Consider the following 112,276-nt stretch of genomic DNA (forward strand, 5'->3'; position numbering starts at 1 on the left):
ATCTTGTTTTTTTTACGGAGGGTTTTTTTGGTTTTTTTTGTTTGGATTCCGCTGTTTTCTTTCTTTGATCTTTTTTTCCATTAAAGCCCCCGCCGGCCGGGGGGGGGGCCCCCACTCCACTCCTCTGACTGATAGCAATGGACGCATCATGATTAGCGTATTCGATATCTTCAAAATCGGTATTGGTCCTTCCAGCTCTCACACCGTCGGCCCCATGAAGGCCGGTAAACAATTCACGGATGACTTGATTGCACGCGGCATTTTGCACGACGTAACCCGCGTGGTTGTCGATGTATACGGTTCCCTTTCCCTGACCGGTAAAGGTCACCATACCGATATTGCCATTATCATGGGCCTGGCGGGTAACCTGCCGGATACTGTTGATATTGATGCAATTCCTGGGTTCATTCAGGACGTGAACACGCACGGCCGCCTGCTGCTGGCGAACGGCGAGCACGAAGTCGAATTTCCGGTCGACCACTGCATGAATTTCCATGCAGACAACCTGTCCCTGCACGAAAACGGCATGCGCATCACCGCGCTGGCAGGCGACAAGGCGATTTACAGCCAAACCTATTATTCCATCGGCGGCGGTTTTATCGTCGATGAAGAGCACTTCGGGCAGACCAACGGCTCGCCGGTGCAGGTGCCTTATCCGTATAAAAACGCGGCGGATTTACAGCGTCACTGCCAGGAAACGGGCCTCTCCCTCTCCGGCCTGATGATGAAGAACGAGCTGGCGCTGCACAGCAAAGAAGAGCTGGAACAGCACTTCGCGAACGTCTGGGAAGTGATGCGCGGCGGCATTGAGCGCGGCATTACTACCGAAGGCGTTCTGCCGGGCAAGCTGCGCGTTCCACGCCGGGCGGCCGCGCTGCGCCGCATGCTGGTCAGCACCGACAAAACCACCACCGACCCGATGGCGGTCGTGGACTGGATCAACATGTTCGCGCTGGCGGTTAACGAAGAGAACGCCGCGGGCGGGCGCGTGGTGACTGCGCCGACCAACGGTGCCTGCGGTATCGTTCCGGCGGTGCTGGCGTACTACGACAAGTTTATCCGTGAAGTGAACGCTAACTCGCTGGCGCGCTATCTGCTGGTGACGAGCGCGATCGGTTCGCTGTACAAGATGAACGCCTCCATTTCCGGTGCGGAAGTGGGCTGTCAGGGCGAGGTCGGCGTAGCCTGCTCAATGGCGGCTGCAGGCCTGGCCGAACTGCTGGGCGCAAGCCCGACGCAGGTGTGCATCGCGGCGGAAATCGGCATGGAGCATAACCTCGGCTTAACCTGCGATCCGGTTGCCGGTCAGGTACAGGTGCCGTGCATTGAGCGTAACGCGATCGCCTCCGTTAAAGCGGTGAACGCCGCGCGCATGGCGCTGCGCCGCACCAGCGAGCCGCGCGTGTGTCTCGATAAAGTGATCGAAACCATGTACGAAACCGGTAAAGACATGAACGCCAAGTACCGCGAAACCTCTCGCGGCGGCCTGGCGATGAAGATCGTCACCTGCGATTAAGCCTCTCGGGAAGCCTCGTTTTGCGAGGCTTCTTCCCGTTTTTCCCACCGCTCATAGTTTCATGCTGCTGACAGTGTTACCCTTCACCCATTAGATAGAAGGGAGATTATCTGTGGCCGTTCATTTGCTTATCGTCGACGCGCTTAATTTGATCCGCCGTATTCATGCGGTACAAGGCACGCCCTGCAAGGACACCTGTCTGCACGCGCTGGAGCTGCTGATCCGCCACAGCGAACCTACGCACGCGGTCGCGGTGTTCGATGACGAAGCGCGTAATACCGGCTGGCGGCACCAGCGCCTGCCCGACTACAAAGCAGGGCGCGCGCCCATGCCGGACGATCTGCATTCAGAAATGCCCGCGATACGCGCCGCCTTTGAGCAGCGCGGCGTCCCCTGCTGGGGCGCACACGGCAGTGAAGCCGATGACCTCGCCGCGACGCTGGCGGTTAAGGTGGCAAGCGCTGGCCATCAGGCGACCATCGTCTCAACCGATAAAGGCTACTGCCAGCTGCTCTCACCGACCATCCGCATTCGCGACTACTTTCAGAAACGCTGGCTCGACGCGCCGTTTATCGCCAGCGAATTTGGCGTGTCGCCCGAGCAGCTCCCCGACTACTGGGGGCTTGCAGGAATCAGCAGCTCTAAGGTACCGGGCGTAGCGGGCATCGGGCCGAAAAGCGCCTCGCAGCTGCTGAAGGATTTTGGGAGCCTGGAGGGGATCTACGCCCGGCTGGATGACGTACCGGAGAAGTGGCGTAAAAAGCTGGAAGCGCATAAAGAGATGGCGTTTATCTGCCGGGAGATCGCAACGCTACAGACGGATTTGCAGCTCGACGGGAATTTGCAGCAGCTGAGGCTGGAGCGTTAAAACGACTCACGATCATGTCGGCCCGGTAAGCAGCAGCGCCACCGGGCAAAACAAAGCTCGTACTATCGCTCGTCGCGACGCCCGCCCACGGCCGCCCACCAGCGACGAATGTGTACCGTCACTTCTTCGCGATCGTGATACAGCTGACGCGCCTGAATTTCCGCGTTAATCCCGTGCTCGTCCAGCTGCGCCTGAATGTAGGCCAGGTTCTGAGAGACCTCCTCATAGCGCTTCTTCATCGGCAGCTTGAGGTTAAAAATGGTTTCGCGGCACCAGCCGTTAACCAGCCAGGACGCCATGAGCGCAGCCACCTTCGCCGGTTTTTCCACCATGTCGCACACCATCCATGAGATGTTGTTGCGATTTGGACGATAGCGGAAGCCGTCTTCGCGCAGCCAGGTGACCTGTCCGGTATCCATCAGGCTCTGCGCCATTGGGCCGTTATCAACGGAGGAAACCCACATGTTGCGCTTCACCAGCTGGTAGGTCCAACCGCCGGGGCACGCCCCGAGATCGACCGCGTACATGCCGTTCGCCAGGCGCTCGTCCCACTCATCGGCCGGGATAAAGACGTGGAACGCCTCTTCCAGCTTAAGCGTTGAACGACTTGGCGCATCCGGCGGGAAGCGCAGGCGCGGGATCCCCATAAAGAACGGCGAGTTGTTGGTGGTGTACGAGTAGCCGGCGTAGCAGCAGCCAGGGGCAATAAAGAAGATATGGACCACCGGACGTTTTGGCGTCTCGTAGTTCGTCAACACGCCCGCATCGCGCAGCGCGGCGCGCAGCGGCACGGTGAACTTGCGGCAGAACTTCATCAGCTCTTTGCTTTCGTTGGTGTCCGCCACCTCAACGCGCAGCTCGCCGCCCTTCTCAACCACGCCCTGCAGCATGCCGACGACAGGCGAAACGCGATCTTCAGGAGGAAGATCTTTCAGCAGCTCGCCGGCAACAAACATCTGGCGCGCAAAGATAAGCGAACTAAACGGCAGCTCGCGCACCAGCTTTTCAGCATCGTCAGGCTGGTAGCATTCAAACACCACGTAGCCCGCGTTCTCTTTTACGCGCGCAAAACCGAAGACTTCGCGCTTCGCCGCTTTATCCGTAATTTCCGCGGCGCACTCTTTCTCAAACCCCGGGCGACAATATAAAACAACCTTATTCATGAACAACGCCCTTGCGTTTCAGACGGATAGCTCCGATAAACATTAATACCCACCCCACCAGGAAGCTCACGCCGCCAACCGGGGTAACAAACGCCCAAAGGCGCAGATGCGACAGCGCCAGGCAGTAGAGGCTGCCGCTAAACAGCACGGTCCCCAGCGCCAGAAAAACGCTACTCCAGTAAAACCAAATGCTGATGCGGCGCTGCATCGCCACCGCCAGCCCGAAGATGGCCAGCGTATGGAACGCCTGATATTCAAGGCCGGTCTGAAGCCAGCCCATTTCCACTACCCCTAACGTCTTGCTTAACACATGTGCCCCAAAAGCGCCCAGTGCCACAAAAATAAAGCCACTTACCGCGGCAAAAATCAGCATGAATCGGCTGGTCATGGTTCAATCCTAAAGTGATGCGTGCTCAGCACACAAAAGTTATTGTTCATACCTGAAGCGGAATTTTTCTTGCTCGTTCGCCGCTTTGGACAGGATCCACTGCCGGAAGGCGGCTATTTTACCCAGTTCTGCCTGACTGTCATGACAAACCAGATAAAATGCGTTCTTGCTGACCAGAACATCATTAAAGGGGCAGACCAGACGGCCCGCCTCAATTTCGGACTGCGCCATAACGTTGTTCGCCAACGCCACGCCCTGTCCGTGAATCGCAGCCTGTAACACCATTGCGCTGTGGCTAAAAATGGGGCCCTGCTGCACGTTTATATGATTAAGACCTAATTGACGCGTATAAGTTTGCCAGTCGCGGCGAGAAGCATCGTGTAAAAGCGTATGCTGTGCCAGATCGGCGGGTGCCTTCAGCGCCCTGTCGCCCGTGAGCAGCAGCGGCGAACAGACCGGCAGCAGATATTCTGCGTACAATTTTTCAACGCGCAAACCCGGCCAGTTGCCGCGACCATAAAAAATGGCGACGTCCACGTCGTCCGCCAGCTTGTCCTCCTGACGGTCCACCGCCTGGATTCGAACATCGATTCCCGGATAAGCTGAGTTAAAGCTTGAGAGTCTCGGCACCAGCCACTGGATGGCAAAACTGGGCAATAAACTGACGGTAAGCGCCCCTTTTGCGCTCCGCGCCTGAAGCTTACGCGTGGCCTCGGTGAGCTGGGAAAAAATCTCTTTGATATCCTGAAAATAGCTCTGGCCTTCTTCGGTCAGAAGCAGGGAACGGTTGCGGCGGCGGAACAGCTTAAGGCCCAGGAAATCCTCAAGAGACTTGATTTGGTGGCTTACTGCGGCCTGCGTCACAAAAAGCTCATCGGCTGCGCGGGTGAAGCTCAGGTGACGTGCTGCTGCATCAAATACACGTAATGCATTAAGGGGTGGCAATCGCTTCGACATGGTTATCTGGCTTAGATGTTAACGAGATTTAACATATAGGAAACAACGTTTAACCTATTAGTTTTTTTTATCTGAGCCATTATAATTTGTCCGTTGAGGAACTACCAGCAAATACCTATAGTGGCGGCACTTCCTGAGCCGGAACGAAAAGTTTTTTGGAATGCGTGTTCTGAAGGGCTTTTGGCTTACGGTTGTGATGTTGTGTTGTTGTGTTTGCAATTGGTCTGCGATTCAGACCACGGTAGCAACGCTACCAATTTTTCACTTCCTGTACATTTACCCTGTCTGTCCATAGTGATTAATGTAGCACCGCCAATTTGCGGTGCTTTTTTTTGCCTATCTCGCTGTTAATGCTCGATTTCTTTCATCTCTTTCACATCACTGCGATTGATCTGCTGCTTGTTGCCATTCGCATCTTTGTAGGAAATCATCCCGGTATCGTTATCGGTTGTCGGTTTCCCTTCGGATACGATAGATCGACCATCGTTTGTGTGCATAACGTAGTTGTTACCTGAACAGGCGCTCAGGGCAAAGGTAAATACACAGGCGGAAATAACGGCGGCTGTCTTTTTCATGCTTATTCTCCTTTAGCAATTAATGCTATTCAAACATCGATTTAAAACAGGCTTAAACATTCACCTAACACTATTTAGCATAACCTGCTTTTCCGATGTCGCCAGGATAAGCAGACAAATCTGATAGATATCAACTTCCTTGCCCTGGTGCTGAAATTGCGCGACGATCTCACTATTGAGATGAGGAACAACATGAACGCTTTCAGTCCCGCGCAGTTTCGCGCGCAGTTCCCGGCGCTGGTCGATGCCGGAATTTACCTTGACAGCGCCGCGACGGCGCTGAAGCCGCTGGCGGTGATAGAGGCCACGCAGCGCTTCTACAGCCTGAGCGCGGGAAATGTGCATCGCAGCCAGTTTGCCGAGGCCCAGCGCTTAACCGCGCGCTATGAGGCTGCGCGCGATCGGGTTGCGCACCTGATCAATGCCGAAAGCGGAAAAAATATCGTCTGGACGCGCGGCACGACCGAGGCCATCAACATGGTCGCCCAGTGCTACGCCCGTCCCCTGCTGCAGCCGGGCGATGAGATTATCGTCAGCGAGGCCGAGCACCACGCTAACCTGGTACCGTGGCTCATGCTGGCTGAGCAGACGGGCGCGCGGGTCGTTAAGCTTCCCCTGGGCTCTGATTTCCTGCCTGACGTCGCCCGCCTGACCGATCTCATCACCTCGCGCAGCCGCATTCTGGCGCTAGGGCAGATGTCTAACGTCACCGGCGGCTGCCCGGATCTGGCTCGCGCCATTGAGATCGCCCACGCCAGCGGCATGGTGGTGATGGTTGACGGCGCGCAGGGCGTGGTTCACTACCCGGCGGACGTTCAGAAGCTCGATATCGACTTTTATGCCTTCTCCGGGCACAAGCTGTACGGCCCTACCGGCATCGGCGTGCTGTACGGCAAGCCGGAGCTGCTGGCACAGATGACGCCGTGGCTAGGCGGCGGCAAGATGATTACCGAAGTGACCTTCGACGGATTCAAAACGCAGGATGTGCCGTATCGTCTGGAGGCCGGTACGCCGAACGTGGCGGGCGTGATTGGCCTGAGCGCCGCGCTGGAGTGGCTTGAAGAAACGGACATCGCTCAGGCGGAGAGCTGGAGCCGGGGGCTGGCGACGCTTGCGGAAGAAGCGTTGAAAAAGCGCCCGGGCTTTCGCTCGTTCCGGGTGCAGGATTCCAGCCTGCTCGCCTTTGATTTTGAAGGCGTTCATCACGGCGACATGGTGACGCTGCTGGCCGAATACGGCATCGCCCTGCGCGCCGGGCAGCACTGCGCTCAGCCGCTGCTGGCCGCGCTTGGCGTAAGCGGCACGCTGCGCGCGTCCTTCGCGCCGTATAATACAAAAAGCGACGTCGACGCGCTGGTTTCCGCCGTTGACCGTGCCCTTGACCTCCTGGTGGATTAATGACGCATTCAGCACTGGCCGGACACTCGTTCGGCACCACGATCACCGAAGAAGCCTTAAGGCAGACCTTCGCCCCGCTAACCCAGTGGGAGGATAAATATCGCCAGCTGATTTTGCTCGGCAAACAGCTACCCGCACTGTCGGACGAGCTGAAAACGCAGGCGAAAGAGATCGCGGGCTGCGAGAACCGCGTCTGGCTGGGGTTTAGCGCATCGGGGGACAAGCTGCACTTTTTTGGCGACAGCGAGGGACGAATCGTTCGCGGGCTGCTGGCGGTGCTGTTGACCGCCGTGGAAGGAAAAAGCGCCGCTGAGCTGCTGGCGCACTCTCCGCTGGCGCTGTTCGACGAGCTTGGGCTTCGCGCGCAGCTTAGCGCCTCGCGCGGTCAGGGCCTGATTGCACTCAGCGACGCGGTGCTGGACGCCGCGCGTCAGGCTCAGGCCTGACGTTCCGCCTTCGCCATCATCTTTTTCAGCGCATGAGAGACGGCCACAAAGCCAAAAGAGGCCGTCACCATGGTGGCCGCGCCAAACCCTGAGGCGCAATCCATCCGCTTAGGCCCTTCCGCCGTACTTTTCATCGCACACACGGAACCGTCAGACTGCGGGTAGACCAGCGCCTCGGTCGAGAACACGCAGTCTACGCCCAGCTTTCCTTTGCTGTTTTTCACGACGTTAAAGTCGATTTTAAGCCGCTCGCGAAGCTTCGCCGCCAGCGGATCCTGGATGGTCTTCGCCAGATCGGCGACCTGGATCTGCGTCGGATCGATCTGCCCGCCCGCGCCGCCGGTGGTAACCAGCGGCACCTTATAGCGACGGCAGTAGGCGATCAGCGCGGCCTTGGGACGCACGCTGTCGATAGCGTCAATCACGTAGCTGTAGCCTTTGCTCATGTATTCCGCGACGTTATCTGCCGTCACAAAGTCATCGATCACCGTAACCTGGCATTCCGGGTTGATCAGGCGTATACGCTCCGCCATGACCTCAGACTTCGCCAGGCCGACGCTGTCGCGCAGCGCGTGAATTTGGCGGTTGGTGTTGGTTACGCAGACGTCATCCATATCAATCAGCGTAATCGCGCCGATACCGGTTCTGGCCAGCGCCTCTGCCGCCCAGGAGCCTACGCCGCCAATCCCGACCACGCAGACGTGCGCATCCGCAAACAGCTGCAGGGCCTTCTCACCATAAAGACGTGCCGTGCCGCCGAAACGCTGGCGCCAGGCATCGCTGATTACTACAGACATAACACCTCAGATGTAAAAAGGGTGAGGTTAATCCCTCACCCCTGCTCGTTCATATGCTGCTCAGAATACCACACTCAGCCGCTGAATACGTTTCCTGCACCCGGCGCGGTTTTCAATACCCAGACGCGGCCGTAGTGGTTATACCAGCCCGCACGGTGTCCGGCATCCGGGCCAATCCCCTGATAAATGTCGAAGTGCTGGCCCTTGATTGCGCCGCCTACGTCAAGCGCGACCATCAGACGCAGCTCGTACTGACCGCTGAATTTGCCGTTATTGTCGAGCAGCGGCACTTCTGCAAGCAGCGTGGTGCCCGCGGGAATGATAGAACGATCCGACGCCACGGACGCGCGGCCAATCAGCGGCACCGCGCTTGCCCCTTTCACCGGCGCAAAGTTCTGCGGTTTGAAGAAGACGAACGACGGGTTCTGCTCAAGCAGTTCGCGCACTTCGGCTTCGCTGTGCTTTTCGCCCCACTCGCGGATCGCCTGCATCGACATATCTTCTTTCTTCACTTCGCCTCGGTCGATCAGCACTTTGCCAATGCTGCGGTAGGCATGGCCATTTTTACCGGCGTAGCTAAAGAAGTTCAGCGGCGAGCCGTCGCCAAAATCAATGTATCCGCTTCCCTGAACGTCCATGATGAAGTTGTCCATCAGGGAGTTGCTGTACGCCAGAACGTAGTTTTCGCTCAGCGCGCCGGAGTAAATTTCCGCACGGGACGGCAGGCGGCCGCGTTTTGGCGGCATGCGGTAAATCGGGTACTGGAACTCGCCCTGGCGGGTGTGTCGCGCCTGGATAACCGGCGTGTAGTAGCCAGTGAACTGCACGTTGCCGTAGTTATCCGCCCCTTCCATCTGCCAGGCATCAATACCAAACTGGCGCATGTTGCGGGTATCGCCGCCCGCGCGCAGCCAGTCTTGTACCGCGCTGTAGACGTTGTTTTGCGAGCCGTAGAGGCGTGGAGAGGCGTTGCGGATCTGGTAGACCTGCTCGGAAAAATCTCCGGCGTTAATCGGCGCGCCAACGGCATCCGGCTGGTTAACCAGGGAGAAAGGCTGGGATAATTTCCCATCTTTATACTGTTGACCGCGATCGGTCGGTTTAGAAGAGCAGGCCGCAAGAATGGCTACCATTGCGCCCGTCATTAGATACTTCGCCCAACGTCCTTTCATTATATCTCGTCTTTTAGTTGCCCATTTCCGCGTGATGAAGATAACAAACCGTCATGGCTAATGAAATGCAATCGCCAGACCTTTGGCAAATTTTGCGCAAAAAGTAGACCAGGCAAGGCCGTAACGTGCATTTTGTATACAAAATCATGATTTATGTGAAAAAGGGGTTGCATCATAAGCCTATCCGAGTATAGTGCGCTTCCACGGACGCGGGGTGGAGCAGCCTGGTAGCTCGTCGGGCTCATAACCCGAAGGTCGTCGGTTCAAATCCGGCCCCCGCAACCAACACAATGTGATGAAGTATCTTCTACGACTGTAGAAAGACGGACGCGGGGTGGAGCAGCCTGGTAGCTCGTCGGGCTCATAACCCGAAGGTCGTCGGTTCAAATCCGGCCCCCGCAACCAACACGTCTAAAACAATAAACACCCTTAAGGGTGTTTTTTTGTATCTGTCGTTTGGGAATTTGCCGGGCGTTCACCCGGCTGAAAGAGTTATCCGCGTCGCGCCAGCGTTGCGCCATCTGAGAAATACGCCCGTATCCCTGCCAGAATCGACTCCGCCACTTCCTGCTGGAATTTTGCGGTCTTAAGCTTACGCTCTTCTTCCACGTTACTGATAAACGCCGTTTCGACGAGGATAGACGGAATGTCCGGCGCCTTCAGCACCGCAAACCCGGCCTGCTCGACGCTGTTTTTGTGCAGCTTGTTGATATTGCCAAGCTTGCCCAGCACCGCCTTACCAAACTTCAGGCTATCGGTAATGGTCAGGGACTGAACCATATCGAACATGGTGTGATCGACGTAGCGGTCGCCGCTTTTGCCCACGCCGCCGATAAGGTCCGAGGCGTTCTGCGTGTCGGCAAGATATCTCGCCGCGGTGCTGGTCGCCCCTTTTGTGGAAAGCGCAAACACAGAGGAGCCGCTCGGCTGGCGGCTGGTAAACGCATCCGCGTGGATGGAGACAAAAAGGTCCGCACGCTGTTTTTGCGCTTTCGCCACGCGGACCTTCAGCGGAATAAAGACGTCCTCGTTGCGCGTCATGTAGGCGCGCATATTGCCTTCTTTATCGATCAGCGCCTTCAGGCGGCGAGCGATCTGCAGCACCACGTCTTTTTCGCGCGTGTGGTATTTCCCTACCGCACCGGAGTCTTCCCCGCCGTGGCCCGGATCGAGCATGATCACAATCGGACGATCGCGCCCCGCCCTGCCCGGCTGCGGGCCGCTTTGCGCGGGCGGCACCTGACGCTCTAAATCGCCTTTGTTGTAATCTTCGAGAAGCGCCAGCAGCGGATCCTGAATGTCCGTGGCGTTCGCCGGATAGAGATCCATCACCAGGCGCTCTTTGAACGCGGCAACCGGCGCCAGCGCGAACAGCTGCGGCTTCACGTTCTGCTTGAGCTCAAACACCATGCGCACGGTTTGCGGATCGAACTGCCCGACGCGCGCCGACTTGATGTAGGGATCGTCAGCGCGAATTTGTGCCGCCATGCCTTTAAGCACTGAGTTCAGGTTTACGCCTTCAAGATCCACCACAACGCGCTCGGGGTTGCTGAGTGCAAACTGCTTATATTTCAGCACCCGATTGGATTCGACCGTCACGCGGGTATAGGTCGACGACGGCCAGACGCGAACCGCAACGACCTGACTGGCGGCGGCAAGACCTACCTGGCTGACGCTGAGCAACCACATCGCTCCGGCGCCTTTTAACAGGCGGCGACGGCTTATTGCTGAATTGGATCCCGACATGCTTCTCCCGAGCAAGTAACCTGATTAAAAACGAAAATAGCCAAATTGACCGAAAACTTTAACGAATGACGCATAAACTGTCATCTATAAAAGGGTAAACATTCGCACCTTAACGCACGTATTACTCATCAATTTCTGTGCATCGCAGAAAATTTAGGCTTGCACGCGCGCTCGCGATCGAATAAAAATACATTAAATACGAATAAACATTCATTAAGGGTTGTGCCATGGTGAAGGAACGTAGAACCGAACTGGTCCAGGGATTCCGCCATTCTGTTCCCTATATCAACACCCATCGCGGGAAAACGTTTGTCATTATGCTTGGCGGTGAAGCCATTGAACATGAAAATTTCTCCAGCATTGTCAACGATATAGGCCTTCTGCACAGCCTCGGCATTCGCCTGGTCGTGGTGTATGGCGCGCGTCCGCAAATCGACGCCAACCTTGCGGCCCATCATCACGAGCCGATTTATCACAAAAATACCCGCGTAACGGATGCCAAAACGCTGGAGCTGGTTAAGCAGGCCGCAGGCCTGCTGCAGCTGGATATCACCGCACGCCTGTCGATGAGCCTGAACAATACGCCGCTTCAGGGGGCGCACATCAACGTCGTGAGCGGCAACTTTATTATTGCCCAGCCGCTCGGCGTGGACGACGGCGTGGATTATTGCCACAGCGGGCGCATTCGCCGCATCGACGAAGAGGCGATCCACCGCCAGCTGGACAGCGGAGCCATCGTGCTGATGGGGCCCGTCGCGGTCTCCGTTACCGGAGAGAGCTTTAACCTGACCTCGGAAGAGATCGCCACCCAGCTGGCCATCAAGCTGAAGGCGGAAAAAATGATTGGCTTCTGCTCCTCGCAGGGGGTCGTCAACGATGAGGGGGCGATCGTGCCGGAACTTTTTCCCAACGAAGCGCAGGCGCGCGTCGAATCCCTGGAAGCCGAAGGTGACTACAACTCCGGCACCGTTCGCTTTCTGCGCGGCGCGGTAAAAGCCTGCCGCAGCGGCGTGCGCCGCAGCCACCTGATTAGCTATCAGGAAGACGGCGCGCTGCTGCAGGAGCTGTTCTCGCGCGACGGCATCGGAACGCAGATTGTGATGGAGAGCGCGGAGCAGATCCGCCGCGCCACCATTAACGATATCGGCGGCATTCTTGAGCTGATTCGCCCGCTTGAACAGCAGGGCATCCTGGTGCGCCGCTCGCGCGAACAGCTGGAGATGGAGATCGACAAGTTCACCATTATTCAGCGCGATAACCTGACCATCGCCTGCGCCGCACTCTACCCCTTCCCGGAAGAGAAAATTGGCGAAATGGCCTGCGTGGCGGTGCACCCGGACTACCGCAGCTCATCGCGCGGTGAAGTGCTGCTGGAGCGCGTGGCAGCACAGGCGCGCCAGATTGGCCTCAGCAAGCTGTTCGTCCTGACCACGCGCAGCATTCACTGGTTCCAGGAGCGCGGCTTTACGCCGGTGGATATTGATTCACTGCCGGAGAGCAAGAAAGAGATGTACAACTATCAGCGCCGCTCAAAGGTGCTGATGGCGGATTTGGGGTGATACAGAACTTGCCGGGTGGCGCTGCGCTTACCCGGCCTGCATTCCGTTCCTCATTCAGAGGGACTCAAATATCGCGCTCAGGCCGCTTCTGCGCTCCGTGCGGGTCGCAATGGCCTGCGCGAGTATACGCTCGTCGGCGTACAGCGACAGCCGCTGGCGCGCGCGCGTGATTGCGGTATAGATCAGCTCGCGCGTAATCACCGGTGAAAGCTGCGTTGGCAGAATCAGCGCCGCGTGGTTGAACTCCGATCCCTGGGATTTATGCACCGTCATCGCCCAGGCGGTGTCGTGCTCCGGCAGGCGGCTCGGCTGCACGGACTTCACGCTGCCGTCAGGCATCTGGAACCACACGCGCATCCCCTGGCCGCGGTCCAGCGCGATGCCAATATCACCGTTGAACAGGCCAAGCGCGCTGTCGTTGCGCGAAATCATCACCGGCCGCCCCTCGTACCAGCGGGAATGCGGCTGGCGGGTGATTTTGCGTTTCTGAATCAACAGCTGCTCCAGCCTTTCGTTTAGACCCGACACGCCGAACGGCCCTTCCCGCAGCCCACACAGAAGCTGGTATTCGCCAAAGGCGGCAATGACCTGCTCTGGCGCAGCGTTTTGCTGCACGCTGCTCAGGAACTGGCGATAGCCCTGATAGGCCTCTTCCAGCATGGCCTGATACTCTTCCCCGCTCTGGAGCAATTTTTTCTCAATGTCCGTGAAGCCGCCGTCGAACACCGAGCGAGTGGCATGGCGATCGCCCCGATTGACCGCAGCCGCCAGCTGCCCAATGCCGGAATGGCTGCCGAAACGGTAGCTTTTTTGCAGCAGGCACAGGCTGTCGCGCAGCGCGCCAGCCTGAGGCGAGCTATCGCCTTCCAGCACGCAGCCGGTCAGCCGCATCAGCTCCTGCGCGCGCTCGGCAGTATAGCCAAAGCTGGCGAAGGTGCAGATATCGCCCAATACCGCGCCCGCCTCGACGGAGGCCAGCTGATCCCTGTCGCCCAGGAAAATCACCCGCGCATGGGGCGGTAGCGCATCAATGAGCCGCGACATCATGGTCAGATCGATCATCGAAGCTTCATCCACCACCAGCACGTCCAGATGCAGCGGATTGCCCGCATGGTAGCGCAGGCGCTGGCTGCCGGGCTGTGCGCCAAGCAGGCGGTGCAGGGTGCTGGCCTCGCGGGGGAAAAGCGCGCGCCGATCGTCGTCGAGCGGAAGCTTCTGCAACGCGCCGCCCAGGGATTCCGTGAGGCGAGCCGCCGCTTTACCGGTCGGGGCCGCGAGGCGGATCCGGCACTTTTGATCGCCGGAAAGTTGGATCAGCGCCGCGAGCAGCTTTGCCACGGTGGTCGTTTTGCCCGTTCCCGGCCCGCCGGAGATAACGGAAATTCGCCGGGTTAAGGCGACGGCAGCAGCCACTTTTTGCCAGTCGACGGCCTCACCAGAGGGAAAAAGCTCATCCAGCGTTTGCCTGAGCCGGGCTTCGTCGCAGGGAAGCGGCGCGTTGGTTTCGCTAAAAAAGCGTGCAACGGCCAGCTCGTTTCGCCACATGCGGTTCAGGTAAAGTCGGCCAGCAATCAGGATGAGCGGGGCCTGGCCCTCTCCCTGACTGACGGCGCTGGAGTTAATAAGCTCGTCTTCCCAGTCCACCGGCTCGCCAAGCAGCGCAAAGCAGGCCTGCAGTTCCGGGGCCATTTTCTCGTCAACCGCCAGGCGCGTCAGGGGCAGGCAAACGTGACCTTCCCCGGCATCTTTGCTGAGCATCGCCGCCGCCAGCATGACGGCCGGGTGCTCATGCGCAACCATCATGGCGAACTGTACGTCCAGCGGGCGCAGCAGGCGCTGCTCCGCCGCGTTGAGCAATAGTTCCTGCATCGTCATGCCATCGCCTCCGTGCCTGCTGCAAATAAGCTGTCCATTTTTTCAATTAACGCCTCGTCCGGTCGGGTACTAAAGATGCCCGAGCTCGCGTCGTCCGCATTCACGCCGCGCAGGAAGAGGTAGATCACGCCGCCAAAATGTTCTTCATAGCGATAGTCGGCAATGCGGTGGCGCAAATAGCGATGCAGCGCCAGGGTGTAAAGCTGATACTGCAGGTCGTACCGGTGCGACTGCATGGCTGCCGCCATCGCCTGCTGCGTGTAGGCCTCGCTGTTTTCACCCAGCCAGTTCGATTTGTAATCCAGCAGGTAGTAGCGCCCGTCATGGCGAAACACAAGGTCAATAAAGCCCTTCAGCATGCCCTGCACCTGACGGAAATTCAGCGGCGGGCAGCCGGCAGATAGCGCATCGTGCTCGCGAACGAGCGCATCAAGCGCATCGGCCCTGAGGGGGCCCGCAATGGGCAGATAAAACTCCATTTCCACCTGTTTATCCTTGGCCGAAAGCTGGCTAAGCGAAATGCCGCTTTCGCCGAGCGGCGCGCGCAAAATGGCGTCGATCCACGCCGTCAGAACCGGCTGCCACTCGGCACCGTATCCTCCGGCCTGCAGCATCCTGAGTACCCACTCTTCAGAAACGGGCTGCGTAAAATCCAGCTCTTCAAACAGGCTGTGTAAAAAGGTTCCCGGTGAGGCGCCGCGCGGAAACTGATGCGGCGTGAGGGCAGGTTCTGCGGGCACGTCCCCTACCCCTGCGGCATCCACGTCCAGCTTCGGCATCAGGTCCAGTGCGATATTTTGCCCGTGCTGCTGCAGGCCGGAATAGCTGGTCACGCGCCAGTCGTCGGCGACGGTGCGGGTAATCTGGCGGGCGTGCAGCGCCGCTTCGCGCGTCTCGGGCATTTGCCAGCGGCTGCCGTCCGGCTGTGAAGGCGCGTGCAGCGCGATAGCCTCGCCGCAAAGCGATTCAATGCACTGACGCAGGCCCGCCGCATCCTTTGGTTCGCCAAGCTGGACGAGCCGACCCAGCGCGCTTAAATGAAAATCGGTCTCGCCGCTTTTTTCACCACGACGACGGAAAAGCGGCGCGACGCCGAGGCTGCAGTGCCAGACGGAACGGGTCAGCGCAACGTACAGCAGGCGTAAATCTTCCGCCAGGCGCTCGGCCTCCGCCAGCTCAACGCTGGACTCAGCTTTACTGAGATCAAGCACCGCTTCAAACGACTCGCGATCGTGGTAGAACGCCTGATCCTGCGCGCGATAGTTGGCGATAAACGGCAGCCAGACCAGCGGATACTCCAACCCCTTCGACTTGTGGATGGTGACGATTTGCACCAGATGCTTGTCGCTTTCCAGGCGCATCTGCTGGCTCGCCGAGTTGCTGTTGGGGTCCGCGATTTGCTGCGCCAGCCAGCGCACCAGCGCGTGCTCGCTTTCTAGCTGCGTCCCCGCCTCCTGCAGCAGCTCGCTGATGTGCAGGATGTCGGTGAGCCGCCTTTCGCCGCCTGCCGTCGCGAGCATATTCTCTGCGATGTGACGCTGCGCCATCACGTCGCGCAGCATGGCCATAACGCCCCGCTTTTGCCAGCGCTCGCGATAGCGTACAAACTCTTCAACGACGGCATCCCAGGCGTGTTCGTCCTTGTTAAGCGCATCGATATCGCGCGCATTAAGCCCGAGCATGGCGCTGGCCAGCGCGCTGCGCAGCGTGCTTTCCCGCTCCGGAGCGAGCACGGCCTGCAGCAGCCACAGCATCTCCTGCGCTTCCAGCGTATCGAATACGCTGTCGCGGTTAGAGAGGTAGACCGAAGGAATATTCAGCAGGCTCAGCGCATCGCGGATCAGCGCAGCTTCCTGACGGCTGCGAACCAGCACCGTAATGTCTGATGCCCTGACCGGTTGAGACGTTTCGCCTCTCCACAGCAGCGCTTCACCGCGCACGCCCGCGCTGAGCCAGTCCCGGATCTGAGCGGCACAGTGCTGCGCCATGGCGTTTTGATAATCCGCAACGCCGTAGCCCTCACCGTCAAGCAGCCAGAAGCGCATCGCGGGCTGCGTCGCACCGTTATATTCAAATCGTAAAGCGGCATTTTTGGGCGCAGACTTTACGGGAAGAAACGGGATTTCGCGGAACATAAACGCCGCGTCCATTCGGCTAAACAGCGCGTTTACGCTCTCAACCATTGCGGGCGACGAGCGCCAGTTGGTGTCCAGGGTGTAGTGCGCCTCAACCTCGCTGCGGGCCTTCATGTAGGTAAAAATGTCTGCGCCTCGAAAGGCGTAAATGGCCTGCTTAGGATCGCCGATCAGCAGCAGCGCGGTATCCGGCTGGCGCTGCCAGATGCGGCGAAAAATACGATACTGCTGAGGGTCCGTATCCTGAAACTCATCGATCATCGCCACCGGGAAGCGGGTGCGAATAGCCGCCGCAAGGGCGTCCCCATTTTCACTGCTCAGCGCGGCATCCAGACGGCTGAGCATATCGTCAAAGCCGAGTTCGCCCCGGCGGCGTTTTTCTCGCGCCACCGTTTCGCGAATTTCCGCCATCGCACGGGTAATCATCAGATCGTTGAGGGTCAACGGCTCGGCCAGCAGCGCCTCAATGGCGACAAAAAGCGGATGCTCGGGAACAATGCCGTCGGGCCTGGTGCGCTCCACGAGAAAGCGCTGAGAAAACTTCTCCAGAGCATCGGGGAGCTGATACCCGCGCGTCTCCTCCTGCGCCCAGGCGCTAATCTTCTCGATCCATTTCCCCTGATTGCCGCGGTTGAACTTGCGCCTGTCGATCCCGGAATTTTCGAGAACGGCATCGATATCGCTCACCGATTCATTCCACCGCTGCTTGAGGGCCGCAATTTTCGCCACGATCTTCTCATGGCGCATCGACAGCGTTTCGTCCGCAGGCGGCGGCGACTTAATCACTGGCGCTTCGCCCTGCAGGTAGCTGTTAATTGCGCGTAAAAGTTCGTCCGGCCCCTTCCACAGGGCGTGTACCGCTTCGGCGATATCGCGCGGCAGCGGGTAGCAGTGACGGCGCCAGAAATCCGCGCAGGCCTGATAACGAAGTTCAGATTCATCTTCGATAAGCTGCTGCTCAAACAGCATGCCGGATTCGAACGCATTGAGGCTCAGCATGCGCTGACAAAAACCGTGGATGGTAAAGACGGAGGCTTCGTCCATCTGCCGCTCGGCTAACAGCAGCCACTGCGCGGCCTGGTGCTTATCGCTGATTTCTTCCAGCAGGCTCGCATAGAGGGGATTGTCCGTGCTCTGGCGCAGGCAGGCGATGCGCAGCTCGTGAATATTGGCGCGAATACGACCGCGCAGCTCGGCGGTGGCGGCTTCGGTGAAGGTGACAACAAGCAATTCTTCCACGCTGAGAGGGCGTGGAAACGCCGCGCTGCCGCCGAGCCCTAACAGCAGGCGCAAATAGAGCGCGGCGATGGTGAACGTTTTTCCCGTTCCCGCTGAGGCCTCAATCAACCGTTCGCCCTGTAGAGGTAAACGTAAGGGATTAAGCGGCTCAGCGGTTTTGGTCATTCTTTCTTACTCCAGGGCATTGATTGCTGCAGCGCGCTGACGCTCTTCCAGACCTTCCAGCCGTTCGGGTTAACGTACTCCACTTTCCCGTTCTGGCTGCCGGAAACCTGCGACAGGATGGCGATTCCCTGCGGTTGAATCACCGCCTGGTGGAAGAAATCGGCAACCTTCTGAGGCGTCAGCTGTTTTATCTCGGCCACTATTTTATCACGCGAATCAAATTTCATATTGCCGCGATCGAAATCTTTGCTCAGCTGCGAGGCTTCTTCGCCCAGCGTTTGCGGCGGCTGCATCACCTGAGCAATGACCGCCTGCTGAATCTGGGCAAACTCCTCCGGCTTCATGGCGCGCAGCTTTTCTTCCACTTGCGGGAAGAATGCCTGATAGCGCTGCCAGAGATAGGCAGGCTGTTTGTCGCTGCTTTGCAGCAGGAAGCCCAGCCCCCACTGGCGACCGACGTTCATCGAGAAGGCAAAGACCGCATAGCCGAGCTGCTCTTCGGTGCGAAGCTGGTTGTAGAACCACGGCTGAATAATTTGCCCCAGCACGGCGCTTTGGGCGGAGCTGGCAAATTCGTCATAGCCCGTCGGCACGAAAACGGCCGCCAGCGCGGAATCGGTGCTGTTACCGGCTTTTTCGAAAATCACATTCTGCTTTTTCTCGACCAGCACGTCCTGATTGCGGCACCATTCGTCGCCTTTAGAGCCCAGCTGGGTACGCACGTTCTGCGCCAGCGTTTTTGCCTGGTCTTCGCCCATATTCCCGACAATCAGGAATTCCGGACGGGTATTGGCTTTCAGCGAATCGCGATACGCCATCACCTCTTTTAGCGTCAAAGAAGGCAGCAGCGCGCGGCGATCCTCGCGCTGGAAGTAAGGGATCTGCGACAGCATCTGCGCGGGCATAATCGCCTGATCGTAGGCTTTGCCTTTTTCAGCCGAGTCCATCATCTGCGCGTACCAGGACTTCGCCTGCTCGAACTGCTCTTCCGTTGGGGTGTAGCTGAAATACCCTTCCAGCAGCGCCTGGAACAGCTGCGGCAAGCGCTGGGTGTAGCCGTTGGCATTCAGCATCAGGCCGTTATTGGCGTTGGTCGAGAAGCTAATCCCACCCACCGCGGCCTGGTTGCTGAGCTGGTCCAGCGCAATACCGGCCAGATAGTCATTCAGCGCAAACATCACCTGATTTTTGGCGCTGTCCATCGCTTTTGGATTACGCAGCACCACGCTGACGTCGGCTTTCGGCTCGCTGGCAAAATAGCGGCTCGGTGAGTAGACCACGCGCAGCGTAGGCTCATCGATGATGAGTTCAGGGTGCGGATAGGCCTTCGCTGACTTAATCAGCGAAAAATCATCCGGAATGTACGGGTTCAGCTCCGGCAGCTGCAGCGCGATTTCTCCCGCTTTTTTCTGCCAGCCCGCGAAGGTTTGCTCGCTAATTTTGTCGACCTGATAGGGAGCGTCAACGAAGTAGGCCGTTTTGTTGTGCGGCTCGTTCGGGCTGATGTACCAGATGCGGGCATTCTGCGGCGTCATCATCGCCAGACGCGCTTTGATCGCCTCGGCATCGTACTTATCGGCAATGTTAACGGCGTCCAGCGTGTGTTCGATCGGCACGCGGATCATGGTGTCGGCCAGCCACTCCACGTAGTCCATGTCGCGCGTGATTGACGGGTAGCGGAAATCAAGATCCAGCACGTGCGCCAGCTCATCGAAATAGCGTTTGTCGACGCCTTTCTCACGCAGCAAAGAGAGATAGCTAAAGATAGCGGCGACCACTTCATCGCGATGGGCCAGGCCTTTGTCCGTCAGCGTCGCCGAAATCGCCAGCACCCCGCTGTTACCGTTCACCACGGGATCGGAGTCAGCGCGAATGCCTTCCACCAGCCCCTGCTTTTGCAGCCAGTCAGAAAGGGTGCCCGGGCTTCGGTTGCCGATGAGATAGGTCACCAGCTCATCCGTTTTGCTACGGAACTGCGCCGTGTTGTTGTCGATACGGAATTCAACGCGCAACACTTTTCGCGGCAGCGCCGGAACGTAGTGAATGACGATCCCTTTTTGGGCGTCGGTGACCACCGGAACGTCAATTTTCGGCTGTTCGATGTTTTTATTCGGCACGCGGCCAAAGGTCTGCGCGGCCATGGCGGCCAGCTCCGGCAGTGGTTTGTTGCTGTAGATAACCGCTTTCATGAGGTTCGCAGAGTAGTATTTATCACGAAACGCATGCAGCGCATCAACCACCGGGCTGTTCGGTTTGTCGGCCAGCGTTTCCAGATTGCCGCCGGAAAAACGTGAGCCGGGGTGCGCCGGGTTGATGGTTTCAGCGCTGACTTGGGCCATACGCATGCCGTCGCGGGTGCGGGCCATGGTCAGCTCAGCATTAACCGCGTTGCGTTCGCGATCGGCATACTTTTTATCCAGCAGCGGCGCGGCTATTGCATCCGCAAGGCGATCGACCGCGCCTGTAAGGGCGTCGTTTTCGACTTCAAGATAAAATGCGGTGCGATAGGGCGCGGTGCTGGCGTTGTGGCTTCCGCCATGCATTTTGAGATATTCGGACAGGCTATCCGGCTGAGGGTATTTTTTTGACCCCATCAGCGTCATATGTTCCAGATAGTGCGCAAGACCCTGATGATCCTGCGGATCCTGCAGCGATCCGACGGGCACCACCAGCGCCGAGAGAGATTTAACCGCCTGAGGATCGGAAACGAGCAGCACGGTCATTCCGTTATCCAGTCGAATAGCCTGATACTGGCGGGTATCTTTCTCGCTCTTACGGATAGTTTCCTGAACGGGTTGCCAACCGGAATCTGCCTGAGTAACGGGAGCCCAAAGGGCGACAAACATCACTAACGCTTTAAACAAGGTGCTGCCTGGCATTACGACCTCTTTATCACGGCTACATCATTAACAAATTGCGTGCTGGACGCGCCAGCATCTCTTTCTTTGGGTACATCAGTCCGTGATAAGGAGTGCATCATAAATGAACACCCCATGCTGCGCAATTTTTATACAGCATTCAGGACTGATTAAATTTGAACAACGGTATCAGGTAGCGCTGAGCCTCTTCCGTGATTGCCTCAAAGTACTCTGGCTCAAGCGTTCGCCATAAGCGTTGATACCAGACGTCTTCGCCCTCGCCGCGCACCATCATGTTACCTTCATAGGCCTGAACAAATTTACTTCGCGCTTTCTGCAGCGAAGCGTCATCCGTTAACATGGCATCATTTTGCGCGTCATAACAGGCTTTTATCCACGCCCCTCCACTTTCTGGCAGCAGAAGCAGCGGTTTGTTCATTCCCTGACGATAGCCTTCGATATATAACGATAAATAGCCCAGCGCCTGCTCCGCCGCCATCGGCGGGAAACGCCACTCGCCGTCTTTGCGCACGAACAAACGGCTTTCGCCTTCGTAGCCACAGGCACTGTAGACAAGATGTTCCAGCCAGAGTTGCAAACCTTGTGAAACGCTAAGCATGGATGGCCGCCAGCGCAGCAGCCCGTCCGGCTGCACCTGGGTCAGCCAGCCCGTGAGCTGCACGCCGTTACAGTCGAGATCGATCTCAATGCTTTTTCCCGGCTGGCGAAGCGCAATCACCCGGTCAGCGAGCGTTTTCATCTCCTGGCACTGGGCGTCCCACACAATTTCGCCGAACGCGCCGTACGGCAGCTGGCCCGCAGCGCGATAGCGACGGAATAAGGCGTCGGCCTCTTCTTGCTCAACGAGCGCGTTCAGAAGCTGCAGATTGAGCCGGTAGCGCTCCAGCCCGTCGAGGATAAACGGCTCGGCGTCAGGAATTTCGCTCTCTTCAGAACGGAAGTTGACCTGTAACCGCTGCTGGAAAAATGCCCGCACCGGATGGGCCCAAAACCTCTGCAGCTGTTCGAAGGTCAGGGTTTTAGTGTCCTGCGGCTCAAGCTCCTGAATGAAGTCAGCGTGCGCGGTCCCCTCGAGCCGCGCGGCGGGAAGCCACTCTTGCGCATAGCTTTGCTGTTCGCTGGCAACGTAGTTAGCGGGATCGAACGGCATGCGGCTGTGCAAGCAGGTGATATGCGCCTTCACCCGCTGCTCGCTTTCATCACAGTTGCGGTCCTCATCCCCCGGCAGGTAGTGGCTTTGACCAATGTAGTCCACCAGCTCCTGCACCAGCACCGACGGGAAACGCTCGCTGTTATCCTGGATTGAACGGCCGATATAGCTGATATACAGCGTGCTCTGGGCGGAGATCAGCGCCTCCAGGAACAGGTAGCGGTCATCGTCGCGACGGCTACGGTCGCCTCGCTTCGGCTGCGCGCTCATCAGGTCGAAGCCCAGCGGCGGTAATGCGCGAGGGTAGATGCCGTCGTTCATGCCGAGAAGGCAAACCACCTTAAACGGGATAGAACGCATCGGCATCAGGGTGCAAATATTCACCGGCCCGGCCAGGAAGCGCTGGCTGATGCGCTCCTGATCCAGCCGCTGCGTTAGCTCGTCGCGCAGCAGTGAAAGAGGAATGTCCTCGGCGTAATGTGAGTTAACGCCCTCTTCGATGATCGCCTGCCACTGGGTTTCGATAAGCGCCATTGCCGCTTCGGTTTCATCGTCCGGCAGGAAGAAATCGTTGAGCATTTCACGGCACACCGGTAGCCACGATCCCAGCGGCCGGGGCTGCATCAGCTCGCGCCGCCAGCGGTTCAGCTGCATCAGCAGCGAGGCCAAATGGCCGACCAGCTCCGCGATCAGCCCGCTGGACTCATCGTACGGCAGCACGTCGTTCCACTCGCCGTGCCTGCTTTCCATGGCGTATCCCAGCAGCATGCGCGTCAGGCCAAACAGCCAGGTGTGCTGGCCGGTAGGCGGGAGCTCAAACTCCTTGACGTTATCGTCGTCCATGCCCCAGCGCACGCCCGACTCGTTGACCCACTGGCGCAGGTAGCGCAGGCCCTCTTCGTTGATATCAAACCGCGCGGCCAGCACCGGGACATCCAGCAGCGCCAGCACGTCTTCCGAGATAAACCGGCTATCAGGGAGTGAGAGCAGGCTCAAAAACGCCTGCAGCGCAGGGTGAGACTGGCGCGCGCGGCGATCCGATATCGCGTAGGGTAAGTAACGGTCACCCGTTGCGCTGCCAAAAACGGCCTGGATGAAGGGGCTATAGCTGTCGATGTCGGCCACCATGACCACGATATCGCGCGGCGTGAGCGTAGGATCGTCCTGCAGCATCGCCAGCAGGCGATCGTGCAGGATCTCTACCTCGCGCTGCGGGCTGTGGCAGATGTGGATCGTAATGCTGCGATCGTCAGGCGCCAGCTCGCGCTTTTTGTCGCTGCGCGCGAACTCGTCGGCAGTGATCCCCATGACGGCGCGGTTTTCCAGCTCAAGAATATCCTGCTGAACGTTATGCAGCAGGCTATCCGGCGTGACCTCCGCGAAGGCATCAACATCGCCTTCACCCGAGGAGGTGATGTCCGAAAGCATATGAATGTAGTCGCGGCCCAGCTTGCCCCAGGACGCGAGAAGCGGGTTCGGCAGATTCTGAATCCCCTCGTCATCGAAAAGCTGCGCGGCGGTTTCGCTGTCTTTGAACAGCGGGACCGAGCGTTCTTCAAAGAGGCGTTTTCTCTGGCGGGTGACCAGCCGCGAAAGCCAGCGCGCGTCCTGAATGTCGCCCCAGTAGTGCCGACACGGGTTGGTAAAGAGGATATGGATATCAACGTGCTTGCCCAGCGCCTCCAGCGCTTTCAGGTAGACAGGCGGCAGTGCGGAAATGCCGCAAATAAACACGCGAGACGGCAGCCGGGCAGGACGCTCCGCCGCGTTTTCCAGTATCGAGATGAACCGGTCGTATAAATTAGCACGGTGCCACTTCGGCTGGCCGAGCTTCTCGGTGTATTCAACCAGCGCTTTCCACAGCGGGGCCTGCCAGATTTGCGCTTCCGGCAATCCCTCCACTAATTCCCCGGCTTCCCAGCGGATGAGCCAATCAGCGCGGTACACCAGATACTGGTCATAGAGATCGGCGGTGCGCGACGCCAGCTGGAAGAGCTTGCGCTTGTCGGTATCGTCGTTGAGATAGTGCCGCAGCATGGCAAATTCGTCATGCGCCAGCAGCTCCGGCAGCAGCGCCATCAGCTTCCAGCTCATGCTCTGCTTATTGAACGCGCTCTCCTCCGGGATATCCGGCAGCACGCGGACAAACATTTCCCAGATAAAGCTCGCCGGCAGTGGAAAGGCGATGTTGGCGGCAATGCCAAACTTTTGTGAAAGCGACATTTGCAGCCACTGCGCCATCCCGGTGCTTTGCACCAACACCATTTCGGGCTCAAAAGGATCGTCAAGGCGCTCGCGCTCGACGATAAATTCCATCAGCGCTTCCAGCACATCCAGACGATTTGAGTGATAAACCCTTAACATAGACGCTCCCGACTACTGGCTAACCGGACAATGCAGGCGGGTCATTTCGCCGTGCCGTCCCTGAGGAGAAAAAATCGTAACCGTGATGCTGACACATCCGGACTGCATTGTCTGCCCCCGACTGACCCGCCAGCCCGCAGGAAGTGCATCCGGTGAGAGCTGCGCCTGATTCCAGGCATGGTGCCACAGCTGACGATACTGGCTGAGCACGGTAAATCGTGACGCCAACGCCCGGTGATAGCCCGCCAGCGCGGTCACGATAACCACCATCAGCACCATCGCCAGCAGCACTTCAACCATGCTGAATCCTTGCTGTTTTTTCAGGGCAGCTGACATAAAGCGCGCTCCTTAAGCGGGCAGAAATCGCTCCAGCCGTGAGGCGTAAAACGTATCTGCCCCTCCGTTATCGTGCCGATACGCCAGAGCAGAAGATCGCTGCTGCCAGCGATGAGCAAAACCCGCGACTCGCCCAGCACTCGCAGGCAGACACGCGAAGCATTCGCCTGCCTGCATTCTACTTCTGGCTTTATCAACCAGCGCTGCACGCGTCCCCACTCCAGCGCTGACTGCACGCTGGCCTGAAGACGAACGGAACGGCTTTCGCCGCCGACCTGCCTGCTGTAGGTCGTTAGCTGCTGGTTCAGCCCGGCGAGCAGCAGCGTGCCGAGTACCAGCACAAGGAGAACCATCGCCAGCGAAGACATTCCTTTCTGGCGGCTCACAGGTTGAATCCCGTCACGGCGTAATGGGCCGCCACGGACGAGTCCGGATAGCCCTTGCGCATCGCGATCAGCTCGATGTCTAACGCCGGGGCGAAGCCTGGGCGCGTCGCTTTGCTCACGATAAATTTCTGCACAATAATCCTGTCCGGGTCCGTGAGCTTGTCCCATCCCTTTCCTTCACATGAGGTCGCGCCACGCAGGGATTCCAGCGTGCCGGACTCAAGGCGAAACCCCGTGCTGTCGTTTTCCGACGAGGAGCTGTCCCAGGTGCCGTTGCTGTTTGCATCCCATTTAACGATAGCGCAGCTGCCCTGCCTGCCGATATGCAGCCCCTCCCCCTGACAGCTTCCCGCACAGTACCCCGCTCGCTGAAGCTGTTTGCCAATCGCAAACAGCCGCTGCCAGATCTCTTCTTCAAGCGCCCGCTCCCCGGACTGCAGCAAAATGGCGTGCTGCAGCCCCGGTAAAAAGCGCGACGTGCTTAACAGCAGAGTGCTGCTGATGGCCATGGCAATGAGCACTTCGATAAGTGAAAAACCCCGTAATGTTAATGGCATGCGCTTTCTCCCGCTGGCTGGCACATCCTGATGCGTCCGCTGTTCGAGACGACAATCAGCCACTCTCCCGCCGCGCTGTGTACCCGAATCCTTCCCGCCCACGCGGTATCCCTCAGGCCGTAAAACCCCAGCGAAGGCGTTATCTCGCTCACCGTCACCTCGGGCCAGAGCGGCTTAAGGACGAATGGACTGCCGCTCTCGCACCCTGAGATCACGGAGCTTCTCAGACAGAAATCGCGTTCCTCGCCCTCAGCCAGAATGTGGTGATCGCGGTTATGCCGGTTGGCGTCGTTGCGCAGAAATACCAGGTAATCGCGCACCTGCCCGGCGGTTTGCCGTAGCCGCTGCAGCTGCTGCCAGCTGTTCCAGCCGTACAGCCCGGTTGCGCTGAGGATGACCACCAGCGAGATAGCAACAAGCGTTTCGATAAGCGTAAAGCCGTTCTCTTTTTTCATGCCGCGAGTGTGGCGAAGAGGAAGCCATTCGGCGAGTAGGTTATTGGGATATTGCGAGGCGTTTTCCGGGGAATTTCGAGAGTTGCAACGCGTTGCATCAACGCCGGAAAAGCGCTCGCAAATCAACGCGCGGGCGAAAAAAAACCGGCGCTAATAAGCACCGGTTGTGGGAGTATCTGCCGTATCAGATGGCAACGGGTGCCTTGATACCAGGATGCGGGTCGTACCCTTCAATTTCAAAATCGTCGAAGCGGTAGTCAAAGATGGACGCCGGCTTGCGTTTGATCACCAGCTTCGGCAGCGCGCGCGGTTCGCGGGTGAGCTGAAGGTGGGTCTGTTCCATGTGGTTGCTGTAGAGATGGGTATCACCACCGGTCCAGACGAAGTCGCCCACTTCAAGATCGCACTGCTGCGCCATCATGTGAACCAGCAGCGCGTAGCTGGTGATGTTAAACGGCAGGCCGAGGAACACGTCGCAGGAGCGCTGATAGAGCTGGCAGGAGAGCTTGCCGTCGGCCACATAGAACTGGAAGAACGCGTGGCAGGGTGCCAGCGCCATTTTGTCCAGCTCGCCGACGTTCCAGGCCGAAACGATAATACGGCGCGAGTCCGGATCGTTTTTCAACTGGTCCATCACGGTGGCGATCTGGTCAATGTGGCGACCGTCTGGCGTTGGCCACGCGCGCCACTGTTTACCGTAGACCGGCCCCAGGTTGCCGTTCTCATCTGCCCATTCGTCCCAGATGGAGACGTTGTTTTCATGCAGATACGCAACGTTGGTATCGCCTTGCAGGAACCAGAGCAGTTCATGAATGATCGAGCGCAGGTGGCAGCGCTTGGTTGTCACCAGAGGAAAGCCTTCCTGTAAATTGAAGCGCATCTGGTGGCCAAAAATGGAGAGCGTACCGGTACCGGTGCGGTCGTTTTTCGGCGTGCCCTCGTCGAGCACTTTTTTCATCAATTCAAGATACTGTTTCATGGTTCCTCAGGAAAGTTGTTGCTGTGGACGACGACGATACGCCCAAATCATCATAATGGCACCCGCGACAATCATCGGAATGGAGAGGATTTGCCCCATGCTGATGTACTGTACCCACTCGCCGGTAAACTGCGCATCCGGCTGGCGGAAGAATTCAACGATAATGCGGAACGCACCGTAGCCAATCAGGAACAGGCCGGAGACGGCCCCCATCGGGCGCGGCTTGCGAATGAACAGGTTCAGAATGATAAACAGCACTACGCCTTCCAGTGCCAGCTCATAAAGCTGGGACATGTGGCGCGGCAGTACGCCGTAGGTATCAAAGACGGATTGCCACTCAGGGTGCGACGGCAGCAGCGCGATGTCCTCCGCGCGCGAGCCAGGGAACAGCATCGTGTACTTGAAGCTCGGGTCGACGCGTCCCCACAGTTCGCCGTTGATAAAGTTGCCGAGACGACCAGCGCCCAGGCCAAACGGGATAAGCGGCGCAATAAAGTCGGAGACCTGGAAGAAGTTACGCTTAGTGCGTTTAGCAAAGATCACCATCACCAGAATCACGCCAATCAGGCCGCCGTGGAACGACATGCCGCCGTCCCAGACGCGGAACAGATAGAGCGGATCGTTGAGGAATACCGGGAAGTTATAGAACAGCACGTACCCAATGCGGCCGCCAAGGAACACGCCGAGGAAGCCCGCATACAGCAGGTTTTCCACTTCGTTTTTTGTCCAGCCGCTGCCGGGTTTGCCCGCACGACGGCCTGCAAGCCACATGGCGAAAACGAAGCCCACCAGATACATCAGACCGTACCAGTGAAGCGAAACGGGTCCTATTGAGAAAATGACCGGATCAAACTCCGGAAAATGCAGATAGCCACTGTTCATCTGTCACCACAAGATGTTGTTATTTCCGCTGAAAGTGGACAGCGGTCGAAATGCGCGTCTGCTGTGAGCAGATGCTCCAAGGTTGCGAATCATAGCATAAGGCGGGCGCGGAGGATGCGCCTGAGATGTAAAAGATATGTATAAGGTTTAGGTCCGCTGGCTCCCTCTCCCACCGGGAGAGGGAGAAAGGCTTTAGCGGCCGCCGCGGATCAGGCCGCCCATACCGCGTCGCTCCATAAAGGCGGCCACCTGATGGCGCACCTCGGCGGCAAGCTGCGCTTCCAGGCTCCGTTCGGCCAGCTCGCGGGCGTCGTTGATATCGATGTGGCGAAGCAGGTACTTCACGCGGGCAACGGAGCGTCCGTTCATTGAAAGATGGCGGAAGCCGAGGCCTATCAGGATCGCCACGCACATTGAATCACCGGCCATTTCTCCGCACAGGCGCAGATCGATACCGTACTGCTCCGCCTCGCGGGCAATCATTGCCAGCGCCCGAAGCATGGCCGGGTGCAGGCTATCGTAGATGCTCGCCACGCGCGTATTGTTGCGATCCACCGCCAGGATGTACTGGGTCAGATCGTTGGTGCCGACGGAGATAAAATCAACGCGGTTCGCCAGCTGGCGCAGCATAAAGACCATTGAGGGAACTTCAAGCATTACCCCGATACGCGGTTTCGGGATCGCGTAGCCGATCATCTCTTCGACTTCACGCCCCGCGCGTTCAATGAGACGACGCGCTTCGTCAACCTCATCAATGCTGGTCACCATCGGCAGGAGGATGCTGAGGTTGCCGGTCGCCGCGTTTGCACGCAGCATGGCACGCACCTGGATCAGGAAGATCTCCGGCTGATCGAGCGTGATGCGGATCCCGCGCCAGCCCAGGCACGGGTTCTCCTCGCTGATCGGCATATAGGGCAGCTGCTTATCGGCGCCGACGTCAAGCGTGCGCAGCGTCACCGGCTTGTCGTTAAACATTTGCAGCATGCCCTGATACTGCGCGACCTGCTCCTCTTCGGACGGGAAGCCGCTTTGCAGCATAAAGGGAATTTCGGTGCGGTATAAACCGATGCCGTCAATGCGGCTGCCGAGCTTCTCTTCGTGCTCCGGGCTTAGCCCCGCGTTGAGCATCACCTTAACCCGCTCGCCGCTTTTAAGCTGCGCGGGCAGGTTAACGTCGTCCTCTGCCAGCTTGCTTAATTCATTCTCTTCGCTGATAAGCCGCTGATATTCCTGCAGCAGAACCGGTTCCGGATCGACCAGCAGCTCACCGCGATATCCGTCCACCACCAGCATACGACGATGCAGAACCGAGGGCTGGATATCCGCGCCCATCACGGTCGGAATGCCCAGCGCGCGTACCATAATGGCCGCATGGGAGTTGGCGGCACCGTCACGCACGACGATGCCCGCCAGCCTGTTCTGCGGCAGTTCGGCCAGCGTCGTGGCGGAGAGCTCGTCGGCCACCAGCACGAAGCGCTCCGGCCAGGCATTCGCCCCCTGAATGGTGTCATCAAGATGGAACAGCAGCCGCTGCCCGAGCGCGCGTAAATCCCCCGCGCGCTCTTTCAGATAGCCGTCGGTCAGCGCCGCAAACTGTTCGGCAAATTTCTCAATGACCTTTTTAACCGCCCATTCCGCCACCGCGCCTTTATCGACCTCGGCAAAAAGTTCCCGGCGCAGGCGGGCGTCAGAAAGCAGGTGTGAATAAAGGTCAAAGATGGCCGCCGTCTCTTTTTGCGCCCCCGCGGAGAAGCGTTTGCTGTAGCGGCGAAATTCGTTTGCCGCCTCCTCGAGCGCGGCGGTGAGGCGTTCGCGCTCGAGCGCTTCATCCAGGGTCGAAGCCTCGTAGACCTGCTCCATCAGCGGCAGCGTGGCGTCCATCCAGCCTTCGGCAATCGCCACGCCCGGCGAGGCGGGCAGCGCGCGAATGCGCGTGTGGCGGTACTGGCCGAACAGCGCGGCAAGCTGAGACTGGGAGAGAATGGCGGCCATCTGCGTGGCCAGCGTCACCAGGAAAGACTCTTCGCTTTCGTCATACTGGCGAAGCTCGCGCTGCTGGACCACCAGCACGCCGAGAAGCTGGCGGCGCTGAATAATCGGCACGCCGAGAAACGCGCGGAAGCGCTCTTCTTTTACGGAAGGGATATACTTAAAGCTGGGGTGTTTTTGCGCGTCGGCAAGGTTAATTGGCTCGGCCAGTCGCCCGACCAGGCCCACAATCCCCTCGTCGAACGCGAGGGTGACGGTGCGGCCGCGAGGTTTTTTTAACCCGCGGGTTGCCATCAGATAATAGCAACGCCGATCGTGGTCGGCCAAATAGACCGAACAGACCTCGGTCTCCATCGCAAGACAGATGTCGGTCACCAGAATGTTTAGCGCCTCGTTCAGACGAGGCGCACTGGCAACCTTCTCGACTATTTCTCGCAGGCGGGTGAGCATGATTTGCGTAACTTAACCTCTTTTACGTCGCCAGGCAGGTGCGTTCTGCGGCTTAGGCGGGATCTCCTGAAGCTGCATTACCACACTTGCGAACTCTTTCATCACCCTACGGTAAACGTCGCGCTTAAACGACACGACCTGACGAACCGGATACCAGTAGCTCACCCAACGCCAGCCATCAAACTCCGGCGTGCTGCTGGTTTGCATGTTGATATCTGAATCGTTGCCCACCAATTGCAGTAGAAACCATTTTTGTTTCTGGCCGATACAAACCGGCTTTGTGTCCCAACGCACCAAACGTTTCGGTAACTTGTAACGCAACCAGTTGCGGGTCGACGCCAGGATGCGAACATCCTTACGGCTTAAACCAACCTCTTCAAACAGCTCCCGGTACATCGCTTGTTCTGGGGACTCTCCTGGATTTATCCCGCCCTGCGGGAATTGCCAGGAGTGCTGACCATATCGCCGGGCCCACATAACCTGACCCTGACGATTACAAATTACGATTCCTACGTTCGGGCGGTAGCCATCGTCATCAATCACCGGACTACCCCAAACTAAACCTGATATTTGAATGATTGTTTCACACTACAGGGAGGCGGTAAACCACTCTCTTACAGGCCTGCAACCTAATAACATTTGAATAACTCACAATTATCAGCTGAGTTATGAACAGATGACCGGCCTTAAAGCCAATTTTATTCACCTTTTCTGTGGATAGAGTTGTGAAGAAGTACGGAATTACCGATGAACAACCTTGAAACCTCTTATTTCTCCATTTTTGGGCCGAAAATATTAATGACTACTTTTCAGCAGCTTAAAAGCGTTTTACCGCTTTATAAACACCTTAGCGTGACGATCGTCACATCAGGGATCGTATGACTGATGAAAGATCGAACAGCGTCGGTTTTATCCACAGAATGTGCCAATAAGTTAGTCACAATTTGTGTGAAAATTCGATTTTCACCGCACGTCAAGGCTGTAAATGGAAACAGTAGTCAGGGTTATTCCCAGTTATCCCACTTTTCTGTGGATAACATGGTGTAAGATCCTGTTCATTGTCAGTGACCAGATTTGAACAACCTGGATTTACGCCGTAAACGGGATGGTGATAAAAGTTAAAAAAACCGATAAATCATACACATGGAGTATTTACTCAGAAAAAGTTAGACTCTATCCACAAGGCGCACTTTATTAGTTCATTTTTTAATCAAAAGGTTAACGTCATGCATTCGCTGGCCCCATTGCTTTCTCCTCCTTCAAGTGAAGCGCAGCTGCTCGCCCAGGCGCAGCGCCTGGCGGGCCTTTCGCTTGGGGAACTGGCCGCGATCGCGGGCGTTCCTGTACCAAAGGATCTTAAGCGCGATAAGGGCTGGATCGGCATGCTGCTGGAGCTTTGGCTGGGCGCCAGCGCGGGAAGCAAGCCGGAACAGGATTTTGCCGCGCTCGGCGTTGAGCTGAAAACGATCCCGATTGACGGCCAGGGCAGACCGCTGGAAACCACCTTTGTCTGCGTCGCCCCGCTGACGGGCAATAGCGGCGTGACCTGGGAAACCAGCCACGTCCGGCATAAGCTCAAGCGCGTTTTGTGGGTGCCCGTAGAGGGCGATCGGCAGATCCCCCTCGCGGAGAGGCGCATAGGCGCGCCCCTGCTCTGGAGCCCCGATGAAGAGGAAGAGAGGCAGCTCTCTCAGGACTGGGAAGAGCTGATGGACATGATTGTGCTTGGCCAGGTGGAGCGCATTACCGCACGACACGGTGAAGTGCTGCAGCTTCGCCCGAAGGCGGCCAACAGCAAGGCGCTCACCGAAGCGGTTGGCGCGCTAGGCGAGCCGATCCTGACGCTGCCGCGCGGTTTTTACCTTAAAAAGAATTTCACCGGCGCGCTGCTGGCGCGTCATTTCTTACTCAATACCTAACTTTTTAACCAAATTTTGCGCTCTGGGTAACATAATCACCGGGTTTTAAGATTTAACCGCTTTCCCCTGTCGAATTATCAGGTTATTACTAGACTATGATGTGATACGAGCCAGATGAGGATGATAACGATGAAAAAATGGGCAGTGATAATCTCGGCGGTCGGTTTAGCGTTTGCCGTTTCGGGCTGCAGCAGCGATTACGTGATGGCGACCAAAGACGGTCGTATGATCCTGACGGACGGTAAACCCGAAGTCGACGATGATACCGGGCTGGTGAGCTACCACGATCAGCAGGGCAATAAGATGCAGATCAATCGCGACGAAGTCTCGCAGATTATCGAGCGATAACCGATAAAGGTCAGTGGTTTACTGGCCTTTTTGATTTTTTCCTTCCCCTTTCGCTTCCCCTCTGCCATGTTTATATTCCTTTGTCGGGAGGTTCCTGACGCGGTTTATTGGTCAATTGAAGGAAGCCGGCTATGCATTATCACCGTATCCCCCATAGCGCACTGGAAGTCAGCCAACTGGGGCTGGGCACGATGACGTTTGGTGAACAAAACAGCGAAGCCGATGCCCATGCGCAGCTCGATTACGCCGTCAGCCAGGGAATTAACCTGATTGACGTGGCTGAGATGTACCCTGTTCCTCCTCGCCCGGAGACCCAGGGCCTAACCGAAACCTACGTCGGCAACTGGCTGGCACAACGCGGCAATCGCGAAAAGCTGGTTATCGCCTCGAAAGTCAGCGGCCCGTCGCGCAATAACGATGCCGGGATCCGCCCGAATCAGAACCTCGATCGCAAGAACATTCGCGCCGCGCTGGATGCCAGCCTGAAGCGTCTGCAAACCGACTATCTCGATCTTTACCAGGTGCACTGGCCGCAGCGCCCAACCAACTGCTTCGGCAAGCTCGGCTACAGCTGGAACGAGAGCGCCCCCGCCGTGAGCCTGCTTGAAACGCTGGAGGCGCTGACGGAGTGCCAGCGCGCGGGCAAAATCCGCTACATCGGCGTGTCGAACGAAACGGCGTTTGGCGTGATGCGCTATCTGCATCTCGCGGACAAGCACGATCTGCCGCGCATCGTCACCATTCAGAACCCCTACAGCCTGCTGAACCGCAGCTATGAAGTCGGCCTGGCGGAAGTGACGCAGTACGAAGAGGTGGAGCTGCTGGCATACTCCTGCCTGGGCTTTGGCACGCTAACCGGTAAGTACCTGAACGGCGCGAAGCCCGCCGGCGCGCGCAACACGCTTTTCAGCCGTTTTACCCGCTACAGCGGCGAGCAGACGCAGAAGGCCGTCGCGGCCTATGTGGATATCGCCAGGCGTCACGGTCTGGATCCTGCGCAGATGGCGCTGGCCTTCGTGCGTCGCCAGCCGTTTGTGGCGAGCACCCTGCTGGGCGCTACCACGATGGAACAGCTGAAAACCAACGTTGAGAGTTTCCATCTGAACCTGAGTGAGGAAGTGTTAGCGGAGATTGAGGCGGTGCATCAGGTTTATACATATCCGGCACCGTAATAAAAGCAAAACGGCAACAGCGTTGCCGTTTTGGGTGTTTGCGCCCTCTCCCGTGGGAGAGGGCTTCAGGCCGCCTCTGGCCACTGATGTCAACGCCGACGCTGCCAGATCCACAGCCCGCTAATCGCCAGCGCAAACAGCGCGCCAAACCCGATGCCGATCGCCACCACCGGCGCGCCCGCCTTCACCGCCAGCGAATAGAGCCCCAGCATCAGCAGCATGGCGATGTTTTCGCCCAGGTTTTGCACCGCAATCGCATTACCCGCTCCCACGGTCTGCTTGCCGCGCTCCTGCAATAGCGCGTTCAGCGGAACCACAAAGAAGCCGCCCAGCATGCCCATCAGGATCAGCAGAGCATACGCAGGCAGCAGCGCATGCTGGACCGAGAAGATCAGCACCACAACGCCGATAAGTATCCCCGCGGGCATACAGCGCGCGACCGTCTCCAGCGTCACCAGCTTAGCCGCCGCCCCCGCACCAATGACGATCCCAATCGCCACCATCGCATTAAGATAGGTCGGCGTCGCGTTGTCGACGATCCCCAGCGCCACGGGCACCCACAGCACCAGCAGAAAGCGCAGGGTAACGCCCGCGCCCCAGAACATGCTGGTGCCCATCAGCGAAAAACGGGTTTCGCCGTTGCGCCACAGCACGCGGCAGGCGTTGAAGAAGCTGCTCGTCATCGGCCCAAAATGCCAGGACTGGCCCGGACGCGCCACCGGCAGCGCTGGAATAAACAGGTTAGCGATTACCGCCCCGCCGTACACCACGGCGCAGACGCCCAGCGCGGCCAGCACGTGCCAGTCGGCCAGCACGCCGCCCGCTACCGAGCCCACCAGGATTGCCGCAATCGTGGAGGACTCCATCAGGCCGTTGGCCTTGACCAGCTTATCGCCGGTCGTCAGTTCGCCCAGAATGCCGTACTTCGCCGGAGAATAAGCCGCCGCGCCAATGCCCACCAGCGTGTAGCCGATAAACGGGTTGATGCCGAAGCAGATGCTGGCGGCGCCGAGCAGCTTAAGGCCGTTGGCGAACATCATCACCCGGCCTTTCGGGAAGCTATCGGCCACCTGCCCCACAAAAGGCGCAAAGATGATGTAAGCACCCACAAACACCATCTGCAGCACCGGCTGGCTCCAGTCGGGGTAAAACTCGGCCTTGAGCAGCGCCAGCGTGGCAAACAGCAGCGCGTTATCGCCGAAGGCGGAGAGAAACTGGGCGGCAATGACCGCCATCATGCTTTTCGACCAGATAGAGGTGTTAGTGTGTGCTGACTCACGCATTATGCTGTTCCGCCTCTTCAACCATGCCCTTAAGGGTCACGAAATCGGGCTTGCCGCTGCCCAGCACCGGAAGCTGTTTGAGGTAGCGAATATCACGCGGTACCGCCAGCTCGGGAATGCCGTGTTCGCGCGCGTGCTTAAGCAGCCGATCGCGCTTAAGCTCGCTGTCGGTGGTGAAGAGCACCAGCGCTTCCCCTTTGCTGGCGTCGCTTTTCACTACGGTGGCGTGAAGCTTGTCGGCAGAGACCGCCATCGCCAGCTGTTCCACCGTCTCAAGCGAGACCATTTCACCCGCAATCTTGGCGAAGCGCTTAGCGCGTCCCTGGATCTGCACGTAGCCCTGCTCGTCGAAGCGAACAATGTCGCCGGTATCGTACCAGCCGGTTTCGATGTCGCCGTTGACGTTTTCCGCCGTCGGCGCTTCCAGCACGCCCGGGTTTTCGACCCGCAGATAGCCGTTCATCACGTTTGGCCCTTTCAGCTGCAGGCGACCGCCGTCCTCAATGCCCGGCACCGCCAGCAGCCGCGCGTCCAGCCCCGGCAGCAGCCTTCCCACCGTGCCCGGCTTCGCGGCCATCGGCACGTTGATGGAGACCACCGGCGCGCACTCCGTCACGCCGTAGCCTTCCAGAATGCGCAGGCCAAACTTGTCCTGCCAGACCTGGCGCGTGCTCTCCTGAAGCTTCTCGGCCCCGGCAACCACATACCGCACGCGGAAGAAGTCGTACGGGTTGGCGAAGCGGGCATAGTTGCCGAGGAAGGTTGAGGTGCCGAAGAGCACGGTGCAGTTGCGGTCATACACCAGCTCCGGCACCACGCGGTAGTGCAGCGGGCTTGGATAAAGGAACACTTCCGCCCCGGTCAGCAGCGGCGTAAACAGGCCCACCGTCAGGCCAAACGAGTGGAACAGCGGCAGCGCCGACATAAAGCGGTCTTTCGCGGTGAAATCGGCGATGGTTTTGATCTGCTCTACGTTCGCCAGAATGCTTTTGTGGCTGTGAACGACGCCCTTAGGGTTGCCTTCAGACCCGGAGGTAAAGAGGATAATCGCGTCGTCTTCCGGCTTCTGCTTCACCTGCGCCAGGCGCGGCATCAGCAGGTGGGCGAAGATCCACAGCTTGTCGCCCGTAGTGACGTCCGCTTTTAAATCTTCAAGGAATACCCAGCGAACCTGCGTGAGCTGTTCCGGCAGGTGCCACAGCTTGCCTTTATCAAGAAACTGGCGGGAGGTGAAGACGGTGTTGATTTGCGCCGCCGTGATGGCGCTGGTCAGCCCCTTGACGCCCGCCGTGTAGTTCATCATCGCCGGGATGCGCCCGCGCGAGACGGCACCGAAAATCACCGCCGCGCTGATCCCCGCGTTCGGCAGCATCAGGCCAATCTTTTCGCCGCGCTTGCTGTACTTCTCAAGAATACGCCCGACGAACAGGGTCTTGGTCAGCAGCTTGCGATAGGTGTCCGGCGTAAAGTTAACGTCTTCAATACAGTTCTTCTTCGCGCCGTAGCGGTACTGCGCCGACAGCAGGGATTCGTACAGCGTTTCGCGCGGGCGAACGGCCATGCGCGCTTCCATCATGATCTGATGCAGCATTTCGCCGGCAATTTTACGCCGATCGCGAGCGCGCGGCGCGTCCGGCATCGGCAGCGACGTCGGCGGCAGAATGTGCAGGGTAATGGTCGGGAACAGGCGCTGCTTAACCAGCCCTTTCAGGCGGCTGAAGTGGGTTAGCTCCGCCCCTTCAATGCGCAGCGGAACGACGGTTGCCCTGGACTTCGCGGCCACAAACCCCGCGCCGTCATAAATTTTCATCAGCGAGCCGGTGACGGAGATCCGTCCCTCCGGGAATATGACCACCGGACGCCCCTGCTCAATCAGGCGCACCAGGTGCTTAATCATCATCGGCTTTGTTGGATCGAGCGGTACAAAATCAATCAGCGGTGCCAGCCAGCGCATAAACCACTGCTGGCTGATGGAGGTGTAGACCGCGAATACCGGACGCACCGGCAAAAACAGCGCCAGCAGAATGCCGTCAATAAAGGAAACGTGGTTTGGCGTAATCAGTACGCGCTCGCCGTTAAGCGCCTGAGCATCGCCGGCGATGCGGACGCGAAACAGAATGCGGAACAGTGTGCGAAAGAACCCAAATAGCATCTCAACTCCCTTTGCCAGCCAGTGTGAAGGGTTAGCTTAAAGAGTGGCAGATTACACGAGAAGTGACAGGGGAGCGACAGCAAAAATAGAGGCGAAAAAAAACCTGCGCATCCGCGCAGGCTGGTGCAAGAGAAGAGTACGAAACCGTACTAAGAATTCTCACCAATCAATACCTCTGGGATCTTGATTGTGGTCCTTCGCTACCCGCTTCGCCAGCGGCAAAACGCAAGGGAATGAACCGAAATGCAACCATGTGTGAATATTATCTTTTGCTGTTACAGGTTGAACTTTCAGGCAAAAAAAAACCTGCGTAAGAACGCAGGCTGGTGTAAGTCGTGTTAATCAACCGGAGTTGATTCCACCTATCAATACCTCTGGGATCTCGACTCTAGCAATCCGCCCGCGATGCTGGCTATCGGACAATCGCAACAGCCTGAGGCAAAGTGTAACTAAAGGTTCAGATTGACATTATTTTGTCACGCCTGGGCGTGTAACGATTACACAGGGCCGGGTGTTCTGCGTCACGTTTGTTAGGTTCACAATCCCTCCCCCCTTGAATGCCCGCCGCTTTTCCGCAACACTAATTGGTGTGTAAACGCTTACCCCTAATAAGAAGGTATTAAATGGCGACAATTAAGGACGTGGCCCGGCTGGCGGGCGTTTCCGTCGCAACCGTCTCGCGCGTGATTAACGCTTCCCCGAAAGCCAGCGAGGCATCGCGCCAGGCCGTGCAAAGCGCCATGGAAAGCCTGAACTATCATCCCAACGCCAACGCGCGCGCGCTGGCCCAGCAGTCGACCGAGACGATTGGCCTGGTCGTGGGCGACGTCTCCGATCCCTTTTTTGGCGCGATGGTCAAAGCCGTGGAGCAGGTGTCGTACCAGACGGGCAACTTTCTGCTGATCGGCAACGGCTACCATAACGAACTCAAAGAACGCCAGGCTATCGAACAGCTGATTCGCCACCGCTGCGCCGCGCTGGTGGTTCACGCCAAAATGATCCCGGACGCCGAGCTGATTCACCTGATGAAGCAGATCCCCGGCATGGTGATTATCAACCGCATCATTCCCGGCTTTGAACAGCGCTGCGTGGCGCTCGACGACCGCTACGGGGCCTGGCTTGCCACCCGCCATCTGATCCAGCAGGGCCATACCCGCATCGGCTATCTCTGCTCAAACCACCCGATTTCCGACGCGGAAGACCGCCTGCAGGGCTATTACGACGCGCTGCGCGAAAACGGCCTGCCGTGCAACGACAGGATGGTGGCCTACGGCGAGCCGGACGAAAGCGGCGGCGAACAGGCGATGACCGAGCTTCTCGGCCGCGGAAAGAACTTTACGGCCATCGCCAGCTACAACGATTCGATGGCCGCCGGGGCGATGGGCGTATTAAACGACAACGGAATCGACGTTCCGGCAGAGATTTCGCTGATTGGGTTTGATGACGTGCTGGTGTCTCGCTACGTGCGCCCGCGCCTGACCACCGTGCGCTACCCGATTGTCACCATGGCAACGCAGGCGGCGGAGCTGGCCCTCGCGCTGGCGGATAACCACACGCCGCCGGAGATTACGCACCTGTTTAGCCCGACGCTGGTTCGCCGTCACTCCGTGGCATCCCCCGCGGAAGATCAGAGCGAATAGCGATAGAGATGCACCGTTTTATCCGGGTATTCCAGCCCGTCACCGATATACTGCCAGCCGTAGCGTTCGTAGAAGTCGCGGCAGGCTGACCAGAGGTGAAGCTCGGTATACCCGGCCTGTCTGGCATACGCCTGCACGTGCTGCTGTAAACGCCCCGCCAGCCCCTGCCCCCGCGCCGATTCGTCAACATAAAGCGACGCCAGCCAGGGGAAGAGATCCTGACGGGCAATCAGGTCGCAGCGCCACAGCCCAACGGTGCCCAGCAGCCGTTCACCCTCCACGGCAACGAACGTAAGCGGCAGCGCGTCCGGCGTCAGGCTGTGTTCGACAATGCTCTGGAAAAAGGCGCGCGGGAGCCCGTCGCCGAAGGCGTGCCAGGTCCAGTCGATGACCCGTTCGGTAAACTGCGGCGCGGCGTACAGCGGCAGGATAGTCACACCAGCTTCCCCTGAAAAAGCGGCACGGATTCGAAAAGATAGCCGTCAAAATCCGGCGCGTCTTCATCCGAGAGCTCCAGCAGGCTTTTTTTGACGTTTTCAAGATGCTGGAACATCGCCTGCCAGGCGCCCATCACGTCGCGGCGGCGCAGCGCGGCGAGGATGGTCTGCCGGTCGCCCAGCCACTTCAGGCGATACGCGCGGCTGGCGATATGCGCGTTGAACTGCTGCCACAGCGGGCTGCTGTCCATGTGGTGCCAGACGCTTTCGACCGTCGCCAGCAGCATCTGGTTCTGCGTGGCGCCCGCCAGCACCAGGTGAAACATCTTGTTGTTATCCTGGCTGCGATCGTCGGCGGCAATCGCCCGCTGCTCCTGCTCGATAATGCGGCGCAGGTTGTCGATATCGGCCCGCGTCGCCATTTTAGCGGCAAACGCGGCGATGTTGCTTTCAAGCAGCTGGCGCGCCTGCAAAATCTCAAACGGCCCCACGTCGCTGTTGAGGAAGCGCTCTTCCTCATTTTCATGCTCTTCAGGAATGCGCATCACGTACACGCCCGAGCCCTGGCGGATATCCACCGTGCCCTGAAGCTCCAGCATCAGCAGCGCTTCGCGCACGATGGTGCGGCTGACGCCGTAGGTCTCGGCAATGTTGCGCTCCGGCGGCAGGCGCGATCCCACGGGATAATGTCCCTGGATAATTTGCGCCCGTAAATCCTCGCCAATTTCCTGGTACTGTTTTCTTTCCGGCAGGATGACAGCCTTATCCACGTTTTCACCTGTTAGTCAGTTAGTGCGCAGGCCGGGCGTCCTCCCGGCCAGTTTGTGCGCTATTTTAACAGAACCCGCGCTTTTCGCTTACTTCCATTGATCGTCGACGCATAGCGTGAGCACGCGCGAATCGCGCAGCTGGCGGAACCAGGAGGCGGACTTTTTCGCGCGCCGGGCGCGGCTATCGTCGAGATCGATCTCAATCAGCCCGTAGCGATTCTTAAAGGCGTTCATCGGCGAAACGTTATCGGTAAACGCCCACAGCATGTAGCCGCGGCAGTTCGCCCCCTCTTCACGCGCCCGCAGCGCGCAGTAAAGATGTTCGCTGATGAAGTCGATGCGGTAGTTATCTTCGATGATGCCGTCGCGGTTGCGGAACTGCGCTTCGTTCTCCACGCCCATGCCGCTCTCCGCCACGAACCAGTCAATGTTGCGATAGTCGTTCTTAATCCGCATCGCCATGTCGTAGATAATGCGCGGGAAGATTTCCCAGCCTCGCGACGCGTTCATTCGCCGCCCCGGCAGCTCGAACGGCTCGTAATACCAGGCGGGATGGAACGGCGTGTCGGGATGCCAGGCGCGGGACGGCGCCTTCACCCGGTGCGGGTAATAAAGATTAATGCCCAGCTCGTCGACGGTGTTTTCCGCAATCAGCGCCAGCTCGTCTGCCGTGTAGTCCCACCGCACCTGATGCTGCTCCAGCAGGGTAAACAGTTCCTGCGGATAGCGCCCGTGGACCAGCGGATCGAGGAAGACGCGGTTATAGAAGAGATCGTAGATCTCTGCCGCGCGCACATCGTGCGGCGCCTGCGAGCGCGGGTAGGTCACTTCCGGATTGAGAATACAGCCCACCGTGCCAGGGTAGCCCCTCTCGCGAAAAAGCTTTACCACCTTCGCCGTCGCCAGCACCTTGTGGTGGTTCCACTGCATCCATTTCGCGGTGTTTTGCTCATACGGCCAGCGCAGCGCGTCGAGGTAGACGCGGGTCTGCACCACGATCGGCTCGTTGAAGGTGAACCAGCGGGTTACCTTGCCGCGGTAGCGTTCGAACACCTTCCCGGCATAGCGAACGAAAAGCTCAACGACGTGATTTGACCCCCAGCCGCCGTAGGCTTCGAGCAGCGCGCCCGGCAGCTCGTAATGCTCCAGGCAGATCATCGGCTCGATGCCCTGCCGGTGCATTTCGTCAAACAGCGCGTCGTAGTAGGCGGCGTACTCTTCATCCACCGTCGCGTTTTCATAGTCGGTTAAAAAACGCGACCAGTTGATCGACGTGCGGTAGTGCGTGAGCCCCGCCTGCTTCATCAGCGCCACGTCTTCGCGATAGCGGTTGATAAAATCGGTCGCCACCGCCGGGCCATAGCCGTTATGCCAGACGTGGCGATCGTTTTTGTACCACAGGTCGATCCACGAATCCTGCCCCGCTTTTTTGCCGCTCCAGCCTTCGGTTTGCCACGCCGAGGCGGCCGCGCCGAGAATGAAATCCTGCGGTATCGCTATCTGTTTTGTGCTCATAACATCCTCATGCGTTGTCTGTAGCCTGCTGCAGCGCGGCCTGCTCCGCGCGGCGCGAGGCAATTTTCACGAACGGCAGGTAGATAATGACGGCGGTCACGATGCAGATCAGCTGGGTGACGACGGCCCCCATCGAGCCGGCGGTGGAAAGCCAGGCGTTGATCAGCGGCGGCGTCGTCCACGGCACCATCACCACCGCTTTGCCGGCAAAGCCAGCGGCCGTGGCGAAGTAGCCGATCGTTCCCGTGACCAGCGGCGTGATGATGAAGGGGATCGCAAGGATCGGGTTGAGCATGATCGGCATGCCGAAGATCACCGGCTCGTTGATGTTAAACAGGCCGGGGCCGATAGAGAGCTTGGCGATCTCCTTCATCTCTTTGCGTTTGGTGGCAATCATCACCGCAATCAGCAGGCCGATAGTCAGGCCGGAGCCGCCGATGCTCATGTACACATCCCAGAACGGCATGGTGATGATGTTCGGCACCTCTTTGCCCTGCTCAAACGCGCTCATGTTGACGGTGATTGCGCCCAGCAGCAGCGGCTCGCGGATCGGTTTGATCATCTGGTTGCCGTGGATGCCGATCACCCAGAACAGCTGGGCAACGAACATCAGCAGCAGGATGCCCGGCAGGCTTTGCACCACGCGCTCCAGCGGCTGCTGCACCACCTGATACACCGCATCGTAGAGATACATGCCGGTAGCCTGGTGGAACGCAAAGCCGAAGGTCGCAATCGCGGTGGTGGTGATAATGGCGGGGATCAGCGCCGAGAAGGAGGCGGCCACGTTAGGCGGCACGGTGTCCGGCATTTTGATCTTCAGCCCGTTGCGGTTCTCCAGCCAGCAATAGACCTCAACGGACAGAATGGCGATAAACATGCCGAGGAACAGGCTGCGGGTGTCCGAAAACTGGCGCAGCAGCACGTCTTTCACCACGTGCATTTCGCCGTCCACCAGCATCTCGACGGTGGTCGGCGTGACGCAGATAAAGCAGATCACCGCGAGCAGGCCGGGGAACAGCGATTTGATGCCGTTGATGCGCCCCAGCTCCACGCCAATCAGAAACACCGCGCCGATATTGAGAAAGTTCAGCGTGGCGTAGTTGAGCGCGCTGGTGATCGGCTTCAGCGCGGCAAGAAACGCCAGCGAGTCGAAGCTTGCGAGGCCGTTTTTCGGATCCAGCACCATGTTGGAGATCAGCACCGAAAACGCGCCAACAATGATGACCGGCATCAGGGTAATAAAGGCAGATTTGATCGCCATGATGTAGCGATAGCTGTTGAACTTGGTGGCAAAACCGCCCAGAGCGTCGATCAGTTTTTCCTGTAATGCCATAGGGTATTACCTCAGTAAAAGGGCTTTTATTGAATAAGGTGTACAGCCGGATACTATTGGCATACCAAAAATAGCCACCACGGCGCTTTTATTCTGTGATTAAGCTCCCAACGCCACTACAGGTATTCCAAATGATGATTTATGACTATTTTGGTATACCACATCCAGCCATTTATCTTGCGCGGTCGGATCGCGTCCAAAAAGCGTGATCGTGATAGGTGTTTTGCCCTTCCCGCGTCGATTAAGGGCCGGCTGGTCTGTGTTAAACTGCACGGAGTTACGTGGAATCAGGAATGTCTAATGGCAACAATGCTGGATGTCTCGCTGCGCGCGGGCGTGTCGAAAGCGACCGTCTCGCGCGTGCTGAACGGCACGGGTCAGGTTAAGGAGAGTACGCGTCAGCAGGTCTTTAAGGCGATGGAAGAGCTGGGCTATCGGCCAAACTTCCTCGCGCGCTCGCTGGCCAATCAGACCAGCAACAGCATTGGCCTGGTGGTTTCCACGTTTGACGGCTTCTACTTTGGCCGCCTGCTGCAGCAGGCCTCGCGGCAAACCGAAACGCACGGCAAGCAGCTGATCGTCACCGACGGCCACGATGCGCCCGAGCAGGAAGAGCAGGCGGTGCAGATGCTGGCCGACCGCAAGTGCGACGCCATCGTGCTGTACACCCGCTACATGAGTGAAAAAGCGATCATGAAGCTGATCCACTCCGTGCCCATGCCGCTGGTGGTGATCAACCGCGAGGTCAGCCAGGCGCCCGACCGCTGCGTGTTCTTCGAGCAGCAGGACGCCGCCTTTAAGGCCGTGGATCACCTGATCAACCAGGGCCATCGCGAAATAGCCTGCATCACCGTGCCGATCCATACCCCAACCGGTAAAGCGCGCCTGATGGGCTACCGCAAGGCGCTGGAAAAGCACGGGATCCGCCTCGACGAACGGCGCATAAAGTATGGCGATGCGGGCATGACGCGGGGATACGAGCTGTGCAAGGAGCTGATTGCCGAAGGGGTTTCATACAGCGCGCTGTTTGCCTGCAATGACGATATGGCGCTGGGTGCGTCAAAGGCGTTGCACCAGGCGGGGCTGCGCATCCCGCAGGACGTTTCGCTGTTCGGTTTTGACGACGCGCCGAGCGCGAAGTGGCTGGAGCCTGCGCTTTCGTCGGTCTATTTGCCGATCGATAATATGATCGTGACCGCTATCGATCAGGCGATTCGGCTGGCAAAGAACCAGCCGGTCGAAGCGATCCCGCCGTTTACCGGCACGCTGGTGCTGCGCGACTCGGTGACGACGGGGCCGTACTTTACTCAGAAGCACTCAAGCGCGATAAGCTCCTGAATCGTCTGGCGACGGCGAATCAGCTTCGCAGCGCCCTTATCAAACAGCACTTCCGGCAGCAGCGGGCGGCTGTTGTAGTTGGACGACATGGACGCCCCGTACGCGCCGGTATCGTGCAGCACCAGATAATCTCCCGGTTTGACGTCCGGCAGGGCGCGGGTTTCAACTTTTCCGCCTTCCTGCTGGGTGAACACGTCGCCGGATTCACACAGCGGGCCCGCCACCACGGTCTCTCTGCGCGGCGCATCGGTTAAGTCGCGGCCGTCGGCGGCCAGCGCGCTGATGTGGTGGTAGCTGCCGTACATTGACGGGCGCATCAGATCGTTAAAGCCCGCGTCGATCAGCACGAAGTGGCGGCTTCCCATCTCCTTCACGCTGCGAACCTGCGCCACCAGCACGCCGGACTCCGCCACCAGGAAGCGCCCCGGTTCGATCTCCAGCTTCACCGCATGGCCCAGATGCGCGGCGATTTTGTCGCGCGCGGCGCTCCACAGGCCGTAGTAGTGATCGGTGTCGATCGCTTCTTCCCCTTCGCGGTAAGGAATGGACAGCCCGCCGCCCGCGGAGATCGCCTCCAGATCCTCGCCAAAGTCGATCACCTGCTGCACCATCGCGCCGCAGACCTGCTCAAGGTGGCCGTAGTCCACGCCCGAACCGATGTGCATGTGAATGCCCACCAGCTTCAGGTCGTAACGCTGCAGCACCGCCAGCGCGGCCGGAAGATCGGCATACCAGATGCCGTGCTTGCTGTTTTCGCCGCCGGTATTGGTTTTCTGGCTATGGCCGTGGCCGAAGCCCGGGTTGACGCGCAGCCAGACGCGGTGGCCCGGTGAAACCTCCCCGAGCTGTTCCAGCATATCCACCGATCCGGCGTTCACCGGGATCTGCAGCTCATGCACGCGCGCAAGCGTCGCGTCGTCAATCACGTCGGCGGTAAAGACGATCGCGTCGCTGTCGGCTTTCGGATCGAAGCCTGCCGCCAGCGCGCGCTCAATTTCGCCTAAGGACACGGAGTCCACCTTTACGCCCTGCTCGCGCATCAGGCGCAGAATATGGATATTGGAGCAGGCCTTTTGCGCGAAGCGCACCACGTCAAACCGATGCAGCGCGGCGATCTTCTCGCGAATAATCTGCGCGTCGTAAACCCACACCGGGCAACCAAATTCGGCAGGCAGGCGCAGCAGGTTATCAGCGTTGAGGTCGGTATCCGTTTGGTTGAGCGGGCGTGGCATGGTGTTCTCCGGGGATCGTCATTTTTTACTATTACGCCACAGTGAGTAGGGAATAAAAAATATCGTTTTTTCGCGAGTCTATGCAAAAATGATATGGATTACGTTCAGCCAAAGGTGCCCCATGCCCGTCATCAATCTACGCCATATCGAAATTTTTCACGCGGTGATGACCACCGGCAACCTCACCGAAGCCGCGCAGATGCTGCATACCTCGCAGCCGACCGTGAGCCGCGAGCTGGCGCGCTTTGAAAAAGTGCTGGATCTGAAATTATTCGAACGCGCGCGCGGCAGGCTGCACCCCACGGTTCAGGGATTGCGCCTGTTTGAAGAGGTTCAGCGCTCCTGGTACGGGCTGGACAGGATCGTGAGCGCGGCGGAGAGCCTGCGGGAATTTCGCCAGGGCGAGCTGTCCATCGTCTGCCTGCCGATGTTCTCACAGTCCTTTCTGCCCGCGCTGCTCCAGCCTTTCCTCGCCCGCTATCCGGACGTGAGCCTGTCGATTATTCCGCAGGAATCGCCGCTGCTTGAAGAGTGGCTCTCCGCGCAGCGCCACGATCTCGGCCTGACCGAAACGCTCGCGACCCCCGCGGGCACGTCGCGCACGGAGCTGCTCTCTTTGGACGAGGTGTGCGTCCTGCCTGCCGGGCACCCGCTTGCCGAAAAAAGCGTCCTAACCCCGGCCGATTTTCACGGCGAGAACTACATTAGCCTGTCGCAAACCGACAGCTATCGCCAGCTGCTGGATTCGCTGTTTGCCGAGCATCAGGTGAAAAGAAGGATGGTGGTCGATACGCACAGCGCCGCGTCAATTTGCGCCATGGTGCGCGCGGGCGTCGGGGTTTCGGTGGTTAACCCGCTTACGGCGCTGGACTACGCCGGAAGCGATATCGCGATCCGTCCGTTTAGCGTATCGGTGCCGTTTACCGTAAGCCTGATTCGCCCGCTGCACCGGCCGGCATCGGCGCTCGTCGATGCCTTTAGCGAGCATTTAACGGCGTACGCGCGTCAGGTGGCGCTTCGCTTGCCTGACCGGCAAAACCCCTTATGACAGCATAAATTCCACGGCATCCGCCGCGTGAATGGCTGCGGTATCGAATACCGGGACAGGGCTTCGCTCGGCCGGGACCAGCAGGCCGATCTCGGTGCAGCCAAAAATAACGCCCTCCGCGCCCTGCTGCGCCAGCTTCTCAATCACGCTGACGTAGTACGCGCGGGACGTTTCGCTGAAGGTGCCGAGGCACAGCTCCTCGAAGATAATCTGGTTGATGCGCGCCCGGTCGGCTTCGTCCGGGATGATGCTTTCAATGCCGAACGCGCTGCTTAAGCGGCCGCGGTAAAAGTCCTGCTCCATGGTGTAGCGCGTGCCCAGCAGCGCCACGCGCGACATGCCCGCGTCGCTAATCGCCCGGCCCGTTGCGTCGGCAATGTGCAGAAACGGCAGCGAGCAGGCCTCTTCGATATGGGACGCGACCTTATGCATGGTGTTGGTACAGAGCAAAATGCCTTCCGCCCCCGCGCGCTCCAGCCCGAGGGCCGCCTGCGCCAGGATCTCGCCCGCTTTATCCCATTCGCCGCTCGCCTGGCAGGCTTCGATGTCGTGGAAATCCACGCTGTGCAGCAGCAGGCTTGCCGAGTGCAGGCCGCCGAGCCGCTGTTTTACGCCCTCATTAATAAGGCGATAATAGGGAATGGTTGATTCCCAGCTCATGCCGCCCAATAACCCGATTGTTTTCATGGTGCCTCCCGTTCGTTTTTCCCAGTGAAGCAAACTTATCGGCCCGTTTCCAGCGCCAGCGAGGGCTGAAATAAAAAAAGGCGCTATGGATAGCGCCTTTCTTAACACGTTACGGTTTATTCCGCCGCGCGTTGCACATGCGGACGTCGGGACTGTATCGCCTCACGCAGCAACACGCTGCCGCACGCCAGCAGGCCGCCCACTAACGCGGCCAGAACGATAATCAGCGCTTTGCCCGGGCCGTCTTTTTTAATCGGCATTGATGGAGAGAGCTGATATTTAAACGGCTCAATAGCCACATCATCAAACGACAGTTTTTGCAGCTGCGCCAGATAGTATTCGCGGTTCTGGAAATCAGCGTTCAGCTCGGCCACGTCCTTCAGGTTCTTCTCAATCTGCAGCTTCTGGGCAATACCGTCCGCCCCCAGCGCGACGGAGTAGTCCGGATCGTCTTTTACCGCCTGGCCGTTGCTGTATACCGGCTTCTTAATGCCCGCCGCATTCGCCACTTTCAGGGAGTAGTTAAGACGCTGCAAATTGGTGTTGTGCGCGTTGGTCAGGCGCACCCGATCCAGCTCCAGCTGCTGCTGCACCGTCTTCGTTTTCAGGGCGACCTGATTGCGGATGTTTTGCATCGTCTCCTGCTCAACCAGACGGGTGATGTACTTGATATAACCGTCCAGCACCGCCTGGGCATCTCCCGCCGTGGGGGCGGTGAAGCTCAGCGTCCACGAGGCATACGGCGCTTTGTCCGCCTCTTTCGCCAGGGTGTTGTCGGCGGCTTTCATCCTGTCGGAAATGTTGACCACCGCGCGGTGCAGCTCCAGCGGATCGGCGTTAGCCTCTTTCAGCTGGGCCATCACGTACGGCGATGAGGTCATGTATTCTTCAAGCAGGGACTGCGACTGAAACTTCTTGATAAACAGGTTAAAAACATCTGCACGCGAAACCTTCACGTCGATGTCCAGCACCTGCAGGGAGACCAGCATCTGGCGCAGCGGGTTCCACTGCGTCTGCTCTGCTGGCGTAATCACCGATTTACTGGTCCACTTTTGCGGAAGCAGGAAGGCTACCACCAGCCCGGCCAGCGCAAAAGCAAACGTAATGGCGATGATGCGTTTTCTAGACGCAAGCAGGACGTCCAGTAAGCCAAGGAGATCGATATCTTGCCGATCGTTTGCTGCATAGGCATGGCGGGGAAAGTCCACATCCATATTCTTCTTGAAGTCCATCACTGACATAGCAATTCTTCTGTTTTGATCTGTGGGGGGCGAGACAGCATGAGCGTTGAGTTTCGATTATGATACAAGAAAATAAGAATAATCTGACAGTAGATATAAACCAAATTGATACTTCGCTATCATATTTAGTAGTTATTCCTGAATAACCCTCTTTTTTATAACTCTTGCAAATACCTCCGTTGTGACTTTCAGAGAAAAGAAGAATAAATAAAGCGCGAAAAAAAAGCCGGGGGCTATTCGCCTTTCCCCGGCCTCTCTTTTTCTCCGGCCCGGCAGGTTCCGGGCATTCACCTCACAAACCGATATTGCGTAATTTTTCTCCGGCCATCAGCTTGCGTTCAATGTGCTCCAGCGTCACGCCTTTGGTTTCTGGAATCAGCCAGAACGTAATGCCAATAAATACCACGTTCAGCGCGGTATAAAGCCAGAACGTACCCGCGGCGCCAATCGCGTCCAGCAGCGTCAGGAAGGTCGCGCCGATGATCATGTTCGACACCCAGTTGGTGGTGGTGGAACAGGTGATACCAAAGTCGCGGCATTTTAGCGGCTGGATTTCAGAGCAGAGGATCCACACGACCGGCGCGGCGCTCATCGCATAACCGGCAATGCACATCATGGTCATCCCCACCGACAGCCAGGAGAGCCCGCTCGACGCCGTGCCGTTATCGAACTGCATCAGGCAGTAGCCGAGGATCAGCGTGCCGATCGCCATGACGCTAAAGCCAATCTTCAGCGCCGGCTTACGTCCGGCCTTATCGACGGTAAATACCGCAATGAAGGTGGCGAACATAAAGGTCAGCCCCACCACCAGGGTAGCGACCATCTGCTGTTCGGTGGTGGTAAACCCGGCCATTTTGAAGATGCGCGGCGCGTAGTACATGATGATATTCATGCCGGTAAACTGCTGCATTGCCTGCAGCAGCATGCCGAGAAACACCGCGCGGCGCACGTTGCGGTTTACCCTGAACAGCGCCCACCCGCCCTGCTTGAGCTTCAGGCTTTCGCGGATCTCGTTCAGCTCTTCACGCGCTTTTTCGGAGGTGTCGCGCAGCATGCGCAGCACCTCTTCCGCCTCGACGTGGCGCCCTTTTTGCGCCAGCCAGCGCGGGCTGTTCGGTAAAAAGATGACTAACACAATCAGCAGCACCGCGGGCAGCGCCAGCACGCCGAGCATCGCCCGCCAGTTGCCGCTGTAGCTGAAGTAGGTATCCGACAGGAACGCCAGCACAATGCCGAGCGTGACCATCAGCTGATACATGCTGATCATCCTGCCGCGCACGTTTTCGCTCGCCATTTCAGAAAGATAGAGCGGTGCGGTGTAGGACGCGATCCCAACCGCGACGCCCAGCAGCACGCGGGAGAGCAGCAGCACTTCCACGTTCGCCGCAAAGGCAGAGCCAATAGAGCCTGCGACAAACAGGATCGCCCCGACCATCAGGCTGTACTTGCGCCCAAGGCGGAACGAGAGCCAGCCGTTGAACAGCGCGCCGATGGCGGCGCCGAGCATCATGCTGCTCACCACCCACTCCTGCAGGCGGTTGCTCAGGGTAAAGTGGTCGGTAATAAACGGCAGCGCGCCGGCAATCACGCCGATATCCAGACCAAACAGCAGGCCGGCAACCGCGGCGGCAATAGAGACAAACTGGTTCATGCGGCGGGTATCGCGCAACACGCCCGACGCCAGGGTAGAGTCATTTATCGATGTCATAATTTCCTGCCTGAACAGCCAAAACATGCAATGAAATTACGAGAAAGCCAGAGAAAGTGTCAGGCGGGAATCCGCGAAGATATGGATGATTTCGCTGTGGCATAGCGATCTGTGATGGACATTACAATTTCAATGAACGGTGAAATACCGCCAGTTTTTGTTAATTCTCTAATTTAAAAGGGATAAATCTGTGATGTGGGTCATCTATGCTTTTCTGGTATGGATTTTTCGTCTTGAGGCGTATGGATAATGGTGAGTTTGGTGGCGTGATGCCCGTCGGATAAGCGGCTTTGTGCCACCTGTCTGACGGGCATTACCAGGCTTATCGCGCCAGCCAGCCGCCATCCACGGCCACGGTGTAGCCGTTAATGTAATCGGATGCCGGGGACGCGAGGAACACAATCGGTCCCTTGAGATCGTCCGGCAGCCCCCAGCGGCCCGCCGGGATGCGGTCGAGGATCTCGCTGCTGCGCTGCTCGTCGGCGCGAAGCTGCTGGGTATTGTTGGTCGCCATATACCCCGGCGCGATCGCATTCACGTTGATGTTGTGCTTCGCCCACTCGTTCGCCAGCAGGCGGGTGACGCCCATTACGGCGCTTTTCGACGCGGTGTAAGACGGCACGCGGATGCCGCCCTGGAAGGAGAGCATGGAGGCGATATTGATAATCTTGCCGCCGTTGCCCTGGGCAATAAAGTGCTTCGCCGCGGCCTGAGACATAAAGAATACGCTCTTGATGTTCAGGTTCATCACGTCGTCCCAGTCGCGCTCGCTGAAGCTGATCGCGTCTTCGCGGCGGATCAGGCCCGCGTTGTTAACCAGAATATCGATATGGCCAAACTCCGCCACCGCGCGTTCCAGCAGATCGGGGATAGCGTCAATTTTGCGCAGGTCGGCGGTCAGGCTCAGGAAGCGGCGGCCCAGCGCGGTCACACGCTCAATGGTTTCCGTTGGCTCAACGATGTTGATACCCACGATATCGCAGCCCGCTTCCGCCAGGCCTAACGCCATGCCCTGGCCCAGGCCGGTGTCACAACCCGAGACCACGGCCACTTTACCCTGCAGAGAAAATGCATCCAGAATCATGTTTGTTCCTTACTCGTTCAGCGCCCGTCATCAACAGGCAGATTGGTACATAGCTGCCCGCGACTAGCGCAGATCCTTAACCGCAACGTGGTCCATGTCATCAAAGACCTGGTTCTCGCCGACCATGCCCCAGATAAAGGTATAGGCTTTGGTCCCCACGCCGGAGTGAATTGACCAGCTCGGCGAAATCACCGCCTGCTCGTTGTGCATCACGATGTGGCGCGTCTCCTGCGGCTGCCCCATCATGTGGAACACGCAGGCATCGTCATCCATGTTGAAGTAGAAATAGACTTCCATGCGGCGCTCGTGCGTGTGGCACGGCATGGTGTTCCACAGGTTGCCCGGCGCAAGCTCGGTCAGGCCCATGCTAAGCTGGCAGGTTTCCAGCACGTCCGGCACAAAGTACTTGTTGATGGTCCTGCGGTTGCTGGTGAGATCGTCGCCCAGCGTCACCGGCGCGACGTCGGCAGGCGTCACCTTTTTAGTAGGATACGCCGTGTGGGCCGGGGCGCAGTTGTAGTAAAACTTCGCCGGTTTGCTGGCGTCGATGCTGGCAAAGACTACTTCTTTCGCGCCCTTGCCGACGTAAAGCGCATCGCGATGGCCGATCTCGTAGCACTGCCCATCCACCGTGACGGTGCCCGGGCCGCCGATGTTGATGATGCCCAGCTCGCGGCGTTCCAGGAAATAGCTCACGCCGAGCTGTTTGCCAACTTCACCGCCAACGGAGACGGTTTGCGCCACCGGCATGATCCCACCGACAATAATGCGGTCGATGTGGCTGTAGACCATGGTGTACTTATCGGCTTCGAACACCTGCTCAACTAAAAATTCACCGCGCAGCCCCTGAGTATCCAGCGTTTTCGCATGCGCACTGTGGATGCTTTGTCTGACGTCCACGTTAACCTCCAGAATTGACCGTGCCTACAGGCAGAAAAAATAACGAAACAACGTTCCGTTTTCATGATGGAGACATACTATCCGCTGAGAATGGGCTTTTCAATTACATTTAAAACATCGTTTCACTTTTTCTGGATCTTAATACCAGAAGTGCAGTGACGATCACGAATGCGGGGTGACGGCGGCGCCATAAAAGGCGAGGATTGGATTTTTTTATTATATTAAACAATGCGTTAATTTAACTTGAACTTTTGACGTGATTAACAAGAAACGGTGTAGAAATTCAAAGATGGATTTGCCCGCCTGAATGAAAAAAGCCTCCCGGCGGGAGGCTTTCGCTGAGCGGAAGCGGATCGGCTAGCGTTCGATAGCCAGCGCGACGCCCTGCCCGCCGCCGATACAGAGCGTGGCAAGCCCTTTGCGGGCGTTACGCTTCATCATCTCATGCACCAGCGACACCAGTATGCGGCAACCCGATGCGCCAATCGGATGGCCAAGCGCAATCGCCCCGCCGTTAACGTTAACCCGCAGCGGATCCCACTCCAGCATTTTTCCGACCGAGATGGCCTGCGCCGCATAGGCTTCGTTCACTTCGATCAGATCGACGTCGGCCAGCTCCCAGCCCGCGCGCTCAAGGCAGCGTCGGGTGGCATACACCGGGGCAATGCCCATCAGCGCAGGGTCCACGCCCACGCTGGCAAAGGCCTTGATGCGCGCCAGCACGGGGAGATCCAGCTCCTGCGCTTTGCTTTCGCTCATCATCATCACCGCGGCGGCACCGTCGTTAATGGAGGACGCGTTGCCCGCCGTGACCGATCCCATCATTTCAAACGCCGGATGCAGCTTTGCCAGCCCTTCCGCGCTGGCGTCGGTACGCGGCTGTTCGTCGGTGTCCACGCTCATGCTTTCGCCGTTCTGGCGCAGGGCGCTGACGGGAACAATCTCATCGCGAAAGCGCCCGGAATCAATCGCGGCGCGGGCCTTTTGCTGGGAGCTTAGCGCGTAGGCGTCCTGAAGCTCGCGGCTGATGCCGTACTCGCGCGCCAGGTTTTCCGCCGTCACGCCCATGTGATAATCGTTGAATGCATCCCACAGCCCGTCGTGAACGAGGCTGTCGAGCAGCTGGCTATTGCCCAGCTGCGCGCCGGTCCGGCTGTCGGTGAGCACGTGCGGCGCGCGGCTCATGTTTTCCTGACCGCCCGCAATCACCACTTCCGCCTCGCCGCACTGAATGGCCTGGGTGGCAAGGTGCAGCGCCTTCAGGCCCGAGCCGCAGACGTCGTTGATGGTGATGGCGGAAACGGTGTTCGGCAGGCCGCCCTTCAGCGCAGCCTGGCGGGCAGGGTTTTGCCCGGCGCCAGCGGTCAGCACCTGGCCGAGGATCACCTCGTCAACTTCATGCGCAGCGATCCCGCTGCGTTCCACCAGCGCTTTGACCACCACGCTGCCTAAATCGACGGCCGAGTGGCGCGCCAGTGCGCCCTGAAAACAGCCAATGGCCGTACGCAGCGCGCCCACGATAACGACATCTTTCATCACGACCTCTGGGTAAAATGACATGACGATAGTAGATGCATTGTTATCAACAATTAACGCAATTGTTTAAAATTAGTGAGTTTAATCACAAGGATTAGCGCGCGTCCTGCAAATACTGGCGCAGCCAGCTTCCCGCCACGCCCGGCGGCGATCGCTTATTCCACAGCAGATCGATGGCGATCGAACGCGGCCAGCCGGGCACGTTCAGCTGTACCAGCGATTTCGACGCCGCAAACTCCTCCACCAGCGCGCAGGGCAGCGCGCACCAGCCGAATCCCTGCACCGCCATGCTCAGGAGCAGCAGGTAGTTTGGCGCGGACCAGACCGGCCCCCGCGCCAGCGACGGCTCACGCTCAAGGTAGGTGTTCAGCCGCAGCTCACGCCAGCCATGCAGCTCGTCGGCCTGCGTTTCGTGCTGCCCGGCCAGCGGATGGGTGGTCGAGACGTAAATCGCCATTCGGGTCTGGATGGGAAGCCGCGTCACGCCGATGCCGATCGGATAGCTGTCGCGCGCTTCCGTCAGGCCAACCTGCGCCCGCTCCTTCTGCAGCAGGTCGATAACGTCCTCTTCTTCGCCGATCAGGCACTCGAATTCGGTATGCGGGAAGCGCTGGTCGAACTGCGTCATCAGCTCTTCCAGCACGGCGGGGTTTAGCGTATCGGAGAGCACGAACGTCAGGCGGGCCTCGGTCTGCGCCGTGAGCGTCACCGCCAGCTCGTCCAGCCGCGCGCTGGCGGCAAGGATCGACTGCACGTACCCCAGCACCTGCTGGCCCTGCGCGGTGAGCACCGGCTGGCGCGCCGAGCGGTCGAAAAGCTCAACGCCCAGATCCGCCTCAAGGTTGGCGATAGAGGTGCTGATGGTGGACTGGCTTTTGCGCAGGCGACGCGCGGCGGCGGAGAAGGAGCCCGCCGCGACGGTTTCAACAAACGCCGTCAGGGCTTCGGGGGAATAGCGCATAGATGTATCTATTTTATCGATGGATTCCATCTTTTATATATCATCTTTTGCGATAAAAATAGGCCCCAACACCGCCCATATCGGCGAATTAACGAGGTCAATGCTATGCAACAACAAGATGCACTCCAACGTAAGCTGCCGGAGCGGATCTTCCATGCCGTCTGTTTTGAAGGGATCGCGACGGCCATTCTCGCCCCCACGGCGGCGTGGCTCATGCAGCGCTCAGTGGTTGAAATGGGCGGGCTGACCATCATCCTGGCGACGACGGCGATGCTGTGGAACATTGTCTATAACTTCGGCTTTGACCGCTTCTGGCCCGTACAGCGCGTAAAGCGCACGGCGAAAGTTCGCGTCCTGCACGCGCTGGGCTTTGAGTGCGGGTTTATCGTCATCGGCGTGTCTATCGTTGCCGCCGTGCTGGGCGTGACGCTGCTTCAGGCCTTCACGCTGGAAATCGGGTTCTTCCTGTTCTTCCTGCCGTACACCATGTTTTATAACTGGGCATACGACACGCTGCGCGAGAAAGCGATCAAGCGACGCCAGCAGCGACGCGCCCTGGCAGGCTAACGCCCTCCTGGCCGGAGGCCCGCTCCGGCCAAACTCCTTCGAAGCAACTGCGCTCTCGCTCCAGAATTATGGTAAATTGTACTTCTTTTTGTTCGTTTTATAGTTGATACGTTGCTCTAATGTCGAAAATTTGGTCAAAAGAAGAGACTCTCTGGAGTTTCGCCCTATACGGCACCGCCGTGGGCGCAGGGACGCTGTTCCTGCCTATTCAGCTAGGCTCCGCAGGCGCGATTGTCCTGCTCATTACCGCCCTCGTGGCGTACCCGTTAACCTACTGGCCGCATAAGGCGCTGGCGCAATTCATCCTGTCGTCAAAGACCAAGGGGAATGAAGGGATCACCGGCGCGGTCACCCACTACTACGGCAAGAAAATCGGCAATCTGATCACCACGCTTTACTTCGTGGCCTTCTTCGTCGTGGTGCTGATTTATGCGGTGGCGATAACCAACTCGTTTACCGAACAGCTGGCAAAACGCATGACGGTAGATACGCCCGTGCGGATGCTGGTTAGCTTCGGCGTGGTGCTGGTGTTAAACCTTATTTTTCTGATGGGACGGCATATCACCCTGAAGGTAATGGGTTTTCTGGTTTTCCCGCTGATTGCCTATTTCCTGTTTGTCTCCCTCTATCTCACGGGCAGCTGGCAGCCCTCGCTGCTGACCGGTCAGGTCTCGTTCGATCGGCATACGCTGCATCAGGTGTGGATTTCGATCCCGGTGATGGTTTTCGCTTTTAGCCATACGCCGATTATTTCGACGTTCGCCGTTGATCGGCGCGAGAAATACGGCGACGCAGCCATGGGTAAATGCAAAAAAATCATGAAGGTGGCGTACCTGATTATCTGCCTGAGCGTGCTGTTCTTCGTGTTTAGCTGCCTGCTCTCTATCCCGCCGTCGTACATCGTGGCGGCAAAAGAGGAAGGCGTGACCATTCTGTCGGCGCTGTCGATGATGCCCTCTTCTCCGGCGTGGCTCGGCATTTCCGGCATTATCGTGGCGATTATCGCGATGTCGAAATCGTTTCTCGGCACCTATTTTGGCGTGATTGAAGGGGCGACGGAGATCGTAAAATCGTCGCTGAATCAGGCCGGCGTGAAGAAGAGCCGCGCGTTCAACCGCGCGATGTCGATTCTGATCGTGTCGCTGATTACCTTCGCGGTTTGCTGCATTAACCCGAATGCGATCTCGATGATTTACGCCATCAGCGGCCCGCTTATCGCCATGATTTTGTTCATCATGCCAACGCTGTCGACGTATCTGATTCCCTCGCTTAAGCAGTATCGTTCCCTCGGCAACCTGCTGACGCTGATCGTCGGCCTGCTGTGCGTGTCGGTCATGTTTGTCGGGTAATCGCTCGCCCGGTGAGCAGGAAGCCAGGCGCAAGAATGTTGGCGATCGCGGCGCGATTGCTGCTGAACAGCTCCGATAAAAAGATACCGGCTAAGGCCGGTGTCTTTTTACCTACGCGCGAATGTCGTCATATTCCCGCGTGTTATCAAACGCGTGTTTGGCAAACGGGCAGAGCGGAATAATCTTGCGGTTCTCACCGCGCATTTTTTCCACCACTTTCGCCACCAGCTGCTTGCCCACGCCCTGCCCCTTCAGGCTCTCATCAACGTCTGTATGCTCGATAATGCTCAGGTGCTCGCCGGTCGGCACGAAAACAATCTCGGCGACCTGATTGCCCTGTGCGTCGTTCACGTAAAACTTGTTATGGCCTTCCAAAATTTCCATGGTTCCTCGCTTATTTATGGTGGTACTTCAGCGCACCGCTCGGGCAGGTATCAATCACGCGTACGACCGTGTCCACATCAACTTCGTCCGGAATGATCCACGGCTTGCGCTTGAGGTTGAACAGCGCCGCGCTGCCGCGCACGCAGTTTCCCGAGTGCTTACAGATGCCGGTGTTGAAGTAGACGTCAATTTTTTCACCGGTGTAGGCCCGGTAGCCCGCGTCCAGTAGCTCTTTATCCATGACATTGCCTCTGTTGTTTTTATCTCAGCTAAGCATAGCGCGTAAGCGGAAGCATCAACAATGCTCTTCCTGCCCGCAGAAGGTGCTGATAAAGTAACCCGCAATCGGAAAACAAACGCCCTTAACGCCATGATAAATAAGATTGATTATCAGATAGAAAAGTACAGTTTTACCGAGGTTAACGAGACGCCCGATCGTGCCCGCCAGTGGACGGAAGTGCTGGACGAGTGCCGTCAGTCCCAGGCGGGGGCGGAGGAGCGGCTGCGCATTGCGCTACTGAATATGGATTACGTCACCAGCTTTGAGCTGCCTTTTCGGCTGCTGCTGATACGCACCCCGCAGCTCATTGCCGGGCTTAAGGATAAATTCCAAATCAATCGCAAAAGCGCCCTGTTCAACGGCAAGCGTTTTGGCTGTATCTGGAGCCTTAAGGCAAACATGAGCGATATGCCGGAAGAATTTCAGTATCGGCTGGTGACCCGCATCCGCCGCACGGATCCCGCCGGAACGACCGCTGCGCCCTATCAGCAGATTGCCAAAGAGCTGAAAGCCCCGCGCGAGCGGTTAAAACGCGCGCTGGAAGAAGGCCTGACGGTTTCAGCGCTGGACGGCCTGTTCTGGTTTGGCCTGCAGCGTATCGCGGCGGACGTGCTGTACCTACGTAAAAAAGGCATGACGATCGAAACGCACGAAGCGGAGGTGTTTGATAGCCTGACGGGCACGACGAGACACGTTCCGGTTTATCGACTGGGGAAGCGGTAGCAAGGCAAAAAAGCGGTGTTAACGTTCGAGAACGATCAAATCAAAGATGCGGCGTGAGATAATGTAAACGTTCGGAAAGAAGCTGGAGCGGGCGAAGGGAATCGAACCCTCGTATAGAGCTTGGGAAGCTCTCGTTCTACCATTGAACTACGCCCGCTTTGAGGTGCGTAAGGCATTATAGACCTTACGCATTTTCAGACAAGCCTTCATTCTGCTAACCGGTGATTAAATAATCACTTAGCGCAGCGGTTGCTGCCCTGCGGTGGAAGATAGCGCTGCGGATCGATTGCTGTCGCCTTATAGCGGATCTGGAAATGCAGCTTCACCGAGTCCGTTCCGGTGCTGCCCATCGTGGCAATCTTCTGCCCTGCCTTCACATTCTGACCGTTATTTACCAGCATCGTATCGTTATGTGCATACGCCGTAATATAGTCTTCGCCGTGCTTAAGCATGATCAGATTGCCATACCCGCGTAGCTGGTTGCCGACGTAGACCACCTTCCCCGCCCCGGAGGCATAAACAGGCGTACCGCGCGCGGCAGCGATATCAATGCCCTTATTCCCACCCTCAGAGGTAGAATACGGCATCACCACTTTCCCGCTCGCGGGCCATAGCCAGCAGCGCTGCCCCACAGGCGGCCAGGAGGATTGCGGCACGGAGTAGGACGGCGTGACCTTAGCCGTTTTGCCCTTTGACGACGTCGATTTCTTTGCCGGAGACGATTTGCCGTTGATCTTCAGCTTTTGCCCCACCTCGATGGTATAGGGCGCGGAGATATTGTTCATACTCGCCAGATCTTTCACGCTGGTGCCCGTAATACGCGAAATGCGATACAGCGTGTCTCCGCGCTTAACAGTATACACCGCGCCACTGCCCGAACCCGAGGATTGACTTCCCGAGCATCCCGCCAAAAGTAGCGTCAGCGTCAGGCAGAAAATGGCAGCAGTACGGTTTCTGATCGGGCTTCCTGCAAACAAAACGGCTCCTCGGTCGGCGTGAATGGCGCACTATGATAGCAGCCCTCGCGGATACAGGTCATGCCCTTTTCAGCTCTGTGAGCCAACCCCTTCACGCGGGAATGCCGTATAATACGTGAGCCTGCTGACGTTGCGTTTACCGCATCCCATGAAGTACAGCGGCATAATGGCACTGGAGCAAGAATGAGCATTCAAGAACACGTCATTTTGATTAATGAGCAGGGTAAGGTCATCGGCACGCAGGAGAAATATGCCGCGCATACTGCTGATACCCCGCTGCACCTGGCTTTCTCTTCCTGGCTGTTTAACGAAAAGGGCGAATGCCTGGTCACCCGACGCGCCATGGGCAAAAAAGCCTGGCCCGGCGTGTGGACCAACTCCGTCTGCGGCCATCCGCAGTCCGGTGAGCAGATTGAGATGGCGATTGTGCGCCGCTGTCGCGATGAGATCGGCGCAGAGATAGCCGATATCACGCCCGTCGCGCCCGAGTTTCGCTATCGCAAGATCGACCCGTCCGGCATCGTCGAAAACGAAGTCTGCCCGGTCTTTGCCGCACGCATTACCAGCCCATTAGCTATCAATCCCGACGAGGTGATGGAATATCAGTGGGTCGATCCGGAGGCGCTTTTTCGGGCGCTGGACGCAACGCCGTGGGCCTTTAGCCCGTGGATGGTGCTGGAAGCGGACGCTGCCCGCGAGGCGCTCAGATCGTTCGCAGCCAAATAAAAAAGCCCCGGCGAGAGTCGCGCGGGGCTTTTTTACATCACGAGAGCTTATTTCACCGGACGCATCGCCGGGAACAGGATCACGTCGCGGATGGTGTGGCTGTTAGTGAACAGCATTACCATACGGTCGATACCAATGCCCAGGCCAGCGGTTGGCGGCAGGCCGTGCTCCAGCGCGGTCACGTAGTCTTCGTCGAAGAACATCGCTTCGTCGTCGCCAGCGGCCTTCGCGTTAACCTGATCCTGGAAGCGCTGCGCCTGATCTTCCGCATCGTTCAGCTCGCTAAAGCCGTTGCCGATTTCGCGGCCGCCGATGAAGAACTCAAAGCGGTCGGTGATTTCCGGGTTCTCGTCGTTACGACGCGCCAGCGGAGACACTTCAGCCGGATATTCGGTGATGAAGGTCGGCTGAATCAGGTGCGCTTCCGCCACTTCTTCGAAGATTTCGGTCACGATACGGCCCAGACCCCAGCTCTTCTCGACCTTGATGCCGATGCTTTCAGCAATGGCTTTCGCAGAATCGAAGTTATCCAGATCGGCCATCTCGGTTTCCGGACGGTATTTCTTGATCGCTTCGCGCATGGTCAGCTTGACGAACGGCTTGCCGAAGTCGAAGACCTCTTCACCGTAAGGCACTTCGGTGGTGCCCAGAATGTCCTGCGCCAGCGTACGGAACAGGGATTCGGTCAGCTCGATCAGATCTTTGTAATCCGCGTACGCCATATAGAGTTCCATCATGGTGAACTCTGGGTTATGGCGAACGGAGATGCCTTCGTTACGGAAGTTGCGGTTGATTTCAAACACGCGATCGAAGCCGCCAACGACCAGACGCTTCAGGTACAGTTCCGGCGCGATGCGCAGGTACATGTCGAGGTCCAGGGCGTTGTGATGGGTGATGAATGGACGCGCAGACGCGCCGCCAGGGATCACCTGCATCATTGGGGTTTCTACTTCCATAAAGTCGCGGTTAACCATGAACTGGCGGATGCCGGCCATGATCTGGGAGCGAATCTTGAAGGTCTTGCGGGATTCATCGTTAGAGATGAGGTCCAGGTAACGCTGACGATAGCGCGCTTCCTGATCCTGCAGGCCGTGGAATTTATCCGGCAGCGGGCGCAGGGCTTTGGTCAGCAGGCGCAGCTCGGTGCAGTGGATAGAGAGCTCGCCGGTTTTGGTTTTGAACAGCTTACCTTTCGCGCCGAGGATATCGCCCAGATCCCACTTCTTGAACTGCTCGTTGTAGATGCCTTCCGGCAGGTCGTCACGAGAGACGTACAGCTGAATGCGGCCACCAACGTCCTGCAGCGTCACGAAAGACGCTTTACCCATGATACGACGGGTCATCATGCGGCCCGCAACGGCCACTTCGACGTTCAGCGCTTCCAGCTCTTCGTTCTCTTTACCGTCGAAGTCAGCGTGCAGTTGGTCTGAGGTGTGGTCACGACGAAAATCGTTCGGGAACGGCACGCCCTGCTCGCGCAGCGCGGCCAGCTTCTCGCGGCGGGTTTTCAGTTCGTTATTAAGATCGACTACCGCGTCAGCGCCCTGTGCTTGTTGTTCAGACATGTTGGTTCCTCATAACCCTGCTTTCAAACTTGCTTCGATAAATTGGTCCAGGCTGCCGTCCAGCACCGCCTGCGTGTTGCGGGTTTCTACACCGGTACGCAGGTCTTTAATGCGGGAGTCATCGAGGACGTAAGAACGGATCTGGCTGCCCCAGCCGATGTCGGACTTGTTGTCTTCCATCGCCTGCTTCTCAGCATTTTTCTTTTGCATCTCCAGCTCATAAAGCTTCGCTTTCATCTGCTTCATGGCCTGGTCTTTGTTCTTATGCTGTGAACGGTCGTTCTGGCACTGCGTCACCAGCCCGGTCGGAATGTGGGTGATACGCACCGCGGATTCCGTACGGTTAACGTGCTGACCGCCCGCGCCGGATGCGCGATAAACGTCGATGCGCAGGTCCGCCGGGTTGATGTCGATGTCGATATCTTCGTCAACTTCCGGGTAAACGAACGCGGAGCTAAACGACGTATGGCGACGGCCGCCGGAGTCGAACGGGCTCTTACGCACCAGGCGGTGAACGCCGGTTTCGGTACGCAGCCAGCCGTAGGCGTAGTCGCCAATAATTTTGATGGTCACGGATTTCAGGCCCGCGACTTCACCTTCAGACTCTTCGATAATCTCGGTTTTGAATCCGCGCGCTTCGGCCCAGCGCAGGTACATGCGCGTCAGCATGCTGGCCCAGTCCTGCGCTTCGGTACCGCCAGAACCTGCCTGAATATCGAGATAGCAGTCAGCGCTATCGTATTCGCCGGAGAACATGCGACGAAACTCCAGCTGCGCCAGCTTCTCTTCCAGACCATCGAGTTCCGCTACGGCTTCGTTAAAGGTTTCTTCGTCGTCGGCTTCGACGGCCAGCTCCAGCAGGCCGGATACATCTTCCAGCCCCTGTGACATTTGGTCCAGCGTATCTACGATAGCTTCGAGAGAGGAACGCTCTTTGCCCAGCGCCTGTGCGCGCTCGGGTTCATTCCAGACGTCCGGCTGTTCCAGCTCGGCGTTTACTTCTTCCAGACGCTCTTTCTTGGCATCGTAGTCAAAGATACCCCCTAAGAACGTCGGAGCGCTCCGTGAGGTCCTGAATGCGGTTTTTTACCGGATTAATTTCAAACATGGTCTGTTTTCTTTTATGAGCTTGTAAAAATGCGGTGATAAGAGCGGGATTGTACCGAATCCACGCTCTTTTTTATAGAGATTACTGACGCTAAATTGGCCAGATATTGTCGATGATGAGCTGAAGGGAGCGGTTACCGCGAAACTCATTAATATCGAGCTTGTAGGCAAGCTCAACTTCACGCACGCCGTTGTCCGGCCAGACGGCGGTGTCGACGTTAAATGCAATGCCGTCCAGCAGCGGGCCGCCGCCGACCGGTTCAACCATGACCTTCAAATGGCGTTCGCCCACGATGCGCTGCTGCAGCAGGCGGAAGCGCCCGTCAAACAGCGGCTCGGGGAACATCTGCCCCCACGGACCGGCATCGCGCAGCATCTGCGCCACCTCCATGGTCATTTCGGCTGCGGAAAGCGGGCCGTCGGAGACCACTTCCCCCTGCAGAAGCGCCGGGTCAATCCAGTCGGTGACCAGCTCGCCGAAGAGGCGCTGGAACTCGTCAAACTTTGCCTCTTCCAACGACAGTCCCGCCGCCATCGCGTGGCCGCCGAACTTGATCATCAGGTCGGGATAAAGCGTATCCAGACGCTCCAGCGCGTCGCGCATGTGCAGCCCCTGAATGGAACGGCCAGAGCCTTTCAGCGTGCCGTCTCCCGCTGGCGCAAAGGCAATGACAGGACGGTGGAAGCGCTCTTTGATGCGGGACGCCAGAATCCCCACCACACCCTGATGCCATTCCGGGTGATACATCGCCAGCCCACCGGGCAGCGTGTCCGCGCTGCGCTCCAGCTTTTCGCACAGGGTCAGCGCTTCGGCCTGCATCCCCTGCTCAATCTCTTTACGCGTCTGGTTCAGCGCGTCCAGTTCGTTCGCCAGCATGCGCGCTTCGCCGATGTTGTCGCACAGTAGCAGCGCGACGCCGACGGACATATCGTCCAGCCTTCCGGCCGCGTTCAGGCGCGGGCCAAGCGCAAAGCCGAGATCGCTTGCGGCGAGCTTCTGCGGGTCGCGGTTAGAAATTTCCAGCAGCGCCTTGATGCCCGGACGGCATTTACCCGCGCGAATGCGGCTGAGGCCCTGCCATGTCAAAATACGGTTGTTGGTGTCGAGTGGCACGACGTCCGCAACGGTACCGAGCGCGACGAGATCCAGATATTCGGCCAGGTTCGGCACGGCGATGCCGCGTGATTCGAACCAGCCCTTATCGCGCAGCAGCGTGCGCAGGGCCAGCATCAGATAAAACGCCACGCCAACGCCCGCCAGCGATTTCGACGGAAAATCACAGTCGCGCAGGTTCGGGTTAATGATTGCTTCGGCATCCGGCAGCGTGTCGCCAGGGAGGTGGTGATCGGTAACCAGCACCGGGATCCCCAGCGCGTGCGCGCGCTCAACGCCCGCGTGAGAAGAGATCCCGTTATCCACGGTCATGATCATCTGCGCGCCGCGCGCGTGCGCCTGATCGACCACTTCCGGGCTGAGGCCGTAGCCGTCTTCAAAACGGTTTGGCACAAGGTAAGCAACGCTGTCGCAGCCCAGCGCGCGCAGGCTGAGCACGCTCAGCGCGGTGCTGGTCGCACCGTCGGCATCAAAATCCCCCACCACGACAATGCGCGTCCCTTCACGGAACGCGTTGTAGAGCATCTCGGTGGCTTTTTCGACGCCGCTCAGCTGCTGCCAGGGCAGCATCCCCTTCACGCTGCGCTCAAGATCGTCAGCGGTTTTTACGCCGCGGCTGGCATAGAGCCGCTTGAGCAGCGGCGGAAGCTCCGCGGGTAAATCAGCATCGTCCACCGCCTCGCGGCGGCGCAATTTTATCGGGGCTTTCACGCTGATTATTTACCACCAAGCTGTTTCTGGTGCGCGTCGAGGAACTCTTTCATCTCTTTCGGTCCCTGATAGCCCGGCACCACGGAGCCGTTGCTCAGCACAATGGCAGGCGTGCCGCTCACGCCAAACTGCACGCCCAGCGCGTAGTGGTTGGCAATGTCGATATCACAGGAGGCTGGCTTCACGCCTTTGCCGTTCATGGCATCGTCGAACGCCTGGTTGCGATCTTTCGCACACCAGATAGCCTTCATGTCCTGCTCTGGCTGGCTATTAACGCCCGCGCGCGGGAAGGCCAGATAGCGCACGGTGATGCCCAGTGCGTTATAGTCTTTCATCTCTTCATGCAGCTTGTGGCAGTAGCCGCAGGTGATGTCGGTGAAAACGGTAATTACGTGTTTTTCCTGCGGCGCTTTATAGACAATCATCTCTTTTTCGAGCGCGTTCAGGTTTTTCATCAGCAGCTGGTTCGTCACGTTGACCGGCTGCGCGCCGCTCACGTCGTACATTGGGCCCTGAATAATATGCTTACCGTCTTCGGTCACGTACAGCACGCCGCTGTTGGTTAACACGGTTTTCATCCCGGCAACCGGCGCAGGCTGGATATCGCTGCTGGTGACGCCCAGCTTGGTCAGCGACTGTTTAATCGCGGCATCGTCAGCATGGGCAAAGCCGGTAAATGAAGCTGCCAGCAGGGTGAACAGCGCTAAAGACTTTTTCATAGTTAATCCTGTTACGATTCGTCGGCACTCACGCGCGTGGGTGGTGCTGTTGATGTAGCTGCCGCAAGCGTTCGGTTGCGACATGGGTGTAAATTTGCGTTGTTGAAAGATCGCTGTGTCCAAGCAGCATCTGCACGACGCGCAGGTCAGCGCCGTGGTTTAGCAGATGCGTCGCAAAAGCGTGACGCAAAACGTGCGGCGAAAGCTTCTCGCTGTCGATACCCGCCAGCGTGGCGTAATGCTTAATACGGTGCCAGAAGGTCTGTCGGGTCATCTGCTGCGCGCGCTGGCTCGGGAACAATACGTCAATCGATACCCCGTTCAGCAGCCAGGGACGACCGTGCTCGAGATACGTTTCCAGCCAGTACACCGCCTCTTCGCCCAGCGGCACCAGCCGCTCTTTGTTGCCTTTACCGATGACGCGGACCACGCCCTGGCGCAGGCTAACGTCGCTCATCGTCAGGCCGACAAGCTCGGATACGCGCAAGCCGGTGGCGTATAAAAGCTCAAGCATGGCTTTATCGCGTAACTCCAGCGGCAGGTCAACAGTGGGTGACTGTAATAATCTCTCAACTTGTGCTTCGCTCAGATCTTTCGGCAAACGCTGCGGGAGCTTTGGCGAGGCCAGCAGCGCGCTCGGATCGTCCGCGCGGATCTTCTCGCGGTAGAGATGCTGGAACAGACGACGCATTGCGCTTAACAGCCGCGCGGAGCTGGTGGCCTTATAGCCGCCCTCCATACGCTCGCCGAGGAGCGCCTGCAGATCGTCGCGTTGCGCGGTCTCAAGGCTGAGCCCTTTGTGCGCCAGCCACTCCACCAGCATGGTGAGATCTCGTCGATAGGCGCTGAGCGTGTTCGCGGCCAGGTTTTTCTCCAGCCAGAGCGCGTCGAGAAACGCTTCGATGAGCGCGAGATCCTTTTCCACATCAGCCCCTTTGATTCTGCAATCCGCCCATTATGCCTGATTGCCATCGGTTTCTGGTACACTACGCACATAGTCTACGCAAGAATTGAGATAGTTACGCGATGAATATTGGTCTGTTTTACGGCTCCAGCACCTGCTACACCGAAATGGCGGCGGAAAAAATTCGCGACATCATCGGCCCGGAGCTGGTGACGCTGCATAACCTGAAAGATGACGCCCCCGCGCTGATGGAGCAGTACGACGTGCTGATCCTCGGCATCCCAACCTGGGATTTCGGTGAAATACAGGAAGACTGGGAGGCTATCTGGGACCAGCTTGATTCGCTCAACCTCGACGGAAAAATCATTGCGATGTACGGCATGGGCGACCAGCTCGGCTACGGCGAGTGGTTCCTCAACGCGCTTGGCATGCTGCACGACAAGCTGGCTCCAAAAGGCGCGGCATTTATCGGCTACTGGCCGACCGAAGGCTATGAGTTCACCAGTAAAAAACCGATTATCGCAGACGGTCAGCTGTTTGTCGGGCTCGCGCTGGACGAAACCAACCAGTACGATCTCAGCGACGAGCGCCTGCAAAACTGGTGCGAACAAATTCTGGGTGAGATGGCGGAAAAGTTTAGCTAACGCGCATTTACTGCTGCGTCGGCTGTTGTAACAGCATCCGGCGCAGGTCACGCCACTCTGCCGCATCCATACTGTCTGCCGCCAGCCAAAGGTGCTGCCGACGACCGCCGTCAACCCTGCGCAGCCGCAGCATCATCCCGGCATTCAGCATCCAGGGCGTACCAATAATGTTCCACTCCTGCCCCTGCCAGCGCAGGCGCGAATCCATCAGCAGTTTGATTTCCCCCTGGCGCGCGTTAATCCGGCGCTGGCTGCGCACGCTGTCAAATACCACAAACGACAGCAGCAGCAGCCACAAAGGCGTATAGCTAAGCGGCCACGGCATCAGTAAAACAAAGGCCGCGACCAGGCCGTGGAGCAATAATGACATCCACTGCGAGCGCCACGAGACGCGAAGATCAGATTGCCACAGGACCACGTTCCCGATTCCGTGTTTGTATTAATTGCACCATCCGTTGCAACTCGGTGTCGGCGGGTTTGCCGTGATTCATTAGCCAGTTGAATAAATCAGGGTCATCTGACTCCAGCAGGCGCACGAACAGACGCTTATCGTCGTCGCTCAGGCTGTCGTACTCATGCTCAAAGAAAGGCATGATGGAAATATCAAGTTCGCGCATGCCGCGGCGACATGCCCAGTGGATACGGGCCTTGTTGTTAATATCCATGTTCAGTTTCCTGCTTTACGTTTGGCACAGTCGGGTTCCCGTTCGCTATTCGTTATTTCTCTTCGGGAACAGTAGCTAGTGTAACGTGTTTTTGAACGTTTCTTTACTGGAATATTGCTAATCACGAGCAGGCTTCCAGAATAATCCCCATAAAGACAGCGGATTACACTTTTTTGCGCCGCGCTACGCAGAACAACGCAATGGCACGAATGGCCTGCTGAAAGCGCTTGCAATGGCGACAGTCTCTTTTACCATTAGGCATTATCGAAGCGTTAAGCAATTCAGGACATCATTATGGCTTTTACTCCATTTTCTCCTCGCCAGCCCGCCGCCTCCGCGCGTCTGCCGCTGACGCTTATCACTCTTGAAGACTGGGCGCTGGCGACCGTAACCGGTGCCGATGCCGAAAAATACCTGCAGGGCCAGGTGACGGCCGACGTCGCCCAGCTTACCGAACACCAACATCTGCTGGTCGCCCACTGCGATCCGAAGGGCAAAATGTGGAGCAACCTGCGCTTGTTCCGCCAGCAGGACGGTTTCGCCTTTATTGAACGCCGCAGCCTGCGCGATGCTCAGCTCGTCGAGCTGAAAAAATACGCGGTCTTCTCCAAAGTGACTATCGCCCCGAACGACGAGCGGGTTCTGCTGGGCGTGGCGGGCTTCCAGGCGCGCGCGGCGCTGAAAAATCTTTTCGCCGAACTGCCGGATGCGCAAAAACAGCTTGTCAGTGAAGGCGAGACGTCCATCCTGTGGTTTGAGCATCCGGCGGAGCGTTTCCTGCTGGTGACGGACGAAGCCACCGCAGCGCGCGTAACCGACGCGCTGCGCGGTGAAGCGCAGCTCAATAACAGCCAGCAGTGGCTGGCGCTGAACATTGAAGCCGGCCTGCCGGTGATTGACGCCGCGAACAGCCAGCAGTTTATTCCCCAGGCAACCAACATCCAGGCGCTGGGCGGCATCAGCTTTAAGAAAGGCTGCTATACCGGTCAGGAAATGGTGGCGCGCGCGAAATTCCGCGGAGCAAACAAGCGCGCGCTGTGGACGCTGGCGGGCCACGCCAGCCGTGTGCCGGAAGCAGGTGAAGATCTGGAGCTGAAGATGGGCGAGAACTGGCGCCGTACCGGCACCGTGCTGGCTGCCGTTCAGCTTGATGATGGCCGCCTGCTGGTGCAGGTCGTCATGAATAACGATATGGAACCGGACAGCGTCTTCCGCGTGCGCGATGACGCGAAAACGCTGAGCATCGAGCCGCTGCCGTATTCACTGGAAGATTGACTCTGTATCGCCCGGTGGCGAGGTAAATGCAAAACGGTAACCGAAAGGTTACCGTTTTTTATGTTTGCTCCCTCTCCCGTGGGAGAGCGCCGGGGTGAGGATACCAGGCCGCAGCGGATAAACTACACCTGCCCCACATACAGATAAATGGCCAGGAAGTGGCAGACGCTTCCTCCCAGCACGAAGCCGTGCCAGATGGCGTGGTTATAGGGAATGCGCTTGCAGACGTAGAAAATTACGCCCAGTGAGTAAACCACGCCGCCGACCGCCAGCAGGGTTACGCCCCCAATCGCCAGCTTAATGGCCAGCTGATACACCACAATCAGCGACAGCCAGCCCATGGTCAGATAGGTCACCAGCGACAGGATCTTAAACCGGTGCGCGATGGTCAATTTGAACAGAATGCCCAGCAGCGCCAGGCTCCAGATCACGATCATCAGGCCACGCGAGAGCGGCGAGTTTAACCCCACCAGCAGAAACGGCGTATAGGTGCCCGCGATCAGAAGGTAGATGGCGCAGTGGTCGAATTTTTTCAGCCAGGTTTTGGCCCGCTGATGGGGAATGGCGTGATAAAGCGTCGAGGCCAGAAACAGCAGGATCATGCTCCCGCCGTACAGGCTGTAGCTGGCGATTGCCATCGCGCTGGCATTCGTGTCCACCGCCTGCACCAGCAGCAACACCAAGCCGACAATACCAAACACCAGGCCCACGCCGTGACTAATACTGTTGGCGACTTCCTCAGCCAGCGAATATCCCTGCGCAAGTAATGGCTTACTCACCATATGTAACTCCAGGAAAAAAGATGATTATTCATCGTCTGACTATGCTAACTGAGAATGATTCCAGTGAACACATGTTCGCTAAAATAAAATTCAATGTGATACTTTCAATTTACAATCATAGAGTTACACATTTATTTCAGCTCACACTTGTTTCACTATTTTGTCAAAGGCATTTAAAATCAATCACATAAAATTGGTCCTGATTCGGATAGATTTCTCTGATAACGCTTTTCAGCGTCTCGAGCGTCATGTTCTCCTGCTCCGCGTGTTTTTCCGTCAGCGTTTCCAGAGTCACGGTCGATGTCCCCAGGACTTCGACCGTGCAAAAGTAGCCGTCATCCTCGTAGCGACCGACGCGCAGCACGTCGCCCCGCCTGAAGTGGGATTCGCTTTCATCGCGGATGGTGATGGTTTTACGCCCGGCCAGAATGTCGTCCTGAAAGCGCTGAAAAAAAGTGATGTCGTTTGGCTGCATGGTATTATTCCCTGAATGAAATCCGATGAGTGAGTTTAGCCATAGTGAGTATGTTCTCCCATTCCGCCGTTGCCAGCCTCAATAATCTGGAGATGATGGTCTACAACTTTGTCATCAAAAACCGCGACAAGGTGATGTATATGACCATCCGCGAGCTGGCGGATGCGGCTGGCGTCTCAACAACCACTATCCTGCGCTTTTGCCGCAAGCTCAACTGTGAGGGCTACTCTGAGTTCCGCGTGCGCTTTAAGCTCTATCTTGAACAAAACGAGCCACAGCAGGCAAATTTTGGCGCCAGCGAAATTATCAGCTTTTTTAAAAGCGTCAACAATGAAGAGTTTGATAGTTTATTAGATAGTGCAGTGGATATTATTTTATCCTCCGAGCGTATTATATTTGTTGGCGCAGGCACGTCTGGCTCTCTGGCGAAATATGGCGCGCGCTTCTTTTCCAATATTGGAAAATTCAGCAACCATATCGACGATCCTTATTTTCCGGTCACCAACGACATGGCCAAAAACGCGCTGGCGATTGTGCTTTCCGTATCCGGAGAAACCGAAGAGATCCTGCGCTTTGCCAGCCAGTTCAGCTTGCACAACTGTAAGGTGCTATCGATTACCAGCCACGAGCACTCGCGGCTGGCGAAGCTGGCAGATTTTAATCTCTCCTGGCATGTTCCCCAGACGCGTATCGGCGGCGTTTACGATATTACCACCCAAATTCCCGTTATCTATATTCTGGAATCACTCGGCCGCAAGCTGGCGAAGAAATTAGCGGAATAAAACACCCTGTTTTTTTGATGTGACAAATCACATTACACGCAAATTGTTATATCGTGACAATTAATATCGCTTTGCTAGACTCGACCTCATTAGCCCTTTAATGAGAATAGCAAAGATGAAAAAACTGACCTTACCAAAAGACTTTTTATGGGGCGGCGCGGTTGCGGCGCACCAGGTTGAAGGCGGCTGGAACAAAGGCGGAAAAGGCCCCAGCATTTGTGACGTGCTGACCGGCGGCGCGCACGGCGTACCGCGTGAAATTACGCAGGAAGTGATTGAGGGCAAATACTATCCGAACCACGAGGCCATCGACTTCTACGGCCACTACAAAGAAGACATCAAACTGTTCGCCGAGATGGGCTTTAAGTGTTTCCGCACCTCGATTGCCTGGACCCGCATCTTTCCAAAAGGCGACGAAACCCAGCCGAATGAAGAAGGCCTGAAGTTCTACGACGACATGTTCGATGAGCTGCTTAAGTACAACATCGAGCCGGTGATCACCCTCTCCCACTTCGAAATGCCGCTGCACCTGGTGCAGGAGTACGGCGGCTGGACCAACCGCAAAGTGGTCGATTTCTTCGTGCGCTTCTCGGAAGTGGTCTTCGAGCGTTACAAAAACAAGGTCAAATACTGGATGACCTTCAACGAAATCAATAACCAGCGCAACTGGCGCGCGCCGCTGTTCGGCTACTGCTGCTCCGGCGTGGTCTACACCGAGCATGAAAACCCGGAAGAGACGATGTACCAGGTGCTGCACCACCAGTTCGTGGCCAGCGCGCTGGCGGTGAAGGCCGCGCGCCGCATCAACCCGGACATGAAGGTCGGCTGCATGCTGGCGATGGTTGCGCTCTATCCGTTCTCCTGCAAGCCGGAAGACGTGATGTTCGCGCAGGAATCCATGCGCGAGCGCTACGTGTTCACCGACGTCCAGCTGCGCGGCTACTACCCGTCGTACGTGCTGAACGAGTGGGAGCGCCGCGGCTTCTCCATTAATATGGAAGCGGGCGACGAGCAGATCCTGCGCGAGGGCACCTGCGACTACCTGGGCTTTAGCTACTACATGACTAACGCGGTGAAGGCCGAGGGCGGGAGCGGCGATGCGATTTCTGGCTTCGAGGGCAGCGTGCCGAATCCGCACGTTAAGGCGTCGGACTGGGGCTGGCAGATCGACCCGGTAGGCCTGCGCTATTCCCTGTGCGAGCTGTACGAGCGCTATCAGAAGCCGCTGTTTATCGTCGAAAACGGTTTTGGCGCCTACGACAAAGTGGAAGAAGACGGCAGCATCAACGATGACTACCGCATCGACTACCTGCGCGCCCACGTGGAAGAGATGATGAAGGCGGTAACCTATGACGGCGTGGATCTGATGGGCTACACGCCGTGGGGCTGCATCGACTGCGTGTCGTTCACCACCGGCCAGTACAGCAAGCGCTACGGCTTCATCTACGTGAATAAGCACGACGACGGCACCGGCGATATGTCGCGTTCGCGGAAGAAGAGTTTTGAGTGGTACAAAACCGTGATCGCCAGCAACGGCGAGGCGCTGTAATACGATTTATCCCCTCTCCCCTTTGGGGAGAGGGTTAGGGTGAGGAGTTTATTTCCCGCCCGCAAGCTCGATAAAACTCCCCGTCACGTACGACGCCTTCTCGCTCAGCAGCCAGACGATAGCCTGCGCAACCTCTTCCGGCTGGCCGCCACGCTGCATCGGCAGCATCGACTTAACCCTGTCCACGCGATTCGGTTCACCTCCCGACGCATGAATATCGGTATAAATAAGCCCCGGACGGACGCAGTTCACGCGTATTCCCTGCGCGGCCACCTCCAGCGCGAGCCCGGTCGTGAGTGAATCTACCGCGCCTTTCGAGGCCGCGTAATCCACGTATTCTCCCGGTGCGCCCAGGCGCGACGCGGCGGACGAGACGTTCACGATCGCCCCACCCTTGCCGCCGTGCTTGTGCGACATGCGCTTGACCGCTTCGCGGCAGCAGAGGAAATAGCCCGTTACGTTGGTGGACAAGACGTGGTTGATGCGCTCGGCCGACAGGTTCTCGATGGTGGATTGCTCAAACAAAATACCGGCGTTATTCACCAGCGCGGCGAGCGGCTCGCCTTCGCGATCGATGCTGTCGAACATCGCCATTACCTGCGCCTCATCGCTAATATCCGCGCGCACGGCAAAGGCTTTACCGCCCGCGTCCACGATCTGATTAATGACGTCCGTCGCGGCCTTGATGTTGTGATGAAAATTCACCGCCACGGTATAACCTTCGCTTGCCAGCTGTAGCGCGGTGGCTTTACCAATTCCGCGGCTGGCGCCGGTGACCAGTGCAATTGCCATTGTCTTCTCCCAATAAAAAAGCCGGGTGGCGGCTTCGCCTTACCCGGCCTACGTTACTACAGCAAAATAATTACTGGTATTCGCTCATCGGCACGCAGGAGCAGAACAGGTTACGGTCGCCGTACACGTCGTCGAGACGCTTCACGGTCGGCCAGTATTTGTTCGCCACGCCCGCCGGGAAGACCGCCAGTTCGCGGGTGTAACCGTGGTTCCACTCGGCCACCAGCTCGTTCTGCGTGTGCGGGGCGTTGACTAGCGGGTTATCTTCCAGCGTCCACTCGCCGCCCTTCACGCGGTCGATTTCGCTACGGATCGCCAGCATGGCGTCGATAAAGCGGTCCAGCTCCACCTTGCTTTCCGACTCGGTTGGCTCAACCATCAGCGTGCCCGCCACCGGGAACGACATGGTTGGCGCGTGGAAGCCGTAGTCGATAAGGCGCTTGGCAATGTCCAGCTCGCTAATCCCCGTCTCTTCCTTCAGCGGACGGATATCGAGGATGCACTCATGCGCCACGCGGCCGTCGCGGCCGGTGTAGAGCACCGGGAACGCGTCTTTCAGGCGCGTTGCGATGTAGTTGGCGTTGAGGATCGCCACCTGGCTTGCCTGCTTCAGCCCTTCCGCGCCCATCATGCGGATGTACATCCAGCTGATTGGCAGAATGGAGGCGCTGCCGAACGGTGCCGCAGAGACCGCGCCCTGACGGGTCAGCATGCCTTCAATTTGCACCACGCTGTGGCCCGGCACGAACGGCGCCAGGTGTGCCTTCACGCCGATTGGGCCCATGCCCGGGCCGCCGCCGCCGTGCGGAATGCAGAAGGTTTTATGCAGGTTCAGGTGCGAGACGTCCGCGCCGATAAAGCCCGGCGAGGTGATGCCCACCTGGGCGTTCATGTTCGCGCCGTCGAGGTAAACCTGGCCGCCGAACTGATGCACCACTTCGCACACTTCACGAATGGTCTCTTCGTACACGCCGTGGGTAGACGGGTAGGTCACCATGATGCAGGAGAGCTTGTCGCCCGCCTGCTCGGCTTTCGCACGCAGGTCGGCGAGGTCGATGTTGCCGTTCTTATCGCACGCCACCACCACCACGTCCATGCCCGCCATCTGGGCAGACGCCGGGTTAGTGCCGTGCGCGGAGCTTGGGATCAGGCAGATATCGCGATGCCCTTCGTTGCGGCTTTCGTGATAGTGACGGATCGCCAACAGGCCCGCGTATTCACCCTGCGCGCCGGAGTTCGGCTGCATGCAGAGCGCGTCGTAGCCCGTCAGCTTCACCAGCCAGTCGGAAAGCTGGTTGATCATCAGGTGATAACCTTCCGCCTGCTCCGGCGGGCAGAACGGGTGCAGCTCGGAAAATTCAGGCCAGGTAATCGGGATCATCTCCGCCGCGGCGTTCAGCTTCATGGTGCAGGAGCCGAGCGGGATCATCGCCTGGTTCAGCGCCAGATCCTTGCGCTCCAGAGAGTGCATGTAGCGCATCATCTCGGTTTCGCTGTGGTAGCGGTTGAAGACCGGGTGCGTCAGGATCGCGTCGTTGCGCAGCATGCTCTCCTGAATCGAGCGGCTGTCGTGCGCCACCTCTTTGTCCAGCGCGTCAACGTCCAGACCGTGGTCGTCGCCCAGCAGCACATTGAACAGGTTCACCACGTCGTCACGGGTGGTGCTTTCATCCAGCGTGATGCCGACGGCGTTGTGGATGTCGCTGCGCAGGTTGATTTCCGCCGCGTCGGCGCGCGCCAGCACGGCCGCCTTGTCGGCCACTTCCACGCACAGGGTGTCGAAGTAGTGCTCATGACGCAGCTTGAGGCCTTTCTGCTGCAGGCCGCAGGCCAGAATGTCGGCCAGGCGGTGAATGCGGCTGGCGATGCGCTTCAGGCCAGCCGGACCGTGGAACACGGCGTACAGGCTGGCGATGTTCGCCAGCAGCACCTGTGAAGTACAGATGTTGGAGTTCGCTTTCTCGCGGCGGATGTGCTGCTCGCGGGTCTGCATCGCCATGCGCAGGGCGGTGTTACCGGCGGCATCTTTCGATACGCCGATAATGCGGCCAGGCATGGAGCGTTTGAATTCGTCTTTCGCGCCGAAGAACGCCGCGTGCGGGCCGCCGTAGCCCATCGGCACGCCGAAGCGCTGGGCAGAGCCGAACACAATGTCCGCGCCCTGTTTGCCCGGCGCGGTCAGCAGCACCAGCGCCATAAAATCGGCGGCAACGCTGACGATAACTTTGCGGTTTTTCAGCTCGGCGATCAGCGCGCTGTAATCGTGTACTTCGCCCGTTGTGCCAACCTGCTGCAGCAGCACGCCGAAGACGTCCTGGTGATCGAGCACTTTGTCCGCGTCGTCAACAATCACGTCAAAGCCAAAGGTTTGCGCGCGGGTGCGCACCACGTCCAGCGTTTGCGGATGGACGTCCGCGGCCACAAAGAAGCGGTTGGCGTTTTTCAGCTTGCTGACGCGTTTGGCCATCGCCATCGCTTCGGCAGCGGCGGTCGCCTCATCCAGCAGGGAAGCGGAGGCGATATCCATGCCGGTCAGGTCCAGCGTTACCTGCTGGAAGTTCAGCAGCGCTTCCAGGCGGCCCTGGGACACTTCCGGCTGATAAGGGGTGTAGGCGGTGTACCAGCCCGGATTTTCCAGCATGTTACGCAGGATAACCGGCGGCAGCTGCACGTTGGTGTAGCCCATGCCAATGTAAGACTTATAGCGCTTGTTGAGGCCGGCAATCGCCTTGAGTTCCGCCAGCGCGGCGAACTCGGTGGCGGAATCGCCAACCTGAGGCGGCGTGGCAAGCTGGATGTCCTTCGGCACGATCTGGCCGATCAGTGCGCTTAATGAATCCGCGCCAACCGTTTTCAGCATCTCCTGCTGTTGCTGAGCGTCCGGCCCGATGTGACGTTCAATGAAGGCGCCACGGTTTTCAAGCTGGCTTAAAGTCTGTGTCATGAGCGATGGTTCCTGAAACGTGCAGTGAATGTTTTTTCTCCCTCTCCCCGTAGGGGAGAGGGTAAAGGCTTATTCGTCTTCCAGTAAGGCTTCGTACGCGGTCGCATCCAGCAGCGCGGCAACCTGCGCTTCGTCGCTGGCTTTGATCTTAAAGATCCAGCCGCCTTCATACGGTTCGCTGTTTACCAGCTCCGGGGAGTCGCTCAGCGCGTCGTTCACGGCAACGATTTCGCCGCTTACCGGGGCGTAGATATCAGAAGCCGCTTTGACGGACTCCGCTACCGCGCAGTCGTCGCCCGCGCTCACGGTGGTGCCCACGTCAGGCAGGTCGACAAACACCATGTCGCCCAGCAGCTCCTGCGCGTGCTCGGTGATCCCTACGGTGTAAGTGCCGTCCGCCTCTTTGCGCAGCCACTCGTGTTCTTTGCTGTATTTCAGTTCTGCTGGCACATTGCTCATTGAAGTTCTCCTGATAAAAATGATTAGGCGACCGGCTTACCGGCGCGAACAAAAATCGGTTTAGTGACGTTGACCGGCATTTCACGGTTGCGGATCTGCACCACCGCCGTTTCGCCAATGCCCGCCGGGACGCGCGCCAGGGCGATGCTGTAGCCGAGCGTCGGAGAGAAGGTGCCGCTGGTGATGACGCCTTCGCGGTGGTTGCCGTCGGCATCGGTAAAGCGTACCGGCAGCTCGCCGCGCAGAACGCCTTTTTCCTTCATCACCAGGCCAACCAGCTGTTCGGTCCCTTTTTCACGCTGCATTTCCAGCGCTTCGCGCCCGATGAAGTCACGGTCGGCCGGTTCCCACGCAATGGTCCAGCCCATGTTGGCGGCCAGCGGAGAGACGCCTTCGTCCATCTCCTGGCCGTAGAGGTTCATTCCCGCTTCGAGGCGCAGCGTATCGCGCGCGCCCAGTCCGGCTGGCTTCACGCCCGCTTCCACCAGCGCGCGCCAGAAATCGGCGGCCTTCTCGTTCGGCATCGCAATTTCATAGCCCGCTTCACCGGTGTAGCCGGTGGTGGCGATAAACAGGTCGCCCGACTGCACGCCGAAGAACGGCTTCATGCCTTCGGTTGCTTTGCGCTGCTCGTCGCTGAACAGAGAGGCGGCTTTCGCCTGCGCGTTCGGCCCCTGCACGGCGATCAGCGACAGGTCATCGCGGACGGTGATGTCGATGGCGTAAGGTTCGGCGTGTTGGGTGATCCAGGAGAGGTCTTTTTCGCGGGTGGCGGAGTTAACAACGAGGCGGAAGAAATCTTCGGAGAAGTAGTAGACGATAAGGTCATCAATCACGCCGCCCGAGGCATTCAGCATGCCGGTATAAAGCGCTTTGCCCGGCGTCTTGAGCTTCGCAACGTCGTTTGCCAGCAGATAACGCAGAAACTCCCGGGTGCGGCTACCGCGCAGATCGACAATGGTCATGTGGGACACGTCGAACATACCGGCATCGGTGCGCACCGCGTGGTGCTCATCAATCTGCGAGCCGTAGTGCAGCGGCATCATCCAGCCGTGGAAGTCCACCATGCGGGCGCCGCACAACACGTGCTGTTCGTACAAAGGAGTCTGTTGAGCCATCTTTTCCTCGTTGAAAAATTCCACCGTGAAACCCGGTATCGGCCCCGTATCAGGCGCCGACGCAAACGTTCTCTTTTACCTGAACTTACCACCGAAGCTGGCGGTAAACCATAAGGTAAAGTGGGTCATCACATTAGCTTATGACTAAAAAACGCTAAAAAGCCTACAGAGTTATTCACTGGAAAAATGCGATTAAGCCCGCACAAAATTAACATTGATCTAACAGTATTCAGCACAGGGTGATATTTCATGCGGAAAAATGGGCCAGATTTCCGTCATGAAAAAAAGGTGAGATTAGATTATCTAATGCGAAAAAATGGGTGAAATTAGATTATTTCAAATGAGGGTATTTCCCCGGCGCCGAGGCCGGGAAATTATAGTGTGACGGGGGTCAATATTATTTAAGCCAGTCCGGCAGATCGTTAAGACCCATCGCCTGGCGGAGAAGCTGAGGCTTGACGCCGGGAAGCGTATCGGCAAGCTTCAGGCCGATATCGCGCAGCAGTTTTTTCGCCGGATTGGCCCCGGCAAACAGCTCGCGGAAGCCCTGCATGCCCGCCAGCATCATCGCCGCGCTGTGCTTGCGGCTGCGCTCGTAGCGTCGCAGGTACAAGTGCTGGCCAATGTCCTTCCCTTCGCGGTGCAGGCGACGCAGCTCTTCCACCAGCTCGGCCGCGTCCATAAAGCCGAGGTTCACGCCCTGTCCGGCCAGCGGATGAATGGTATGCGCCGCATCGCCGACCAGCGCCAGGCGGTGGGCCGCGAACTGGCGCGCGTAGCGGCCGGTCAGCGGGAACACCTGACGCTCGCTCTCCAGCTTACACAGGCCAAGGCGGTTATCAAAGGCCACGCAAAGCGCCTGATTAAAGGCTTCCGGCGTCGCGTTCTGCATCTGCTGCGCTTTTTCCGGCACCAGCGACCAGACGATCGAGCACAGGTGCGGATCGCTGAGCGGCAGGAAGGCCAGAATGCCGTCGTTGTGGAAAATCTGGCGCGCGACGCCGCCGTGCGGCTCGGCGGTGCGGATGGTGGCGACCATCGCATGATGGCGATAGTCCCAGTGCGTCAGCGGAATATCCGCCTTGCTACGCAGCCAGGAGTTTGCGCCGTCAGCGCCCACCACCAGACGCGCGGTGAGCATGTCGCCGCTTTGCAGGGTAATAAACGCCTCGTTTTCGCCCCAGGCCACCTGCTGGATCTGCGCGGGCGCCATCAGCGTCACGTCGCTGCAGGCCTGCGCTTTTTGCCACAGCGCGTGGTGAATCACCGCGTTTTCAATGATGTGGCCCAGGTGGCTGTACCCCATGCTTTCATCATCAAACGCAATGTGGCCAAAGCTGTCTTTATCCCACACTTCCATCCCGTGGTAGCAGCTGGCGCGCTGGGCGACGATATCTGACCAGACGCCAAGGCGCGTCAGCAGCTTTTCGCTGGCCGCGTTAATCGCCGATACGCGAAGCTCCGGCGGCGCATCCTGCGCGACGGGCTGGGGCAGCTTTTGCTCCAGCACGGCCACGCGCAGGCCGCTGCCCTGTAATCCGCAGGCCAGCGCCAGCCCGACCATTCCGCCACCTACAATAGCGACATCAACATTTTGCACGGTGATAACTCCTTAACGCGCGACCCAGCCAAGGGTCCGCTGCGCCAGCACGTCACGTGCCGGAATGAATAATTCCATCGCCACCAGCCCGAGGTTGCGGCCCGCCACCAGCGGCGCCCAGCGGTTGGCAAACAGATGGACTAAACCATCGGTCACGCCGATCGTCGCCTCTTTGTCGGCCTGACGGCGCTTCTGATAATGACTCAGCACCGCGTATTCGCCACAGTCTTTTTGCTCGCTCCACGCCTGCGCCAGCGTTTCCGCCAGGCTCATGACGTCGCGCAGGCCAAGGTTGAAGCCCTGCCCTGCAATCGGATGCAGGGTCTGCGCCGCGTTGCCGACCAGCGCCACGCGATGGGAGATGCACTGCGATGCGGTGGTCAGCGACAGCGGATAGACCGCGCGCTTGCCCGCATGGGTGATACGGCCGAGCCGCCAGCCAAAGGCGCGCTGCAGCTCGGCACAAAAACGTTCGTCGGACCAGGACTTCACCTCGTCGGCTTTATCCTGCGCGTGGCACCAGACCAGCGAGCAGCGCCCGTCCGACATCGGCAGCATCGCCAGCGGACCGTGCTGCGTAAAGCGCTCGAAGGCCCTGCCGCCGTGCGCCTGCGCCGTTGAGACGTTGGCAATAACGGCAACCTGGCCGTACGGCTGCTGCTGCCACGCTACGCCGCACTGCGTGCCGATGGCAGAGCGCGAACCGTCCGCGGCAACCAGAAGCTGCCCCTCAAGGACGGTGCCATTCTCCAGCGTCACGTTGACCGCGCCTTCGCTGCGGCTGAAGCTGGCGACGCGCGTCGGGCAGTGCAGCGTAACGCCCGGGGCATCCTGCAGCAGGCGGAACAGGCGCAGGCCGACGTCGTGCAGCTCAACAACCTGCCCCAATGCGTCAATGCGGTAGTCATGGGCATTCAGGGTGACAAACCCCGCGTGCCCGCGATCGCTGACGTGGACGGTATTAATCGCCGTCGCGCGATCCGCAATCGCCTGCCAGATGCCAATGCGCGCGAGGTGCTGGCAGGCTCCCTGCGCCAGGGCGATGGCGCGGGCGTCAAAGCCAGGGTGATCGGCGGCCTGAGGCGCAACGGCCTCCACCAGATGCACCGGAAGCTGGCCGTTCGTCAGCTGCGAAATCGCCAGCGCCAGCGTGGCGCCGGTCATGCCGCCGCCAACAATGATCACGCTCATACGCGCGCCGCCGCCATCAGCGCCTCGATGTCGTCCGCTTTCTTGACGACGCCCGCGGTCAGGTTTTCGTTACCCGATTCGGTGATGACGATGTCGTCCTCGATGCGAATGCCAATGCCGCGGAACTCCGGCGGGACGTCTGCGTCCGGCGCAATGTACAGCCCCGGCTCGACGGTCAACACCATGCCCGGCTCCAGCACGCGTGAACGATCGGGGCCATAGGCACCCACGTCGTGCACGTCCAGCCCCAGCCAGTGGCTCAGGCCGTGCATAAAGTACGGGCGGTGGGCGTTTTCGGTAATCAGCGTATCCACGTCGCCCTTCAGAATGCCGAGCTTCACCAGGCCGGTAATCATGATGCGCACGACTTCACCGGTCACTTCCTGAATCGAGGTGCCCGGACGGTAGAGCTTGAGTGCCGTTTCCAGCGACTCGAGCACGATGTCATACACCGCGCGCTGTGCCGGAGTGAATTTGCCGTTCACCGGGAAGGTGCGGGTAATGTCACCCGCGTAGCCCTGGTATTCACAGCCTGCGTCAATCAGCACCAGGTCGCCCTCGCGCAGCGCGCTTTCGTTTTCGGTGTAGTGCAGAATGCAGCCGTTTTCGCCGCCGCCAACGATGGTGTTGTAGGAAGGGAAGCGCGCGCCGTGGCGGTTAAACTCGTGTTGAATTTCGCCTTCGAGCTGATATTCGAACATCCCCGGGCGGCACTTTTCCATCGCGCGGGTATGCGCCAGCGCGCTGATCTCTCCGGCCCGGCGCAGCACGTTCAGCTCTTCTTCAGACTTGAACAGGCGCATCTCGTGCACCATCGGACGCCAGTCCGTCAGCGTGGCCGGGGCGGATAGATTCTGCCGCGAGCCTTTACGCAGCTTGTCGAGCGCGTTGAAGACGATCTCGTCGGCATACGCGTACTCGCCCTGAGCGTGGTAAAGCACGTCCAGACCGTTAAGCAGCTGATAGAGCTGCTGGTTGATTTCGCTGAACGCCAGCGCACGGTCAACGCCAAGCTTCGCCGGGGCCGCCTCTTGCCCGAGGCGGCGGCCGAACCAGATCTCGGCCGTCAGGTCGCGCACGCGGTTGAAGATAACGCTGTGGTTGTGGGTGTCGTTGCTCTTAATCAGGACCAGCACCGCCTCCGGCTCGTTGAAGCCGGTGAAGTACCAGAAATCGCTGCTCTGGCGATAGGGGTATTCGCTGTCGGCGCTGCGCGTGACTTCCGGCGCGGCAAAAATCAGCGCGGCGCTGCCCGGCTGCATTTGCGCCAGCAGCGCCTGGCGACGGCGCGAATACTCGTGATTTGAGATAACCATGACACCCTCCTGTGCGTTCTTGTTCTTAATGTAAGGTCGGCTTGCGGACTTCCGGCGCGGTAGGCTGCGCGCGCGTAAAGTTGTCGTGGCACAGCAGGGACGCCACGCGGACGTACTCGATGATCTCTTCGAGCGACATCTCCAGCTCTTCCTGATCTTCGTCTTCGTCGTAGCCAAGCTGCGCGATGTTGCGCAGGTCGTCGATCGCTTCGCCCGCTTCGCCGGTCACCTTATCAAGCTTAGGCTGAGTAACGCCCAGGCCCAGCAGATAGTGGTTTACCCAGCCCGCAAGCGCATCGGCGCGATCGAAGACGCTGACGTCGTCGCCTTCAGGCAGATAAAGCTGAAAAAGGAAGCCATCGTCTTCCAGCGAATCGCTGATTGCCGCGTGCATTTTTCTCAGCGCTTCCGCCAGCTCGTGACCAAACGCCAGCCCCTCGTTGGTGAGGTCGTGGATCAGCGGCTGCCAGGAGCTATCGCCGTTTCCACCGCACAGCATGCCACTGATCAGACCGTGCATTTCAGCGGGGGTTAAACCGACTCCCTGCTGGTTCAGTAACTGGTTTAAATCCTTGTAACCAGGCATTTCGTTCTGTATAGACATGAGCATTCGTCATCAAAGGGGGAAGATTCATGATATGCTACCACTTTGGACCCTGGTGATACCAGAAAAGGGCTTGTATCTTCACATCAGGGTAGCTATAGTGTCGCCCCTTCGCAGCCCCCGGGGCAGTAAGCGAAGGCCGCGCAGTCAATCAGCAGGAAGGTGGCATGTCTGCACAACCCGTCGATCTCCAGATTTTTGGCCGTTCACTGCGAGTGAATTGTCCACCTGAACAAAGGGATGCCCTGAATCAGGCTGCGGACGATTTGAATCAGCGGTTGCAAGATCTAAAAGAACGCACTAGAGTCACAAATACTGAGCAGCTGGTTTTCATCGCCGCGTTGAACATCAGCTATGAACTGACTCAGGAAAAAGCGAAGACCCGCGACTACGCGGCAAGCATGGAGCAGCGCATTAAAATGCTCCAGCAGACCATTGAACAGGCGTTGCTTGATCAAGGTCGCAATCCCGAAAGACCGGGACCAAAGTTTGAATAACACTTCGCAGTTGTCTATGGTAGAGTAACTGTGAAGACAAAATTTCTCTGAGATGTTTGCAAGCGGGCCAGTCCCCTGAGCCGATATTTCATACCACAAGAATGTGGCGCTCCATGGTTGGTGAGCATGCTCGGTTCGTCCGAGAAGCCTTAAAACTATGACGACACATTCACCTTGAACCAAGGGTTCAAGGGTTACAGCCTGCGGCGGCATCTCGGAGATTCCCTCTTTCTTCTCTACCAACGATCATGACTCAACTCCCTGAAGTTTCTCACTCGCGCCAGGAAATCCGCCAGCTTATTCGTCAGCGCCGTCGCGCATTAACTCCCGAACAGCAAACCCAATTTGCCCAGCAGGCCGCCGCCCGCATGATGGCGTATCCGCCCGTCGTGATGGCCCACACGGTTGCACTTTTTCTCTCGTTTGACGGCGAACTGGACACCCAGCCGCTTATCGAGCAGCTGTGGCGGGCGGGGAAAAAAGTCTATCTTCCCGTTTTGCATCCGTTTAGCGCGGGGAATTTGCTGTTTCTGCACTACCACCCGCACAGCGAGCTGGTGGTGAATCGTCTGAAAATCACCGAGCCTAAGCTCGACGTGCGCGACGTGCTGCCGCTTTCCGAGCTGGACGTGCTGATTACACCGCTGGTGGCGTTTGACGAACAGGGCCAGCGCCTGGGAATGGGCGGCGGTTTCTATGACAGGACGCTGCAAAACTGGCAGCAGCATGGGCTGCATCCGGTGGGGTATGCGCACGATTGTCAGGGCGTGGAGGCGTTACCGGTTGAGAAATGGGATGTGCCGCTGCCAGCGGTGGTGACGCCAGGCAAAATCTGGCTCTGGTAGAAAAAAGCCGGGTGGCGGCTGCGCCTTACCCGGCCTACATAAATCCTCGAACCTTGTAGGTCGGGTAAGCGTAAGCGCCACCCGACACCACAGACCGCTTAATCAATACAGCAGGCGCGCGCGGATCGTTCCCGGAATCGCCTTCATGCTCTGCAGCGCCTTCTCGGCGACATCTTCATCCGCTTCGATATCGATCACCACGTAGCCCATCTGCGCGTTGGTTTGCAGATACTGCGCGGCAATGTTCACGCTCTGCTCGGCAAAGATCTGGTTGATGGCGGTCAGCACGCCCGGGCGGTTTTCGTGAATGTGCAGCAGGCGACGACCACCGTGCAGCGGCAGCGAAACCTCCGGGAAGTTCACCGCCGAGAGCGTCGAACCGTTATCGGAGTATTTGCTCAGCTTGCCCGCCACTTCCAGCCCGATGTTCTCCTGCGCTTCCTGCGTCGAGCCGCCGATGTGCGGCGTCAGGATCACGTTGTCGAACTCGCACAGCGGAGAGGTAAACGGATCGCTGTTGGTTGCCGGCTCCGTCGGGAAGACGTCGATGGCCGCGCCCGCCAGATGCTTACGCTTCAGCGCGTCGCACAGGGCAGGAATGTCCACCACCGTACCGCGCGCGGCGTTGATCAGCAGCGAGCCCGGCTTCATGAGGGCAAGCTCTTCCGCCCCCATCATGTTCTTGGTCGAGGCGTTTTCCGGCACGTGCAGGCTCACCACGTCGCTCATGTTCAGGAGATCGGAAAGATGCTGAACCTGCGTGGCGTTGCCCAGCGGCAGCTTGCTTTCGATATCGTAGAAGAAGACGTGCATCCCCAGCGATTCAGCCAGAATGCCCAGCTGCGTGCCGATATGGCCGTAGCCGATGATCCCGAGCTTCTTGCCGCGCGCTTCGAACGAGCCGGACGCCAGCTTGTTCCACACGCCGCGGTGCGCTTTGGCGTTGGCTTCAGGAATGCCGCGCAGCAGCAGCAGCAGTTCGCCAATCACCAGCTCCGCCACGGAACGGGTGTTGGAGAACGGGGCGTTGAAGACCGGAATACCGCGTTTGGCGGCTGCATTCAGATCGACCTGATTGGTGCCGATGCAGAAACAGCCGATAGCCACCAGCTTTTCCGCCGCAGCGATGACATCTTCGGTCAGATGAGTACGGGATCGCAGTCCGATAAAATGGGCATCACGGATGGACGCTTTCAGCTCTTCGGTATCCAGCGCCCCTTTGTGAAATTCGATGTTGGTGTAACCTGCCGCGCGAAGGCTATCGATTGCTTTCTGGTGCACGCCTTCTACAAGCAGGAATTTAATCTTGTCTTTCTCCAGTGATACCTTTGCCATTTACCGACCCTGTTTTTTTATCTGAACTGATGTTGTGCTGGATTGAAATCCGGTCTAGCCAACATATCAAAAAAAACTATTGCAGCAATATGAACGTTTGCGTCGGCACTCTGAAGAAAAGTCATACAGAGCAAAATGGCAGAGGAAAATGCTGTGGAAATTTACGAAAGCGGCAGGATCGGCATAAGAGGCCGAAAAACGTGACACAAGTCACCAAATTTAGCGGTTCAAAATTTTTTAGCGGGGGGAGGCCTCCCCCCGTCAGATCATTTTACGATGGTTTTCACGCCGTCGGCGGTGCCGATCAGCGCCACGTCCGCGCCGCGGTTGGCGAATAGCCCCACGGTCACGACGCCCGGAATGCCGTTGATCGCATTTTCCAGCGCGACCGCGTCCAGAATCTCGAGGCCGTGAACGTCGAGGATCACGTTACCGTTGTCCGTCACCACGCCCTGACGGTATTCCGGACGACCGCCCAGCTTCACCAGCTGGCGTGCGACCGCGCTGCGCGCCATGGGAATGACTTCAACCGGCAGCGGGAAATTACCCAGAATGTCGACCTGCTTGGAAGCGTCCGCGATGCAGATGAACTTGTCCGCAACGGAGGCGATGATCTTTTCACGCGTCAGCGCCGCGCCGCCGCCCTTGATCATCTGCATATGGCCGTTGATCTCGTCCGCGCCGTCAACGTAAATGCCGAGGCGGTCAACTTCGTTCAGATCGAAAACGGTAATACCAAGGCTTTTCAGCTTTTCCGTGGAAGCATCAGAGCTGGAAACCGCGCCCTCAATTTGCCCCTTCATCGTGCCCAGGGCATCGATAAAGTGCGCCGCCGTCGACCCGGTGCCGACACCGACAATCGTTCCCGGCTGCACGTACTGGAGAGCGGCCCATCCTACTGCTTTTTTCAGTTCATCCTGCGTCATGATCGTTCTGCCTGTGGTGTGAAAACTCAGGGCGCATTATAGAACACCGGGGGTGGATTTCGTCTGTCACGAAGGGAAAATTGTGTCATAGTGCAGAATAAGTAAAATTCAGGAGTATTGACCCGCAATGAAACGTCCGGATTACAGAACATTACAGGCCCTTGATGCCGTTATTCGCGAACGCGGTTTTGAACGCGCTGCGCAGAAGCTGTGCATCACCCAATCCGCCGTATCACAGCGTATTAAGCAACTGGAAAACATGTTCGGACAGCCGCTGCTGGTGCGTACCGTGCCGCCGCGCCCAACGGAGCAGGGCCAAAAGCTTCTCGCCCTGCTGCGTCAGGTTGAACTGCTAGAAGATGAATGGCTCGGCGACGAGCAAACCGGCTCTACGCCGCTGCTGCTGTCGCTGGCGGTGAACGCCGACAGTCTGGCAACCTGGCTGCTGCCCGCGCTTGCGCCGGTGCTGGTCGACTCCCCTATTCGCCTGAACCTGCAGGTTGAAGACGAAACCCGCACCCAGGAGCGCCTGCGCCGGGGGGAAGTGGTCGGGGCGGTGAGTATTCAGCCGCAGGCGCTACCAAGCTGCCTGGTGGATCAGCTGGGCGCGCTGGACTATCTGTTCGTCGGCTCAAAGGCCTTTGCCGAGCGCTACTTCCCGAACGGCGTAACCCGCGCCGCGCTGCTGAAAGCCCCTGCCGTGGCGTTCGACCATCTGGACGATATGCATCAGGCCTTCCTGCAGCAAAACTTTGACCTGCCGCCGGGCAGCGTGCCGTGCCATATCGTCAACTCTTCTGAAGCCTTCGTGCAGCTCGCACGCCAGGGCACCACCTGCTGCATGATCCCGCATCTGCAGATTGAGAAAGAGTTGAAAAGCGGAGAGCTGATTGACCTAACGCCGGGGCTGTATCAGCGCCGGATGCTGTACTGGCACCGCTTTGCGCCGGAAAGCCGCATGATGCGCAACGTCACCGACGCGCTGCTGGCGTTTGGGCATAAGGTATTGAGGCAGGATTAATCAGAAAAAGCCGGGTGGCGGCTACGCCTTACCCGGCCTACTGGTTATTGTGCTGGTTTCGGCTGTGCTGCAACTGGCTCAAGCTGGAACACCACGTCAACCTGATCGTCGAACTGGATCGTTGGCTGCTCGTACGTTTCCTGAGCGGATACCGGCGCCGCGTCGGCCTTCATCATGCGAACCATCGGGCTTGGCTGGTAGTTAGAGACGTGGTAGCGCACGCTGTATACCGGGCCGAGCTTGCTCTTAAAGCCGGATGCCAGCTGTTCCGCCTGGTGAATAGCATCGTTAATCGCCGCTTTACGCGCTTCGTCTTTGTATTTCTCCGGTTGCGCAACGCCCAGCGAGACGGAACGAATTTCGTTCAGACCGGCCTTCAGCGCTCCGTCCAGCAGCGAGTTCAGCTTATCGAGCTGGCGCAAGGTCACTTCAACGGTACGCACCGCGCGATAGCCTTTCAGAATGCTTTTACCGTTCTGGTAATCGTAATCCGGCTGGGTACGCAGGTTCGCGGAGTTAATGTCTTTTTTCGCTACGCCGTTCTGTTCCAGGAAAGAGAGATATTGCGCAACGCGATCGTCAGCCTGCTTCTTCGCTGAGGCAGCATCTTTCGCGGCAACGTTAACTTCAATTGCCAGGGTTGCCACGTCCGGAACCGCATCCACGCTTGCCGTGCCTGAAGTGACGATGTGCGGGCCGTCAGGCAGTTCGCTCGCCTGAACCGACATTGCACCAAAACCGACTAATGCCGCCAGGGCCATCACTTTAAACTTCACTGTCATTCCTCCATGTTGCGAAGAGTGCCCACAAACAGGGCGCATGCCAGCAAGCTTAGCGCGTCTTGTCTCGTTGTCCATAAGATAACGCTTAGTTGAATAATCCCTGAACGTGCTGGATCCCGTCTTTTGCCAGCTGGAAGGCGATGAACCACATCACCAGCCCTACCAGCGTGTTAATGATGCGCTGCGCTTTCGCGGTGCGCAGCCGCGGTGCCAGCCAGGCCGCCAGAATCGCAAGACCGAAGAACCACAGGAAAGAGGCGCTAACGGTGCCTAACGCAAACCAGCGTTTTGGCTCCACGTCCAGCTGCCCGCCCAGGCTCCCCAGCACCACAAACGTATCAAGATAGACGTGCGGATTAAGCCAGGTCACCGCCAGCATAGTAACGATGATTTTCCAGCGCCCCTGCTTCATCACCTCAGCGTTTGCCAGCTCTAGGTTATTGCTCATCGCCGTTTTCAGCGCGCCGAAGCCATACCACAGCAGAAACGCGACGCCGCCCCAGGTGACGATCGCCAGCATCCACGGAGACTGCATCAGCAGCGCGCTGCCGCCGAAAATCCCGGCACAAATCAGCAGCAGATCGCTTACCGCGCACAGCAGCGCAATCATCAGGTGATACTGGCGGCGAATGCCCTGGTTCATCACGAACGCATTTTGCGGACCAAGTGGAAGGATCATGGCTGCCCCTAAGGCAAGCCCTTGAAGGTAATAAGAGAACATGACGTAAATCTCACAGAATTGTCTTTGGAGCAGACTATACGTCGAGAATTACATTAGAGGAAATGGATAATATTAATTGGTGATTAGCAGAACTTATGAAGAAAAAGCCCGGCAGCGCTAACGCTTACCGGGCCTGCGCGAAAGCGAATTATTCGACTGCTTTCTCGCGTTTGAGATTCACGTCCATCTGCGGGTACGGGAAGCTGATGCCGTTGGCGTCAAAATCACGCTTAATGCGCTCCAGCACGTCCCAGTAAACGTTTTGCAAATCGCTGCTCTTGCTCCAGATACGCACCACGAAGTTAATGGACGACGCGCCCAGATCGTTAAGACGCACGGTCTGCTCGCGATCTTTCAGAATGCGATCGTCAGAAGCAATGATATTGGTAATCAGCGATTTCACCTGATCGATGTCGGAATCATACGCCACGCTGATAATCAGCTCGTTGCGACGCACCGGCTCGCGAGAGAAGTTAATGATGTTGCCCGCGATAATTTTGCCGTTAGGGATCACCACGATACGGCCGTCAACGGTGCGCATGGTGGTGGAGAAAATCTGCACCTGAAGCACGGTCCCGGCGATGCCGCCGAGGTCAACGTATTCACCAGAGCGGAACGGACGGAAGGTCACCAGCAGCACGCCCGCGGCGAGGTTTGAAAGTGAGCCCTGCAGCGCCAGACCAATTGCCAGACCTGCCGCACCGAGCACCGCAATGACGGATGCCGTTTGCACGCCGACGCGACCCAGCGCCGCAATCAGGGTAAAGGCGATGATACCGTAGCGCACCAGCGCGGAGAGGAAGTCCGCTACCGTCGCGTCAATGTGCCGCGCAACCATAACCCGGTTAACGGCATTCGAGACGATGCGCGCCACGATCATACCGACGATGATAATCGCAATTGCCGCGACGATATTTACCGCATAACTCAGCAGCAGCGCCTGGTTGCGCACCAGCCAGGTCCCCGCATTGTTGATGCCATCTACTACACCGAGATCGTCCATTCGTTTATCCTTATGCTAAACCAAACCACAAAAATCTATCCCTCATGGAGACGGGCAGGTTAGTAAAGGGTAAACAAAAAGAGCAAGTATTGCCAAACAGATCACAAAATCAGATGTTGCAGCATGTTGAAAAACCATAAAAAAAGGCCCGCATTCGCGGGCCTTCTGATGCTGTCAGCAGCGCAAATTACAGAACGTCAACCGCGTTCAGCTCTTTGAATGCCTGCTCCAGACGAGTAATCATGGAAGACTGGGCAGCACGCAGCCACACGCGTGGATCGTAGTATTTCTTGTTCGGCTGGTCTTCGCCTTTCGGGTTGCCCAGCTGGCCCTGCAGGTAAGCTTCGTTGGTTTTGTAGTATTGCAGGATACCGTCCCAGGTTGCCCATTGGGTGTCGGTATCGATGTTCATTTTCACTACGCCGTAGCTTACGGAGTCTTTGATTTCCTGAGCAGAAGAACCGGAACCGCCGTGGAAGACGAAGTTCAGGCTGTTATGCGGCAGGTTGTGTTTCTTAGAAACGTATTCCTGAGAATCACGCAGGATGGTTGGGGTCAGAACCACGTTACCTGGCTTGTACACGCCGTGCACGTTACCGAAGGACGCCGCGATGGTGAAGCGTGGGCTGATTTTGCTCAGCTCGGTGTACGCGTAATCAACGTCTTCTGGCTGGGTGTACAGTGCAGAAGCGTCCATGTGGCTGTTGTCCACGCCGTCTTCTTCACCGCCGGTGCAACCCAGTTCGATTTCCAGGGTCATGCCGATTTTGGCCATGCGCGCCAGGTACTTAGAGCAGATTTCGATGTTTTCGTGCAGTGACTCTTCAGACAGGTCGATCATGTGAGAAGAGAACAGTGGCTTACCGGTTGCCGCGAAGTGTTTTTCACCCGCGTCCAGCAGACCGTCGATCCACGGCAGCAGTTTCTTCGCGCAGTGGTCGGTGTGCAGGATAACCGGAACACCGTAGTGCTCAGCCATCTGATGTACGTGGTGCGCACCAGAAATAGCACCCAGGATAGCCGCGCCCTGAGGAACGTCAGTTTTCACGCCTTTACCCGCGATGAACGCCGCGCCGCCGTTAGAGAACTGCACGATAACCGGTGCTTTTACTTTTGCAGCGGTTTCCAGTACGGCGTTGATGGAGTCGGTACCCACGCAGTTAACTGCTGGCAGAGCGAAGTTGTTTTCTTTAGCTACCTGGAACACTTTCTGTACGTCATCACCAGTGATAACGCCAGGTTTTACGAAATCAAAAATTTTAGACATGTTGCTTAGTCCTGTATCTTCGGCCGTTAGAAAAGGTGCGAGCTCTTAAAAGCGCGCTGAAAATTGGGCAGGTTTCCCTGCCCTTGAATGGCTTACTTCTTAGCGCGCTCTTCGAGCATTGCTACTGCTGGCAGAACTTTACCTTCCACGAATTCGAGGAATGCGCCGCCACCAGTGGAGATGTAGGAGATCTTGTCAGCGATACCGAACAGGTCGATAGCTGCCAGGGTGTCACCACCGCCTGCGATAGAGAACGCGTCGCTGTCTGCGATCGCGTTAGCAACGATTTCGGTGCCCTTACGGAAGTTAGGGAATTCGAACACGCCAACCGGGCCGTTCCACAGAATCGTTTTCGCGTTTTTCAGGATTTCTGCCAGTTTCTCTGCAGAAACGTCGCCCAGATCCAGAATCTGCTCTTCATCTTTGATGTCGTTAACAGATTTCAGCGTCGCTGCCGCAGTTTCAGAGAATTCGGTCGCTACGCGAACGTCAGTTGGAACTGGGATATCGCAGGTGCTCAGCAGGCGTTTCGCTTCGTCAACCAGGTCTGCTTCGTACAGGGATTTACCGACGTTGTGGCCTTGAGCAGCAACGAAGGTGTTCGCGATACCACCGCCCACGATCAGCTGGTCAGCGATTTTAGACAGGGAATCCAGAACGGTCAGTTTGGTAGACACTTTAGAACCACCAACGATAGCCACCATTGGACGAGCAGGTTCTTTCAGTGCTTTACCCAGCGCTTCCAGTTCGTCAGCCAGCAGAGGACCTGCACAGGCTACGTCGGCAAATTTACCGATACCGTGGGTGGAAGCCTGCGCGCGGTGTGCAGTACCGAAGGCATCCATAACGAATACGTCGCACAGGGCAGCGTATTTTTTGGACAGCGCTTCGTCGTCTTTCTTCTCGCCTTTGTTGAAGCGAACGTTTTCCAGAACAACCAGCTCACCGGCAGCCACTTCAACGCCGTCCAGGTAATCTTTAACCAGACGAACCGGGTTAGACAGTTTGTCTTTCAGGTAATTAACAACCGGCAGCAGGGAGAACTCTTCGTTGTACTCACCTTCGGTTGGACGGCCCAGGTGGGAGGTTACCATCACTTTAGCACCCTGCTTCAGCGCCAGTTCAATGGTTGGCAGAGAAGCACGAATACGCGCGTCGCTGGTCACTTTGCCATCTTTAACCGGTACGTTCAGATCGGCACGGATGAAAACGCGTTTACCTGCCAGATCCAGATCGGTCATCTTAATTACAGACATGGTGAATCCTCTCGTTGATTCTTGATAAAGTCTTGAAGACGCACGCTGCGTCTTACCTGAAACCTTTTGCGGCCATTGCTAACGTGGTGTCGAGCATTCGGTTAGCAAAGCCCCATTCGTTATCACACCAGACCAGCGTCTTGATAAGGTGTGCACCACTCACGCGCGTTTGTGTGCCATCGACAATGGCGCTGTGCGGGTCGTGGTTAAAATCTACTGAGACCAACGGTAATTCCGTATAGTCAACTATACCATGAAATGCACCCTGTGCCGCTTTTTGCAGCAACATGTTGACTTCACAGGCTTTTACCGGTTTCTTCACGGTAACGCTGAGGTCGATTGCGGTGACGTTAATCGTAGGAACGCGCACGGCAATCGCTTCAAAGCGGTCGTTAAACTGCGGGAAAATACGGGTGATCCCCGCAGCGAGTTTGGTATCAACCGGAATGATGGACTGGCTCGCCGCGCGAGTGCGTCGCAGGTCCGGGTGATAGGCGTCGATAACCTGCTGATCGTGCATGGCGGAGTGGATCGTGGTTACGGTGCCGGACTCTATGCCATACGCATCGTCTAACAGTTTAATGACCGGAATAATGCAGTTGGTGGTGCAGGAGGCGTTGGAGACGATGCGGTGTTCGGCCTGAAGCTCAAGGTGGTTTACGCCGTAAACGACGGTAGCGTCGAGGTCGTGACTGCCGGGATGGGAGAACAGCACTTTTTTCGCCCCGGCGGCCAGATGCGCTTCACCGTGTTCGCGGTTGCCATACGCGCCGGTACAGTCAAGCACCACGTCCACGCCCAGTTCACGCCACGGCAGCTCTTCTATGCCGGGCTCGTGCAGCACGCGAATCACATCGTCACCGACAAAAAGCTGGTCTCTTTCCTGGCGAACATCCCAGGCAAAGCGCCCATGGCTGGTGTCATATTTCAACAAATGCGCCATGCCCGTAGCATCCGCCAGTTCATTGATTGCCACCACGGTGATTTCCGCACGACGCCCGGATTCATACAAAGCACGAACCACGTTGCGCCCGATGCGGCCGAAGCCATTAATCGCTACGCGTACGGTCATAGATCTCCTGCAACGCTTTCCCTGAATGTGAGGTGGCTGAAAGAGTAATCCAGCGACGCCCGAAGGGGAATGCCTGCCTGTCACAAACTGCGATTGATTGGTCATTTGTCGAACATTTAATCGACTGAAACGCTTCAGCAAGAATAAGCGAATCGGGGAATAAAAGGAATGTCTGTCCAGACCAATAAGACAGCTATATGACTTGCGTCACATTTTTGGTGGAATAATTTACAGTGCCGTTACAGGAATCAGGAATAGCAGATACAAAAAAGCCGGGCGGCGCTTGCGCTTACCCGGCCTACATTTTAGCGCCGTTTGCAGGCCCGGTAAGCGCAAGCGCCACCGGGCAAAACGGTGATTACAGCAGTTCTTTCGCCTTAGCGACAACGTTCTCAACGGTGAAGCCAAACTCTTCGAACAGCAGCTCTGCCGGAGCAGACTCACCGAAGGTGGTCATGCCGACGATCGCGCCGTTCAGGCCCACGTATTTGAACCAGTAGTCAGCGATACCCGCTTCAACCGCCACGCGAGCGGAAACCGCTTTCGGCAGCACGGATTCACGGTAGGCTGCATCCTGCTTGTCGAATGCGTCGGTAGACGGCATGGAGACCACGCGCGCCTTCACGCCTTCGGCAGTCAGTTTTTCCCACGCGGCCACCGCCAGCTCAACTTCAGAACCGGTGGCGATGAAGATCAGCTCTGGCTGACCCGCGCAGTCTTTCAGCACGTAGCCGCCGCGAGCGACGTTAGCCAGCTGCTCTTCAGTACGCTCCTGCTGCGCCAGGTTCTGACGGGAGAGGATCAGCGCGGTTGGGCCGTCGTGACGCTCAACGCCGTATTTCCACGCCACCGCGGATTCCACCTGGTCACACGGACGCCAGGTAGACATGTTCGGGGTTACGCGCAGGGAAGCCACCTGCTCTACCGGCTGGTGAGTTGGGCCGTCTTCGCCCAGACCGATGGAGTCGTGGGTGTAGACCATCACCTGACGCTGTTTCATCAGCGCGGCCATACGCACGGCGTTACGCGCGTATTCAACGAACATCAGGAAGGTAGAGGTGTACGGCAGGAAACCGCCGTGCAGGGAGATACCGTTGGCAATGGCGGTCATACCAAACTCACGCACGCCGTAATGGATATAGTTACCCGCGGTGTCTTCGTTGATTGGCTTAGAACCGGACCACAGGGTCAGGTTAGACGGCGCCAGGTCAGCGGAGCCGCCGAGGAACTCAGGCAGCAGAGGACCGAACGCTTCAATTGCATTCTGAGACGCTTTACGGCTGGCGATCTTAGACGGGTTCGCCTGCAGCTTAGCGATGAATTCGTTCGCTTTCGCGTCGAAGTCAGACGGCATTTCACCCTTCATACGACGGGTAAACTCTGCCGCTTCCTGAGGGAAGGCTTTCGCGTAGGCAGCGAACTTCTCGTTCCACGCAGACTCTTTCGCCTGGCCCACTTCTTTCGCATCCCACTGGGCATAGATTTCAGAAGGGATTTCGAAGGCAGGATATTTCCAGCCAAGCGCTTCTCGAGTCAGCGCAATTTCAGCGTCGCCCAGCGGCGCGCCGTGGGAGTCGTGCGTACCGGCTTTGTTCGGAGAACCGAAGCCAATGATGGTTTTGCACATCAGCAGGGAAGGTTTGTCAGTGACCGCACGCGCTTCTTCTACCGCACGTTTAATCGAGTCAGCATCGTGGCCGTCAACGCCGCGCACGACGTGCCAGCCGTAGGCTTCAAAGCGAGCCGCGGTGTCGTCCGTGAACCAGCCTTCAACGTGGCCGTCGATGGAGATACCGTTGTCGTCATAGAACGCCACCAGCTTGCCGAGCTTCAGGGTGCCGGCCAGGGAGCACACTTCGTGAGAAATGCCTTCCATCATGCAGCCGTCGCCCATGAAGGCGTAGGTGAAGTGGTCAACGATGTCGTGGCCAGGACGGTTAAACTGCGCTGCCAGCGTCTTCTCGGCAATCGCCATACCCACGGCGTTCGCAATGCCCTGACCCAGCGGGCCGGTGGTGGTTTCAACGCCCGCGGTGTAACCCACTTCCGGGTGACCTGGAGTTTTAGAGTGAAGCTGACGGAAGTTTTTCAGCTCGTCGATCGGCAGATCGTAGCCGGTGAGGTGCAGCAGGCTATAGATGAGCATAGAGCCGTGGCCGTTGGACAGCACGAAGCGGTCGCGGTCAGCCCATGCCGGGTTCTGCGGGTTGTGGTTCATGAAATCACGCCACAGGACTTCGGCGATATCAGCCATGCCCATAGGGGCGCCCGGGTGACCGGATTTGGCTTTTTGTACTGCGTCCATGCTCAGCGCACGAATAGCATTTGCAAGCTCTTTACGTGAGGACATTTTAACTCCAGATCGGACTGTTAAAGGCCATGCCCTTGACGACAGCGCGTTTTGGGCTACGCCGGAAAAAAGTGCCAACAATGTAACCCAAGCCGCAGGGCATGTACATGGACCATTCTTTTGCTGATTAAGAAATCTCTGGATCATGCTCGCATGTTGCGCAATCTGCTCGCCCGGCCCTGTGGATATTCTTTATACTTACGCCACACCGGCTTCGCTTGCGGTGATTTTCGGATTTCATTCAGTTTAACGGGTACGGAAGCAACTTCATGAAAATGCGTGCAATTGTGCTGGCTCTGGGAACCACTCTCCTGCTGAGCGGCTGTCAGAATATGGATTCTAACGGCCTGATGTCCTCAGGCGCGGAAGCTTTTCAGGCCTACTCCCTGAGCGACGCGCAGGTCATCGCCCTGAGCGATCAGGCCTGTAAAGAGATGGACGCGAAAGCCACCCTCGCGCCGGCTAACAGTACCTACACGCAGCGTCTGAATAAGATTGCTTCCGCGCTGGGCGACAACATCAACGGCCAGGCGGTGAACTACAAGGTTTACGTGGCGAAAGACGTGAACGCCTTTGCGATGGCAAACGGCTGTATCCGCGTCTACAGCGGCCTGATGGACATGATGACCGACAACGAAGTTGAAGCGGTTATCGGCCATGAAATGGGCCACGTCGCGCTCGGCCACGTCAAGAAAGGGATGCAGGTTGCGCTCGGCACCAACGCCGTCCGCGCAGCGGCGGCCTCTGCGGGCGGCATCGTCGGCAGCCTGTCCCAGTCGCAGATTGGCGACATGGGCGAGAAGCTGGTCAACTCCCAGTTCTCGCAGCGTCAGGAATCGGAGGCCGATGACTACTCCTACGATCTGTTGCGCAAACGCGGCATCAATCCATCCGGCCTGGCCACCAGCTTTGAAAAGCTGGCGAAGCTGGAAGAAGGTCGCCAAAGCTCCATGTTTGACGATCACCCGGCCTCCGTTGAGCGCGCGCAGCATATTCGCGACCGAATGGCCGCCGACGGAATTAAATAATGTTGGAAGGAGGCATATTTGCCTCCTTTTTATTTCGCATCAATTGTTAACTTAACCGCACGTATCGATAACGCCTCTGCAAACCCCGCCATATCGGCCTTCGCACCTTGAAACGTCTGGTCACATAATTATTGCAAACGTTACTTTTTCCAGTAATTATTCCTTCGCAGCAATTCAATTTAATATAATCCAGACAGAGACGTTCCCTCCGTGAAAAAAGAATTATCGTTAATTGCATTAGGCTTATTTTCCGCATTACCCGCCGTTGCCAGCCAGCAGTCAGACAGCCAGGGTTTTATTGACGATAGCCATTTAGATCTGTTCTTACGCAATGCGTATATCAGCCGTGATTACCATCAGGGCCAGCAGGATAAAGCCGAATGGGGTCAGGGCATCGTCGCTACCTTTGAATCCGGCTACACCGAAGGGCTAATCGGTTTTGGCGTCGACGGCATTGCCCAGTACGGCGTGCGCCTTGACGGCGGCCGCGGCAAGAGCGGCGCGGGCGGCATCGACTTCTTTAAGCAGGAAGACGACGGGCGCGCAAAATCAGACCTCGCAAAGTTTGGCGCAACGGCCAAAATGCGCATCTCCAACACCGTGCTGAGCTACGGCAACCAGCGTCCCGCGCTGCCGATTGTAACGGCCGACAGCTCGCGCCTGCTGTATGAAAGCTACACCGGCACGCTGCTGACGTCGAAAGAGATCGACGGCCTCGAGGTTAACGCCGGTTACTTTACGGACGAGCAGCGCAAAAGCGACGACCGCCACGACAGCGGGCTAAAAAGCCTGACCTTCGGCGGGGCGAGCTACCAGTTCAACGACCAGTTCAGCGGCGCGCTGTATGCCTCTCACAACGAAGAGGTCATGAACAAGCAGTACCTGGGCATGAACTTCAAACAGCCGTTTAGCACCGGGCAGCAGCTGATCCTCGACTTCAACGGCTACAACTCCCGGCTGGATCAGGGCTACGCAGACAGCCTCGATACCGGGCGCAGCAACACCATCTGGAGCCTGGCGGCCAGCTACATCTGGGACATTCACACCTTTAAGGTGGCGTATCAGCAGAGCAGCGGCAGCACCGGCTACAACTACGGCGGCTATCGCGATCGCGGCGGCGTCGGTGACGGCGGCAACACCATCTGGCTGGCGAACTCCTACTGGTCTGATTTTAACGCGGAAGACGAACGCTCCTGGCAGGCGTCCTACGGCCTGGACTTCGGCGGCCTTGGCCTGCCGGGCCTGAGCTGGACCACCGCCTACGTGCGCGGCGACAACATCAAGACCGCGGAAACCAGCAACGGCAAAGAGCACGAGTGGTTTAACCAGATCCAGTACAAGGTGCAGGACGGCCCGGCGAAAGACCTGACGCTGCGCCTGCGCTACTCCGTGCTGCGCGTCTCCAGCAACGCCAGCGACTACAACGTCGGCGGCGACGAGATCCGCGCCTACGTGGAGTATCCGTTTAACGTGTTCTGATTTTATCCCCTCACCCTAACCCTCTCCCCAAAGGGGCGAGGGGACTTAAAACACCCTCTCCCCTTTGGGGAGAGGGCTGGGGTGAGGGGAACAATCCGCACCTCAATACAGCGATTTCTGCGGCGGCCCGGCGAACTTCAGCGCGCCAATCTGCCCCATCCGCACCTCCACCACCGACGGCCCCGGCATCGCCAGCGCTTCGGTCATCACGGCGTCAAAATCCTCCGCCCGCTCCACGCTCCAGGCCTGCAGCCCTATCGCCTGCGCCAGCAGCGTAAAGTCCGGCGTGTGCAGTTCGTTAAAATACTGGCGACCGCCGAAATACTTATCCTGAATGCCGCGCATCACGCCGTAGCCCCCGTCGTTCATGATCAGCAGCGTAACGTTGGCTTTCTCCTGCGCCAGCGTTGCCAGCTCGCCCAGGTTCAGGCTCAGGCCGCCGTCGCCCACCAGCCCCACCACCTTACGCTGCGGGTTGGCAATCGCGGTGCCGATAGCCATCGGCAGGCCCATGCCAATCGCCCCCGCCAGGGAGTGAATGTTCATCAGCGGGCCGTTGGCGCGGAACAGGCGGCTGCCCCACAGGCTGCCGGAGACGGTGATGTCGCGCACCAGCAGGCCGTCCTGCGGCAGCGCCTTTTCAATCGCATCGTTGAGCTTCGCATACGCCCCGCACTGTTCGCGCAGCCCGCGATCGGCGCTCGCCACGGCATCGGCGACCTGCGCATCCCACTGGGCGCTGCCCCACTCGCGCCCCTGCGCTTTTTCAGCCAGCGCGGTCAGCAGCGCGGAACAGTCGGCAATGAGCGTACCGTCCATCAGATAGTTACGGCTTGCCGCCGCCGGGTCGATATCAATCTGCACGCGCGGGTGCGGCAGCTCGAGCGTCCAGGAGCGGGTTTCGTTGCTGCGCAGGCGCGAGCCCGCCACCAGCGTGAAGTCGCATTTTGCGATAAGCGCTTCGACGGACGGCGAGTTGTGAAACGCCCGCAGGCTGGCGCGATGGGCGTCCGGCAGCACGCCGCGCGCGTGGGTGCTGGAAATCACCGTCACGCCCGCGTCCGCCAGCCGCTTCACCGCGTCAGCGCTTCCCAGCGCCCCGCCGCCGAGCCACAGCAGCGGCTGTTTCGCCTGCTTCAGCTGCGCCCACAGCGCGTCGACGGCATCAGCATCAGCGGGTGAGGCCGCAGGCGCTTTCAGCGCCGCCGTCACCAGCGATGCCGGGATTTTTGCCCCCTGAATATCAATCGGGATCTCGACCGACACCGGGCCGCACGGCGGCGTCTGCGCCTCCTGTATCGCCTTGTGTAAAATCGCGATCGCCTGATTCGGGCTGCTGATGCGGTACGCCCGCTTTGAGCTGGCCTTGAGGAAGGTCAGCTGATCGCGGGTTTCGTGAATAAACCCGGCGTCGGCGTCCAGCCACGCCTTTTCGACCTGGCCGGTCAGATGCAGCAGCGGCGTGCAGGCGTTCATCGCCTCCACCAGCGCGCCGACGGCGTTGCCCGCCCCCGCGCCGGTGCTGGTCAGCGCCACGCCGAGGCCCGAAAAGCGCCCGTGGGCGTCGGCCATGGTGACGGAACCCGCTTCGCCGCGCGCGGGCACAAAGCGGATGTTGCCGCGCTGCCCCACCGCATCGGCGATCGGCAGGTTGTGAATGGAGATGACGCCGTAGATGGCCTCAACCTGATACTGCTCCAGCGTTCTGGCGATGGCGTCGCCGACGGTTATCATTTCGCTCATTGCTCACCCTTTCTCAGTCGCACCAGTGGTTGACGCTATTACCCGTCGCCAGATAAATGCTCTTTTGCTGCATCCAGGCTTTTAACCCCTGAATGCCCTTTTCGCGGCCCAGACCGCTCTCCTTAAAGCCCCCGAACGGGGTCGAAATCGCAAACACTTTGTAGGTGTTGATCCACACCGTGCCCGCTTCCAGTTGCTCGCTCAGGCGCAGCGCGCGCCCAACGTCGCGCGTCCAGATGCCCGCCGCCAGGCCGTATACCGAGTCGTTGGCCTCGCGCACAAGCGCCGCCTCATCGCGAAACGGCATCGCCACCAGCACCGGGCCGAAGATCTCCTCCTGACAGGCGCGGGCGGTGTTGCTCAGTCCTTCAATAATCGTCGGCAGGAAGAAGCTGCCGTTCGCCAGAGCCGGATCGGCCGGGATCTCCCCGCCGCACAGCACGCGGCCCCCTTCGCGCTTCGCCAGCTCGACGTACTCCATGACGCTCTGGCGGTGCTTCTCGTTAATCAGCGGCCCGACGTGAACGCCCTCGGCAAACGGATGCCCGACGCGCAGGCCGCGGGTAAGTTCCAGCAGCCGCGCCATCAGCGGCGCGTAAAGGCTCTGGTGAATGAACAGGCGCGATCCGGCGATGCACGCCTGCCCCGCCGAGCTGAAAATGCCGTAGCAAATGCCGCGCGCGGCCTGCTCCACGTCCGCATCCTCCAGTACGATGGTTGGGGATTTCCCGCCCAGCTCCAGCGATGCCGGGATCAGCTTTTCCGCCGCCACGTGCGCCAGATGGCGACCGGTGGTGGTGCCGCCGGTAAAGGAAATTTTTCGCACGCGAGGGTGGCGCGCCAGCGCGTCGCCAATCACCGAGCCTTTGCCCGGCAGGATGCTCAGCAGCCCGGCGGGCAGCCCGGCCTGTTCGAAAATCCGCGCCAGCTCCAGCGCCATCAGCGGCGTCGCTTCGGCGGGCTTGAGGATCACCGCGTTACCGGCAGCAATGGCCGGCGCGACCTTCTGCATCTCGCTGGCAATCGGCGAGTTCCACGGCGTGATGGCGGCCACCACGCCGAGCGGCTCGTAGCGGCTCAGCGTCAGCAAATCGGGCTGGCGCGGCGTTGGAAGCTCACCCTCCAGCAGCTCGCAGGCGGCGGCAAAGTAGCGTGCCGTTCCCGCCGCGCTCATCACCAGCCCGCGCGATTCCGCCAGCGGTTTGCCGTTATCGCGACTCTGCATCTGCGCCAGTTCATCCACGCGGGACTCAATCAGATCGGCAACCTTATGCAGGATCTTCGCCCGGACGTGCGGCAGGCAGCCGCGCCACGCCGGATCGCGCCAGGCGCGCTCGCCGGCTTCAATGGCGACTTCCAGATCGTCGAGGCTTGCCGCGTTCAGCGCAGCGTTGATCGACCCGTCAGCCGGGAAGTGGCTCTGCATCGGGCTGCCGCTGCCGTGTCGCCACTGGCCGCCGATAAAAATCTTCAGATCGTCCATCGTCACTCCTCAGCTCAGGGCCAGCTCGCGGCAGGCGCGCACCGCGCTCAGTGCCGCCAGGGTGGAGGTTTTCGGGTTGCTGGCCAGCGGCAGCCCGCTCAGCTCAAGGTGGAACTCGCCAAACATCCCTTCAACGTGCAGCGTGTGGGTGTTGCGTGTCGTGGCCGGGTCGACCATCAGCTGCACGCGCGTGTCGTCCATCCCCACACCGCCGAGCGCCACGGTTGCCGCCACGTTGGCGTTGGCCGGAAACAGACGCGCCGCCTCGCGGGCGCTGCCCTCAAAGAAAACCTTCGCCTCTGATACCGAGCTGAGATCGATGAGCTGCTCGGCGTAGCTGCCGCGCCAGCTGGCCGGGCTTTTGCGCGACCGGTAGGTCACGCGCTCAAGTCCGCCCTCTTTCGCCGCCGCCAGCCCGTCAATGCCGGCAACTGCACCCGAGAGCAGCGTCAGCCTGCCGCCCGCCGCGAGCAGCCGCTGCTCCAGCGCGCTGTCCGCCAGCGCGCCGGTGGAGATCACCGCAAGATGCCAGCCGCGTCTTAAAATCGCTTCGCCATACTGCGCCACCGCCTGCTGGCTGGCGCACTCCAGCACCAGGTCCGGCGTATGCGCGCACTCCATCGGAGAGGCCAGCGCGACCACCGCATCGCCAAACTGCGCATGAATGGCGGCGTGGTGAGCTTCACGCGCCACGATCCAGCCGATAGCGACGCCCTTAGGCAGGCGTTCAATCACCGCCTGCGCCATGGCACCGAATCCAATCAACATAACCTTTTTCATGATGCGTCCTTACAGATGGCGGCAGAAGCCGCCGGAAACGTCCAGCGCGGCACCGGTGGTAAACGAGGCCAGCGGCGAGGCGAGGAACAGCAGTGCCTGGGCGGGCTCCTGCGGCTTGCCGAGGCGCGCCATCGGAATGCCGCGCTTGCGCGCGATTTCCGCCGTCCACTCCGGCCAGCTCTGGCTTTTGTCCGTCCGGTTCTCAAAGCGGCGCTGCCACTGCCCGGACTCCACCATGCCGAGCAAAATGGAGTTCACGCGGATGCCTTTGCCCACCAGCTCTTTCGAGAGCGTGAGCGTCATGTTCAGCAGCGCGGCGCGGGCGGCAGAGGTGGCGATCATGTGCTCCTCCGGCTGCAGCGCCAGCAGGGAGTTCACGCAGGTGATAGAGGCGATGTCGGACTGCTCTAGCAGAGGCTGAAACGCCTGCACCGGGTTGATCACCCCGAACAGCTTCAGCTCGGCCTCGTGCAGCCACGCCTCACGCGGGGTGTCGTGGAAGTGCGCCACGTAGCCCTGCCCGGCGTTGTTAATCAGCATATCCGCCCCGCCGAAGCGGGATTTCACCGCCTGCGCGAAGGCGTGTATTTCCTCTGCGTTCAGCACGTCGCAGCGGCAGGAGAAAATCTCCCCGTCGGGATAGTCGTTTTGCAGCGCCGCGTGGGCGCTGGCGAGCCGGTCCGGGTTGCGGCCGCAGAAGGCGACCTTTGCCCCTTCGGCCAGCAGCAGGCGCAGCGTTTCGAAGCCAATGCCCGAAGACCCGCCGGTGACAACCGCCACGCGGCCCTCAATGTGTGCATTCATCGCGCACCTCTTCTTTAATGCGTAAAAGCCGTTGGTTAAAAAACGCGTCGTTATCGAGATAGCTGGCGTGCCCGGCCTGCGGAATGGCGGTAAACGGCATGCCGTAGCGCAGCGCCAGCCCCTGCACCAGTTCCGGCTGGGTGATGGCGTCCTGCTCGCCGCACCAGACCTCAAACGCGCCGGAATACCGCTTCAGCCAGCCGTGAATATCGTCGTGCGCCAGCATCCATGCTGCGGCAAGGTAGCCCTCCGCCCGCAGGCTGCGCATCCCCGCCGCGACGGTGGCAATGTCCTCCTCGCGCGCGCCGGGGCGCAGCAGCTTCGCCGCGCGGGTCTGGGCGAGGATTTCACCGCCCAGCGCCATCTGCTGCTCGCGGTTGCGCCAGACCTGCTCGCGCTGCTCCGGCGCGGCCTGGCCGTAGCCCTGCGCGGCGTCCGCCAGCACCAGGTGCAGCACGCGCGTCGGGAACTTCGTCGCAAAAGCCGAGGCCACCAGCGCCCCGAGCGAATGCCCCACCAGCACCGCCTGCCAGACGCCCGCGCGGTCGAGCATCGCCGCCAGCGCGTCGGCGTAATCACCCGCGCTGGCGCGCTCTACCGCCAGCATCGGGCTTTCGCCGTAACCGGGCATGTCCCACGCCAGCACGCGAAAGCCGCTCAGCGCCATCTGCTTATGCCAGGAGGCCGCGCCGGAGCTGATGCCGTGGAGCAGCATCAGCGGGATGCCGCTTCCCTGTTCACGAAAGCCCGTCATTGCGCCCCCTTAGTTCCGCTTCACTTTTGACAGCGGATGATCGGCCGGATAGGTCGGGATTTCCGGCTTGTTGGTTCCGAGCATGACGCACATCAGCGCCTCTTCTTCGCCGTGGTTAAACAGCCCGCGGTAGATGCCCGCCGGAACGGAGATCAGGTCGCGCTCGCGCAGCACGGTTTCGGTGTAGCTGTCGCCGTCCTGAATCATCAGCGTGATCTGGCCCTTCAGCATGAAGAACACCTCTTCCACGTCGTCGTGCAGGTGCAGCGGCCCTTCGCACTTCGACGGCAGCACCATGGTAGAGAAGGTGAAGTGGTCCGCCTGCACGGTGTTGGTGTCGTTCGCCACGCCCGTCGCGCCGGTGCCGATGTAGCGCATCTGCGCGCGGCGGTATTTCGGGTCGAAGTCGGCCTGGAACTTCAGCGCGTTCCAGTCGTACTTGCGGCCTTCAAAGCGCGCAATCCGCGACTCGATCCACTCTTCCATGGTCAGGTTTTCAGGTTTGATGCCGGTTTTACGGGTTACGGTTGAATCACTCATGACGCTCTCCTCAGTAACGTTTCAGCAGCGGCAGTAACAGGACGCAGCCTACTGCCGCCATTACCGCCAGAAAAATCAGCCCGGAATCCATGCTGTGGGTGAAGGCGATTAGTGCACCCATCACCGCAGGCGACAGCGCCCCCGCAAAGTTTCCCAGCCCGTTGAAAATGCCCCCCGCCGTGGCGCTCACCCGCGGATGGGTGGCCTTCGCCAGCAGGGCGAAAATGTTCGGCGCGCCGGTGCCCCACATAAAGGTGCTGAAGCTCATCGCCGCGATGATGGCGAGCGGGGTGTCGAGATGCATCACCGCCGCCAGCCCGACCGCCGCGCCCGCCATGGAGATAAAGCAGGCCGCCGCGCGCTTATCGACGCGGTCAGAGAGCCAGGCGCCAATCACTTCCCCCGCCAGCATGGCGATAAACGGCATCGACGACAGCCAACCCGCGTGCTCCAGATGAATGCCTTTGCCTTTGATCAGGTAGCCCGGCAGCCAGCCGTTTATGCCCCACAGGTAGGTAAGAAAGGCGACGTTGAATACGCAGATGATCCAGAAATGCGCGCTGACAAACAGCTCGCGTCGCGCGGCGCGGCGCTCGTCCTGAGACGCCTGGGCCGTCGCTGGCTTCGCCTCCAGGCGAATACCGCGCAGGCCGATGCGCACGAAGATCAGCACCGGCACGGTGAGCATCGCCATGACGAAGAAGGTGCTCTGCCAGCCGAAGGTATTGAGCAGCCACAGCGAGAGCGGGAAGCCGATCGCTGCGCCCACCGGCGTGCCGAGCAGCCAGAGCATGGTGGCGCGCGCCTGCAGGTGCTGCGGGAAGTTGTGGCGCACGATGGCGAAGGCCAGCGGAAACAGCGGCCCTTCCGCCACGCCGAGCAGAATGCGCAGAACGATCATCAGCGTGTAGTTATGGGTAAAGCCCATCGCCACCATCAGCACGCACCACACCGCCATCATGCCGGTGAGCAGGCGCAGCGGCGGGATTTTGTCTCCCAGGCCGCTTAAAAAGACCGACGAAAAGCCGTAGCTCAGCAGGAACGCGCTCATCAGAATGCCGAGGCGCGTGGTGTCAAAATCGATGCCCATCGCCTGCTGAAAATGGCCGTCGGAGAACAGCGCCGCGATGCTGATTTTGTCGAAAAACGCCAGCAGCACGCAGGCCAGCAGCGACAGCGGGATCGCCCAGCGAACCGCCTTTTCGGGCGTGCGGATGCCCTCGCCGCTCGCCTGTTCAGGCGCGGCGTTGGTGTCTAATGTGGTCATGTCTCCCCCTACGGGTGGGCGTTTGCTATCGCAGTGACATCAGTGAAAAGGCCGGGTCGGCGAGCGGCACGTCGGACAGATCCCGCCCGGCCGCCATCCAGCGCTTCGCCAGCTTGACGGTGCGCGCGTCGTTAAACGCCACCAGCTGCGTCAGGCGTCCGCTCTCGTCCAGCGAGAAAAAGAGCGCGCCGTCGCGGACGAGGGTTGTGCTGCCCGCCTGCGGAATGCCGAGGATCTGAATGTTGTGCTGATATTGATCCGACCACAGCCACGGCGCGTCGTCGTAGCCCGGCGCGTCGGGGTTGAGCATCGCTTTCGCCGTCGCCACCGCCTGGTTCTGCGCAAAAGCCCAGGACTGAATGCACAGGCCGTAGCGGTGGTGCTGCGCCACGTCGCCCGCGGCGAAGATCGCCGGATCGGACGTGCGGCCCTGCGCGTCCACCACGATCCCGCGATCGGTTTTCAGCCCGGCCTCGCGCGCCAGCTCCAGGTTGAGATCGACGCCGATCCCGACGACAACCGCATCGAACGTTTCCCGCCTGCCGTCGCAGTGAATGACCGGCAGACCGTGGCTATCCTCCAGCTCCAGCGCGCCGCAGCCGGTGCGGATATCGACGCCCTGCTCGCGGTGGATCGCCGCCAGCCGCTGTGAGACGTCGGCGCTCACCGAGCGCATGCAGAGCGCGGGCTGCTGCTCGAACAGCGTGACAGCCACGCCGCTTTTGCGCGCGGAGGCGGCAATCTCCAGCCCGATCCAGCCGCCGCCGACAATCGCCAGGGTTTTACTTTCCGCCAGACGCCCCTTCAGGCGCTGCGCGTCCTGCCAGTGGCGCAGGGTGTACACCTGCGGATGATCCATCCACGCCTCGCCCGGCAGGCGCGCCCGCCCGCCGGTCGCGAGTAAAAGTATGTTGTAACTAAGACGCTCGCCGCTGCTCATAAGCACCGTTTTGGCAACGCGATCGATCTGCTCCGCGCGCAGCGGGCGGTACCACGTCAGGTTCAGCGCCTGCTGCGCCTCCTCGGAAAACAGGCGCGGCAGGGCGGCATTCGCGTCCAGCAGAGAGGCTTTCGACAGCGGCGGGCGCTCGTAAAAATCCCACTCCTCTTCCGCTACCACGCAAATCTCGTCGTCAAAGCCCTCATCGCGCAGGGTTTTCGCCGCCCAGCCGCCCGCCTGGCCGCCGCCGATAATGACAATGCGCGAGGTCATACCGCCTCCGGCTTTTTCTGCTGGCGGCGGGTGTCGTGGTCAATGCCGCCCTCCACCGCCCATTCGGTAAAGGAGACCAGGGAGTGCTCCAGCTCGCGCGGCTGCCAGTTTTCGGTCAGGTAGTCGTCGTTGGTGTAATACTCAAACGCGCCGCCGGTCGGGCTGTTGACGTACCAGAAGTACGCCGACGACACCGGATGGCGGCCCGGCCCGATAAAGGTGCTCCAGTCGTTTTTGTTCATCGCGATGCCGCCGCCGATCACCTCGTGGATGTCGCGCACGGTAAAGGCGACGTGGTTCAGGCCGCGCCTGCGGTTCGGCAGCTGCAGCAGGAACAGGTTGTGGTGGCCGCCGCGCGGGCCGCAGCGCAGGAATACGGCGCGGTTGATGTAGCGGTCAGAGACCTGGAAGCCGAGCACCTCGCGGTAGAAGGTTTCCACCGCCGCCAGCTCTTCGACGAAGAACACCACGTGGCCGACGTTGATCGGCTGGGCACGGTCGTAAACCGGGCTCGGCGTGTCGACGCGGCGCATGTCGCCCCACTGGTTAATCGGCTCGACGTTCAGCTCGACGTCGGTCTGCTGGCTCACCTGCACCCGCAGCGTCATGCCGTTCGGATCGCGACACTCGAGCGCGTCGCCCACCTCGCGAAAGCCCGGCTGCTGCGCGAGCTTCGGGCGCAGCGCGTCCAGCTCCTGCGCTGTACCCACGCCCCAGGTCATGCGCCGCAGGGTGTTGCCCGCCTCAAACGCGGGCGGCAGGTTTGGGCTGTCGATGGGATTCAGCTCGACGCGCGCGCCGCTCAGGGTGGTAAAACGCTGCCCGCTGGCGTCGCCCGTCAGGCCAAAGTCCTGCATAAATTTAGCGCAGTGCGTCAGGTCATCGACGCCAAATTCCAGCTTTTCAATTCCGATTACGCTCATCGTTGTTGCCTCATGTTGCCCGAATTGGGCGTAAAACATGCCCGACGCAGCGAAGCGCCTGACGTTAACTCACTGATTTAACTGGCCTGTGACAGGTACCCTAAGAAGCCAGATATTTTATCCGCCGCGAGGCTGACCTCGCTCTGCAGGCGCTCGCGGTCGGCCTGCGGGATCTCCTCAGACGGCACCAGAATGCTGACCACCGCTGCCACGCGCCCGCTTCGGTCAAATACCGGATAGACGATGGAGGAGATGCCGTGGCGGAAGAAGGATTCGCCGATGACAAACCCGCGGGCTTTGTCCTGCTGCACCATCTGCCACAGGGCCTCGCGGTCGTGAAGCTGGCCCGGCGTGTTGCCCGGCAGCCGCTCGTGCGGGAACAGCTGTTCAAACTCCGCGCGGGAAATATCGGTCAGCAGCATGCGGCCAAGCGAGGTGCAGTGCACCGGCAGGCGGGTGCCGATGCTGACCTGATTGATGCGCGACCCGGCGGCGCTGACGCGGGCGATGTAGATGATGTCGCGCCCGTCGCGGATCGCCAGGTGGCTGCTGCACTGGCTGACGTCGCGAAGCTGCTCGATCACCGGCTGGCCGACCTGCGCCACGTCCAGCGAGGCGATGTACTCAAAGCCGAGCCGCAGCACGTTCATGCCGAGCGAGAAGGTATTGGTGCGCGCGTTGCGCTCGAGAAAACCCATGTACTCCAGGGTCTGCACCACGCGGTAGGCGGTGGCTTTCGGCATATCCACCAGCCGGTGCAGCTCGGCAAAGGTCAGATCGCGGTGCTGCTCGCCGAAGGCCAGCAGCAGCTGGAGGCCGCGCTCCAGCCCCGGCACGAGATACTTCACTTCACGATCGTTTTCCATATTCACCAGGCCTCAGTTAAAAACAAAACCGCCGTTGACCGGAATCAGCTGCCCGGTAATGAAGCGCGACAGATCGCTTAACAGCCACACCACGCTGCCGGTTACATCTTCCGGCTGCTGCGCGCCGGATAACGCACGGCCATTTTCATACAGCTGGTGCCGCTCGGCGGGCACGTATTCGGTGGCCTCGACGCGGGTCAGCCCCGGCGCGATGGCGTTGATGCGGATGCGCTTTTCGCCAAGCTCGCGCGCCATCGAGCGCGTCATGGCGATCACTGCGCCTTTGCTGGCGACATAGGCCATCAGGCGCGGCGCGCCCCACAGCGCGGTGTCCGACGCCACGTTGACGATCCCCGCCCCCTCGCGCAGCAGCGGCACGGCGGCGCGCGTCACCAGCCAGGTGCCCTTAACGTTGACGTTCATCACCCGATCCCAGAGATCCGGATCGTAATCGATCATGTTTTTACCGCCGACGTCGGTGGCCATCGCCGCGTTGTTGACCAGCCCGTCAATCTGCCCCTGCTCGCCGATGGCGCTGAACGCATGTTCTATGGAATGCGGATCGGCCAGATCGATAGCGTGGGATTCGATCGCATAACCGCGCTCGCGCAGCCCGTGCGCGCTCTCGGCCAGTTCGCCTTCGAGGATGTCGCACATCACCACCGCCGCGCCCTGCTCCGCGCAGGCTTTGGCAAAGTGGTAGCCCAGCCCGCGCGCGGCGCCGGTGACCACGATGCGTTTTTCGCTCAACAGGCCGTTCATCAGGCGGCACCCTGCTGTGCTTCACGCGCGGCAAGCTGCTCTTTCGCCGCCTTTTGCATCATGCGGCGCAGGCGGGAGAGGCCGACGTCGTGCTGGTACAGGTACTCGTGCTCGCGCGCGTTCGGCGCCAGGCATTCCAGCACCACGCGATCCTGCTCCAGCACTTCCCAGTGCAGTTTCTCCAGGCGGTTGCGGTACATGAAGCGCCACATGTCGCGCTGCCAGCCCTGCACCCGGCGGATGCGCCAGAAGAAGACGCGGCAGTTATCGTTATCTTCCGGCACCACCATGCCGACGATAAAGAAGTGGCCGCCCGGCCCGAAGCGCTTCTTGTAGGGAATAGACAGGCGCATCCAGCAGGTGCCGCTGTTGCCCAGCTCGACCCAGTCGAAGTTGACGCCGCTCTGGCCTTTTTTCTCGAAGATGAAGCCGGTTTGGGTCGGCTGCAGGACCATGTCCGCCTTGCGATCCCCTTCCGCCATCGAGTGAGAGGACGAGTGCAGGTAGGTGCCGTGCATCGGGTCCATGACGTTTTCCAGCGCGTACTGGTAGTTGCATTTCCACGCGGCGGTGCAGAGGAAGTTGCTGTAATTTTCCGTGTCGGCAAGCTCGTCCGGGAAGCTCAGCTCGTCCGGCTGCTGTTCCGCGGTGACGCCAAACCACAGGAAAATGGCGCCGTGCGCCTCCTGCACGTTATAGCTGCGCACGCACTGCTGGCCCACCAGCGGGCATTTGTCCACGGCGGGCACGTCTTTTACCTCGCCGTTGCCCGCCACTTCCACGCCGTGATACCAGCAGGCGATGCGGTCCCCGAGGTTCCAGCCCATCGACAGGCGCGCGCCGCGGTGCGGACAGCGGTCCTCCAGCGCCTGCACCTGGCCGTCCTTATTGCGCCAGACCACGATCTGCTCGCCGAGGCGGGTAATGCCCACCGGCGCGGACTGCACTTCCCAGCTCGCCAGTACCGGATACCACAGGCCGCGCAGGCCTTTATCAAGATAGTTTTGTACGGTCGTCGTCATCGCCTTGCCCTCAGTAGCCGTTAACCTGTAAGAATGCCTGGAAGCTGGCGTCGCTCCACGGCTCCCCCTGCTGGTCGTGCATGCGCACCGCGTTTAGCCCGTTCACCAGCTCCGGCAGCGTTTCAGCGCCCTGCTCAAAGAGTTCTTCCAGCGCGGCAATCAGATTTACTTCCCAGCTTTCCGGCTCGCGGCTGCGGGTTTGCCAGATCAGGTTCGTGTATTCGCCCGGCTTGTGGATCGCGCCGTTGCCGCCCTCGGCGGGAGGGGCAAACTGGCGGCTTTCCGGCAGCGCCGGGTTGAAGTTCAGGGTGTCGCTCATGCCACGGTCTCCTCGACGAAGGTAATCTGGATTTGATTTTCAAAGACCCGAACCGGGTAGCGGTTGAGGTTGCGGCCGCCGGGGCCGTGCAGGCACTGGCCGGTTTTGACGTCGAAAACAGCCTCGTGCAGCGGGCACTCCACTTTGCCATCCTCCACAAAGCCCTGGCTCAGCAGCGCATAGGCATGAGGGCATACGTCTTCCAGCGCGTAATATTCGCCGTCGATCAGGTAAACGCCGATCTCTTTACCCTCGACGCTGCCGCTAAAAGGGAAATCTTCCTGTACTTGTTCTGCGTCACATACGCCTATCCAGCTCATCGCGATCCTCCAGGCTTTTGTTTCATATATGAAACTCTGTTTCTTATTTAATACGGTCAATATAAAAGCGATGAATGTTTCGTCAAGCGCCGATGTGACGATTTTGTTAAATAAATGCTATTTAATGAGCTAACTGTGCAAACGATCACGAAAAAATGCAGCGATATGAAATTTTCATTATTCAGGCGTGAATGAATACGTTTTTATAATGTCACTGTGATGTGATAAAACGCAGTTGACTTCTTTTCTTTTTATTCATTAAAAACTATTAACGCGCGCGACTAGGGTGTTTCACAGGTGAAACTATATTTATTTTTATCTATATAAAACAATGAGTTTCACCTGTGAACCATTTTAGGTGGGTGACAATCACTCCTATGAAAATAAAATACTTCAACTCGATTCTGGAAAATACAACGAGGGCATTACGGCTGGGCGAGGTTGCGCTGCCGTGACGTATTATTATTTCCAGCACCGGCAGGGTAAATATCGCTTTAATGATTATTAGCCGGGGATTTGCCGAACATTTTCAGCCAAATGATATGAAAATGTTAAAAAACCGCTTTGTTTTGGATGGAGTTTTGATTCGGGTTGCGCCGCTAGCGGGAGGAATAGCGCTGCTGCGCATGCGTCGCGCAGCAGCATCTGACGCGTAGGCTTATTCGCCTTTTTTCGCCGCCTGGATGTACAGCATCTCCAGCGCCAGGGTCGCCGCCGCCAGCGCGGTGATCTCGGACTGGTCGTAAGCCGGAGCCACCTCAACAACGTCCATGCCGACGATGTTCAGATCTTTGAGGCCGCGCACCAGCTTGATCGCGCGGTCGGAGGTCAGGCCGCCGATCACCGGCGTACCGGTACCCGGCGCAAAGGCCGGGTCCAGGCAGTCAATGTCGAAGGTCAGATAAACCGGCATGTCGCCGACGATCTGCTTCACCTGCGCGATGATGTCGTCCACGCCGCGGTCGTTCACCTGGCAGGCGTCCAGCACGGTGAAGCCGTTGTCCTTATCGAACTCGGTGCGGATGCCGATCTGTACGGAGTGATGCGGATCGATCAGGCCTTCTTTTGGCGCCGTGAAGAACATGGTGCCGTGGTCAAACTCGCAGCCGTTTGCGTAGGTATCGGTATGGGCATCAAAATGCACCAGCGCCATTTTGCCAAAGTGCTTCGCGTGGGCGCGCAGCAGCGGCAGGGTGACGAAGTGGTCGCCGCCGAAGGAGAGCATGCGCTTCCCGGCCGCCAGCAGCTTCTCCGCGTGCGCCTGCAGCTTTTCACTCATTTCGCGCGCGTCGCCGAAGGCGTACACCAGGTCACCGCAGTCGACCACGTTCAGGCGCTCGCGCATGTCGAAGTTCCACGGGAAGCGGTTATGCTCCCACGCCAGGTTGGTTGACACCTGACGGATGGCCGCAGGCCCGTGGCGCCCGCCGGCACGACCCGAGGTTGCCATATCAAACGGCACGCCGGTGATGACCCAGTCAGCGTCGCTGTCGTACGGCTGGAAGTTCATCGGAAGGCGTAAAAAACCAAACGCGTTAGATACCAGAGAGTTGTCGTACTGATGACCTAAAGTGCTCATGTCCTGACCTCATGTAGAGTCGATACGGTATAAAAGATGAAAAAAAATCCCTTCCGCGTCGTTAAACCCGACGAGGAAGGGATTGATGTCCTTACTGCTTTGAGTCTAATGCTAGCGCCTGAGGCCTTAAGATTCAAGTTAACACTCATCGTGATAAATCAACTCTGAATTCCTACTGATTCACAGATAAGCATTCACACCAAGAATATCATTTACGGGAAATATTAATTTATAAAAAATCGAGGCTCCCGATGTACTATATATTGG

The 112,276-nt window shown here is 58.6% G+C and carries 101 protein-coding genes, 3 tRNA genes, 1 other RNA gene and 1 pseudogene; 28 read left to right on the top strand and 78 right to left on the bottom strand.

The window, feature by feature from the left end:
• The first annotated feature begins 148 nt into the window (after window positions 1–148).
• Together sdaB and xni are read left to right on the top strand one after the other, a co-directional pair.
• Complete coding sequence (gene sdaB / locus AB8804_RS15265) at window positions 149–1,516, top strand: L-serine ammonia-lyase II (protein ID WP_371187591.1); 1,368 nt, start codon at window positions 149–151, stop codon at window positions 1,514–1,516.
• 112 nt (window positions 1,517–1,628) lie between these two features.
• On the top strand, window positions 1,629–2,384 hold the full coding sequence (gene xni, locus AB8804_RS15270) for a flap endonuclease Xni (protein WP_371187593.1): 756 nt from the start codon (window positions 1,629–1,631) through the stop codon (window positions 2,382–2,384).
• Window positions 2,385–2,446: 62 nt separating this feature from the next.
• Here the strand turns inward: xni and rlmM are convergent, their stop codons facing one another.
• From rlmM to AB8804_RS15290, 4 genes are all read right to left on the bottom strand, one after another.
• Window positions 2,447–3,547: a 23S rRNA (cytidine(2498)-2'-O)-methyltransferase RlmM gene (rlmM, locus tag AB8804_RS15275; protein ID WP_371187595.1), complete on the bottom strand. Its 1,101-nt coding sequence runs from the start codon at window positions 3,545–3,547 to the stop codon at window positions 2,447–2,449.
• A complete protein-coding gene (locus tag AB8804_RS15280; protein WP_371187597.1) occupies window positions 3,540–3,935 on the bottom strand; it encodes a DUF423 domain-containing protein in 396 nt (131 codons plus the stop codon). Before AB8804_RS15280 ends, rlmM begins: the two co-directional genes overlap by 8 nt.
• A gap of 39 nt (window positions 3,936–3,974) precedes the next feature.
• The gene (gene gcvA / locus AB8804_RS15285) at window positions 3,975–4,892 is read right to left on the bottom strand and encodes a glycine cleavage system transcriptional regulator GcvA (protein ID WP_371187599.1); all 918 of its coding nucleotides are present in this window, start codon (window positions 4,890–4,892) and stop codon (window positions 3,975–3,977) included.
• Between the two features lie 347 nt (window positions 4,893–5,239).
• Window positions 5,240–5,467: a YgdI/YgdR family lipoprotein gene (locus AB8804_RS15290; protein ID WP_112009738.1), complete on the bottom strand. Its 228-nt coding sequence runs from the start codon at window positions 5,465–5,467 to the stop codon at window positions 5,240–5,242.
• A 192-nt stretch (window positions 5,468–5,659) separates the two neighbouring features.
• Here AB8804_RS15290 and csdA point away from each other — a divergent pair, with 192 nt between their 5' ends.
• Together csdA and csdE are read left to right on the top strand one after the other, a co-directional pair.
• The gene (csdA, locus tag AB8804_RS15295) at window positions 5,660–6,865 is read left to right on the top strand and encodes a cysteine desulfurase CsdA (protein WP_371187601.1); all 1,206 of its coding nucleotides are present in this window, start codon (window positions 5,660–5,662) and stop codon (window positions 6,863–6,865) included.
• The gene (gene csdE, locus AB8804_RS15300; RefSeq protein ID WP_371187603.1) at window positions 6,865–7,311 is read left to right on the top strand and encodes a cysteine desulfurase sulfur acceptor subunit CsdE; all 447 of its coding nucleotides are present in this window, start codon (window positions 6,865–6,867) and stop codon (window positions 7,309–7,311) included. The genes csdA and csdE overlap by 1 nt, the downstream gene beginning before the upstream one ends.
• On the opposite strand, the gene tcdA is transcribed toward csdE, so the two are convergent.
• Together tcdA and mltA are read right to left on the bottom strand one after the other, a co-directional pair.
• Window positions 7,302–8,108, bottom strand: a complete 807-nt coding sequence (tcdA, locus tag AB8804_RS15305; protein WP_371187605.1) for a tRNA cyclic N6-threonylcarbamoyladenosine(37) synthase TcdA — start codon at window positions 8,106–8,108, stop codon at window positions 7,302–7,304. The two genes, csdE and tcdA, sit on opposite strands and share 10 nt — an antisense overlap.
• Before the next feature lie 74 nt (window positions 8,109–8,182).
• On the bottom strand, window positions 8,183–9,280 hold the full coding sequence (gene mltA / locus AB8804_RS15310; protein ID WP_371187607.1) for a murein transglycosylase A: 1,098 nt from the start codon (window positions 9,278–9,280) through the stop codon (window positions 8,183–8,185).
• 208 nt (window positions 9,281–9,488) lie between these two features.
• Here mltA and AB8804_RS15315 point away from each other — a divergent pair.
• Window positions 9,489–9,565 (top strand) — tRNA-Met (locus tag AB8804_RS15315).
• Between the two features lie 43 nt (window positions 9,566–9,608).
• Window positions 9,609–9,685: transfer RNA gene (locus AB8804_RS15320), tRNA-Met, on the top strand.
• A gap of 87 nt (window positions 9,686–9,772) precedes the next feature.
• Here the strand turns inward: AB8804_RS15320 and amiC are convergent.
• Complete coding sequence (amiC, locus tag AB8804_RS15325) at window positions 9,773–11,026, bottom strand: N-acetylmuramoyl-L-alanine amidase AmiC (protein WP_371187610.1); 1,254 nt, start codon at window positions 11,024–11,026, stop codon at window positions 9,773–9,775.
• Between the two features lie 227 nt (window positions 11,027–11,253).
• Between amiC and argA the strand changes: the two genes are divergently transcribed.
• Window positions 11,254–12,585 (top strand): amino-acid N-acetyltransferase, encoded by a 1,332-nt coding sequence (gene argA / locus AB8804_RS15330; RefSeq protein WP_371187612.1) that lies wholly within the window; start codon window positions 11,254–11,256, stop codon window positions 12,583–12,585.
• A 54-nt stretch (window positions 12,586–12,639) separates the two neighbouring features.
• On the opposite strand, the gene recD is transcribed toward argA, so the two are convergent.
• From recD to rppH, 12 genes are all read right to left on the bottom strand, one after another.
• Window positions 12,640–14,460, bottom strand: coding sequence for an exodeoxyribonuclease V subunit alpha (gene recD / locus AB8804_RS15335; RefSeq protein ID WP_371187614.1), 1,821 nt, complete (start codon window positions 14,458–14,460; stop codon window positions 12,640–12,642).
• On the bottom strand, window positions 14,457–17,999 hold the full coding sequence (gene recB, locus AB8804_RS15340; RefSeq protein WP_371187616.1) for an exodeoxyribonuclease V subunit beta: 3,543 nt from the start codon (window positions 17,997–17,999) through the stop codon (window positions 14,457–14,459). Before recB ends, recD begins: the two co-directional genes overlap by 4 nt.
• A complete protein-coding gene (ptrA, locus tag AB8804_RS15345) occupies window positions 17,996–20,878 on the bottom strand; it encodes a pitrilysin (protein WP_371187618.1) in 2,883 nt (960 codons plus the stop codon). Before ptrA ends, recB begins: the two co-directional genes overlap by 4 nt.
• Before the next feature lie 139 nt (window positions 20,879–21,017).
• Window positions 21,018–24,392, bottom strand: coding sequence for an exodeoxyribonuclease V subunit gamma (gene recC, locus AB8804_RS15350; protein WP_371187620.1), 3,375 nt, complete (start codon window positions 24,390–24,392; stop codon window positions 21,018–21,020).
• Between the two features lie 12 nt (window positions 24,393–24,404).
• On the bottom strand, window positions 24,405–24,728 hold the full coding sequence (locus AB8804_RS15355; protein ID WP_371187622.1) for a prepilin-type N-terminal cleavage/methylation domain-containing protein: 324 nt from the start codon (window positions 24,726–24,728) through the stop codon (window positions 24,405–24,407).
• Entirely contained in the window at window positions 24,713–25,114 is a 402-nt protein-coding gene (locus tag AB8804_RS15360) for a DUF2509 family protein (protein ID WP_371187624.1), read from the bottom strand. Before AB8804_RS15360 ends, AB8804_RS15355 begins: the two co-directional genes overlap by 16 nt.
• Window positions 25,111–25,671 (bottom strand): prepilin peptidase-dependent protein, encoded by a 561-nt coding sequence (locus AB8804_RS15365; protein WP_371187626.1) that lies wholly within the window; start codon window positions 25,669–25,671, stop codon window positions 25,111–25,113. The genes AB8804_RS15360 and AB8804_RS15365 overlap by 4 nt, the downstream gene beginning before the upstream one ends.
• Window positions 25,662–26,126, bottom strand: a complete 465-nt coding sequence (locus AB8804_RS15370) for a prepilin peptidase-dependent protein (protein ID WP_371187628.1) — start codon at window positions 26,124–26,126, stop codon at window positions 25,662–25,664. Before AB8804_RS15370 ends, AB8804_RS15365 begins: the two co-directional genes overlap by 10 nt.
• Window positions 26,127–26,310: 184 nt before the next feature.
• Entirely contained in the window at window positions 26,311–27,105 is a 795-nt protein-coding gene (gene thyA / locus AB8804_RS15375; protein ID WP_371187630.1) for a thymidylate synthase, read from the bottom strand.
• A 6-nt stretch (window positions 27,106–27,111) separates the two neighbouring features.
• Complete coding sequence (lgt, locus tag AB8804_RS15380) at window positions 27,112–27,987, bottom strand: prolipoprotein diacylglyceryl transferase (protein ID WP_371187632.1); 876 nt, start codon at window positions 27,985–27,987, stop codon at window positions 27,112–27,114.
• A 192-nt stretch (window positions 27,988–28,179) separates the two neighbouring features.
• Window positions 28,180–30,426, bottom strand: a complete 2,247-nt coding sequence (ptsP, locus tag AB8804_RS15385; RefSeq protein WP_371187634.1) for a phosphoenolpyruvate--protein phosphotransferase — start codon at window positions 30,424–30,426, stop codon at window positions 28,180–28,182.
• Window positions 30,427–30,438: 12 nt separating this feature from the next.
• A complete protein-coding gene (rppH, locus tag AB8804_RS15390) occupies window positions 30,439–30,969 on the bottom strand; it encodes an RNA pyrophosphohydrolase (protein ID WP_047650229.1) in 531 nt (176 codons plus the stop codon).
• A gap of 442 nt (window positions 30,970–31,411) precedes the next feature.
• Between rppH and AB8804_RS15395 the strand changes: the two are divergent.
• The 4 genes and pseudogenes from AB8804_RS15395 to AB8804_RS15410 all read left to right on the top strand — a co-directional run.
• Window positions 31,412–31,498 (top strand): annotated as a pseudogene (locus tag AB8804_RS15395) (hypothetical protein); the annotation flags it as partial.
• Between the two features lie 154 nt (window positions 31,499–31,652).
• The gene (gene mutH / locus AB8804_RS15400; RefSeq protein WP_371187636.1) at window positions 31,653–32,345 is read left to right on the top strand and encodes a DNA mismatch repair endonuclease MutH; all 693 of its coding nucleotides are present in this window, start codon (window positions 31,653–31,655) and stop codon (window positions 32,343–32,345) included.
• Window positions 32,346–32,474: 129 nt separating this feature from the next.
• Window positions 32,475–32,693, top strand: a complete 219-nt coding sequence (ygdR, locus tag AB8804_RS15405) for a lipoprotein YgdR (protein ID WP_112009758.1) — start codon at window positions 32,475–32,477, stop codon at window positions 32,691–32,693.
• 131 nt (window positions 32,694–32,824) lie between these two features.
• Window positions 32,825–33,865, top strand: coding sequence for an NADP(H)-dependent aldo-keto reductase (locus tag AB8804_RS15410; protein WP_371187639.1), 1,041 nt, complete (start codon window positions 32,825–32,827; stop codon window positions 33,863–33,865).
• 89 nt (window positions 33,866–33,954) lie between these two features.
• Here the strand turns inward: AB8804_RS15410 and lplT are convergent, their stop codons facing one another.
• Window positions 33,955–35,148, bottom strand: a complete 1,194-nt coding sequence (gene lplT, locus AB8804_RS15415) for a lysophospholipid transporter LplT (protein ID WP_371187641.1) — start codon at window positions 35,146–35,148, stop codon at window positions 33,955–33,957.
• The gene (gene aas, locus AB8804_RS15420) at window positions 35,141–37,300 is read right to left on the bottom strand and encodes a bifunctional acyl-ACP--phospholipid O-acyltransferase/long-chain-fatty-acid--ACP ligase (RefSeq protein ID WP_371187643.1); all 2,160 of its coding nucleotides are present in this window, start codon (window positions 37,298–37,300) and stop codon (window positions 35,141–35,143) included. The genes lplT and aas overlap by 8 nt, the downstream gene beginning before the upstream one ends.
• 623 nt (window positions 37,301–37,923) lie before the next feature.
• Between aas and galR the strand changes: the two genes are divergently transcribed.
• On the top strand, window positions 37,924–38,940 hold the full coding sequence (gene galR, locus AB8804_RS15425; RefSeq protein ID WP_371187645.1) for an HTH-type transcriptional regulator GalR: 1,017 nt from the start codon (window positions 37,924–37,926) through the stop codon (window positions 38,938–38,940).
• On the opposite strand, the gene AB8804_RS15430 is transcribed toward galR, so the two are convergent.
• From AB8804_RS15430 to AB8804_RS15445, 4 genes are all read right to left on the bottom strand, one after another.
• Entirely contained in the window at window positions 38,928–39,377 is a 450-nt protein-coding gene (locus tag AB8804_RS15430) for a GNAT family N-acetyltransferase (protein WP_371187647.1), read from the bottom strand. The genes galR and AB8804_RS15430 overlap by 13 nt on opposite strands.
• Entirely contained in the window at window positions 39,374–40,147 is a 774-nt protein-coding gene (locus AB8804_RS15435) for a GntR family transcriptional regulator (protein WP_371187649.1), read from the bottom strand. The genes AB8804_RS15430 and AB8804_RS15435 overlap by 4 nt, the downstream gene beginning before the upstream one ends.
• Before the next feature lie 87 nt (window positions 40,148–40,234).
• Window positions 40,235–41,662 (bottom strand): glycoside hydrolase family 1 protein, encoded by a 1,428-nt coding sequence (locus tag AB8804_RS15440; protein WP_371187651.1) that lies wholly within the window; start codon window positions 41,660–41,662, stop codon window positions 40,235–40,237.
• Window positions 41,663–41,669: 7 nt separating this feature from the next.
• Entirely contained in the window at window positions 41,670–42,995 is a 1,326-nt protein-coding gene (locus AB8804_RS15445; protein WP_371187653.1) for a PTS sugar transporter subunit IIC, read from the bottom strand.
• A gap of 300 nt (window positions 42,996–43,295) precedes the next feature.
• Between AB8804_RS15445 and AB8804_RS15450 the strand changes: the two genes are divergently transcribed.
• Complete coding sequence (locus AB8804_RS15450) at window positions 43,296–44,333, top strand: LacI family DNA-binding transcriptional regulator (RefSeq protein WP_371187655.1); 1,038 nt, start codon at window positions 43,296–43,298, stop codon at window positions 44,331–44,333.
• Here the strand turns inward: AB8804_RS15450 and lysA are convergent.
• Complete coding sequence (gene lysA, locus AB8804_RS15455) at window positions 44,303–45,565, bottom strand: diaminopimelate decarboxylase (protein ID WP_371187657.1); 1,263 nt, start codon at window positions 45,563–45,565, stop codon at window positions 44,303–44,305. The genes AB8804_RS15450 and lysA overlap by 31 nt on opposite strands.
• A 121-nt stretch (window positions 45,566–45,686) precedes the next feature.
• On the opposite strand from lysA, the gene AB8804_RS15460 reads away from it, so the two are divergent.
• A complete protein-coding gene (locus AB8804_RS15460) occupies window positions 45,687–46,613 on the top strand; it encodes a LysR family transcriptional regulator (RefSeq protein WP_371187659.1) in 927 nt (308 codons plus the stop codon).
• Here the strand turns inward: AB8804_RS15460 and AB8804_RS15465 are convergent.
• From AB8804_RS15465 to AB8804_RS15495, 7 genes are all read right to left on the bottom strand, one after another.
• On the bottom strand, window positions 46,608–47,300 hold the full coding sequence (locus tag AB8804_RS15465) for an aspartate/glutamate racemase (protein ID WP_371187661.1): 693 nt from the start codon (window positions 47,298–47,300) through the stop codon (window positions 46,608–46,610). The genes AB8804_RS15460 and AB8804_RS15465 overlap by 6 nt on opposite strands.
• A 116-nt stretch (window positions 47,301–47,416) precedes the next feature.
• Complete coding sequence (gene wzz(fepE), locus AB8804_RS15470) at window positions 47,417–48,541, bottom strand: LPS O-antigen length regulator Wzz(fepE) (RefSeq protein WP_371187663.1); 1,125 nt, start codon at window positions 48,539–48,541, stop codon at window positions 47,417–47,419.
• Between the two features lie 292 nt (window positions 48,542–48,833).
• On the bottom strand, window positions 48,834–50,249 hold the full coding sequence (locus AB8804_RS15475) for a sugar porter family MFS transporter (protein ID WP_371187666.1): 1,416 nt from the start codon (window positions 50,247–50,249) through the stop codon (window positions 48,834–48,836).
• Window positions 50,250–50,571: 322 nt separating this feature from the next.
• Window positions 50,572–51,333: a 2-dehydro-3-deoxy-D-gluconate 5-dehydrogenase KduD gene (gene kduD / locus AB8804_RS15480; protein ID WP_371187668.1), complete on the bottom strand. Its 762-nt coding sequence runs from the start codon at window positions 51,331–51,333 to the stop codon at window positions 50,572–50,574.
• Window positions 51,334–51,396: 63 nt separating this feature from the next.
• The gene (gene kduI, locus AB8804_RS15485) at window positions 51,397–52,233 is read right to left on the bottom strand and encodes a 5-dehydro-4-deoxy-D-glucuronate isomerase (protein WP_371187670.1); all 837 of its coding nucleotides are present in this window, start codon (window positions 52,231–52,233) and stop codon (window positions 51,397–51,399) included.
• A gap of 357 nt (window positions 52,234–52,590) precedes the next feature.
• Entirely contained in the window at window positions 52,591–53,769 is a 1,179-nt protein-coding gene (locus AB8804_RS15490; protein ID WP_371187672.1) for an acetyl-CoA C-acetyltransferase, read from the bottom strand.
• Window positions 53,770–53,863: 94 nt separating this feature from the next.
• Entirely contained in the window at window positions 53,864–54,730 is an 867-nt protein-coding gene (locus AB8804_RS15495) for a LysR family transcriptional regulator (protein ID WP_371187674.1), read from the bottom strand.
• A 105-nt stretch (window positions 54,731–54,835) separates the two neighbouring features.
• On the opposite strand from AB8804_RS15495, the gene AB8804_RS15500 reads away from it, so the two are divergent.
• The gene (locus AB8804_RS15500; RefSeq protein WP_371187676.1) at window positions 54,836–55,297 is read left to right on the top strand and encodes a multidrug/biocide efflux PACE transporter; all 462 of its coding nucleotides are present in this window, start codon (window positions 54,836–54,838) and stop codon (window positions 55,295–55,297) included.
• Between the two features lie 119 nt (window positions 55,298–55,416).
• Window positions 55,417–56,646: an amino acid permease gene (locus AB8804_RS15505; RefSeq protein ID WP_371187678.1), complete on the top strand. Its 1,230-nt coding sequence runs from the start codon at window positions 55,417–55,419 to the stop codon at window positions 56,644–56,646.
• Window positions 56,647–56,757: 111 nt separating this feature from the next.
• Here the strand turns inward: AB8804_RS15505 and AB8804_RS15510 are convergent, their stop codons facing one another.
• Both AB8804_RS15510 and yjdI read right to left on the bottom strand, forming a co-directional pair.
• On the bottom strand, window positions 56,758–57,030 hold the full coding sequence (locus AB8804_RS15510) for a GNAT family N-acetyltransferase (protein ID WP_371187680.1): 273 nt from the start codon (window positions 57,028–57,030) through the stop codon (window positions 56,758–56,760).
• A gap of 10 nt (window positions 57,031–57,040) precedes the next feature.
• Window positions 57,041–57,271: a 4Fe-4S mono-cluster protein YjdI gene (gene yjdI, locus AB8804_RS15515; RefSeq protein ID WP_371187682.1), complete on the bottom strand. Its 231-nt coding sequence runs from the start codon at window positions 57,269–57,271 to the stop codon at window positions 57,041–57,043.
• Window positions 57,272–57,400: 129 nt separating this feature from the next.
• Between yjdI and AB8804_RS15520 the strand changes: the two genes are divergently transcribed.
• Entirely contained in the window at window positions 57,401–58,033 is a 633-nt protein-coding gene (locus tag AB8804_RS15520; protein WP_371187684.1) for a DNA-binding protein, read from the top strand.
• A gap of 83 nt (window positions 58,034–58,116) precedes the next feature.
• On the opposite strand, the gene AB8804_RS15525 is transcribed toward AB8804_RS15520, so the two are convergent.
• Together AB8804_RS15525 and actS are read right to left on the bottom strand one after the other, a co-directional pair.
• Window positions 58,117–58,190, bottom strand: a tRNA-Gly gene (locus tag AB8804_RS15525).
• 76 nt (window positions 58,191–58,266) lie between these two features.
• Window positions 58,267–59,010, bottom strand: a complete 744-nt coding sequence (actS, locus tag AB8804_RS15530; protein ID WP_371187686.1) for an amidase activator ActS — start codon at window positions 59,008–59,010, stop codon at window positions 58,267–58,269.
• 183 nt (window positions 59,011–59,193) lie between these two features.
• Between actS and idi the strand changes: the two genes are divergently transcribed.
• The gene (gene idi / locus AB8804_RS15535; RefSeq protein WP_371187688.1) at window positions 59,194–59,736 is read left to right on the top strand and encodes an isopentenyl-diphosphate Delta-isomerase; all 543 of its coding nucleotides are present in this window, start codon (window positions 59,194–59,196) and stop codon (window positions 59,734–59,736) included.
• A gap of 47 nt (window positions 59,737–59,783) precedes the next feature.
• Here idi and lysS read toward each other — a convergent pair whose 3' ends face one another.
• From lysS to xerD, 5 genes are all read right to left on the bottom strand, one after another.
• Window positions 59,784–61,301 carry a lysine--tRNA ligase gene (lysS, locus tag AB8804_RS15540; RefSeq protein ID WP_371187690.1) on the bottom strand — a complete coding sequence of 506 codons (1,518 nt, stop codon included), beginning with the start codon at window positions 61,299–61,301 and terminating at the stop codon, window positions 59,784–59,786.
• 9 nt (window positions 61,302–61,310) lie between these two features.
• Window positions 61,311–62,409, bottom strand: a protein-coding gene (gene prfB / locus AB8804_RS15545) for a peptide chain release factor 2 (protein WP_112009785.1) whose coding sequence is annotated in 2 segments (ribosomal slippage) — window positions 61,311–62,333 and window positions 62,335–62,409 — 1,098 coding nt in all. Because the reading frame shifts where the segments join, the coding sequence is not laid out codon by codon here.
• Window positions 62,410–62,499: 90 nt separating this feature from the next.
• A complete protein-coding gene (gene recJ, locus AB8804_RS15550; protein ID WP_371187692.1) occupies window positions 62,500–64,233 on the bottom strand; it encodes a single-stranded-DNA-specific exonuclease RecJ in 1,734 nt (577 codons plus the stop codon).
• A 5-nt stretch (window positions 64,234–64,238) separates the two neighbouring features.
• Window positions 64,239–64,952: a bifunctional protein-disulfide isomerase/oxidoreductase DsbC gene (dsbC, locus tag AB8804_RS15555; RefSeq protein WP_371187694.1), complete on the bottom strand. Its 714-nt coding sequence runs from the start codon at window positions 64,950–64,952 to the stop codon at window positions 64,239–64,241.
• Window positions 64,953–64,980: 28 nt separating this feature from the next.
• Window positions 64,981–65,877 carry a site-specific tyrosine recombinase XerD gene (xerD, locus tag AB8804_RS15560; RefSeq protein ID WP_371187696.1) on the bottom strand — a complete coding sequence of 299 codons (897 nt, stop codon included), beginning with the start codon at window positions 65,875–65,877 and terminating at the stop codon, window positions 64,981–64,983.
• 101 nt (window positions 65,878–65,978) lie between these two features.
• On the opposite strand from xerD, the gene fldB reads away from it, so the two are divergent.
• Entirely contained in the window at window positions 65,979–66,500 is a 522-nt protein-coding gene (fldB, locus tag AB8804_RS15565) for a flavodoxin FldB (protein ID WP_371187698.1), read from the top strand.
• Between the two features lie 7 nt (window positions 66,501–66,507).
• On the opposite strand, the gene AB8804_RS15570 is transcribed toward fldB, so the two are convergent.
• Both AB8804_RS15570 and sdhE read right to left on the bottom strand, forming a co-directional pair.
• Window positions 66,508–66,918: a protein YgfX gene (locus tag AB8804_RS15570; protein ID WP_371187700.1), complete on the bottom strand. Its 411-nt coding sequence runs from the start codon at window positions 66,916–66,918 to the stop codon at window positions 66,508–66,510.
• Complete coding sequence (sdhE, locus tag AB8804_RS15575; protein WP_042716098.1) at window positions 66,899–67,165, bottom strand: FAD assembly factor SdhE; 267 nt, start codon at window positions 67,163–67,165, stop codon at window positions 66,899–66,901. The genes AB8804_RS15570 and sdhE overlap by 20 nt, the downstream gene beginning before the upstream one ends.
• A gap of 294 nt (window positions 67,166–67,459) precedes the next feature.
• Here sdhE and ygfZ point away from each other — a divergent pair, with 294 nt between their 5' ends.
• On the top strand, window positions 67,460–68,440 hold the full coding sequence (gene ygfZ, locus AB8804_RS15580) for a tRNA-modifying protein YgfZ (protein WP_371187703.1): 981 nt from the start codon (window positions 67,460–67,462) through the stop codon (window positions 68,438–68,440).
• Between the two features lie 122 nt (window positions 68,441–68,562).
• Here the strand turns inward: ygfZ and AB8804_RS15585 are convergent, their stop codons facing one another.
• A complete protein-coding gene (locus AB8804_RS15585) occupies window positions 68,563–69,222 on the bottom strand; it encodes a hemolysin III family protein (protein WP_371187705.1) in 660 nt (219 codons plus the stop codon).
• Window positions 69,223–69,385: 163 nt separating this feature from the next.
• Window positions 69,386–69,697 (bottom strand): N(4)-acetylcytidine aminohydrolase, encoded by a 312-nt coding sequence (yqfB, locus tag AB8804_RS15590; RefSeq protein ID WP_371187707.1) that lies wholly within the window; start codon window positions 69,695–69,697, stop codon window positions 69,386–69,388.
• A 50-nt stretch (window positions 69,698–69,747) separates the two neighbouring features.
• Here yqfB and AB8804_RS15595 point away from each other — a divergent pair, with 50 nt between their 5' ends.
• Window positions 69,748–70,479, top strand: coding sequence for a MurR/RpiR family transcriptional regulator (locus tag AB8804_RS15595; protein WP_371187776.1), 732 nt, complete (start codon window positions 69,748–69,750; stop codon window positions 70,477–70,479).
• A 115-nt stretch (window positions 70,480–70,594) separates the two neighbouring features.
• Window positions 70,595–72,028, top strand: coding sequence for a 6-phospho-beta-glucosidase (locus AB8804_RS15600; RefSeq protein WP_371187709.1), 1,434 nt, complete (start codon window positions 70,595–70,597; stop codon window positions 72,026–72,028).
• Window positions 72,029–72,076: 48 nt separating this feature from the next.
• Here AB8804_RS15600 and AB8804_RS15605 read toward each other — a convergent pair whose 3' ends face one another.
• The 8 genes from AB8804_RS15605 to AB8804_RS15640 all read right to left on the bottom strand — a co-directional run bounded on the left by AB8804_RS15605 (window position 72,077) and on the right by AB8804_RS15640 (window position 82,052).
• On the bottom strand, window positions 72,077–72,820 hold the full coding sequence (locus AB8804_RS15605) for an SDR family oxidoreductase (RefSeq protein WP_371187711.1): 744 nt from the start codon (window positions 72,818–72,820) through the stop codon (window positions 72,077–72,079).
• 70 nt (window positions 72,821–72,890) lie between these two features.
• Entirely contained in the window at window positions 72,891–75,764 is a 2,874-nt protein-coding gene (gcvP, locus tag AB8804_RS15610; RefSeq protein WP_371187713.1) for an aminomethyl-transferring glycine dehydrogenase, read from the bottom strand.
• 69 nt (window positions 75,765–75,833) lie between these two features.
• Entirely contained in the window at window positions 75,834–76,223 is a 390-nt protein-coding gene (gene gcvH / locus AB8804_RS15615) for a glycine cleavage system protein GcvH (protein ID WP_006178383.1), read from the bottom strand.
• Between the two features lie 23 nt (window positions 76,224–76,246).
• Entirely contained in the window at window positions 76,247–77,341 is a 1,095-nt protein-coding gene (gene gcvT, locus AB8804_RS15620) for a glycine cleavage system aminomethyltransferase GcvT (protein WP_371187715.1), read from the bottom strand.
• Window positions 77,342–77,738: 397 nt separating this feature from the next.
• Window positions 77,739–78,941: an FAD-dependent 2-octaprenylphenol hydroxylase gene (gene ubiI, locus AB8804_RS15625; RefSeq protein WP_371187717.1), complete on the bottom strand. Its 1,203-nt coding sequence runs from the start codon at window positions 78,939–78,941 to the stop codon at window positions 77,739–77,741.
• A gap of 12 nt (window positions 78,942–78,953) precedes the next feature.
• Entirely contained in the window at window positions 78,954–80,132 is a 1,179-nt protein-coding gene (gene ubiH, locus AB8804_RS15630; protein WP_371187719.1) for a 2-octaprenyl-6-methoxyphenyl hydroxylase, read from the bottom strand.
• Complete coding sequence (gene pepP, locus AB8804_RS15635; RefSeq protein ID WP_371187721.1) at window positions 80,129–81,448, bottom strand: Xaa-Pro aminopeptidase; 1,320 nt, start codon at window positions 81,446–81,448, stop codon at window positions 80,129–80,131. Before pepP ends, ubiH begins: the two co-directional genes overlap by 4 nt.
• A gap of 25 nt (window positions 81,449–81,473) precedes the next feature.
• A complete protein-coding gene (locus AB8804_RS15640) occupies window positions 81,474–82,052 on the bottom strand; it encodes a YecA family protein (RefSeq protein WP_371187723.1) in 579 nt (192 codons plus the stop codon).
• Between the two features lie 167 nt (window positions 82,053–82,219).
• On the opposite strand from AB8804_RS15640, the gene zapA reads away from it, so the two are divergent.
• The 3 genes from zapA (at window position 82,220) to AB8804_RS15655 (ending at window position 83,394) form a co-directional block, all read left to right on the top strand.
• The gene (gene zapA, locus AB8804_RS15645) at window positions 82,220–82,549 is read left to right on the top strand and encodes a cell division protein ZapA (protein ID WP_006811891.1); all 330 of its coding nucleotides are present in this window, start codon (window positions 82,220–82,222) and stop codon (window positions 82,547–82,549) included.
• Window positions 82,550–82,590: 41 nt separating this feature from the next.
• Window positions 82,591–82,774, top strand: a non-coding RNA gene (gene ssrS, locus AB8804_RS15650) — 6S RNA.
• 23 nt (window positions 82,775–82,797) lie between these two features.
• A complete protein-coding gene (locus tag AB8804_RS15655) occupies window positions 82,798–83,394 on the top strand; it encodes a 5-formyltetrahydrofolate cyclo-ligase (RefSeq protein WP_371187728.1) in 597 nt (198 codons plus the stop codon).
• A 102-nt stretch (window positions 83,395–83,496) separates the two neighbouring features.
• Here AB8804_RS15655 and serA read toward each other — a convergent pair whose 3' ends face one another.
• Complete coding sequence (serA, locus tag AB8804_RS15660) at window positions 83,497–84,729, bottom strand: phosphoglycerate dehydrogenase (RefSeq protein ID WP_371187730.1); 1,233 nt, start codon at window positions 84,727–84,729, stop codon at window positions 83,497–83,499.
• A 266-nt stretch (window positions 84,730–84,995) separates the two neighbouring features.
• Complete coding sequence (gene rpiA, locus AB8804_RS15665) at window positions 84,996–85,655, bottom strand: ribose-5-phosphate isomerase RpiA (protein ID WP_047355196.1); 660 nt, start codon at window positions 85,653–85,655, stop codon at window positions 84,996–84,998.
• 127 nt (window positions 85,656–85,782) lie between these two features.
• On the opposite strand from rpiA, the gene argP reads away from it, so the two are divergent.
• Window positions 85,783–86,676 (top strand): DNA-binding transcriptional regulator ArgP, encoded by an 894-nt coding sequence (gene argP, locus AB8804_RS15670; RefSeq protein WP_112009805.1) that lies wholly within the window; start codon window positions 85,783–85,785, stop codon window positions 86,674–86,676.
• A 44-nt stretch (window positions 86,677–86,720) separates the two neighbouring features.
• Here argP and AB8804_RS15675 read toward each other — a convergent pair whose 3' ends face one another.
• The 7 genes from AB8804_RS15675 to tkt form a co-directional block, all read right to left on the bottom strand.
• Window positions 86,721–87,452: an oxidative stress defense protein gene (locus AB8804_RS15675; protein WP_371187778.1), complete on the bottom strand. Its 732-nt coding sequence runs from the start codon at window positions 87,450–87,452 to the stop codon at window positions 86,721–86,723.
• Between the two features lie 91 nt (window positions 87,453–87,543).
• Entirely contained in the window at window positions 87,544–88,179 is a 636-nt protein-coding gene (gene argO / locus AB8804_RS15680; RefSeq protein ID WP_371187733.1) for an arginine exporter ArgO, read from the bottom strand.
• A 148-nt stretch (window positions 88,180–88,327) separates the two neighbouring features.
• Window positions 88,328–89,182, bottom strand: a complete 855-nt coding sequence (gene mscS, locus AB8804_RS15685) for a small-conductance mechanosensitive channel MscS (RefSeq protein WP_371187735.1) — start codon at window positions 89,180–89,182, stop codon at window positions 88,328–88,330.
• Between the two features lie 187 nt (window positions 89,183–89,369).
• The gene (gene fbaA, locus AB8804_RS15690; protein WP_112009809.1) at window positions 89,370–90,449 is read right to left on the bottom strand and encodes a class II fructose-bisphosphate aldolase; all 1,080 of its coding nucleotides are present in this window, start codon (window positions 90,447–90,449) and stop codon (window positions 89,370–89,372) included.
• 92 nt (window positions 90,450–90,541) lie between these two features.
• Window positions 90,542–91,705 carry a phosphoglycerate kinase gene (gene pgk / locus AB8804_RS15695; protein WP_371187737.1) on the bottom strand — a complete coding sequence of 388 codons (1,164 nt, stop codon included), beginning with the start codon at window positions 91,703–91,705 and terminating at the stop codon, window positions 90,542–90,544.
• Window positions 91,706–91,757: 52 nt separating this feature from the next.
• Window positions 91,758–92,777: an erythrose-4-phosphate dehydrogenase gene (gene epd / locus AB8804_RS15700; RefSeq protein ID WP_371187739.1), complete on the bottom strand. Its 1,020-nt coding sequence runs from the start codon at window positions 92,775–92,777 to the stop codon at window positions 91,758–91,760.
• 358 nt (window positions 92,778–93,135) lie between these two features.
• Window positions 93,136–95,127: a transketolase gene (gene tkt, locus AB8804_RS15705; protein ID WP_371187741.1), complete on the bottom strand. Its 1,992-nt coding sequence runs from the start codon at window positions 95,125–95,127 to the stop codon at window positions 93,136–93,138.
• A gap of 269 nt (window positions 95,128–95,396) precedes the next feature.
• Between tkt and AB8804_RS15710 the strand changes: the two genes are divergently transcribed.
• Together AB8804_RS15710 and AB8804_RS15715 are read left to right on the top strand one after the other, a co-directional pair.
• A complete protein-coding gene (locus AB8804_RS15710; RefSeq protein ID WP_371187743.1) occupies window positions 95,397–96,155 on the top strand; it encodes a M48 family metallopeptidase in 759 nt (252 codons plus the stop codon).
• Between the two features lie 210 nt (window positions 96,156–96,365).
• A complete protein-coding gene (locus tag AB8804_RS15715) occupies window positions 96,366–97,634 on the top strand; it encodes an OprD family outer membrane porin (protein ID WP_371187745.1) in 1,269 nt (422 codons plus the stop codon).
• Between the two features lie 102 nt (window positions 97,635–97,736).
• Here AB8804_RS15715 and AB8804_RS15720 read toward each other — a convergent pair whose 3' ends face one another.
• From AB8804_RS15720 to speB, 15 genes are all read right to left on the bottom strand, one after another.
• Entirely contained in the window at window positions 97,737–99,377 is a 1,641-nt protein-coding gene (locus AB8804_RS15720; protein WP_371187747.1) for a thiamine pyrophosphate-binding protein, read from the bottom strand.
• 13 nt (window positions 99,378–99,390) lie between these two features.
• Entirely contained in the window at window positions 99,391–100,860 is a 1,470-nt protein-coding gene (locus tag AB8804_RS15725) for an aldehyde dehydrogenase (RefSeq protein WP_371187749.1), read from the bottom strand.
• 9 nt (window positions 100,861–100,869) lie between these two features.
• Window positions 100,870–101,640 carry an aspartate dehydrogenase gene (locus tag AB8804_RS15730; RefSeq protein WP_371187751.1) on the bottom strand — a complete coding sequence of 257 codons (771 nt, stop codon included), beginning with the start codon at window positions 101,638–101,640 and terminating at the stop codon, window positions 100,870–100,872.
• A gap of 9 nt (window positions 101,641–101,649) precedes the next feature.
• Window positions 101,650–102,444, bottom strand: a complete 795-nt coding sequence (locus AB8804_RS15735) for an SDR family oxidoreductase (protein ID WP_371187753.1) — start codon at window positions 102,442–102,444, stop codon at window positions 101,650–101,652.
• A complete protein-coding gene (locus AB8804_RS15740; protein ID WP_371187755.1) occupies window positions 102,428–103,198 on the bottom strand; it encodes an alpha/beta fold hydrolase in 771 nt (256 codons plus the stop codon). The genes AB8804_RS15735 and AB8804_RS15740 overlap by 17 nt, the downstream gene beginning before the upstream one ends.
• A 9-nt stretch (window positions 103,199–103,207) precedes the next feature.
• Window positions 103,208–103,738 carry a cupin domain-containing protein gene (locus tag AB8804_RS15745; protein WP_371187757.1) on the bottom strand — a complete coding sequence of 177 codons (531 nt, stop codon included), beginning with the start codon at window positions 103,736–103,738 and terminating at the stop codon, window positions 103,208–103,210.
• A 10-nt stretch (window positions 103,739–103,748) separates the two neighbouring features.
• Window positions 103,749–105,005, bottom strand: a complete 1,257-nt coding sequence (locus tag AB8804_RS15750; RefSeq protein WP_371187759.1) for an MFS transporter — start codon at window positions 105,003–105,005, stop codon at window positions 103,749–103,751.
• Between the two features lie 25 nt (window positions 105,006–105,030).
• A complete protein-coding gene (locus AB8804_RS15755; RefSeq protein WP_371187761.1) occupies window positions 105,031–106,218 on the bottom strand; it encodes an NAD(P)/FAD-dependent oxidoreductase in 1,188 nt (395 codons plus the stop codon).
• On the bottom strand, window positions 106,215–107,141 hold the full coding sequence (locus AB8804_RS15760; protein ID WP_371187763.1) for a VOC family protein: 927 nt from the start codon (window positions 107,139–107,141) through the stop codon (window positions 106,215–106,217). Before AB8804_RS15760 ends, AB8804_RS15755 begins: the two co-directional genes overlap by 4 nt.
• A gap of 77 nt (window positions 107,142–107,218) precedes the next feature.
• Window positions 107,219–108,007, bottom strand: a complete 789-nt coding sequence (locus AB8804_RS15765; protein ID WP_371187765.1) for an IclR family transcriptional regulator — start codon at window positions 108,005–108,007, stop codon at window positions 107,219–107,221.
• A 12-nt stretch (window positions 108,008–108,019) separates the two neighbouring features.
• Window positions 108,020–108,769, bottom strand: a complete 750-nt coding sequence (locus tag AB8804_RS15770; protein ID WP_371187767.1) for an SDR family oxidoreductase — start codon at window positions 108,767–108,769, stop codon at window positions 108,020–108,022.
• The gene (locus AB8804_RS15775) at window positions 108,769–109,791 is read right to left on the bottom strand and encodes a Rieske 2Fe-2S domain-containing protein (protein WP_371187769.1); all 1,023 of its coding nucleotides are present in this window, start codon (window positions 109,789–109,791) and stop codon (window positions 108,769–108,771) included. Before AB8804_RS15775 ends, AB8804_RS15770 begins: the two co-directional genes overlap by 1 nt.
• Before the next feature lie 10 nt (window positions 109,792–109,801).
• Entirely contained in the window at window positions 109,802–110,110 is a 309-nt protein-coding gene (locus AB8804_RS15780; RefSeq protein ID WP_371187771.1) for a recombinase-like helix-turn-helix domain-containing protein, read from the bottom strand.
• A complete protein-coding gene (locus AB8804_RS15785; protein WP_061097121.1) occupies window positions 110,107–110,430 on the bottom strand; it encodes a non-heme iron oxygenase ferredoxin subunit in 324 nt (107 codons plus the stop codon). Before AB8804_RS15785 ends, AB8804_RS15780 begins: the two co-directional genes overlap by 4 nt.
• 658 nt (window positions 110,431–111,088) lie before the next feature.
• The gene (speB, locus tag AB8804_RS15790; protein WP_371187774.1) at window positions 111,089–112,009 is read right to left on the bottom strand and encodes an agmatinase; all 921 of its coding nucleotides are present in this window, start codon (window positions 112,007–112,009) and stop codon (window positions 111,089–111,091) included.
• Between the last annotated feature and the right edge of the window lie 267 nt (window positions 112,010–112,276).

The sequence above is a fragment of the Enterobacter sp. KBR-315C3_2022 genome (assembly GCF_041399425.1).
Taxonomy (GTDB): domain Bacteria; phylum Pseudomonadota; class Gammaproteobacteria; order Enterobacterales; family Enterobacteriaceae; genus Enterobacter.

Bases quoted from the DNA above. Each gene is read 5' to 3' on its own strand.
- sdaB (WP_371187591.1), top strand. From the start codon at position 149: ATGATTAGCGTATTCGATATCTTCAAAATCGGTATTGGTCCTTCCAGC.
- rlmM (WP_371187595.1), bottom strand. From the start codon at position 3,547: ATGAATAAGGTTGTTTTATATTGTCGCCCGGGGTTTGAGAAAGAGTGC.
- AB8804_RS15280 (WP_371187597.1), bottom strand. From the start codon at position 3,935: ATGACCAGCCGATTCATGCTGATTTTTGCCGCGGTAAGTGGCTTTATT.
- gcvA (WP_371187599.1), bottom strand. From the start codon at position 4,892: ATGTCGAAGCGATTGCCACCCCTTAATGCATTACGTGTATTTGATGCA.
- AB8804_RS15290 (WP_112009738.1), bottom strand. From the start codon at position 5,467: ATGAAAAAGACAGCCGCCGTTATTTCCGCCTGTGTATTTACCTTTGCC.
- csdA (WP_371187601.1), top strand. From the start codon at position 5,660: ATGAACGCTTTCAGTCCCGCGCAGTTTCGCGCGCAGTTCCCGGCGCTG.
- csdE (WP_371187603.1), top strand. From the start codon at position 6,865: ATGACGCATTCAGCACTGGCCGGACACTCGTTCGGCACCACGATCACC.
- tcdA (WP_371187605.1), bottom strand. From the start codon at position 8,108: ATGTCTGTAGTAATCAGCGATGCCTGGCGCCAGCGTTTCGGCGGCACG.
- mltA (WP_371187607.1), bottom strand. From the start codon at position 9,280: ATGAAAGGACGTTGGGCGAAGTATCTAATGACGGGCGCAATGGTAGCC.
- amiC (WP_371187610.1), bottom strand. From the start codon at position 11,026: ATGTCGGGATCCAATTCAGCAATAAGCCGTCGCCGCCTGTTAAAAGGC.
- argA (WP_371187612.1), top strand. From the start codon at position 11,254: ATGGTGAAGGAACGTAGAACCGAACTGGTCCAGGGATTCCGCCATTCT.
- recD (WP_371187614.1), bottom strand. From the start codon at position 14,460: ATGACGATGCAGGAACTATTGCTCAACGCGGCGGAGCAGCGCCTGCTG.
- recB (WP_371187616.1), bottom strand. From the start codon at position 17,999: ATGACCAAAACCGCTGAGCCGCTTAATCCCTTACGTTTACCTCTACAG.
- ptrA (WP_371187618.1), bottom strand. From the start codon at position 20,878: ATGCCAGGCAGCACCTTGTTTAAAGCGTTAGTGATGTTTGTCGCCCTT.
- recC (WP_371187620.1), bottom strand. From the start codon at position 24,392: ATGTTAAGGGTTTATCACTCAAATCGTCTGGATGTGCTGGAAGCGCTG.
- AB8804_RS15355 (WP_371187622.1), bottom strand. From the start codon at position 24,728: ATGTCAGCTGCCCTGAAAAAACAGCAAGGATTCAGCATGGTTGAAGTG.
- AB8804_RS15365 (WP_371187626.1), bottom strand. From the start codon at position 25,671: ATGCCATTAACATTACGGGGTTTTTCACTTATCGAAGTGCTCATTGCC.
- AB8804_RS15370 (WP_371187628.1), bottom strand. From the start codon at position 26,126: ATGAAAAAAGAGAACGGCTTTACGCTTATCGAAACGCTTGTTGCTATC.
- thyA (WP_371187630.1), bottom strand. From the start codon at position 27,105: ATGAAACAGTATCTTGAATTGATGAAAAAAGTGCTCGACGAGGGCACG.
- lgt (WP_371187632.1), bottom strand. From the start codon at position 27,987: ATGAACAGTGGCTATCTGCATTTTCCGGAGTTTGATCCGGTCATTTTC.
- ptsP (WP_371187634.1), bottom strand. From the start codon at position 30,426: ATGCTCACCCGCCTGCGAGAAATAGTCGAGAAGGTTGCCAGTGCGCCT.
- mutH (WP_371187636.1), top strand. From the start codon at position 31,653: ATGCATTCGCTGGCCCCATTGCTTTCTCCTCCTTCAAGTGAAGCGCAG.
- ygdR (WP_112009758.1), top strand. From the start codon at position 32,475: ATGAAAAAATGGGCAGTGATAATCTCGGCGGTCGGTTTAGCGTTTGCC.
- AB8804_RS15410 (WP_371187639.1), top strand. From the start codon at position 32,825: ATGCATTATCACCGTATCCCCCATAGCGCACTGGAAGTCAGCCAACTG.
- lplT (WP_371187641.1), bottom strand. From the start codon at position 35,148: ATGCGTGAGTCAGCACACACTAACACCTCTATCTGGTCGAAAAGCATG.
- aas (WP_371187643.1), bottom strand. From the start codon at position 37,300: ATGCTATTTGGGTTCTTTCGCACACTGTTCCGCATTCTGTTTCGCGTC.
- galR (WP_371187645.1), top strand. From the start codon at position 37,924: ATGGCGACAATTAAGGACGTGGCCCGGCTGGCGGGCGTTTCCGTCGCA.
- AB8804_RS15440 (WP_371187651.1), bottom strand. From the start codon at position 41,662: ATGAGCACAAAACAGATAGCGATACCGCAGGATTTCATTCTCGGCGCG.
- AB8804_RS15445 (WP_371187653.1), bottom strand. From the start codon at position 42,995: ATGGCATTACAGGAAAAACTGATCGACGCTCTGGGCGGTTTTGCCACC.
- AB8804_RS15450 (WP_371187655.1), top strand. From the start codon at position 43,296: ATGGCAACAATGCTGGATGTCTCGCTGCGCGCGGGCGTGTCGAAAGCG.
- lysA (WP_371187657.1), bottom strand. From the start codon at position 45,565: ATGCCACGCCCGCTCAACCAAACGGATACCGACCTCAACGCTGATAAC.
- AB8804_RS15460 (WP_371187659.1), top strand. From the start codon at position 45,687: ATGCCCGTCATCAATCTACGCCATATCGAAATTTTTCACGCGGTGATG.
- AB8804_RS15465 (WP_371187661.1), bottom strand. From the start codon at position 47,300: ATGAAAACAATCGGGTTATTGGGCGGCATGAGCTGGGAATCAACCATT.
- AB8804_RS15475 (WP_371187666.1), bottom strand. From the start codon at position 50,249: ATGACATCGATAAATGACTCTACCCTGGCGTCGGGCGTGTTGCGCGAT.
- kduD (WP_371187668.1), bottom strand. From the start codon at position 51,333: ATGATTCTGGATGCATTTTCTCTGCAGGGTAAAGTGGCCGTGGTCTCG.
- AB8804_RS15490 (WP_371187672.1), bottom strand. From the start codon at position 53,769: ATGAAAGATGTCGTTATCGTGGGCGCGCTGCGTACGGCCATTGGCTGT.
- AB8804_RS15495 (WP_371187674.1), bottom strand. From the start codon at position 54,730: ATGCGCTATTCCCCCGAAGCCCTGACGGCGTTTGTTGAAACCGTCGCG.
- AB8804_RS15500 (WP_371187676.1), top strand. From the start codon at position 54,836: ATGCAACAACAAGATGCACTCCAACGTAAGCTGCCGGAGCGGATCTTC.
- AB8804_RS15505 (WP_371187678.1), top strand. From the start codon at position 55,417: ATGTCGAAAATTTGGTCAAAAGAAGAGACTCTCTGGAGTTTCGCCCTA.
- AB8804_RS15510 (WP_371187680.1), bottom strand. From the start codon at position 57,030: ATGGAAATTTTGGAAGGCCATAACAAGTTTTACGTGAACGACGCACAG.
- yjdI (WP_371187682.1), bottom strand. From the start codon at position 57,271: ATGGATAAAGAGCTACTGGACGCGGGCTACCGGGCCTACACCGGTGAA.
- AB8804_RS15520 (WP_371187684.1), top strand. From the start codon at position 57,401: ATGATAAATAAGATTGATTATCAGATAGAAAAGTACAGTTTTACCGAG.
- idi (WP_371187688.1), top strand. From the start codon at position 59,194: ATGAGCATTCAAGAACACGTCATTTTGATTAATGAGCAGGGTAAGGTC.
- lysS (WP_371187690.1), bottom strand. From the start codon at position 61,301: ATGTCTGAACAACAAGCACAGGGCGCTGACGCGGTAGTCGATCTTAAT.
- dsbC (WP_371187694.1), bottom strand. From the start codon at position 64,952: ATGAAAAAGTCTTTAGCGCTGTTCACCCTGCTGGCAGCTTCATTTACC.
- fldB (WP_371187698.1), top strand. From the start codon at position 65,979: ATGAATATTGGTCTGTTTTACGGCTCCAGCACCTGCTACACCGAAATG.
- sdhE (WP_042716098.1), bottom strand. From the start codon at position 67,165: ATGGATATTAACAACAAGGCCCGTATCCACTGGGCATGTCGCCGCGGC.
- ygfZ (WP_371187703.1), top strand. From the start codon at position 67,460: ATGGCTTTTACTCCATTTTCTCCTCGCCAGCCCGCCGCCTCCGCGCGT.
- AB8804_RS15585 (WP_371187705.1), bottom strand. From the start codon at position 69,222: ATGGTGAGTAAGCCATTACTTGCGCAGGGATATTCGCTGGCTGAGGAA.
- yqfB (WP_371187707.1), bottom strand. From the start codon at position 69,697: ATGCAGCCAAACGACATCACTTTTTTTCAGCGCTTTCAGGACGACATT.
- AB8804_RS15595 (WP_371187776.1), top strand. From the start codon at position 69,748: ATGTTCTCCCATTCCGCCGTTGCCAGCCTCAATAATCTGGAGATGATG.
- AB8804_RS15600 (WP_371187709.1), top strand. From the start codon at position 70,595: ATGAAAAAACTGACCTTACCAAAAGACTTTTTATGGGGCGGCGCGGTT.
- AB8804_RS15605 (WP_371187711.1), bottom strand. From the start codon at position 72,820: ATGGCAATTGCACTGGTCACCGGCGCCAGCCGCGGAATTGGTAAAGCC.
- gcvP (WP_371187713.1), bottom strand. From the start codon at position 75,764: ATGACACAGACTTTAAGCCAGCTTGAAAACCGTGGCGCCTTCATTGAA.
- gcvH (WP_006178383.1), bottom strand. From the start codon at position 76,223: ATGAGCAATGTGCCAGCAGAACTGAAATACAGCAAAGAACACGAGTGG.
- gcvT (WP_371187715.1), bottom strand. From the start codon at position 77,341: ATGGCTCAACAGACTCCTTTGTACGAACAGCACGTGTTGTGCGGCGCC.
- ubiH (WP_371187719.1), bottom strand. From the start codon at position 80,132: ATGAGCGTGATCATTGTTGGCGGCGGCATGACCGGCGCCACGCTGGCG.
- pepP (WP_371187721.1), bottom strand. From the start codon at position 81,448: ATGGTTATCTCAAATCACGAGTATTCGCGCCGTCGCCAGGCGCTGCTG.
- AB8804_RS15640 (WP_371187723.1), bottom strand. From the start codon at position 82,052: ATGTCTATACAGAACGAAATGCCTGGTTACAAGGATTTAAACCAGTTA.
- zapA (WP_006811891.1), top strand. From the start codon at position 82,220: ATGTCTGCACAACCCGTCGATCTCCAGATTTTTGGCCGTTCACTGCGA.
- AB8804_RS15655 (WP_371187728.1), top strand. From the start codon at position 82,798: ATGACTCAACTCCCTGAAGTTTCTCACTCGCGCCAGGAAATCCGCCAG.
- serA (WP_371187730.1), bottom strand. From the start codon at position 84,729: ATGGCAAAGGTATCACTGGAGAAAGACAAGATTAAATTCCTGCTTGTA.
- rpiA (WP_047355196.1), bottom strand. From the start codon at position 85,655: ATGACGCAGGATGAACTGAAAAAAGCAGTAGGATGGGCCGCTCTCCAG.
- argP (WP_112009805.1), top strand. From the start codon at position 85,783: ATGAAACGTCCGGATTACAGAACATTACAGGCCCTTGATGCCGTTATT.
- argO (WP_371187733.1), bottom strand. From the start codon at position 88,179: ATGTTCTCTTATTACCTTCAAGGGCTTGCCTTAGGGGCAGCCATGATC.
- mscS (WP_371187735.1), bottom strand. From the start codon at position 89,182: ATGGACGATCTCGGTGTAGTAGATGGCATCAACAATGCGGGGACCTGG.
- fbaA (WP_112009809.1), bottom strand. From the start codon at position 90,449: ATGTCTAAAATTTTTGATTTCGTAAAACCTGGCGTTATCACTGGTGAT.
- pgk (WP_371187737.1), bottom strand. From the start codon at position 91,705: ATGTCTGTAATTAAGATGACCGATCTGGATCTGGCAGGTAAACGCGTT.
- epd (WP_371187739.1), bottom strand. From the start codon at position 92,777: ATGACCGTACGCGTAGCGATTAATGGCTTCGGCCGCATCGGGCGCAAC.
- tkt (WP_371187741.1), bottom strand. From the start codon at position 95,127: ATGTCCTCACGTAAAGAGCTTGCAAATGCTATTCGTGCGCTGAGCATG.
- AB8804_RS15710 (WP_371187743.1), top strand. From the start codon at position 95,397: ATGAAAATGCGTGCAATTGTGCTGGCTCTGGGAACCACTCTCCTGCTG.
- AB8804_RS15720 (WP_371187747.1), bottom strand. From the start codon at position 99,377: ATGAGCGAAATGATAACCGTCGGCGACGCCATCGCCAGAACGCTGGAG.
- AB8804_RS15725 (WP_371187749.1), bottom strand. From the start codon at position 100,860: ATGGACGATCTGAAGATTTTTATCGGCGGCCAGTGGCGACACGGCAGC.
- AB8804_RS15730 (WP_371187751.1), bottom strand. From the start codon at position 101,640: ATGAAAAAGGTTATGTTGATTGGATTCGGTGCCATGGCGCAGGCGGTG.
- AB8804_RS15735 (WP_371187753.1), bottom strand. From the start codon at position 102,444: ATGAATGCACACATTGAGGGCCGCGTGGCGGTTGTCACCGGCGGGTCT.
- AB8804_RS15740 (WP_371187755.1), bottom strand. From the start codon at position 103,198: ATGACGGGCTTTCGTGAACAGGGAAGCGGCATCCCGCTGATGCTGCTC.
- AB8804_RS15745 (WP_371187757.1), bottom strand. From the start codon at position 103,738: ATGAGTGATTCAACCGTAACCCGTAAAACCGGCATCAAACCTGAAAAC.
- AB8804_RS15750 (WP_371187759.1), bottom strand. From the start codon at position 105,005: ATGACCACATTAGACACCAACGCCGCGCCTGAACAGGCGAGCGGCGAG.
- AB8804_RS15755 (WP_371187761.1), bottom strand. From the start codon at position 106,218: ATGACCTCGCGCATTGTCATTATCGGCGGCGGCCAGGCGGGCGGCTGG.
- AB8804_RS15760 (WP_371187763.1), bottom strand. From the start codon at position 107,141: ATGAGCGTAATCGGAATTGAAAAGCTGGAATTTGGCGTCGATGACCTG.
- AB8804_RS15765 (WP_371187765.1), bottom strand. From the start codon at position 108,007: ATGGAAAACGATCGTGAAGTGAAGTATCTCGTGCCGGGGCTGGAGCGC.
- AB8804_RS15770 (WP_371187767.1), bottom strand. From the start codon at position 108,769: ATGAACGGCCTGTTGAGCGAAAAACGCATCGTGGTCACCGGCGCCGCG.
- AB8804_RS15775 (WP_371187769.1), bottom strand. From the start codon at position 109,791: ATGACGACGACCGTACAAAACTATCTTGATAAAGGCCTGCGCGGCCTG.
- AB8804_RS15780 (WP_371187771.1), bottom strand. From the start codon at position 110,110: ATGAGCGACACCCTGAACTTCAACCCGGCGCTGCCGGAAAGCCGCCAG.
- AB8804_RS15785 (WP_061097121.1), bottom strand. From the start codon at position 110,430: ATGAGCTGGATAGGCGTATGTGACGCAGAACAAGTACAGGAAGATTTC.
- speB (WP_371187774.1), bottom strand. From the start codon at position 112,009: ATGAGCACTTTAGGTCATCAGTACGACAACTCTCTGGTATCTAACGCG.